The following is a 115,343-nucleotide window of genomic DNA, read 5'->3' as shown; positions in this document are numbered from 1 at the left end:
AAGCGGGTGGTATTTACTTAGTAGAAACGCCAGAAGATGTTGCAAACTTAACGGTTAAAAACCCTGAGAACCTGTTTTACTGTAGCCAAACAACGTTATCTGTAGATGATACAGCAGATGTGATTGATGCATTACGCACTAAGTTTCCAGCAATTGATGGCCCGCGTAAAGATGACATTTGTTATGCTACGCAAAACCGTCAAGATGCAGTGCGTGACTTAGCTGATAAAGTGGATGTATTGCTTGTAGTTGGGGCTAAAAATAGCTCTAACTCTAATCGTTTACGTGAGCTTGCCGATAAAATGGGCACTATGGCTTATTTGATTGATGATGCAAGTAATGTTGAAGCTGATTGGTTCAACAATGTAAATGCGGTGGGTGTTACTGCAGGTGCATCTGCACCAGAAGTTTTAGTTCAACAAGTTATTGCTCGTCTAAAAGAATTGGGTGGCAATCAAGTTGTTGAAAATCCTGGCGAAGAAGAGAACATAGTATTTGCCGTTCCTGTTGAGCTACGCTAATCTAAGCAAATAGTAGTCAACAGTTAAAAGAGGAGCCCATGAGCAAACAGCCTAATTCAAACGGCTTGCTGATTGCGGCTCTTTTTCAATCTCGTGGTGTCCTTGCCACACTGATCGTCAGCCAAGTCATTGCTATTTTACTCGCCTTTTCACCAATGAGCTTAGGTGATGTTTGGTTACGTCTAGCTATATTTAGCTGCTTTTTACATCTAATTTTTCTTTCAAGCTTGTCGTTACTGTATGTATGCCGGGCTCTACTTACAAAGCTGTCGCACCCTAAACAGTTATTCATTCTGATATCCACTTTACTGGCATTAACGTCTGTTTTTAGCTGGCTGTTTTTGTCTGTGTTTTCAGATGTGTTCGCTATGGAGTCGAGAGCTAACTTTATTGTCAGTAATTTACTAATCATATTTTTGGTCACCGCGTTGTTCAGCCAATTCCTGCTTATTCATAATCAAAAAGAGCAACAAACGAAAGCGTTAGCGCAGGCTGAACTTGATGCATTACAAGCAAGAATACGCCCTCACTTTTTGTTTAATAGTTTAAACACTGCTGCTGAGCTTACCCATTATGATGCTGAGGCGGCTGAACAAGCAATTTTGGCGCTGGCGGCGCTGTCGCAGGCCGCAATGCGCAGCGGTAAAGCCATAAAGCTTGCTGATGAAATCACTTTATGCCAGCAGTATGTGGCACTTGAACGTTGGCGCTATGGCGAACGCCTAGCATTAAGCTGGAAATTACCTGACGAGTTGCCAGATATAGATATTCCGTGTCTAACTATACAGCCGATTATTGAAAATGCGGTTTTTTATGGCGTAGAGCCAGCAGAGCAGGGCAACATTTCTGTCGAGATGTATCAATCGAACAAAGCTTATACTTTCATTATAACTAACCCTGTAGCGAAGCAAGGGAGCCATTCACGAGCAGGCAACGGTATGGCACTTGAAAACATCCGCCAGCGTTTGTCACTTTTCTATCATCAAAAAGCGCAACTGACTACGACTGTTCGTGATGAGATCTTTAGGGTGAAACTGGTGATACCTAAGAAGAGAAGCGCATGATAAAAATTTTAATTGCTGATGACGAGCCTTTAGCAAGGGCGCGTATTAAACGTTTATTAGCTACCAACGAACTTTGCACAGTTGTAGGTGAAGCCAGTAACGGCGAACAGGTGATTGAACTTTGTAAGCAGCTCCAGCCTGATTTAGTGATGCTGGATATTAATATGCCCAAGCAGTCGGACTTTGAAGTAGCTGCTGAACTAAAACAGTTTTCGATCCCCCCAGCAGTGATGTTTTTAACAGCGCATCCTGAGTATGCGTTAACTGCATTTGAGCTCGCAGTAGATGGCTATTTAGTTAAACCTGTATCCGAGCAAGCTTTAACAAAAGCAATGGCGCAGCTTAGTAAATTAAACCGAACTCAAGTATTAACACCTGAAAATAACTATATTTGCTATCAACTTGCAGGCGTATTAAGAAGAGTAAATATAGATGATGTTATTTGCTGTATTGCAGAGCAAAAATACACGCGGGTGGTGTTTTTTGAAGGTGAGGCACTTGTTGAGCAAAGTTTAAAACAACTTGAGCAAACCTATCCTCTGCGGCTACTGAGAATTCATCGTAATACACTTGTCAATAAGCAACAAATTGTAAGCCTTAATAGTCCTTCTTCAGGTGGGCATACAGTTACGATGAAGCAGTATGAAGAGCCTTTGGCAGTTAGTCGCCGAGAGCTTAAAAATGTTAAAGCTGTCATGGGTAAATAATAAAAACCTTCATTGCAGCATCTTATCTTCAATAATTACTTTCTTTATTAGTCATTATCTAACTTTGAGCAAAGTTTAAGTACCGTTTATCGCGCATTTTGACCGCTCGTCCATATACAGATTGTTATTTATTTGTGCCGTAATACTCTTACTGTATGTAAAAGTATCCATGAAACTTACCATGATTAAACATTCTGAGCAGCAAGGCTTTACCCTTATAGAAGTGCTTATTGCCTTTGTTATTTTAAGCTTTGGCTTATTAGGCGCTGTTGCACTGCAAGCAAAAGCTAAACAGGCAAGCTTTGACTCTATGCAGCGCGCAGCAGCAATAGCGTTAGGAAATGATATTATTCAACGCATTAGAGCAAATGACACCGTTGATATAATAAAAGATTACAAAGCCGTTATAAAAAGCTCAGCGAATAGTAATACTTACTCGAGTTGCTTTGGTGCAATATGTAGCTCTTCTGATATTGCCAAATTAGATATAACGCAATGGAAGCGTGCCATACGAGCCAGCGAAAATACAGGGACTTTAGATGATGCGACAATATGTATAAATCCAACTTCAGTGGCAGATACTGGAGGCAAAGGATTTAACATTGAAGTAATTATATCATGGCAAGGCCGCCAAGAGTTTAATGCGAATGCAGTTACAGGAAAAGTTACCTGTGGTGATGATCCTAACAATAAACGCCGTTTAGTGGTTCTAACAAGTTATATATATGTGAGGAGCTAACATGAAGCAAAAAGGGTTTACTCTTGTAGAAGTTATGATTTCACTATTTATTGGTGGTTTGATTTTAGGTGGTGTCATGTTTACTTTTATTAGTATGAAAATAAGCACAAAAGACACGATGAGCATCGGTGAACTTCAAGAGTCAGGCAGCTTAGCCATTAATATTATGCAACGCGATATAGAGCAAGTGGGCTTTTGGGGAACTTATTACGATGATTCATTTACTACAGCAAACACAACTGTTACCGCGACAGGGGTCGACGGTGATTGCTCAGAGGGAGCTAATAACGGCAGCTTCCCAGATTTAACCAGTAGTAGTAATTTTCGTACTATTTATGCAAAAACGACTACCAGTAAAGATAACCTAAATTGTATTAACGATGGCATTATCTCTGCCGATGATAAAGAAACCGATATCCTTCAACTAAAGTTTTTACAGGGTGATCCTCAATATGATGCTGTTGCAGGTACAAATACAACAAGCGATAAAATAAATTATTTTATCGCAGAACAAGAACAAGCACGTTTTGTAACCGGCAAATATATCCCGACAAATATCAATGCAACTATTTGGCCATACAGCCATCATGTTTATTACATTAAAGAAGAAGAGTATTTAGTAAATAATCAAAAAATAAAAGTTCCCGCATTAAGACGAAAACGATTAGTTAATGGAAAAATGACCTCTGAAACGATAGTGGAGGGAGTCGAAAATATGCGTTTTTTGTTTGGGTTAGACACGAACAGTGACAGTCGAGTTGATACTTACAAAAGCCCCAGCACAATTACTGCTGCTGAATGGGAAAACCGCAGAGGTATATTAACGGTGCAAGTTTTTTTATTAATCCGTGCACTTCAACCAGACCCTGGAATAAAACTTAAAAACCAAAAATATACTTTAGGTGAGGGAGCTGAAAAGCGAGAATTAAATTTTAATGATAACTATAGAAGAACAGTTTTTACTACAACTATTCGTTTAAGTAATGTTGGAGGTAATTTATGGAAAATCTAAAGTCTTTACCAACTAAGCAGCAAGGTGTCGTGCTTATCACGGCATTAATAATGGTAATAGCTGTAACTGGTATTGCTGTCACTCTTATGAGTAGCAGTACGATTGATATTAAAATTACCAATGCAGCGCAAGAGCGAGAAGTTGCAGAAAATCAACTGATTGGTGAAGTGCTAAGAGTGATTGCGTCAGAAGCTAAAAAGGGTGCTGATAGTAACTTTTTTCTTACTCGAGATGAGACAAAAACAGATACCGGTAAGTTTGATAGTGACGGCAATAAAAAATATAAATTCGAGAAAGATATTACAGAGGCAGGAAACGATATGAAAAGCATAATGACGAACATGAATCGTGGTTCCTTAGAGCTTAACTGCCCTCGTAGCTATAGTTATACTGCCGGGGTTTCGTGTAACATGATTCAAGTGGCTACTACTATAGAGTATGGCTCTAAAAGTAAACACTCTCTCACTATAGTTACAGGAATTGCGCAAGAAATGGCGAGTGTAGGTAAGGGGATTTAAGATGGAATTCACGTTTAGAAATATATTCGCTTTATTATTATGTTCTATCTTTAGTTCATTTGTTACCGCAGAAGATATAGAGTTATATGTAAATAAAGATATAAAGCTTGATGAGAAACCGCGAGTACTATTAATTTTTGATACCTCTGGCAGTATGGCATTTTCATCTAAGACAGGTAAGGATTGCGGACAATATAACAATGGTGATTGGGTAGTGTGTAATGACAGCCGATTAGGTGTGGCCAGAAATGCAATGTCCAATTTAATTACAGGTAATCCAGACATTGACTTTGGCTTGATGCGCTTTAACGGCAATGACGGTGGCTATATTTTAAATGGTATTGGCAGCTCACCTGAGTCTATAAAAACCTCAATAAGTAATCTTCCTGCTAGTGGTGGTACTCCATTGGCTGAAACACTATGGGAGGCTTATTTATATATAACAGGACAAAGCGTGTACTATGGCGAGCAAGTTAGTGAATCAAATAGGGATAGTAGTGTTGAAAATAAAACCTTTATTCGTAGGGAATGCCAACAATGGGGCTGGTATAGTTGTCGGAAGTGGAAAGATGTATATAGCTACACTTACATCTCTCCTTTTGCTGATAGCGTAGCTGAAGCTAAACGTTGTGATAACTCAGTTAATATTATTTACATGACGGATGGGGACCCTTCTCCCCGATATGTGTATGATTGTTGGGGAAGACGTTACATTAACGAAAATAGTGATAATGGCAGTGATGCGTCAATAAGCGCAATACACAATAATTATTTTGGGCAACCTTTGGTCGAGGGGGACTACGTTTATAATAATTATTTGCACCAATTAGCTAAAATAATTCATGGTACCAGTAATACGACAGTTGATTTGTATCCATCAACACCTGATATTCATGAAACAGGCCGCATATACACCATAGGTTTTGGGTCAGGCATGAGTGACGAAGGGCAAGAGTTGTTGCGACAAACAGCTTTATTAGGTGGGGGGAAAAACTTACCAGCAAGCACACCTGAAGAATTATCTAAGTCGCTAAATCAAGCTGTTTCTGATATTAGAAGTGAAAACAGTACATTTACCTCCCCATCTTTTGCAAGCAACATGGTTGATCAAACACGCAGTGGCGATGCTATCTATCTTGCCATGTTTTTTCCCGATAAAAGTACGCGCTGGCGTGGTAATTTAAAAAAATTAAAAGTGTCTGGCAGTACAATTATAGATGCTAGAAATAATGCCGCACTAGATGATGATGGTTTAATAAATACAGATGCGGCTACATTTTGGGACAAAGATAAGGCCGCGGATGGTAACTCAGTGAAAAGTGGTGGTGTGAATGCTATGTTTTCAGACTTGGCTGTGGATGATATTGATGATCGTCAAATATTTACAGATATGGGAGATTTTAACTACGGTAGCCTTAGTAGCCAGCCAAGTCTAAAAGAAATTGACGAAAATATACCTTACTTTAAAGTTAAAGTGGATGAGCTTGAGAATCTTATAAGATGGGCTCGCGGTGTAGACGTTGATAATAAAAATTCATCGTCATCTGTTCGCAATGATATTTTTGGCGACCCATTGCATTCAAAACCCGTTGCCATCGATTATGGTAACGGCGATATACGAATCTTGATTGGTACCAATGCGGGTTTTTTGCATATGTTTAAAGACGATAATGTTAATAATAAAGTAGAGGAAAGTTGGGCATTTATACCTTCTGCACTTTTTAACATTTTGAAACCACTTCGAGATAAAGACTCGGGTAAAAAGTACGGCATGGATGGCCCAATAAGCGTGTACTCTAAAAATGAAAGCCTAGTTAGCGATGATGACGATAGTGGAACTGGAATTATTGATGCTAGGAAGAAAGAGGAAGTGTGGGCTTTTGCTGGCATGCGACGTGGTGGAAGAAACTATTACGGCTTTAATATTACTGACCCAGATGACCCTAAACTAAAATGGACAATACAAGGTGGTGAAGGAAAATTTGCTAAGCTTGGCCAAACATGGTCTAAACCACAGGTAGCATTTATTAGAGCATTTGGGGATAAACCAGTACTCGTTTTTGGTGGTGGGTACGATGAGAATAAAGATACAGGTTCAGGTCAAGATTCTGTAGGCAATAATGTATATATAGTTGATGCAAATAATGGAAATAGATTATGGTCGTTGCTTGATGATGGCAATTTTAATGGTAAACATAGCATTGCAGCCGATGTAACTTTATTGGATTCTGATTATGATGGCTATATTGATAGAATATACGCCGCAGACACTGGAGGGGATATCTGGCGCATCGATATGCCTAGCGATAAAACCACAGACTTCAGCCACCACAAATTGGCTGAGCTAGGTGTTGAAGCCGATATGCGTTTTTTTTACAAGCCTTTAGTTGCTAGAACTATGTTTAGTAAGGTGACAATAAAAGGTGGAGAAACTACCCGCTTAGATACCCCTTATGATGCTATTGTTATTGGTAGTGGTAAAAGAACGAACCCTAATGATACTAAAACCTCAGATCAATTGTTTATGATAAGAGATGAAAATACGGTTACGCAATCATTTAAAGGCATAGAACCTTCCGTTATCAAGCCAGCTGATTTAATGAAGATGAATGATGACCCCTTTGGTAATACTTTAGATGACTTAGATGGTTTCACCCTTGTTGAAGCTAAACTGGCGAAAAAGAAAGGGTGGCGTTATGAGCTAGCGAAAGGTGAAAAGTCATTAGCTGCAGCTACCGTTGTTGGTGGCGTTGCTTATTTTACATCTTTCACACCTGCATCTGAATCATCAACTAAAAATCAATGTTCTTTAAGTGGCGGTGGCGGCGCACTTTATGCTTTTCATTTGCATTACGGCACTAAAGTTTATGAGGATCTGAAGTTCACTACCAGTACTGAGGTGCCAGATACACCGCAACTTTACTTTGGTGCAAGCTGCGCAGACAGTGACAGCAATGGAAAGTGTGATGATGATTCTGATGAAGAAGTAAAAAGTCAGTTTTATTTAATTGGCCCAGGCATCAAAGGGCAAAATGCTGAAAACCCGCTGGAACCACTTGAAATTACAGGGCCAGGATTAAAAGTTGTAGACGATAAAATACAACTTGTAAAAGATGAAAAATTAGGGTTTGGTTTTAAAACACAGCAAACGTATATATATAAACGCGAAGAAAATGATGAAAATATACAGAACGAATAAGATTAAGGCGGCTGAAATGATAAAAAAACAACGTGGTTTTACCTTGATTGAGCTAATGATAGCTGTAGCTATTGTAGGGATTTTAGCCTCAATAGCACTGCCAAATTATACTGAGTATGTAAAACGCTCTTCTAGGGCAGAGGCCGCAGCGGCGCTTTTAGACGCTGCTAACAAACAAGAGCAGTACTTTGTAGATAACCGTGAGTACACAGAGACATTTTCTGACTTAGGTATACAAGACACCACAGAAAACGGCCATTTTGAGCTATCGATTGATGTGGATGATGACGACAATACCTTTATAATTACAGCTAAACCTATTGCGGGTGCAGTAAAAGGCGACGGTGATTGCACACAAATTACAATCACTGACACTGGTTACAAAGGCGCTAAAGGAACAAAAGGTAACTCAGATGTTGAGTATTGTTGGGGACGTTAACTAGTTGCTCTGACACTTATCGGTTGTTTTAATTCGTATACGGCCTGTTTGACTTACAGATAAAGCCAAACCTACAAGGTTTGCTTTATCTTTATTGGGGCAATATATAAATGTTCCGTTTTGAAAACCATTCAAAGAGCCGTCAGGTCTAAAGGTAATTGCACTACGAGGGTATTGCATAGAATCTGCATCATGAATTTTTTCAAAAGTGCTTATTAATAGGTCGTCTGTATCTAACGAGGTCGATTTATCGTTATCAATAAACAGCGACATTTGCCCATCCCACTCATCTTTAGTGCATTGATTATCTTTTAAAGCACACAAAGTTACATAAGTGCCATTTTCAATGGCGTAAAGGCGGCCATAGTTTATGTTTCGGTGAAGTAAACTAACATGATTGTCGGCACGGTTTTTCGCTAAAAAGTCAGGAAAAACCGATAGAGAAATTTGGCTAACAATACTCACAATAGCAATAGATGCCATCAATTCTAAAAGCGTATAGCCAGCCTGAGTTTGGGTAGATAACCTCATCCCTGAAGCCCTGAGTCAAAAAATGTATTAGCTCAGTGTAGTAAATGATAGAAATATGACAATATAAATCTGTGTGTTTTTTAACCGCAAGTTTGAGTTGTATCACCTGTATAAAAAGCCGTACCCGATTGTGATAAAGTTAGTGCTTTATTATTTTCAGTGCCACCATTAGGGCAAAAAACAAAGTCACCAGGGGTTGTGGTAATTCGTCCACTGGTATTAAATCGTAAGCGGAGGTCATTCCCTGTAAAGGTTAACTTGTCGTTATCTGATATTTCTTCCATAGCACGTAAAAGCGTATCTGTTGCCTTGTTAAAATTGCCATCGTTATCTAGATCAATAAACACGGTAATAATTTTATTCTCATCCCATTTATAGCTGCAGCTAAATGTATCTGTATTGTTTTTAATTTTCCCCTGGCTTGTAGGGCATACAACAACTATTTCGTCGGTACTAGCAGCTTGCGAACGGGCAAAACTAATATTACGTTTTAGTTCAAGTAAAAAGCTCTCAGCACGGTTTTCCTCAAGCATATCGCTGCTGTCCCAAAGTGCTATAGAGGCAATAATACCCACTATGGCAACTGCCACCATAAGCTCTAATAAAGTTAAACCGGTTTGGAATTTTTTCATATTATTTATACCTACTACATTTATTATAGCTAGTTGAAAAAGATTTATAATTCAGGCTTATAAATAATTATACCATGTTTGGTTGTTTTATCAGCGAATTCAATTGCTTTGTTTGCCATAAGCATTGTGATTGTCTAAAATCGAGGCAATCGAGAAATAATAAGTACCCGTAAAATGAAAAAAATAGAAGCAATTATTAAACCATTCAAACTTGATGATGTTCGCGAAGCATTATCAGAAGTGGGCATCACAGGGATGACGGTTAGCGAAGTCAAAGGCTTTGGCCGTCAAAAAGGACACACCGAGCTTTATCGCGGTGCTGAGTACATGGTCGATTTTTTACCTAAAGTGAAATTAGATATCGTGTTAAGCGACGAAGATGTTGACCGTGCTATCGATGTTATCGTTAAAACATCGCAAACAGGTAAAATTGGTGACGGTAAAATCTTTGTCACTGACGTTGAGCGTGTCGTACGTATTCGTACCGCTGAAGAAGATGAAGATGCGATTTAATACTAATCCACAAACATTAAAAAAGGCGCCTCAGGCGCCTTTTTGCTTTTTGTCTATTTTAACGCTTATTAGCTTCACGTGTTGCTTTAGCGTGTTCACTTAGCTCAGGTAAGCCAAGTTTGTTGTAGCTTTTTTCCATGATCTCTAGTGCTTGATCAAGGTAGCTGCTTTGTGAGTAGTGCTCAACCACGTATTTACCACGGTTTGCTGCAGCAAGGTATGCCTCACGCTCATAGTAGTATTCAGCAACTTTTAACTCATAGCGAGCCATTTTATTCAGTAGCCACACTAAACGTTTTTTCGCTTCTGGCGCATAAGCACTGTTAGGAAAACGTTTTAATAGCGTTGATAAGTCTGTAAATGCGACACGAGTACGGTTTGCATCTCTGTCAGCACGGTCTACACCAAAATATTCTTGGAATGCGTTTTCATCCGCTTTGATGTTTACCAAGCCACGCATGTAGTACATGTAGTCTAAGTCTTTATGGTTTGGGTTTAAGCGAATAAAACGGTCGATTGTTGCGAGTGCTTGCTCAGTATTACCTGCTTGATAATGCGCATACACTAAGTCCATTTGTACTTGTTTTGATAAAGGACCAAAAGGGTAGCGAGAATCAATAGCGCTTAATAGCTCAATTGCACGGGCATATAAGCCAGAATCTAATGTTTGTTTTGCATCTTCATATAAAGCTTGCGCAGATTTATTAGGAACGCGTTGGATATCTTCTTGATCCGGTGCTGATGAACAGGCACCTAAGCCAAGTACAGATACTGAAAAAACTATGGCGAACGCACGTTTCCCTATTTTATTTATCATTTTATTTCTTACCTTCGATGTCTTCGGCTAGGCCAAGTGAGGAAAACCGAGTAAACTATACGTATTATATTAAAGCGATTCTAACCCAGTCGAGCACAGCTTGCACTGGTAAATTGGGTAAAGTTACTAATGTCAGAGCAAATTTCTCTCCAAGCCGAGGTTCCAATTGACCTTGGCGGTAAACGTCTAGACCAAGTATTAGCGCAATTGTTCCCTGATTATTCTCGATCACGTATAAAAACGTGGATTTTGGATGATAAAATCACTGTAAACGGTGAAATATTAAACACACCGCGCGAAAAACTACTCGGTGGCGAAATGGTGAGTGTAGAAACAACCATCGAAGCCCCTCGTGAATATGAGGCACAAAATATCAAATTAAACATCGTTTATGAAGACGATGATATTTTGGTAATTAATAAACCAATGGGATTAGTCGTTCATCCAGGTGCGGGGAACCCAGATGGCACGGTATTAAATGCGTTGCTACACCATTACCCAGACATCATTAATGTGCCTCGTGCGGGTATTGTGCATCGTCTAGATAAAGACACCACAGGTTTAATGGTAGTGGCGAAAACTATTCCGGCACAAACACATTTAGTGTCTGCGTTACAAAAGCGTGAAAACTTCACTCGTGAATACGAAGCAATTTGTAATGGCACAATGACTGCTGGTGGCATGGTTGAAAAACCAATTGGTCGTCATGCAACAAAACGTACCCACATGGCCGTTCATGAAATGGGCAAACCAGCGGTTACGCATTACCGTGTTGCAGAAAAGTTTAGAGCACATACACGCTTACGTTTACGCCTAGAAACAGGCCGTACTCACCAAATCCGTGTACACATGGCTTATTTAAACCATCCATTAGTTGGCGATCAACTTTATGGTGGTCGTCCGCGTCCGCCTAAAGGCGCGACACCTGAACTGTTTCAAATGCTACGCGACTTTAAACGCCAAGCATTACATGCTGTTAAGCTATCAATTGCACACCCAATTACGGGTGAGTTAATGACTTGGCAAGCCCCTATTCCAGATGATATGGCAGCTATGACAGAAGCATTACGCGCTGATACTAAAGTAAACCCAAATATTGAGTTTTAAGCGTTATGATCACACCAGCATGGACTGCCCCAAACACTGTTAGTGCACTGAGTACGACCCGAGAGGGCGGTGTATCAGTTGCACCCTTTGATAGTTTTAATGTGGGTTTACATGTTGGTGATGATGAGCAAGCAGTGCTTGCAAATCGCGCGTTACTTACAAATCAGCTGCCAAACCCTGCTGTGTGGTTAAACCAAACACATAGCAGCGATGTAGTCGTGATTGATGAAGAGTCTGATTTAAGCCAAGTACGCGCTGCTGATGCGCTTTACACCCGTTTAGTGAAGCAGCCGCTTGCTATAATGACTGCAGACTGTTTGCCGGTACTACTTTGCTCGAGTTCAGGGGATGAAGTCGCAGCTGTACATGGTGGCTGGCGTGGTTTAGCGCAAGCTATATTGGCAAACACGGTTTCGCATTTTCAAGCGCCAGCAAACGATATTATTGCTTGGTTAGGCCCTGCTATTGGTCCTTCGCAATTTGAAGTCGGGCAAGACGTTAAAGAGTGTTTTTGCTTACAAAACCCTGTGCATCAACAAGCCTTTACAGCCAAACATGAAAAATACATGGCTGATATCTACTTACTGGCACGTCAGCAACTGGCACAATTAGGCGTGGTTAAAATATATGGTGGTGAGTACTGTACTGTCACTGATAAATCACAGTTTTTCTCTTATCGCCGCGACGGACAAACAGGCCGTATGGCGAGCTTGATCTGGCGCAATTAATACGCCTTTTATACGATTAAATTTTCTTCTTTTACTTGAACAAATCACTAAGCATACCCATTAATTAAGCAATTAGATTTTTTAATAGGTAAACCCTTTATGCGTTTAGATAGATTTACAAGTAAATTTCAATCTGCGCTTTCAGATGCGCAGTCATTAGCACTTGGGCGCGATCATCAATTTATTGAGCCTGTGCATTTAATGTATTCATTGCTTCAGCAAAATGGTTCAAGCGTGCGTGCGCTACTTGCACAAGCAGGTGTCAGTGCTGATGAGTTAAATACCAAGTTATCTCAAGAAATCGAAAAACTGTTTAAAGTTGAAGGCATTGGTGGCGATGTTCAGCTGTCAAATAACCTGATTTCGTTAATTAACTTATGTGATAAATACGCTCAAAAACGAAAAGATAAATTCATTTCGAGTGAGTTATTTGTCCTTGCCGCGTGTGATGATAAAGGTCCATTAGGCGAAATTTTTAAAGCACTGAATATTACTTCTAGCAAGATTGAATCTGCAATTGAAGCCATTCGTGGCGGCCAAAAAGTAGAAGATCCAAATGCTGAAGAAACTCGTCAGGCATTAAAAAAATTCACCATCGATTTAACTGAGCGAGCAGAGCAAGGTAAGCTTGACCCCGTTATTATCGTGATGACGAAATTCGTCGTACTATCCAAGTATTACAACGCCGTACTAAAAATAATCCGGTGTTAATTGGTGAGCCGGGTGTAGGTAAAACGGCAATTGCCGAAGGCCTTGCGCAACGAATTATCAATGGAGAAGTACCTGAAGGCTTAAAAAACAAGCGAGTATTATCGCTTGATTTAGGTGCTTTGGTTGCGGGTGCTAAATACCGTGGTGAATTTGAAGAGCGTTTAAAATCAGTATTGAATGAACTTGCCAAAGAAGAAGGTCAAGTCATCCTTTTTATTGATGAAATTCATACTATGGTAGGCGCAGGTAAAACAGACGGAGCAATGGATGCGGGTAATATGTTAAAGCCTGCACTTGCCCGTGGTGAGTTACATTGCGTGGGTGCCACAACCCTTGATGAGTATCGTCAATACATCGAAAAAGATGCGGCACTTGAGCGTCGTTTCCAAAAAGTGTTTGTTGATGAACCATCGGTTGAAGACACCATTGCGATTTTACGTGGTTTAAAAGAGCGTTATGAGCTGCATCACTCAGTTGATATTACCGATCCGGCTATTGTTGCTGCGGCGCAGTTGTCGCACCGTTACATTAGCGATCGCCAACTACCAGATAAAGCAATCGATTTAATTGACGAAGCGGGTTCTTCAATTCGTTTGCAAATTGACTCAAAACCAGAGTCTTTAGATAAGCTAGAACGTCGTATTATTCAGTTAAAACTGGAAGACAATGCGCTGGCGAAAGAAAAAGACGAAGCGAGTCAAAAGCGCCGCACCGAAATGCAAGAGCTGATCACTGAACTTGAAGCTCAATACCGCGAGCTAGACGAAGTGTGGAATGCCGAGAAGGCCTCATTGCAAGGCACGCAAGTTATTAAAGCTGAGCTTGAGCAAGCGCGCCTTGATTTAGAAGTGGCACGTCGTGCTAGTGATTTACAGCGCATGTCTGAACTACAATATGGTCGTATACCTGAGCTTGAGCGTAAACTCGACCTTGCTTCGCAAGCTGAAATGCAAGAAATGAGCTTGCTTAAAAACCAAGTAGGTGAAGACGAAATTGCGGAGATTTTATCGCGCTGGACAGGCATTCCGGTATCGAAAATGCTGCAAGGTGAACGTGAAAAACTACTGCAAATGGAAGATCAATTACATCACAAAGTGATTGGTCAAGATGAAGCCGTTGTCGCTGTTGCGAATGCAATTCGTCGCTCTCGCGCTGGGCTTGCTGATCCAAATCGCCCAATCGGTTCATTTCTATTCCTAGGCCCAACAGGGGTGGGTAAAACTGAGCTGACAAAAGCACTAGCCAGCTTTATGTTTGACACTGAAGATGCCATGGTGCGCATTGATATGTCGGAGTTTATGGAGAAACACTCGGTGGCACGTTTAGTGGGTGCACCTCCGGGTTATGTTGGCTATGAAGAGGGCGGCTATTTAACTGAAGCTGTACGCCGTCGTCCGTATTCAGTCATTTTATTGGATGAGGTCGAAAAAGCGCACCCTGATGTATTTAACATCTTACTGCAAGTGCTTGATGATGACCGCTTAACAGATGGTCAGGGTCGCACCGTTGATTTTAAAAATACGGTGATCATCATGACCTCTAACTTGGGTTCAGATATTATCCAAGAGCAAGCGGGTTCAAATGATTATGCCGGGTTGAAAGAAAAAGTGATGGGTGTATTGGTCAGTCAGTTCCGCCCTGAATTTATTAACCGCATCGACGAAACCGTGGTATTCCACCCACTTGCTAATGAGCACATTAAAGAAATTGCTGATATTCAGTTAAGTAAGCTACGTGAGCGATTAACTGAAAAAGGCTACATTCTTGAAGTTACAGATGCAGCTTTAGACCGCATCGCAGAAAGTGGTTTTGATCCTGTGTATGGTGCAAGGCCTTTAAAACGTGCTATTCAACATACCATTGAAAACCCATTAGCACAGCGATTATTAGGCGGGGATTACCAGCCAGGTGCCATCATTCATATTGATGCTGATGAGAATGGACTTGTATTCTCGAGTCGTTAATTAGCCTAAAAAACAAAAGCCGCATCATTTATGATGCGGCTTTTTTGTATTAATCAGCTTTAAACTTTAAAGGTTAACAGCATATCGTTAACTTTGCGTGAGCCTTCAACAAGCCCCGCTGCATCTTTAGCCACATTGTAGCTAAGCTTTAAGTTCTCTTCGCTGTGTCCTTTTATGCTTTCTACATTTTCGCGAATATCGGTGCTGACAACTTGTTGTTCCTCAGCAGCCGTCGATATCTCAGTCGCAAGGCCTGATATTTCATCAATTTGCGCGAAGATGCTCGCTAGCTCAGTTTGAGTGTGAGCAGTCGTATCAACACAACTATCTGCTTGCGCTTTAGTTGATTGCATCACTTTAGACCAGCTAAATAAAGTATCTTGAATTTCTTTAATTGAGCTGTGAATTTGCGAAGTTGCATTTTGAGTACGTGAAGAAAGTGCGCGTACTTCATCTGCTACAACTGCAAAACCACGGCCATGCTCACCTGCACGTGCTGCTTCAATTGCTGCATTCAGCGCTAATAAGTTTGTTTGTTCAGCAATGCCTTCAATCTCACTCATTACTTGGCCTATTTTGTCAGCTTCACTAGCAAGAGAGTTAGCAGTAGTGGCAGCTTGCTCTACTTGGTTAGCTAGATCAGACACCATGCTACTGTTGTCTTCAATATGCAGTTTGATATCGTTACAGCTTTGATAAGTTGTCTTAACCTTATCAGCTGTATGATGAGTATTAGCAGAAATTTCGCCAATCGTTGCACTCATTTGCGTCATTGCTGTGGCAATATCACTCAAACGTTGACTTTGTGCAGCAATGCCTTGCTCAGTTAGTGACGATTGTTTATCTAAGCTGGTGGCAATATTTTTAAATGAGTAAGTAGAGTCTTTAACACGACCGAGCACCGTTCTGAGCTTTGCAAACAGCATTTGCTGATTAAAGGCAGCAATGCTAAATGGATGTGATCCTGAATAGACATACCTTGATACTGAATCAAACTCTGCACGTTGCTGCTTTAAATGGCTAGGCGTAACAACCAGTTCGTCATAATTTAGAGCAAAAAGTAGCGCTATAAGCGCACATGCGGCTAAAGCAATCATCCATGACGCGGCCACAGCTAAAGCAACAATACCTGCAACTAATAAAATAGCTGATACTATTTGTCTTAGTGAAATATTCTCACGCAATGATGCGATTGATTTACCATCATTAATTTTAGTGTAGAGCGCTTTTGCACGACTCTTTAATTGCTCAGTTGGTTTGGTACGTACAGATTGATAGCCAACTAACTGCCCATGTTCGTAAATTGGCGTTACGAACGCATCGACCCAATAGTAGCGACCATCTTTGCAGCGGTTCTTCACCATGCCACGCCAAGAGTGACCTTGTTTTAGTTTTTCCCACATTTCTTTAAATGCCGCTTTAGGCATATCTGGGTGGCGAACTATGTTATGGTTTTTTCCGAGAAGTTCTTCTTCGCTGTAACCAGCAATAGCACAAAATTCCTTATTTACGTATGTGATAACACCACGTAAGTCAGTGGTAGAGACAAGCTCTTGATTGTCAGAGTATGTTACTTCCTGATTAATGATTTCTTGCCCACGACGCATATGAGTCCTTGAAATATACTTTTTTATGGTGCGCGGATTATAAACTCAGAAAAATGTAAGGGAAGAGCTTGAGGATTGATTTTTGTTAAACTTTTAAAAATTGTTTAAGAGAATTGATCTAGAACAATAACGAAGCAGAAAAAATATGGTTGCTCTAGTTCTTTAGTATTGGATGAAAGAATTGTTATCTTGTTTCGGTCTTTGTTTGCACTAATAAAATTTATACTCGCCACAGCGGTCACTAAAGCAATTGTATAATATGACTTACAGTGGCAAGATTAACTTTCAGTGTAAGGACTTTTCAGAAACTTATAATTGGCTCTTGAGTAATTATTTTTAGCCCCCATACACTTAGGATTAAAGCCACCTGGCTCGAGGAAGCATTTTTGATAAAACATGATTTAAATAAAACGCTAGCAGCGTTAACAGCTCAATTTCCTAACGCAATTAATGGGATTAAACGTGGTATCGAGCGAGAAGCTTTAAGGATCAAACCAAGTGGTCACATATCAAAGCTGGGGCATCCAAAAGGCGTGGGGAGTGCGTTAACTAATGAGCATATCACGACTGACTTTTCTGAATCTTTGCTAGAATTTATCACTCCAGTGAGCACATCAGCTGAGCAAACCCTAGCCCAGCTAAAAGACTTACAAAAGTTCACATTGTCACATATGAATGATGAACTTCTATGTCCGATTAGTATGCCATGTTTTATTGAGCATCAAGACGACATTGTATTGGCGCAGTTTGGTGATTCAAATATAGGGCGTATGAAAACACTTTATCGTGAAGGCCTTAAAAATCGTTATGGCAGTATGATGCAAGCGATTGCTGGTGTTCACTTTAATATTTCATTTCCTGAAACCTTATGGCAGAGCTTATATCAGCTAAATGAAAGTAAAGTAAGCTTGTCGGACTTTATATCACAAGGTTATTTAGGCCTGATCCGCAATTTTAAGCGTGAGCTTTGGCTTATCAGTTATTTGTTTGGTGCTTCACCGGCTTTGTGTAATTCGTTTCTACAAGGGCGTGAAACAGATTTACCCTTTAAAAAATTAGGTAAAGGCACGCTTTATTTAGAAGTCGGTACAGCACTACGTCTGGGAAATCTTGGTTACACAAATAGTGCACAATCGTCTTTACGTGTTATGTATAACTCATTAGAAGAATATGTGGCTGGGTTAAAAGAAGCAATCCACTTATCTTCGGATTTGTATGGTCATCTTGATGATTATAAAAGTGCCGAACCAAAGCAGTTAAACAAAAACATACTTCAAATCGAAAACGAGTTTTACTCGCCAATTCGTCCTAAGCGTAATGCAGCTTCGGGTGAAACACCGACTGATGCGTTGTTACGTGGCGGTATAGAATATATAGAAGTACGTGCATTGGATGTTAATCCGTTTAGTGAAACTGGAATTGATCTACAGCAAATCCGTTTCTTAGATGTTTTCTTAACCTATTGCTTATTAAGCGAATCTCCAGAAATGGATTGGCAAGAGCAAAAATTAAGTACTGCAAATTTAGATGCGGTCGTTAATGATGGTCGTGATCCAGAGTTAATGTTAACAAAAGAGGGGCGGGCTACTAGCTTAACTGAGTGGGCGCATGCTATTTTTGATAAATTACACCCAGTAGCACAGTACATGGATAAAGCTTACGGTGTGAGCTGTTACTCTGAAACTATAAAAGAAATGGTAACCTGGGTCGAGGATCCTAGTAAAACCTTTTCTGGTAGATATGTAGCAGCACTTGCAAATGAAAACCAGGATAATGGTCATTTCGCTTTAGCACTTGCACAGCAGTACAAGCAAAGTCACCTTGATGCAGATTACCAATTTTATGATCAAGCATTTTTGGCAGAGCAAGCGGCTGACTCCGTGCTTAAAGAGCGAGAAGTTAAAGCGGCAGACAGTGTATCTTTCACTGCATTTTTAGATGACTATTTTTCTAAAGCTTAGTATGTTGTAGGCATAAAAAAACGCAGCCTAGGGAGGCTGCGTCAAAGATTCTTCAGGGATGAAACAATGCTATACTGCTGCATTCATAAGTTCAGACTGACCTGACGAGAAAAAGTTCAGCGAGATCCATAAAAAAAATGAAAAAAAGTATAATTATTTTATCGCTGGCCGCATCATTGGCTGGTTGTGCAACGGCTCCTCCTGAGCAACCTCATGATATTTGTAAAATTTTTGAAGAAAAACCCGATTGGTATTACGATGCCCGTGATGCACAAGAAAAATGGGGCTCGCCAAAACATGTACTGATGAGCATGATGTATCAAGAAAGTTCATTTCGTCATGATGCAGCGCCGCCAATGGAGTACTTCTTGTGGGTAATTCCAATGGTCGTGCCAGCTCGGCATATGGCTACTCACAAGCAAAAACCCCAACATGGTCTGATTACATTCGCGAAACAGGTAATAGCGGTGCAGACAGAGATGATTTTGACGATGCAATCGATTTTATGGCTTGGTTCGTTTACAAAACCCATAAAGTAAATGGTATATCAAAGTGGGATGCCTATGCGCAGTACCTTAATTATCATGAAGGGTGGGGCGGCTATAAGCGAGGCACTTACAAAAGTAAGAAGTGGCTAATGAGTGTTGCAAATAAAGTTAAACATCGAGCAAGCCGCTATGGCGCTCAACTTAAAAAATGTGAAGCAGATTTAGATAAGAACTGGTTTGAGCGTTTATTTAGTTAATACATAAATAAAAAGCCCGCATCAATTAGCGGGCTTTTTTTCGTTATTTACCAGGAAACTGGTGAATATGAACATCCCTTTGCGGGAATGGGATAGTGATATCTGCAGCGTCGAAGGCAATTTTAACTCGCTCGTACAAGCCAAAATACACTGGCCAGTAGTTATCAGACTCCACCCACGCCCATACCAACATGCCAATATGGCTTTCACCATGCTGGCTAACATGAACAGATGGTTTCTTATCTTCAATGTCTTTTAATACCAAATCATAATCATCAAGCACGCTCATAAGCACATCACGTGCTTTATGAACATCATCTCCGTAACTAATACCAAATTCGATTGCAACACGGTGTAGAGGTTCTGCGAACTTATTCTTAACGCAGCCGTTTGATAGCGTGCCATTAGGGATAATGATTTTTTCATTGTCGTAGGTGAGTAAAACGGTGACAAAAATTTGTATTTCAACAACTTTCCCCATATAGCCTTGTGCTTCGATTACATCACCCACTTTAAAAGGTTTAAAGAATAAAATAAGCACGCCACCTGCAAAGTTAGCAAGGCTACCTTGCAGTGCCATGCCCACCGCAAGGCCAGCAGCACCTAGCATTGCAATAAATGACGTGGTCTCTATACCAATCATCGAAGCAACAGAGATCAGTAATAGTATTTTTAGAATGACTGAGATAAAAGAGACTAAAAAGTGCGTAAGGCCAACTTCGAATTTGACCTTATTCATTGATTTTTCAGCCATATTGGCAATACGACCAATTAGCCACCAACCTATGATTAGAACCAAAATTGCCAGAATAAACTTCGGCCCGTAAAGCATCAGTAATTCAATGGCTTGGTTATAGATTTTCTCGATTGATATTTCGTCCATTATTTTCCCTTTTATATCAATATATGCAAAAGAAAATAATAGTAGAGGAATTTGTGTTTGGTTGTGCGGGTTAGCTTTTAAAATGTGAATCTTCAGAGGTAATTAAGCTATAAGTAACAAAAAGGAGTAGTAAGCTACTCCTTTTGTTTAAGTTTAGTTAGCAGTCAGTCAGTGCGTTTACTTGGAATAACTTTAACTAACTTCACCATATTTTCTTTTATCTCAATAACTTCAATAGGGTAGCCGGCAATACGCAAGCTTAGGTTTGAGTCAGGGATGTCCTCTAAGTATTCAACAATTAAACCACTTAGCGTTTTCGGACATCAATCGGTAGCTCCCAACCCATTTCTTTATTTAAATCACGAATATTAGCACCGCCATCAACAAGTACTGAGCCATCATCTTGCTCTGTTACTTCTTCACTCGGTGTACGCGTTTGAGTTGTAGTGAAATCACCCACAACTTCTTCAAGAATATCTTCAAGTGTTACTAGACCTTGAATATCACCATACTCATCCACGACTAAGCCAATACGCTCTTTTGATTGCTGGAACTTAAGTAGTTGCGTGTTCAGTGATGTGCCTTCAGGGATAAAGTAAATTTCACGTACTGCACGCAGTAGTGATGGTTTATCAAACTGCTCTTTAGTTAATAGGCGCAGTGCATCACGTGAGTGAATAAAGCCAACAGCATCATCAATTTGATCACGATACAACAAAACGCGAGTGTGTTGTGCATGAGTAAGTTGGCGGCTGATAAGCTTCCAGTCATCATTGATATCGATAGCAACAATTTCGTTGCGTGGGATCATGATATCTTCAACAGTGACTTGCTCTAAATCTAAAATTGAAGTCAGCATACTTTGGTGGCGAGCAGGTAATAGTGCACCTGATTCGTTCACCACAGTTTTTAATTCTTCTTTGCTTAAGCTGTGCTCTTCAATTTGTGCTGTGGTAATACCAAACAAGCGTAACATGCCGTTAGTCATCCAGTTTACGATAACCACAAACGGGAAAAGGATTTTCAAAAGGCCTTTAAGCACAATTGAACTTGGAAAAGCAACCTTCTCTGGGTAGAGCGCAGCAAGTGTTTTTGGCGTTACTTCGGCAAAGATTAAAACAACCAGCGTTAGCGCGCCGGTTGCAATAGCGATACCGAGATCACCATACAAACGAATACCAATAATCGTTGCAACCTGTGCTGCAGCGATATTTACAAGGTTATTACCAATTAAGATCAGACCAATGAGTCTGTCAGGGCGACTTAATAGTTTGCTGACGCGCTTCGCTGCACGGTGATCTTCTTTAGCAAGATGACGCAGGCGAATACGGTTGATTGACATAATTCCAGTTTCAGAACCAGAAAAATAAGCAGAAATAAGTATCAATAATCCCAATATAATAAACAGGGTACTAGTCGATATGTCGTCCAAGGATGGATCCTTTTTTTATAAATCAGTGCATATTAAGCTAGAGACAGCTTGCTGAGTCAAGTTAAAACTTATTTAGAACCACTTCTTGGATGAAACGGCTGCCAAAATAAGCAAGTGACAAGATAAAAGCGGCTATCATGATCGAAAACACCACAGGCTTTCCACGCCAGCCTTGGCGTAAATGACCTACAGTGACCACGGTGAAAATGAGCCAAGCAATTAGTGATAAGACTGTTTTGTGGATAAACTCACTGGCAAACATTCCCTCTAAGAAGATAAACCCAGAAAGGAGAGCAAAAGTCAGTAAGATAGTACCCAGCGTGAGTAATTGATATAGCTGACGCTCAACCACCATTAAAGGAGGGAGGTGGCTGTGTACAATTGCCAAGTCTTTGCGTTTGAGGCGCTTATCAATAAAGTAGAACTGGACTGCATAAAGTGTTGAGATTATCAAAACACAATAGGCTAGCAGTGATAAGGATATGTGAGTAACTAACCCAAGCTCGACATTGATTGATTGCAAAATCACATGATGCGGAATAAACAAGCTGGCAAGAGTCAGTAAGGCAGCAAAACCATACACAACTGGCAACAATAAAGTCGCAGGGAATTTGAGAGACACAGCAGTTACCGACACCACAATGACCCAACAGGTTAATAAAGCAACGTTGACGATACTTAAATCTTGGCCGTCAGCACGAAAAACTGAATTAACCAGTAATAGCATATGAGCAAGGATAGCCACAGTGCTAAGAATGACTGTGAGTTTTTGGCTTGGACCTTGTTTGTGAAAAAGGCGTGATAGCACATGTGACGTTGCTAACACATAAAACAAACTAGCAATAATAGTTAAACTAATAATCATCGTGTTTTGGCCACTTAATTTATATCGATAAATCCTTGTCTCTTTGATGCCATTGTATTTTATAGCAAGGCAAAAGCATAGAGTTTGTAAAAAGAAACTCAAACTGCGCACTTGAACACTGTATTGTCGACCACCATTTACGGTATACTGCTAGGAATTAAATTTTAATATTGCCTGTATTGTCACCAAACTTGTTTGATTTATGTACATTGCAGGTGCAACACGTTTTATCGGAACCTTTACATGTTTGAGAATCTCCAAGAACGCTTAGGTAAAACCTTAAAAAATATCAGTGGTCGCGGACGCCTAACTGAAGACAATATAAAAGATACATTACGCGAAGTCCGCATGGCATTTTTGGAAGCGGACGTTGCATTACCTGTTGTTCGTGAATTCGTTAAGCAAGTTAAAGAACGCGCCGTAGGTGTTGAGGTAACAAAAAGCTTAAGCCCTGGCCAAGTCTTTATTAAGATCGTTCGTGAAGAACTTGAAAAAGCCATGGGTGAAGCTAACGAAGAGCTAAGCCTTAATGCACAGCCGCCAGCGGTAGTGATGATGGCGGGTTTACAAGGTGCTGGTAAAACGACCAGTGTTGGTAAACTAGCTAAATTCTTAAAAGAGCGTAAAAAGAAGTCTGTATTAGTTGTGAGTGCCGACGTTTATCGTCCGGCAGCAATCAAACAGCTTGAAACACTGGCTGATGAAGTGGGTGTTGAGTTCTTCCCAAGTGACATTTCACAAAAGCCGGTTGATATCGCAAACAATGCGATTTCGCACGCGAAGAAGAAATTCATTGATGTGGTATTAGTTGATACCGCAGGTCGTTTACACGTCGATAACGACATGATGGACGAGATCAAAGCACTTCACAGTGCGATTAACCCAATCGAAACCTTATTCGTTGTTGATGCGATGACAGGTCAAGATGCGGCAAACACTGCAAAAGCATTTGATGAGGCGCTTCCTCTAAGTGGTGTGATCTTAACCAAGACCGATGGTGATGCCCGTGGTGGTGCTGCATTATCGATTCGTCATATTACCGGTAAGCCAATTAAGTTTATGGGTGTGGGTGAACGCACTGATGCTCTTGAACCATTCCACCCTGACCGTATTGCTTCTCGTATCCTAGGTATGGGTGATGTACTTTCATTAATCGAAGAAGTCGAAATGAAAGTAGATAAAGAGAAAGCAGCTAAAGTTGCCGAAAAAGTATTTAAAGGTGATGGCTTCACATTAGATGACTTTGCTGAGCAACTTCGTCAGATGAAGAACATGGGCGGTATGATGTCGATGCTTGATAAGCTGCCAGGTATGCAAAACCTACCAGACGCTGTAAAAGGACCCAGATGGGTGATAAAACTTTCGTACAAATGGAAGCCATCATCAACTCTATGACGCCAAAAGAGCGTGCCCGTCCTGAAATCATCAAAGGCTCGCGTAAAAAACGTATTGCGGCAGGTTCTGGTACTCAGGTGCAAGAAATCAATAAACTGCTTAAGCAATTTACGCAAATGCAGAAGATGATGAAGAAGATGAAAGGCAAAGGTGGCATGAAGAAAATGATGCGCGGCATGAAAGGCATGTTACCACCAGGGATGATGGGTGGTGGCCCTAAATTTTAATAGTACTGTCTATTAAATGTATAAAAAGGAGCATATAGCTCCTTTTTTTGTAGATAATTTATGCGTAGTTGTTAGCTGCATGTAAGATTTAAAGCCCAGATCAGTGTTTAATCAACTAAACTTACATTTTGCAGCAGTTCTTACTTGCAATGTTGCAAAAAACTCGTACAATTCCCCAGCTTCCCGTATTGGGGAGTAAATCTTATTAATGAAAACAGTCAATCTAATGTAGAGGACGGTATGGTAACTATTCGTTTGCAACGTGGTGGCGCTAAAAAACGCCCTTTCTATCAAATTGTGGTTGCGGATAGCCGTTTCTCGCGTGACGGTCGCTTCATCGAGAAAGTAGGTTTCTTTAACCCAATCGCTTCTGGTCAGGAAGAAAAAGTACGTTTAGATTTATCTCGTGTTGATCACTGGGTAGGTCAAGGCGCATCTCTTTCAGATCGCGTAGCTAAGTTAGTTAAAGACGCTCGTAAAGCGGCTTAATAGGCGTAAGAGTAACCATGAGTCAAGAGAACACCTCGTATATTACAGTAGGAAAGCTCGGTGCCCCGTATGGTATAAAGGGCTGGCTTAAGGTGCATTCATTTACTGATGATCCCGAAGGGATCTTCGATTTCAGCCCATGGTTGATAGGGCAACAAGGTAAATGGCAGACCTTAGAAGTGGTCGACTGGCGTCGCCACAACAAAGGCTTTATCGCTAAAGTTGCGCAAGTAAACGACCGAGACGAAGCAATGGCTTTAACCAATGCAGAAATCTCAGTAGATGCAGCGCAGCTACCAGAATTACCGCAAGGTGAATTCTATTGGCGAGATCTGATCGGCATGTCTGTTATAACTGATAAAGGTTATAACTTAGGCACTGTTGATGACCTAATGGAGACAGGGTCAAATGACGTTTTGGTTGTGAAAGCAAACAAAAAAGATGCATTTGGCCAAGCAGAGCGTTTAATTCCTTTCTTAACAGATTCTGTTATTAAAGAAGTTAAACATGATGCAAGAGAAATTACCGTAGACTGGGACCCAGGGTTTTAATGTCACAAACGAGTTCGCTATGGGTAGGGGTGATAAGCCTTTTCCCGGACATGTTTGATGCGATTACCACCCAAGGGGTAACAGGTCGCGCAGTTAAAAATGGTCTAATCGACTTTAACTGTTGGAACCCACGTGACTATGCCACTGATAAGCATAGAACCGTGGATGATCGTCCTTACGGGGGCGGTCCTGGCATGTTAATGATGGTTGAACCATTGAAACAAGCTATCCTTGACGCCAAAAAAGCGGCAGGTGATGGTGCAAAAGTAATTTATATGTCCCCGCAAGGGCGCAAATTAGATCAGCAAGGTGCAAGCGAGCTTGCACAATCAGAAAAGCTGATTTTAATTGCAGGTCGCTATGAAGGTATAGATGAGCGAATCATAGAATCATACGTTGACGAAGAATGGTCAATTGGTGATTTTATTTTAAGTGGTGGTGAGCTACCCGCGATGACGCTAATTGATGCAGTAGCACGATTAGTACCAGGGGTGTTAGGTCATAACCAGTCAGCTGAGCAGGATTCATTTTCGAATGGCTTGCTTGATTGTCCTCACTATACACGGCCAGAGACATTGGATGATAAACAGGTGCCTGCTGTATTACTCAGCGGAAACCACCAAGAAATCGCTAAGTGGCGCACAAAGCAATCACTTGGTAGAACTTGGCTTCGTCGTCCTGACTTGTTGCATAACCTAGCTCTGACTGAGGAGCAAGCGGCACTCCTTGCTGAATTTCAGCAAGAGTACCAACAAGCTTGTGGCTAGAAGACAGTTACACCTAGGAAAGTGAGAAATATAATGGCAAAAGTAAACCAAAATATTATTAAAGCGCTTGAAGAAGAGCAGCTTAAAACAGACGTACCAGCATTCGGCGCTGGTGATACAGTAGTTGTACAGGTACGTGTAAAAGAAGGTAACAAAGAGCGTCTACAGGCCTTTGAAGGTGTTGTAATCGCTAAGCGTAATCGTGGTCTTCACTCAGCATTCACAGTTCGTAAAATCTCGAGCGGTGAAGGTGTTGAGCGTGTATTCCAAACGCACAGCCCTCTTATCGATAGTATCTCAGTTAAACGTCGCGGTGCAGTTCGCCGTGCGAAACTTTACTATCTACGTGAGCGTTCTGGTAAATCTGCACGTATTAGAGAAAAACTTAACTAATACGCGCTGTTTTACAACGCAAAATAAAACGGGTTGCAGCCTTAGGTTGCAACCCGTTTTGGTTTTTATACCACAAAAATAATTTACCTCTCTGAGAAATACTCCCTTCTAACCTATCTACTTACTCCTATTTATCCCTTTATAAGCTATGCTACAAGAACGTTGGGGCTTTGTGCTTTGGCTGTTATCCTGTTACTATAATTTGTATTAAAAGCTTTACTTTTTTGTATATAAATATTTACGTTTATAGGGTTTGAGGTGTAGTAACGTGGTAACAGTGAATGATCTAGCTGATTTAAGAGCAGGAATAGATGAATGTGATGCGCAATTGGTGGCATTACTGGCAAAGCGTAATGGGATTACAGAAAAAATAGGCGCAATTAAGCAACAAATCGGTGCACCATTACATGCCCCAGATCGCGAGGCTGAGTTACTTGCAGCTCGTCGTCAAGAAGCTGTCGCACAAGGGGTTAACCCTGAGTTAGTTGAAGATATATTGCGTCGTATGATGCGTGAAGCGTATCAAAACCAACAAGGTAGCCTTGCCTGTGTTGCACCCCAATTATCACCCATTGTAATTGTGGGTGGTGAAGGTGCCATGGGCCAGTTATTTGCTCAACAATTTACTCGTTCAGGTTATGAAGTGCGTATTTTAGATAAAGCACAGCAAGCACAAAGTGAGACGATATTAAAAGGGGCAAAATTGGTTCTTGTCAGTGTGCCAATTAATGCACTTGAGCAAGTTGTCGCTGCGCTACCGACACTTGATGATGACTGTTTGCTGGTTGATATTACCTCTGTTAAGCAAAAACCTTTAAAAGCACTTATGGCGGCTCATAGCGGCCCTGTAGTTGGCTTACACCCCATGTTTGGCCCAGATATTTCACATTGGGTAAAACAAACGGTGGTCGTGTGTGAAGGGCGAGATCATGAAGTAGCTAAAGGGTTAATGGCACAACTACAAGTTTGGGGCTGCCAAGTAGTTGAAATGGATGCTAAAAAACACGATGAAGCAATGCAGATCATTCAGGTTATGCGTCACTTAACAACTTTTGTATATGGCCAGTTTCTTGCCAAGCAAAGCCATACACTTGCAGAGCTTCGCAGCTGCTCATCACCCATTTATCAGTTAGAGTTAATGATGGTCGGGCGCTTATTTGCCCAATCGCCAGAGCTTTACTCTGACATAATGTTAGCACAATTCGACGATGTAGAAGCACTGCTTGCCAACTACCAAGATACTTTTGCAGACACGCTAGAAAAGCTAAAAGCAGGGGATAAAGCATCATTGATTGCCGCATTTGCTGATGCAAAAGAATACTTCTCTGATGCAACTGCACATTTCTTAACGCAAAGCCGCAGCTTACTCAACAAAGCAAACGACGCGAAAGTGCTTGATTAAACAGCTAATCTAGCAAAAAAGAGCTCTATCAAAAAAGCCCGCATCAAGCGGGCTTTTTGGTTGCAAATGTTTTGTTTTAAATAATCGTTTTAATGACCACCTAATGAGCCAGGTAACGCACCGCTATGGTGATTGATTAAGCCCCATTGATACAGCAAGTCAGTCATATCTGAAAGGCTGAATAAGGTCATGCTCAAGCCAACAATCGTCAACACTATGGTATAAGGTAGCGCCATGTATACCATGCGTCCATAAGATAGTCTTAACACAGGGGCTAATGTTGATGTAAGCAAGAATAAGAAGGCAGCTTGTCCATTAGGCGTAGCAACACTTGGTAAATTAGTACCTGTGTTAATTGCCACAGCTAATAGGTCAAATTGATCACGGGTAATTTGACCTGCCTGTAACGCAGCAGCCACTTCATTGATATACACAGTACCCACGAACACGTTATCGCTGACCATCGACAGAATACCGTTGGCAATGAAGAACATTACCAGTTGCAGCTGACCTTCGAAAGTAAGTACCCATGCGATCACAGGTGTAAATAAATGCTGGTCGATAATAACTGCAACAATTGAGAAGAATACGCAAAGTAACGCTGTGAATGGTAGAGCTTCTTCAAATGCTTTACCTAATTGGTGCTCTTCAATAATACCGGCACTGTCGTGGCAAAAATAATAACAGACAAACCAATTAAACCAACAGTGGCTAAGTGAAGGGCTAAACCTATGATCAACCAAACAGCAATGAAAGCTTGAATCGCTAGGTTCACTTTGTCGCGTGTGGTGCGTTTTTTCTCAAGCTTTTTAGCATGATCCGATAAAATTGTGTGGATGGGGGCAGGGAGTTTTGCGCCGTAACCAAAGGTTTTGGTTTTTTCGAGTAAGAAAGTAGTGGCAATACCTGCAATCATAACGGGTAAAGTAATAGGCAACATTCGGAAGAAAAATTCGCCAAATAACCAGCCTGCACGCTCAGCAATGATCAAGTTCTGCGGCTCGCCTACCATAGTACATACACCACCTAAGGCAGTACCTATGGATGCATGCATTAATAAATTACGAAGAAAAGCACGAAACTCTTCAAGCTCTTGCCGATTGACTGGACGTACTTGGTTATCGTCATTAATATCATGCTCACTGCTGGAGTCTTTGCCTGATGCTACCTTGTGGTAAATACTGTAAAAGCCCATCGCGACGGCAATAACAACGGCCATCACCGTTAACGCATCTAAAAAAGCAGATAAAAATGCGGCAGCTATCGTAAACGACAGGGATAATACGGTTTTACTTCGTACCGAAACAACCAGCTTTGTAAAGATATATAAAAGTAAGTCTTTCATAAAATAGATACCAGCAACCATAAAGATAAGTAACAGGATCACATCGATATTCTGTACTATCTCATGTTCAACTTGCCCTGCTGTTGTCATGCCGATAAACAAGGCTTCAATTGCCAGTAAACCACCCGGTTGTAGCGGGTAACATTTAAGTGCCATGGCGAGTGTAAAAATAAACTCTAACACTAATACCCATCCTGCCAGATAAGGATTAAGTTGAAATAACACCGGGTTGATTAGTAAAAACGCAATAATGGTGTATTTGTACCACTTTGGTGAAGTTCCTAAAAAATTTTTAAATAGAGCTGGTAAAACGCGCTGCTGCATGGCCATACCTATATCAGTGCTGGTTATTATTGTTAATAAATAGAAATTGATTATATCGATAGTATTGTTATTTGATGTACTTTTAATCCAAAAGGCCATTTATTTAACTAGATCTTATAGATTTTTATGTACTGCCGAGTTAGTTTACTTGTTAGTTGCTTATCATCTGGTACAATCAGTGAGTTGAACACCAAATGCGGTAAAAGTAGTTGCTAACTCAAGTGGAAAGTGAATGAGAATTTTTAAAGCGAAAAGCCCAGCAGGTTTTGCTGAAGAATACATTGTTGAATCTATTTGGAATGGTGACTTTCCGCCTGGCTCAATTCTTCCAGCTGAGCGTGAATTATCTGAGCTGATAGGTGTTACACGTACAACCTTACGTGAAGTACTTCAACGTCTAGCCCGTGATGGCTGGCTAACGATTCAGCACGGTAAACCTACCCGTGTAAATAACTTCTGGGAAACCTCGGGCCTGAACATTTTAGAAACGCTAGCGCGACTAGATGAAGACAAAATGCCAGAGCTTACAGATCAATTACTTTCTGCACGCACAAATATCAGCGCAATTTATACCCGTGCGGCTATTAAGCTTGCTCCTGAGCGTGTAATTGAAATTTTATCGCAAAGTGAAGAGCTAGAAGACAGTGCGCAAGCATTTGCTGATTACGATTATAAAGTTCACCATGAATTAGCAGTTGCGGGTAATAACCGCATTTACGTTCTTATCCTAAATGGCTTTAAAGGTTTCTACTCAAAAATTGGCTGCCACTACTTCTCTGATTCTCGAACTCGTGAATTAGCGCGTCAATTTTATAAAGATTTAACAGAGCTGGCAGAGCGTCGTGAACACGACGGTGCGATTTCAATGATGCGTAAATATGGTCATCAAACAGGTGAAATTTGGCAACAAATTCGTGGTGATATGCCAGAAGATATCATGGACTAAGCGACCGTAATTAATATTCATTTAAGAACCCAGCTAAAAGCTGGGTTTTTTGTTAGTTACTTTTAAGCACAGGGAGTACTTCAGCGCTTTCATCATCAAGCATTGCTAAAACACTATTAAAATCATGTTTGGGATGCCAGCCAAGTTGCTGCTGCGCTCTAGTTGAATCGTATACTCGGTCTAAACTGGTTGGTAATAGCCAGCCTCGCTCCTTGAATGCATCTGCTAATGCTGGGATTTTTTCAATAATGACTTTATCTGCTTGCTTATAAAGCGGCCGGCAATCTTTTTTTGAATAAGGCGTAACGCCTGAAATAATAAAGCGATTAAAACCACTTAGTTTTTTCTCGATTGCACATAAATGAGCATTGGCAACATCGCGAGCGTCGATGCCACGGCTATTACGAAATAGCGCCATCGTATCTGCAGGTTCAGGAAAACAGCGAGACATCTGTAATACTGTGATTGGTAATTTGTGCTTTACTGAAATAGCTTCAAGCTTGGCTTCGGCGGCAATTTTAGTTTTATGGTAAATGGATTTTGGCTTTGGAATAATATCCTCGTTTACCCAACCCGCTTGACCTAATGGCGTTGAAGCTGAACCATAGAGCGCTGTGGTGCTGGTAAAAATAAACTGTTTTACGCCTGCTTCTATACCTAACAGTGCCAGTTGTTCTGTCGCCTCCACATTTATAGTGTAAAAATCGTCGTCAGAGTGCAGATCAACATGAGGGGCATGTAAAGCGGCTGTATGGATTATCACGTCGATGTCTTGAAGAGCTCGCTGAATTAAGTGTTGGTCACGAATATCACCCACAAAGTCAGCTGTAGAGCAGGGCGCTTTATCCATCCCAACGACATTATAATTGCTCATTAACTTGATATAAATTGCACGGCCAACCCGACCTGCTGAACCTGTGATCAAAACTTTCATTTTTCTACCTAGTTGCTTAGCTCGGCATATTTTATCAGATTTTAGCTGCTGATTTTGCAGCTCTTTGCGATTGTTTGCTTCAAGAGTTACGTAATATTTTAATAAATCAATTTTTCCGATTAGGCATATCGCTTTTTTCGATTGTTCATTTGTCTGTAACCTCATTACACTATCTTGCAATTTATCAATACTTACACTTGGTTTTTGCGTTTTAGTAACCATATCTATGTGAGTATTGCTTAGGCAATTGGAAATAAACTCAAATATTTGGAGATAAAAATGGGTGTATTAGTTGGCCGTCAGGCACCAGACTTTACTGCAGCAGCTGTTCTTGGTAACGGTGAAATCGTTGAAAACTTCAACCTAAAAGAAACTATCAAAGGTAAAAAAGCAGTTATCTTCTTTTACCCGTTAGACTTCACTTTCGTTTGTCCTTCAGAGTTAATCGCTTTCGACAAGCGTTTTGAAGAGTTCCAAAAGCGTGGAGTTGAAGTAATCGGTGTTTCTATCGATTCACAATTCTCACACAATGCATGGCGTAACACTGCCGTTGCTGACGGTGGTATTGGTCAAGTTAAATATGCACTAGTTGCAGACGTTAAACACGAAATCTGTCAAGCATACGATGTTGAGCACCCAGAAGCAGGTGTTGCTTTCCGTGGTTCTTTCCTTATCGACGAAGAAGGTAACGTACGTCACCAAGTAGTTAACGACCTTCCTCTAGGCCGTAACATCGACGAAATGATCCGCATGGTTGACGCGCTAGCGTTCCACAGCGAGCACGGTGAAGTATGTCCAGCTGGTTGGACTGAAGGCAAAAAAGGTATGGACGCAAGCCCTGAAGGTGTTGCTAAGTTCCTTTCTGAAAACGAAGGCGACCTATAATTTAGGCCTTAGTTAAAGAATTAAAAAACCCGCCAATTGGCGGGTTTTTGTTTTTAAGCACAACAAGATTAATTAAAACGCATCGTTAGTTTAGTATAGAAATAACGACCACGAGGGTTATGTACGCTTGATACATAGCCATATAAGTCGCCATCGCCATCACCGATTGCAAACGGAGGATCTTCATCAAACACGTTATTCACACCCACAGAAAGTTTGATTTTCTCTGAGAAGTTATACGCTGTTTGTAAATCAACCAGCGTTTGTGAATCAACCATACGTGATGTGTTGCTATCAAAGTCTAAATTACCGTCAAAATCGATATCTGGCGTATCTTCAAATTCGCCCGTGTAACTAACGTTCACATTCGTGTTGAAGTCACCCATTTCCCAATTTGTTGAGAAAATCCAACGGTTTTCAGGATAACGATATTCGCCAGTGTAATCGCGGCCATCTTTCTTAAATTCGTTTTGGTAAGCCCATTCTAAATTGAATTTTAAGAAGCCGTAATCGTTCATCGCATGTGTGTAGTTAGCCGATACATCGACACCTGATACTTCTTGTGATGAGACGTTTTCAAAGGTGCTATAAACTTTTTGGATCACACCTAAGCTTTGACCATTTTGTGGTGCTAAACGCACGCAGACTGTGCTGTTTTGATCATTACAGTTTTCATCATAGATAGGGCCGAACTCTTGCTCGTCAATCTTATTATCTTGTGTAATGCTCCATACATCGATTCCAAAACCAAATTCAGCGGTTGGTGCCCAGATAAAGCCCACATTCCATGACTCTGACTCCTCAGCTTCAAGGTTTGGGTTACCTGCAAATTGGATATTGTAATCTAGAGCGTTACAGTCAAGCCCTGTTGCCTGACAGCGGTAAGTATCTACAAAGAATTGACTTTCTTCAGACGGACCTAAACCAATTTGTGCCAGTGAAGGCGCGCGGAAACCTTGAGCCCACGAACCACGAACAGTGATTGAATCAGTTGGTGCCCAGCGAACAGCTACTTTAGGGTTTGTAGTTGAGCCAAAATCGCTGTAGTCATCGTATCGACCAGCTAGTTGCAGTTCTAGGTTATCAGCCAGCGGAATTGAAAACTCAATGTAAGCTGCGTATTGGTCGCGTTCAGCAGCGGCTGATACGGACTCAGTACCAAAAATTAAACCACGCTGGAATTGGTCGTCTGGAATATCGCTCACATCTTCTTCACGGTATTCAATACCTGCAGCCATCATTACTACATCATCGCCAAAGCTGAATGCTTCACCACTAATATTTGCATCAAATGAGGTCATATGAGACTCACCACGGCGCACTAAGCTTGTCGTGATACGGTCAATCACTGCCTGGTCATTATAGGTGCCACCAAATGGATTATAGTTACCTGCATCGATTTCTTGTTGTAGGAAATCAGTGCGCACCCAACCTTGGCTTCTATTACCTGTTTGCATTGATTCACTGCGACCTTTTTGAACAGCTGCTTCCCAGCTCCAGTCATTTATTTCACCTTTTAGACCGGCAACAAAGCGAAGCGTATCAGATTCAATATCCCATTGGCGAGGGCCGGCATCTACGGTTCTGTAGCGACCAATTTCGATATCTTGGCCAAACGGGTTGTTAGGATGGCTTGCAGGTACTGTAAGGCCTGCATCTTCATCAAGCGGGGTCGGTGCACCTGCTGCTTGCGACGTATTATGTTGTACTGCAACCTCTAAGAAAGCTGAAATACCATTGTCGAAGTTATATTCAAATTGTGAGATAGCACCGACACGCTCAGATGCTGGGGTTACGTAACCATACGGGCCGTAGTCAAATAAGCAGCTGCCACTTGCGGTTGCATTTTCTGCTGGGCAGGCTGGATCAATGGTTTTTTCACCATCTACATAGAAGTAGCCCGGGAAGCCACGCGATGAGCGAAAATCCATACCACCGTATGGTTCTTGGTTGGCTGTGCCTAGGCGATCCATTTCATCAGATGAGAGTGCTGTGTTGTTAAAGTAATCAATAATAATTGATGCGCTGCTTTTCTCTGTACTAGTACCCCATACTAAACTTGCTGTTTTTTCTTCGTAGTTAGGACCATCAGTACCGCCATAACCAAGGTTCACTTCTAGGCCATTAATATCTTTCTTTAAGATGATATTAACTACACCTGCAACTGCATCAGAACCATAAATAGCAGATGCACCATCTTTTAAAATATCAATACGTTCAATCGCAGAGACTGGAATCGAGTTGATATCAACAAATGAATTGGTAATGCTTTCTGCAAAAGCACTGATAGATACACGGCGTCCGTTAATTAGTACTAATGTAGCATCAGAGCCTAAACCTCTAAGGCTAACAGCTGCGGCACCATTGGCTGTGGAGTCTTGGTTATTACCGCGAGTAGAAAATGTACCATTACCTGCAACAGGCATACGTTCTAATAATTGTTGTAAGTTATCGTAGCCCATGTTATCGATGTCTGCACGACTGATTGATTGAACCGGTGATGGTCCCTCAATGTCCGAGCGCTTGATGCGAGAACCTGTAACTTCAATACGCTCGACCTTTTCAGCTCCATCTTCTTGTGCAGCAACAGACATAAAACTGGTGCCTGCTAATGCGGCAACTGTAAATGCGTAGAGAGGTCGTTGTATAAAGCGATGGGTGTTCTTCATATATTTCAATCCTTGTATAATTGTGAAAGTGTTGTGAATTAATCACGACAAAGATTGATACCATGTAAATGGCGGTGAATGAAATAGCAAAAAAGTATGGGTTTATTAAGGTGTTAAGGTTCTTAAGTGGTAAGAGTCAGGACTGGTAGGGGGTACGAGCCTAACAAAAAGGTTAGGCTCATTTCATAAATTAAGCTTTATGTTTCATCAGGCGTTCTTTTTCACGCGCCCAATCTTTATTTTTTCCGTCTTCACGTTTGTCGTGCATCTTTTTACCTTTAGCAAGGTGGAACTCCAACTTCACCCAGCATTTTTTCCAGTACATTGCAGTTGCGATTAATGAAAAACCTTCGCGTTCTGTAGCACCGATAAGACGATCGATTTCACGCTTATTTAAAAGTAACTTACGATACCTTAAAGGATCGCAAATTACGTGAGTAGAAGCACTGTTGAGAGGCTGAATTTGACTGCCAAGTAAAAATGCTTCGCCGTTTTTAATGTGAATATAAGTCTCAGAGATGTTTACTTTACCAGCTCGGATACTTTTTACTTCCCAGCCCTGTAGTTCAACCCCTGCTTCGAACTTATCGTGTAAAAAATACTCATGACGCGCTTTTTTGTTTAGCGCGATGGTATTACTTGTCGATTTAGATGATTTTTTCTTAGCCATAGTGGCTCATATTATACGTAAAAACAGCGTTTTTACATCGCTTTTTTAAGGCTTTGCAGAAATTTTCGCGTCACTAATATTTGGGTAAATAGTCAAAGCTTGCTAAAATTCGCCGACAAAGTTGGGAGTGAATATGCCGCAAATAGAAAAAAGTGCGCTGGTAATGTACAGCAGCAAAGAAATGTTTGATTTAGTGAATGATGTAGATGCATATCCAGAGTTTTTACCACATTGCTCTGATGCTAAAATCATTACACAACAAGCCAGTGGTATGACAGCTAGTCTAGAAATATCGAAAGCAGGTTTAAAAAAGTGGTTCACTACCGAAAATACCTTTATTGATGAGCAAACGGTTGCGCTACGCCTAGTTGATGATCCATTCAAAAAGCTACAGGGTAAATGGCATTTCTTACCGCTGGACGATAAAGCTTGTAAAGTGCAACTGCATCTTGAGTTTGAATTTGCTAGTAAGCTTATTGAGCTGGCTTTCGGAAAAGTATTTAACGAAGTCGCTAAGAATATGGTTAATGCATTTACTCAACGCGCTAAAACTGTATATGGAGTTCGCCCATGATCACTGTTGAAGTGGTTTTCGCCTTACCAACAACAGCAACCAGTTTACTGGTCGAAGTGCCTGTAGGTACTACCGCTGAGCAAGCGGTGATTAAGTCGGGCATTATCGAGAAGTGCCCAGAAATAGACGCAAATAATTTAACGCTTGGGATTTGGAATCGTACTTGCAAACTGAATCAAGAAGTAAAAGATGGCGATCGTATTGAGATTTATCGACCGCTTATTGCTGATCCAAAGGATGCACGCAGGCGCCGTGCTGAAAAAGCCAAAGAAGAGGGCCGAGCTAATAAAATTACAGGCGGGCGTCCGCTTAATAAGGCATAAAAAAGGGTAGCCTAGGCTACCCTTAATAATTTGCGCTGCTATTACTCTTGTTCAAGCGGCGTATTAAATTCGCTAGGTTGTTCATAGTCACCCGATAACGAAACAAGCTTATCGTTTTCGAAGTTAATAGTGAGTGATTTACGTTGCTCGTTGCTACGACCAAGATTGAATACGTAAAGGTAGTGCCAGGTATTTTTATCAAATGAGTCTTCAGCGACTGGCTTGCCTAGTACATACAGTACTTGCTCGCGCGTCATATTAACACGTAGCTTATCTACATCTGATTGCTCTAAGAAGTTACCTTGAGGAATGTTGATTCGGTAAACCCAGCTTGAACACCCTGCTGTAGCACTTAAAGTAAGGGTAAGTACTAACCAAAAAGAAAAAGTTTTAAACGACTGCATTATTTGTTTGAATCCTTATTTTTTATACACTGCATGATACCGATTAGTCACTGAAGGTAAAACCCTTTTCAGTAATTGTTTTTACACAAATGCGATTAACAATCAAGAGGCACAAATTTGACCACAGCAAACCCAGAAAGTTTACAGCAGCCTATAAAAAACAATGATAATTCAGAGAGTCTGTGGCATTTGTACATAGTGCAAACACGTTTGGGTCATTGGTATACGGGGATCACCACCAATGTTGAAAAGCGATTTATGCAGCATCAAGCGGGAAAAGGGGCTAAAAACCTCAAAGGCAAGGGGCCTTTAATACTTATCTATCAACAGCAAGTGGGTAATCGTAGTGAAGCAACTAAACTTGAAATAAGCGTAAAAAAGCTTAGCAAAGCGCAAAAAAGGCAGTTTGTTTTAACCTCTGAGCTACCCAAATAACTAACTTGGAAGCTTTTCAATAAATAGGGCTATTTTCGCCATGGCATATTCGAACAATGTAAAGTCGATGTGCGCAGCTGTGTCGGTGCTCTGATGATGATGTTTATCGTGTCCGATACCAAAGTAAATGTATGGGATCCCCGCTTTAGCAAACGAATAATGGTCACTTGCTCTGCGCCAATCAACTTTGAGATCAAATAATCGATTCAGCCTCGCCGACGAGCTAGTTGCCATAAAGGTTAGCTGCTCATCAGACAAAGCTTTAATGTCATCTTTATAGTGCGCTAATGATTGCTTATCTAAAAACGCATAGATACGCGGTTTTCGTGGGTTCACAATGAGCATATCTAAATTAATGTTAAGTTTGATTTCGTCTTTATTAAGTGTTGATACCAAGTACTCGCTACCATGTAGGTCATTTTCTTCTGCATCGGTTGCAACAAAGACTAACTGATAGCGTTGAGGGCTTTGTGCAAAGTGGTCAGCTAAATAAAGTAAAGCTGCAACGCCGCTGGCGTTATCATTGGCACCTGGGTAAAGCCGACTGCCTTGTTGCCCAAGATGGTCGTAATGGGCTGTAAAAATAATTTTTTTACACTTTTCACAAGGGCTATTTTTTATCGCAACAATGTTTCTCCCAACCGCCTCACTAAAGAAACCTGATTGATAAGTAAAAATTTGTTCATTTACTGAATAGCCAAGAGCGACAAAGCGCTCTGCTATGAAATCGGCGGCTAATTTAGCGCCCTCGGTATTCGTTTTTCGCCCAGCAAATTGAGGCGATGTTAGCGTTATAACGTCTTGTACTAAGTTTGTATGGGCAAAAGCGTGCCCTGTGCTTATCAGTGCAGCACTAGCGGTAATCAATAAGTTTTGCAGTATGCGAGCGAAGCGCTTGTAATTTACTTTCGTAACGCTGTTTATCATGATCAAAGTCAGCTTTATTGTTTGCCATAGTTAAATACTTTTTAGCCAGTTTTAAGTCACCCAATTGATAATAGGTTCTGGCTAAACCAAAATCAGTATCATGCAGGGTTGAATTTAAGTCACGGGCTTTTTTGTAGTGTTTTATGGCATCTTGGTAACGGCTGGTCGTATAGGCATCATTACCTAAAGAAATATGGTAATAAGGGTTTGCTTGGCGTTTCTTGTCAAGCATGGCTAATATAGCTTGGCCTTGCTCTTTACGATCGGTCAGGTTATAGAGTCTTGCTAAATTGCCTAGCGCGGTGTTGTTGTCAGGATCTAAACTAATCGCATACTGATAGGCTGTTTCAGCACTTTGGTAGTCACTCGTTAATCTGAATAATACCCCAAGGTTGCCCCATGCACCTGAGTAGTTGCTATCAATATCAACTGCTGCTTTGTAATAGCTAAAAGCAGTGTCGTAATCATGTTTTAACATCGCAGCTGCGCCCTTATTGTTATAAAACATCGCTGTGATGCGGGCTTTGTTGATGTTGCTGGTTTTAAACGCCTCTTGGCGACTGTTAGGGTCAAAGTCTATCACCAAAGAGCGCTCTTGAGGGTATATAACTTTACGATTTAACACTTGTTTTGTTGATTCACTCACTTTCAAATTGATATGCCCTGTGAGTAAGTTAAAACCATTATCCAGCGCCCAATACTCTGGGATATGCACTTTTTGAAATTGCCCTTCGAGGACCAAGATAGTCAGCGAGGCTGTAGGCTAAAATCGATAACGATAAACAGTTAGCATTTAAATTTTCGTAGGCTTGATTGGCCGTTAAGGTCGCACCAGATTGATAAGATAAAGACGCATCGCCATTTTGTAATAGAAACCTGAGTAAGCCTTTAGTACTTTGCAATGATCGACCATCTTTGGGAAAAGTACTGTCAAGTTGTTGTTTGACATGTTTGCTTAATGCAAAAATTTCTTGTTGGGTTTCAACTGAGGTTTGGGTAAACGTATTACTTTGCACCAAAGCAAGTGGTGGTGGGGCGGTGTTATTTTCTGTACTACTACACGCTGTTAATAAGCAAAAGCTTGAGGCGAAAACAATGCTAGGTAATTTCATTTGACCCTCTTAATTCTTGGCCTAATACCATTAAAGTATAGGCCGTGAATGAAAAAGGGTCAGGGTTAACTGTTACAAAACGTGTCAGCGTTTATCAAAAGTTGCAACAAGGTCATCAAGGGTTTGCGCACTGCTTGCTAAGTCTTTGATTGCTTGTTCACTATCAATTTGTTCACGCATAACGTTATCACTAATGTCACTTATTTGCTCAATGTTACGACCGACATCTGCCACTACATTACTTTGCTCTTCAGTTGCAGTTGCGATTAAGGTTGCCATATCGTTTATTTCATTGGCAGCATCGTTAATGGCATTAAGTAATTCAACAGAACTCTGCATTGCATCAACGCTCAATTGAGCTTGTGATTTCGAATGATTGATATGATTAACCACTAAATCAGACGTATTTGTTAGTTCACTGATCATGGTTTGAATTTCAGTTGTTGATTGCGACGTGCGATTTGCAAGCGCTCTAACTTCATCAGCTACAACAGCAAAGCCTCGACCGTGCTCACCCGCACGAGCAGACTCAATTGCCGCATTAAGTGCTAATAGGTTGGTTTGCTCCGAAATCCCTCTGATAGAGTCGACAATACTGGCAATCGCTTGTGTTTTGTTTGCCAGCTCGTTTACTTGCTCGGTGATATTATCGATATCACATGCCAATTCAATTATTGCTTCTTTACTTTGCGTTACCTGAGTATGGCTTTGTTCAGTGTTCTGCTTGCTATTCTCAGTGAGCTTAGCCGTGTTCGCTGCGCTTGAGGCAATTTCTTGCACTGTTGCACCCATTTCATTAATCGCCGCAGCAACCGAGATAGTTTGCTCTTTTTGATTATCAAGCGCCACTGAGTTCTTTTGTGCTTGCTGAAACACATGATCGGCGCTTTGTCTAATTTCACTACTTTCTTGAGCAACTTGGCTAATTGCAGTTTCAATCTTAGAGATAAATTGGTTAAAGCCCGCTGATAAGTTTGCAAGTTCAGGTTGCTCAGAGTCAGGAAGTCTATACGCTAAATTAGCATCACCAGAGCCTAAACGGGTGAACAACTCAGCCATTTTCGACAGCGGCGATGAAAGCGTACGTGCCAGTACTAAACCTGCAAAGCTTGCAATCAACGCAATCACAATCGCAAAGCTGATGATTTGCCATTGTAAAACTTGAATGCTCGAAAACACTTCGTGCTTTGGCACTTGGGCAATAACAAACAAATCAGTGTTTTTAATTGGGCTTGCCGCCACTAAGGTTGCTTCACCATTAAGGTTGATTTCTTGTAAATTGAAGTCACTTTGCGTTAGTAGAGCCCGTGTGATGTCCGTTTTGTAAACGTTATCCAACTTAGCTTTAGCGACTTTGTTTTCGTCTTTATGCAGCTGAATTAGGCCGTTTTTATCTGCAACAAATACAAAACCGGTTTCTTCTATTTGAAAGCGTTTAAGCATGCCCTGCATATCGTCGATACTTTTTGCAAATTCTGCTAAACCAATGCCATTAGTTTGCTGGTGGTTCACAAACATTTTTACATCAGTCGGTGACTCTTGATAGATACTGATCGAAAAGGGTTGTGCGGTGTTAGTAAACGCGAAAAACCAACCATCTTGCTCTTTAGTTAAAACGCGCAAGAAACCGTCTTGGTTCCAATATTGTGCTGTTTCACGGTTAGCCCAAGAAGCCGTTGCTAGATCGTACTGGGTAACAAGGCGGTTAAGCTCTTTTAGCAGTGTTTTATCATCTGTATTGCCAGAGTTAGCCCACTCTAATACAAACTCGTTACTGGAGAGTTGCTCAGCTGCACTGATCATTTGATTTATATCGTGAGTAATATAATTATCAATTGCTTGTAGTTTGCTCGGTAGTTCCGATTCAATCATTCGCTGTTCAATGATTTGTTTTGCACTGTATATCGCTGTTGCGCCGATTAACGCAGCAACAATGAGGGCGATAGAACTGCCAAGTAGGGTAATTTTTTTAGTGATGGTGAATTGATTTAACGCCATGAAAGTGTCTTAGTTTACAACATTTAAGTCAGTAATTTTAGCATACACTTTACAGATTACGAATCAATGTAGGGACAAAAAAAAAGCCCAAAGCATATAAGCAATTGGGCTTGGTTTCTAACAAGCGAAACTTACTTTCCAGGGTTAAACAATTTTCTTCATTGCTGACATGTAACCACGTAGTTTGCTACCAATGATTTCAACCGGGTGCTCGCGTAGTGCTTTATTCACGGCAATCAAGGTTTGGTTATCGACTTGGTTGCTTGCACTATCAAGACCTTTACCAATCACATCTGTATCGATGTCTTTCATAAAGTCTTGTAAAAGTGGTAAACACGCGTGGTTGTATAAGTAACAGCCATACTCTGCAGTATCTGAAATAGTTCGGTTCATTTCGAAAAGCTTCTTACGAGCAATAGTGTTTGCGATAAGCGGCGTTTCGTGTAGTGATTCATAGTAAGCAGATTCTGCGATGATACCTGCTGCAGTCATGGTTTCGAAGGCAAGCTCAACACCTGCTTTAACCATTGCAACCATTAAAATTCCTTGGTCGAAGAATGCTTGCTCGCTGATTTCTTGGTCGGTATTTTGTTGCTTTTCGAATGCAGTTTCGGCAGTTTCTGCGCGCCATGCGAGTAATTTTACATCATCTTCAGCCCAATCAGCCATCATACCACGTGAGAATTCGCCGCTGATGATATCGTCCATATGCTTGTTATAAAGTGGGCGCATGATTGTTTTAAGCTCTTCACTTAATTCAAATGCTTTCACTTTTGCTGGGTTTGATAAACGGTCAAGCATGTTAGTTACACCACCATACTTAAGTGCTTCAGTGATCACTTCCCAACCATATTGGATTAGTTTTGACGCATAACTTGCATCAATGCCTTTTTCGACCATTTTATCGAAGCAAAGCAGTGAGCCTGTTTGTAACATGCCACATAGAATCGTTTGCTCACCCATTAAGTCAGATTTAACTTCTGCAATGAATGATGATTTTAGTACACCCGCACGATGACCACCGGTACCTGCTGCATACGCTTTAGCTTGCGCTAAACCATGGCCTTGAGGGTCGTTTTCTGGGTGAACCGCGATTAATGTTGGTACGCCAAAGCCACGTTTGTACTCTTCACGTACTTCTGAACCAGGGCACTTAGGTGCAACCATAATAACAGTTAGATCTTCACGGATTTGCATGCCTTCTTCAACAATGTTGAAGCCGTGTGAATAAGCAAGTGTTGCACCTTGTTTCATTAATGGCATGATGGCATTAACAACAGCCGTATGTTGTTTATCAGGTGTTAAGTTTAAAACTACATCTGCTGTTGGAATAAGCTCTTCATACGTGCCTACAGTAAAACCGTTTTCAGATGCGTTTAAGAAAGATTGACGACGCTCAGTAATTGCTGATTCACGTAATGTATAAGAAACATCTAAGCCTGAGTCACGTAAATTTAAACCTTGGTTAAGCGCCTTGTGCGCCACAACCGACAATAACGAGTTTTTTCCCTTTTAAAGCGTCTACACCATCAGCAAACTCTGCTGGGTCCATAAATTCACACTGCGCTAATTGCGCTAACTGCTCTCTCAAAGGAAGAGTATTAAAATAATTCGCCATTGTTAGTGTCCTATAAATACAATTTTGTTAGAAAATCAAAGAACCGACGTGGTGTTCTTTGTATGTATTAACACTATGCAATTTTTTACCTTGCGTAAAATGATATATTTGAATTAAAGTATTTCATAAAATGAAATGGTGGCGGTATGGATCACAAACATCTTAATTACTTTTTAGCGTTAGCCAAGACGCTACACTTTGCCAGAGCGAGTGAGCTTTGCCATATCAGTGCGCCAACTTTGAGCCGTAATATTAAACAGCTCGAAGAAGAGGTTGGGGTGGTACTCTTTAATCGGGATAATCGCACTGTCAAATTAACTCGCGAAGGTGAGTCATTCATTGAGTACGCAAATGCGACGCTGGCTAACTGGCATCGTTTTAAGGCTAATGTGCAAGAGCCGCAACAGCATGTTTATGGCAATGTCAGTATTTATTGTTCTGTAACTGCCTCATATAGTTTTTTACATCAAATACTCGAGCAATTGCGAATGCAGCATCCATATATTGAAATTACCCTTAATACCGGTGATCCCGCTCTTGCAATAAACCGTGTTTTAGATGGCCATGAAGATATGGCAATTGCCGCAAAACCTTTAAAGCTACCTGGGCAAATTGCCTTTACCAGTGTCGGGTACTCACCATTAGTATTGATAGCACCAAAAATAGCGTGCCCGATCAGAGAAAAGCTTTCTGCCAGTGAACAAATTGATTGGTCAGATTTAGAGTTTATTGTTGCTGAGCAAGGATTATCAAGGCAACGTCTTGAGCAGTGGTGGCGTAAAAAGAATATTCACGGCCGAATTTACGCTCAGGTTGCAGACGCCATGAAGCGATGGTGTCTATGGTGAGCTTAGGTTTAGGTATTGCCATGGTGCCTAAGATAGTTTTGGACAACAGTCCGCTTAAAGATAAAGTGCAAATCGTAAGTGATGCTGAGCAGACTGTTGCTGGTTTCGAAATTGGTTTAGCTGTTTTGAATAAAGAGCGCCATGATCCTGCGCTCAATGCTATCTGGAGCATTGCTCAATCACTTACTCAGCAAGTTATTTAGCGTTAACGATTTGATGTTGGTATAAAAGGTTTAATTTTTGATAGTTATTTAGTATTGGTTTTTGCATTTATTTTTCGTGTTTTTTACTGGTTTTAAATGGATAAAATCCATTTTTATTGCTTTTTTTCAAGGTGTTGTTAACGTAATTTAAAATAATAAAATTTTCATGGCCTAGAATCATGATACTTTCTGCGCAAGCCGAGCATTCACTAAGTTATTCAAGTCACTGTTTAAAACAAGCTATTCCTCTCATGGTTAAGTACAAGATGCCAATAACACCGCTAAATTATGCGATTTGGTATGCGTATGTCAGCAATAAAACCCCCGAACTTAATGATGCTTTAGATAAAATTATTGATGAATTTAAAACGTGCAGCCACGAGCATGCTAAAGCGCTGTTCAACCAGTTTCTATCTAGTGATGATTTAGCATTGTTTTATCAGTTATCAGGTGGTTTTAATGATGTTGTTGGAAAGGTACATCAAGACATCAATGAAGCAATAAATTACTCAACAGAGTTTAACCAAACGCTTCAAGAATGCCATTTGAAACTAAAAAATGCAGATATCAGCCAAGAAACAGGCTTTGATGATGTACTTGATTGTGTAGAACGTCTAAGTGATGAGTCAGCGACCTTACAAAGTAGGGCACAGGACTTTCAAAATCAACTAGCACAAGCTTATGCAGAAATTACCGACTTAAAACAAGAGTTGATTAGATCGAAAGATAAAGCGCAAAGAGATCCATTAACAGGGTTATTGAATCGTGGCAAGTTTGATGAGGATATAAAGCGTTTTTGTAAAAACAATGAATTAGCTCAAGTATCAGTATTAACCATGATAGATATTGATCATTTCAAATCATTTAATGATAACTTTGGACATCAAAAAGGGGACCAAGTATTACGAGCAGTGTCTGCTAAGCTATTAAAGCATGTTTCCAGTATTGGCCAAGTCTATCGTTACGGTGGTGAAGAATTTTGCTTTACGTACCAGTTTGCAAGTATTAGTGATATGACTAATTTCACACAGTTACTTCGCCAAACTATCGCTAAATTACAAATCAAGAAGCCAAATTCTGATAAGGTGTTGAGTCAAGTAACGGCTAGTTTTGGTATTGCGATAAAAGCTAAAAATAGTAACCCTGAACAGCTCATTGCTAAAGCTGATAAGGCGCTTTACTTAGCTAAAGAACATGGTCGCAATCGCATAGAGATTGTCGAGGAGTAACAAACTTAATCGAAATATGTATCAAATTTGTGAATACTTGTAACCTGCTGAGGACAGTTTGTTCACATCTTGATATTATGCTGACATTGCAAAATTTTCTTTGGTCGTAAAATAATAATGAAGTTTCTAACGATCAGGTTCTGCGTAGTTTTCTATGCTTTGGCGCTAGTATGTGTGGGTCAAGCGTATGCTGATGATTCTACTCGCACTGAACGTGAAAGCCGTATGGCAAATCAACAAATTGATACTGAGCAGTGGCACTTAAGTGTTAATACTGGGGCTGGGGTAATCACAAACCCATTGCATGGAGGTGACAATTTACCTTTAATACTGCTACCAGAGGTTGCTTTTTATGGTGAACAATGGTTTTTTGATAATGGTCGCTTAGGCTATTCCCTTCATGAAAGCGACACACATGTTGTTAACATTGTCACTGAATTTAACCCCGAGACCCGTTTTTTTATAGATTTTCATCCTAGTAATGTATTTGCCTTGCAAACGTCAAATAGCTTCGTTGTTGAATCAACGAGTAGTGATGAATTAGTTGAAAAGTCTGTTGTCACAACAAATGACGTAAAAAAAAGACGCTGGGCTTTAGATGCGGGCTTGAGTTATCACTATATCCGCAGTAATCATGTATTCTCTGTTCAGGTTCTAGCTGATGTCTCCGGGGTTTATAAAGGGGCTCGCAGTGCCTTACAATGGCAATCTCACCATCAGTTAGGTCGTTTAAGTATCGCACCGAGCTTAGGTGTTTGGTATAAATCGAACGAATTAAATGATTATTTTTATGGTTTATCGGCCGAAGAATCATCATACGGAGAAATAGAGGTTGGCAGTAGCTGGCAACCTTATGCTAAAATCGACGCCCGTTGGCCTCTAGGTGAGACTAACTCTCTTCGTTTTCATTTAGCATATTATGACTACTCAGCCGTGGATGACAGTCCGCTTTTTGAACACACGTATTCGATGACTGCTTTTATAGGATTCAATCATATTTTTTAATATGAAGTATTTTGTTTTTAGTCTGTGTGTGTTTGTTGCTGTTATTTGGGCTCCCCCAAGCTATGCACAAGCGACTCAGTTTGATATCACACCAAAAGTGTGTGTTGTATTACAACAGCACGAATTTTGTGATCTTGAATTAAAAATTAGCTGGAAAACTGCTCAACCTCAAGATCTGTGTTTATACCAAAATAACCAGCAAATTCAATGCTGGACTGATAGTAATAATGGGCTTTATAGCCATAAAGCGCGGGTTCAGGTTGAAACAATATACTCCTTAGTCAATCCGCACACGGGGAGCAAAGTTGCGACCACAAAAGTCGAGGTGCAAAGCACTGAAGCAAAAACAACGAGGCGTAGGTTACGTTCACCGTGGAGCTTTTTTTAAATCAGGAGCAACCAATGGCAAAGATTTTACTTGTTGAAGATGATCTCGGCTTACAGCAGTTAACACGCGATTACCTTCAGCATAATGGATTGGATGTTGCGGTCCTTGAACGCGGCGATGAAGTTTTCGAATACCTTGAGAACAATCCAGTTGATTTAATGATTTTAGATGTCATGTTACCGGGTAAAGATGGCTTTAGTGTTTGCCGTCAGGTACGCGATAAATTCAACTTACCAATTCTAATGCTTACAGCAAAAGGTGAAGACTTTGATCAAGTAATTGGGCTTGAACTAGGTGCAGACGATTATGTTATTAAGCCTGCAGAACCACGCGTATTATTAGCGCGCATCAACGCATTGTTACGCCGTGGTCAAGCTACAAACAAAGCACCAGAAGAGCTTAGCTTTGGCGATTTAACCATTGATAAAACTAGCCGCATTGTTACACTTAAAGGCAGTGAAATTACACTGACTTCTCATGAATTTGAGCTGCTTTGGTTGCTTGCTTCAAATGCAGGTGAAGTGTTAAGTCGTGAGCATGTTCATCAACATATGATTGGTCGTCAATATGATGGTTTAGACCGAACCGTTGACGTACGTGTATCGCGTATCCGTAAGAAATTAGGTGATAACAGTGATAAACCATACCGAATTAAAACAGTTTGGGGGCAAGGTTACCTGTTCGTTTCTGATGCATGGGATATGTAATCATTAATGGGGAAACTGTTTGCTAGCTTATATCTTTACATAATAGTTTCTCTGTTTCTTGTTAGTGGGGTCATAGAGCAGTTATGTCCCATGAAGACACACAGCAACAAATCGCTCTAGATCAAGAGTTTGGTAAATCATTATGGCTATTAAGTCAAACTGACAATGGCTTAGCTAAATTACAGCAAGAGTTTAATAGCGAGCTAATTGATTTAACTGATTCTCGCTCTACCAACAAACCTCAAAACACAATTACAAAATGATCACTATCTGTATCTTTTTAATCAGCAGCAGAAGGTAATTTGGTACATTACTATTAATGAGACTCAGCTATTACAAGTTGGTCCACTCTCAATATCAAATCCTAACTTTAGCTCTGTTTGGCCCTATTTTTTATTACTAGCCATTATTGGTCTTCCTATTGGTCTTTGGAGCTTGTTACTTTGGCGAGACTTTAACAAACTCACTTTAGCTTGTGAGGCGGTAGGCGGCTCGCAAGATTTCGAATTGCGTGATGCATCTAAATCATTTTTTTTGCCAATTACAGGCACGCTTAATGCTATGCAAGAGCGTATTCAGTACCTACTAGCTGCGCAGCAAGAACTGACTTCTTCTGTTTCTCATGAGTTTAGAACGCCGTTGGCGCGTTTAAAATTTGCCGTTGCTATGCTTGAAGAGCAAATTGAAAATGAGAAATCTTATAGTTATATAGATAATATGCAGGCTGATATTGCTGAGCTTGAAGCGCTAGTGTCTGAGATGCTTGAATACGCACGACTTGATTCGCATCAACCAAGCTTAAAGCCACGTTCGTGTGACCTTACAGCGCTTATTAACAGTGTCGTGAATAAGCTCGAATTTGCTACTGATATCGATGTAGCAGTGAGTGCGCCTAGGCAGCTTTACTATGAGTGTGACGAGCATTTTATGGCGCGTTGTATTCAAAATTTATTAGGCAATGCACAAAAATACGCAAACCATAAAATTCATGTCAGCCTTGAAGAGTTGGGTGATTCAATACAAATAAGTGTTGAAGACGACGACCCAGGGATAGCTAAGTCTGAGTGGCAAAGTATTTTTAAGCCATTTACTCGTCTAGATAAAAGCCGTGACAAGAAAACCGGCGGCTTTGGCTTAGGCCTTGCGATTGTTGCTAAAATTGTTAGTTGGCATCAAGGGCAGTCTGAGGTGTGTGATTCACCATTAGGTGGAGCTAAATTTACTATTCATTTATTTAAAAGTAACTCGCTTTAAATTGCAGGCATAAAAAAAGCGCCTAGGGCGCTTTTTAAAGATTAAAACCAAAAATAAACAAGTAGCAAAGTAATAGACCGCACCAATTTATAAAAGTTCGTAAAAAGTTTAATTATTTTCATTTAATAATGGCATGAGCATTTTTTCTAGGCCATTTAGCTTCACTTCATACATCATCGCCAGTTGTGCTCCTAATTTAGAGTCTGGAAATCCTTGCTGTTTAAACCAAACTAAATAAGGCTCAGGGAGTAACAATAAAGGACGGCCAGCATACTTTCCAAATGGCATCTTAGTATTTATGGCACGTTTGAGTTCAGCTGTATCCATCTTTATCTCAAAGAAACTTTAAAGTTAGATGATACGGTAAAAATAAGAGAGAAAATAGGCTGTGACGGGCAAGAAACAGCCTATTTAGTGAGGGAGGTAGGCCCTCAGAATAGATACTACTAGAGTAATGTCTAGTAGTTAGTGTAATTGATATCGAGGTTTTTTTGAAAAACCGAGCTGTTGCAATTGCAATGCAATAGACGGATCATCAATTCTTTCTGGTGTTTCTGCATCTCTCAGAAAGTGATCATTAGGTACCTGATAGATATCGAGCATCTTGTTAAAAAGCACCTCCCTTATATCCATTGGGGTCATGCCATTTTGTTGTAATTCATCAAGCTGCTGCTGAATGTCTGAAAGTTTCCCAGAACGCGCATCATCCGTGTCTGCCAAAACTTCGTTGGTAAACTTATTCTTCATTTAAACAACCCTAATCAGTTTACAGTTACGCATATGCTAGTCGTAATATGCTTATACTGTGTCACTTCTTTGTGTTAAAAATAGATACTAAGCTATTAGTACTCTTAGGATTCTACTCTTTTTTTATTGGTGATTGCTAATCTACATGTAAAGCTTTGTAAATAGAGTTGACCTAATAAAGGGAACTAAAAAACAGGTGATTTTAACCTGACTATGCAACTTGCTGAAAATTTTAGAGATAATTATTGGTACCATCCTTAAGTACCAATAATTATTTTAGGTGCTAAGAAAAAAGTTTTTGCTTTACATGCTCTGCAAAACCACTTCCTGCCTCTAAATAAAAGTTATAAGTAGAGTCAACGCCCATATCTTCTAGTTCTTTTTGCTGATCTGGATAATTGGCAATTGCAGTAACTTGTCCTTGATAACCTGAGGCTCGTAGTTGCTCCAAAGCAAAAATATTCTGCATATGTTTAGGCATAGCGAGCATTACCATACCGACATGTGAATGATTTACACGTTGCCAAAAATCAGGGTCTGTTGCATCAGCGAGTAATACCCGACGACCGCGTTTGATGTGCTTTTCTACTACATCAGGTTTGATATCAATACCCGCGACAAGATTTGGATGGGTTTGGCTAATCGTTTCATAAGCACCTGTGCCAATACGATCCATGCCAAATATCACGATTTTAGTATCATTTAAATTAACAGGTAGTTCCTCAGCAAGACGGCTGTCACTTTCAAATTTAAGTAGCCAATGTTCGATTTTGACATAAATCTCATTTGATCGTTTGTTAAGAGGCGAGGCTAAAACAAATGTGATTGAAACTGCAATAGCCATAACTGCCAGCCATTCAGAAGTAATTAAATTGCTGGTAGCTGCAACTGCGCAAACAATCAGGCCAAACTCACTGTAATTGGCTAAGCTAAATGCACTTAATAACGAAGTACGAGCACGTAACTTAAATGCGTTTGTCAGTACATAATAAAGTGCAACTTTTAGTGGCAAGACGAGTATAATGATAAGTGCAACAATCACTGCGTGACTTGTCAGTTCGGCATTCAAACCAATATTTAAGAAAAAGCCAACCAGTAACACATCTTTTAAATTCAGTAATGACTTTGATAACTCACCTGCTTTTTTGTGTGATGCGAACATCATACCGATAATCAACGCACCTAAATCACCTTTAAGACCTGCAAATTCAAATGCTTGGTAACCTAAAACTAGTGCAAAGAAAAACCCGAATAAAGGTAATAGTTCACCGTGTTTTGAGCGATTTAATACCCAAAACATCACTGGGCGTAAAATAGGCAATCCCACTAATAATGCCAGTGCCCACATGTTCGGTGCTTTACCTGTACTGATGGCTAAGAAGATAACAGCGAAGATATCTTGCATAACTAGAATGCCAATGGCGATTTTACCATGCAGGCTTGCCATCTCACCGCGTTCTTCCAATACTTTTACGGCAAATACGGTACTTGAAAAGCTAAAAGCAAAGCCGACTAACAATGCACTTTGCCAAGTAAGTTCACTAAATAAAGGCAGTGCAAGGGCACCTAGCAGTAACATAAAACCACTAAACAGCGTGCTGCTCAGAACAATGTGCATTGAGGCAGGCGCCCACACTTGCGGTTTCATTAAATTAGACACTTTAAGTTTTAGACCTATGCTAAAAAGTAATAGTGTTACACCGAGGTTTGCTAATGTATTTAGTAGTTCGGTTGTTTTATAGCCATAAAGATTAAGCGCAAAGCCTGCTAATAAAAAGCCGATGAGAGGAGGTAGCTTTAATTGATAAATGGCAAAGCCAAACACGAAAGCGGTAGCAAAGTAGATAAGTTCCATAATTGTTCTTTTAGCTTCATTTGCTAGCAGTGTAGCGAAATATTCGTTATTGGAAAACAATATCGAGCAAGAAGAGTTCAAAAAATAAGCACTTATCCATGATTTATTGATTAATCCGCCAAAAGCAACATTTTTTCGCTGACAATAGCTTTTAATTGTGGTTAAGATGCATTAACAAAGGAATTTAAGCCATAACTAAGAAGCTGGCTTAAGGAGAATAGATGTTTAAGAAAATCCTTGCATCAGTAGGTATTGGTGCAGCAAAAGTTGACACTGTACTTGAGACAGAGCATTTACAACCTGGTCAAAAATTTAATGCCGTGATAGTCATCAAAGGTGGTGATGTTGATCAAGAAATTTCGGGTTTAGACCTAGCACTTATGACCCGTGTGAAAGTTGAAAGTGATGATGGTGAGTATTTTACAAACCATGTGATAGAAAAATGGCGAATTACAGATATTGGCATGATTGCAGCGGGCGCTGAAAAGCATATCCCATTCGAAGCTCGCCTACATTCTGAAACCCCGATCACTGAAATTAACGCTGGTTATAACCAATCGCATGTTTGGCTTGAAACAGGCTTAGACATTGATCTAGCCCTTGATCCGACTGACCGTGATGCATTACACATTTATCCTAATGACGCTGTAAGCACGTTAATGGAAGCGATGGATAGACTTGGTTTTAGCTTAGTGAAAGCAGATGTAGAAAAGGGTTATTTAAAAGCACCTACTTTTCAATCGCATTCAGGCTGTTATCAAGAACTTGAATATCGCCCAAATAGCCGAAGCCTATTTGGCTTACAAGAGATTGAGTTGTCGTTTGTGCCTGAAGCACATAAAACTCATGTATTAATCGAGCTTGACCGTGCCTTTAGGGGGGACGGTTATGTCGATTTAACGATTGAGCATGATCATGTAAACCTGTCGCAGCTGTGTGATCAGCTAGAGCGATTATTTGCTTAAAGATTAACGACTGAATAGCGAGTTAAAACCCAGCTACGGCTGGGTTTTTTGTTTTCATTAAGGAGCGTTATGTTTTCTGTTAAAAGTTATAGCGAACTCAGTAAAGATGAGTTATTTGCCATTTTACGGGCGCGGGTTGATGTATTTGTGGTAGAGCAAACTTGCCCTTACCCAGAAATTGACGAAGTGGATAACAATGAACTGACCCAACACGTGTTCTTGTTCAAAGGCCTGAAGGTGGCAGCCTATGCACGCTGCTATAAAAAGAATGAGCAATTTAGCGCATTTGGTCGAGTGCTGGTTGCAGAGCAATTTCGTGGTGAAGGACTCGCAAGCAAGCTGGTGCAAACCGCGATTGATACATGTAAGAGGCATTGGCCTGATAAAGCGATTATGATTGGTGCTCAGTGTTACCTAACAGGGTTTTATCAGCAATTTGGTTTTGAAAATGTGGGGAATGATTACTTAGAAGATGGTATTCCACATCAGGATATGTGTTTGAAGTAGCCTATGGGGCCACTTCAAACATAAATGCTTACTAGCTTAACAAAGAGTTCGCGAATACGAGTGCAATGGCGAGTGGGCAAATAAACTTGATATACCATGGCCATACTTTCCAAAAGAAACTACTAGCAGCTTCTGGGCACCCTTGTTGAATTTCTTTTAGTAACGACCCGCGATGCCAAATCCAACCAACAAAAATACAACACATTAAGCCTAGAATAGGTTGACCAATCTTAGTTGTTAAGGTGATCACAAAGCCAAACAAGGTGCCTAGGTTAAAGACAATTGTAAAACTAATGAGCGCAATAATACCGCCAATGATCCAAGTCGCTTGTACTCGCTTTAGCGCAAAACGTTCAACAGCATAAGAAACAGGTGCTTCTAGCATCGAAATAGATGACGTTAATGCTGCAATACTCATTAACGCGAAAAAAGCAAAACCAACAAAAATACCCACATCACCCATGCTGGTGAAAAGCGCCGGTAGCACTTGGAATACTAAGGTATCTTCTGAAAGTAGTGCACCTTCTGCAGAGAAAATCTCAACACCTTGTGCCTGGGCTACATACATCGCAGGAATAATAAGTAAACCGGCAACAAATGCAATGAACACATCGATTAAAGTCACATAAGCGCCTAACGATACTAGGTTTTCTTTTTTGCTGATGTATGAGCCGTAGATGATCATTACGCTGGTACCAAGCGATAGTGAGAAAAATGCTTGCCCTAACGCATTCACTAATAACTCAGGGTTTAAAATCGATGAAAAGTCTGGCACTAAATACGCTTTTAGGCCTGCCATTGCGCCATCTTGAGTCATTACATAGATGATCAGCATAAACAAAATACCTAACAGGGCAGGCATTAAGCGCTTCGACCATTTTTCAATGCCGTTTTCGACGCCTTTAGAGATAATCGCAACGGTTAAAATAATAAATGTAGCAGTAAATATAAGGTTTCTTGATAGTGACTGCTCACTAAGCCAAGTGCTAGCTTGCTCTTGCCCCACTAATTGTGCTGCGGGTTCAAGTGTAGCGCTCAGCATCCAGCCAGCCACTATCGCATAGAAGCTTAGGATTAGGCCTGCACAAATAATACCGCCAAAGCCAACTATGAAGGCAAACTTTTTTTGCCATGCTTGATTTGTTACTTTTCGAAGTGAAGTAACTGCATTAGCTTGACCATGACGACCAATCACTAACTCAGCCATTAAAGCAGGATAAGCAAGACAAAATGCTAACACTAAATAAGCCACTAAAAATGCGGCACCGCCATTACTTGCAGTTTGTGTTGGGAAACCCCAAATATTTCCTAAGCCAACAGCAGAGCCTGCTGCTGCCATAATAAATCCAAAGCGGGAGCTGAACTCCCCACGTGATGCGCTCATATTATTGTTACTTCTCTATTTGTGACGGCGCTGACAATCTACTTGAATTAACACTAAATAAAAAGAGTTAATCTAGGTCAAATTCGTTCTATATATTGTTATCTTTGAAGTCAGCGTACATTTCGTGCAATTGTTCTCTACAATACGAGACAATTAACGTAATTGAAACATGTTTAAAGGCTTTTATTTTGAATTGAAAGAGTAAAACACGCGCCTCTGAGCTGTTCGCTCTTTGAAACGCTGACGGTGCCGTGGTGCCAGTCAGCAACTTTAGCGACAATGGCTAAACCTAGCCCGTAGCTTTCTCCATCCCGATTTCGATGTGTTTGTTCTTGGAAAAATGGACTAAATACTTTTTGCCAGTTTTGTTCGCTGACACCCGGGCCGTCATCTTCAATCTTTATGGTAACGAGTTCACTGGTACTGGTTGCACTGAGTAAAATTTCAGATTCAGCAAAGTCGCAAGCATTACTTAATAAATTAACAATGGCCCGAGCTAACCAGTGCAAATCAGCACAAATATCATCGCCTTCAACGCGGTGATTAATGCGTAAGCCATGTTGTTCTACTTTAGGTTCAATTTGATGAATGAGTGTAAGGATGTAGGTTTCTAAATCAGAATGATTGAAGGTCAATTGATTCGCTTTTTGCTCAAGGGTAGCAAATGCCAGATAACTCTTTAGCATTGACTCCATTTGATCTAAGTCGTTTTCCATGCGAGCAAGATACTCAAGGCGCTTTTCTTCACTACTACAATCTTGCGCTGCTTCAAGACCAAACCGCAAGCAGGCGATAGGTGTGCGAATATCGTGAGATAAACTCGATGCCATCAACTTATTCTCATCAAGCAGTTTTTCAATTTGGCTAGCCATACGGTTGAATGTTAGCTCAACATCTTTGATATAGGTAAAATGAGATAAGTGAATACGACTTTTTAAATCGCCTTTGGCAAAGCGTTTTGCTGCTTCGTTTAAAACGGTTAAACGCTTGGCCAGTGGCGCAATGATAAAGCCCATAAATACGCATAACCCAGCGTAGAACAACAAGGTGAGTAACACATCGTTGCCTTGCTCGTGTGTTAAGTCTTTATCTAAACGCATTTTTAAGTGGTGCGTGCCTAAAGCGGCTTCACTATAAAGTAAATAGTAGCCTTGTTGATCTTCGAGGATCAGACCGCTAGGTTGGGTTATTTGTGATAATAGAGAATGGGGAAGTGCAAGCGATTGCGTCGGGCGATACTCAAGTTGCACTGCAAAGTCTTGATTAATATCCGTGATAGCTTGCTCGCGCTGTTTAGCGTCAAGCTTGGCGATTTGTTTTGCAAAACCTTTAATCATTTGTGTTTCGCTAGAAAACACATCTTGAGGAGCTTGGGTTTGCTGACTGAAAGCATCAATTAGCCAACCCAAAACAATGATTGAAAGTAAAGCACTACCAAGTAGCGAAAGATAAAACTTTTTCACAGGCGCTCAATGCTATTGCCATGCCGTGGCAACAAGTAAATAGCCTTTGCCCCAGATGGTTTTAATTTTTTCAGGGTGTTGTGGGTCATCATTAAATTTTTTACGTAACGATGAAATGAGCACATCCACACTTCTGTCTAAGCCATCATACTCTCGACCTTTCGTCGCTTTAAACACAGAGTCGCGGGATACAACTTGGCCTGCATTACTTGCTAAGTAATGGAGTAGAAGGTATTCAGCACTTGAAATATGAACTTCTTCATCTGCCAAGTAAACGGTACGTGATTCAGTATTAATTGATAACTTACCCACATTTATTAGTTCAGAGTTGGCTGTTGACTCTTGCGTATCAGTTTTAGAGCGCAGTGCCGCTTTAATACGTGCTAATAATGCACGGGGACGAACGGGCTTCATCATATAATCGCTTGCACCCACTTCAAGGCCAATCACTTCATCCATTTCATCATCACGAGCGGTTAGCATAATAATTGGGGCTTGATAAAACTGCCTTAAGTCTCGGCACACACTAATACCGTCTTGTCCTGGTAGCATAATATCTAACAAAACCAAGTCTGGGTTTGTTTTACGTACTTGCTCAACAACTTGGTCACCGCGTTGACATAGTGTTGCTTGGTAGCCTTGTTCGATTAAATATTCTGCAACCCAGTTGGCAAGAGATATATCATCTTCAACCAATAAGATGGTTCCATAATGTTCCATTATTCACTCCTAGTTAAAACAATCGCCAGCGTCGTTTCTTCTGACGATTTTTATAGACCCATTGCAATTGTATTTCGGTGCTTGCGACAACTTTACCGTTATTACTATTTATTAGCTCGAAACCAATACTTTCAGCAGAATCAAACTGGTATCTAAATAGCCCTTTTTGTTGCATTAACCAGCATTGCATGATGTGCTTACTTTGAGCGTTGCGTAAGCAGTAATTGCCAGTATTATGTTGTTGCCAGGTTATATCCACCTCGGCAAAGCAATTTCTACCTTCACGTAAGGCTACGCATGTATCAGGCAATGCAACTAACGCATTATCTGTATTTGCTTGATCTTGGGCAAACACGGGTTTTGCAAATAATATTGTTAACGTTACACAATACTTAAAAAACATAACGCACGCCTACCTTGGCTTTATGCTGATACTCTTGCGAAATAATTGGGCTTTGATGAATGTCTTTAGAAAACCAGGTTGAAAGCCAGCCAGTTAGAAACACCCAATGCCTATTTATAGGGTATTCAGCATGGAATTCAAAAATTAAACTGTACGAGGTATCAGGATCATAGACAGGGCGTGTTAATAAAGATTCTGATGGTGAAATTCCAAAGTAATAGTCAGTAAAATCATTAGAGTAAGCACTTAAGCCAACACCAGAGCGGAACTCCCAATTTCGCCAAGGGATAATCTGACTAAAAAATGAATTCATCACCCAGCCGTTGTGGGTACCAGAAACATCATGTAAATACTCAAATGAGATTTGTGAGTTTTCGAAACGGCGTGATAGGCGAAGGCCAACATCAAAATCATAATTACGGCTTTTTATACCTTCGAGTTCTGCGATGACTTCGTCACCGTAAAAAGTTAAGCCTGTATCATCAAAACCAGATTGAACATTTGTGCCTACTAGGTCTAAGCCCCATTCAAATTTGTCGATAACACTATAACCCAGAGTCAAACCACCACTAAGTTGGCTTTGATCATAATCAAGGTAAAAATTGTTGTAAGTAACGGCAAGGTGAATATCTGGTTCAAAGCCATCATTGTAAGAGTCCATGCCTATTAGATACGAGTCTTCAATGTAATACCCAGCGCCTATGCCCCAATCCCATGCAAAGCCTTGGCTAGGCTCTAGTGTATTGTCGGCATAATAGCGATTACTTGCTAGGCTTGGGGTACTTAGCAAGGTTAAACATATTAAAAATAGGGTACTTTGAGCTCGCAACGTGGCTTCCTTGTCTGTCTGTAAGAAAGGGTAATAGCATATAGTATATTGTTAATGAGTTCCTGTAATCTGTAAAAAAATGTAGCAACAGACGAATGAAATGATGTTGAGGAGATGGTGAAGGGCGCTGTTTGCCTATGGGCAGACAAACAGCGAAAGTTATTTATTGAACTTTGATTTTATCGATTAAGATACTGCTAAGATAGTATTGCATCATAGGCGTAAGAGCACTAACTTCAGTACGGGTACACGGGCCTTGTTCTTTTTTTAACATGTCCATGCGTGTAATGGTCTGATACTCAGGTATCGTCACGTCTTTATTCACACGTGCCATACGTGCTTGCTCTGAATTTTGCTCATGCACAAAGCTGGCTACTTCAAGTTCATTCTTTATTAGTTGTTGTTGCTCAAAGCTGTAGATTAGCGGCTCGCGGTGAAAGCTTGCGCTATCAATTGACGATTTTGCAAACCAGACAACGTCACCTGTTTTTTTATGAGTTAGGCGCATACTTACTTGGCCTAAAATAGTCGCACATTGTTGAACAGGGTATTGCTTGGCGACTTCATCGAATAAAGAAAGTGGCTTTTTTGGTTTCACCAATTGGTATTCTGTTTCTTCAATAAGCTCAAGATCAAGCTGATGGATAGATAGGGTATAATCTGCTTGTGCGCCTTCGGCTACGACTTTTAACTGCTTAGCTGTAAGTGCCTCAGTTAGTTGAGAGTACAGTGTGTCTGTGACACTGGTTTTGTCAGCAACTATCATGACGGTTTGATTTTTACTTACTGTATGAGCTGGTAGCTGTACCGATTTTACTTTAGGTGATGCATGCTCTGTTTGATACTCAACTTGAAAACGCTGGCTCTGTAAGCTCGGTTTTTTTGGCATTGTAAGTAACGGCGCTGGCTCTGGTTTAAGGGCGCAACCGACTGAAATTAAAACAAAAAATAAAAGCACGAATAAGCGCATAAAAAATAATCTACCCATAAATAATTAAGATTAAGCGTATTGTACGTTAGTCGAGGCAAAAGTTCATGATATTATGTTATAAGAAACTTCCTAAACAGACTTAAAAAAATAAATAATGAAGTACAGCTTATTTTTAATTTCCTTTCTTTTTTCTTTAACACTGCTTTTTGTTAGTGGTGAAGCTGCTTCGAGTGATAAGCAATGGCAAACATTCGTTGCTGATTATAATAAACACCTCACCCGAAAACTAAAAAGTAAAGGGATCCCAGGTGGCTCATTGGCAATTGTAAATATTGGTCATGATGATTTTATTAACGGTATTGGTCGAACAAAAATAGAAAAAGATCGCAGAGTCGATAAACATACCCGCTTTCGATTGGCATCCGTCTCAAAAACCTTTGCGGGTTCATTAACCGCAAAACTGGCAGCACAAGGGGAGTTTAATATTGATGACCCTATCAGTAAGTTTATTCCTGCTTTTGCTAATACTGCTTATAAAGATGACTTAAAAATTTATCACATATTGAGTCACTCTAGTGGCTTGGTACCTAACGCATACGATAACCTAATTGAGTCGCGTATGAGCTACCCAGATATTGTCGAGCGGCTATTGACTGTTGAGCCTATCTGCAAACCAAGTGAATGTTACGGTTATCAAAATGTGATGTTTAGCTTGATTGATTCTGTGATTTATCAATCAACACAGATGGATTACTCACACTGGATTTCGGAGTATATTTTTGCACCATTAAAAATGGCGGATGCGAGTGTTGGTTTTGAGGGGATGGTGAAAGATGATAATTATGCTCACCCTCATGTGCGCGGCAGAAAACGATGGTATACATCACGCTTGAAGAAAAACTATTATAAAGTGCCTGCGGCTGCAGGAGTGAACGCCAGCGCAAATGACATGGCGATTTGGTTGAATGCACAGTTAGGGCAATACCCTGACGTATTACCACTCGAGGCATTGATCAAACAAACCCGCCCTTACACACATACTAAAAAAGAAACTCGTCGTAGGGTTTGGCGTGAACATGTAAAAGATGCTTATTATGGATTAGGTTGGCGTGTTTATAATTATGATGATGAAGTGCTTTACTACCATAGCGGTTGGGTACAAGGTTATCGCAGCGATATTGTTGTATTTCCGCATCTAAACATCGGGTTTAGCTTAGTTCTTAATGCCGAAACTGGGTTAATTAACGAGCTTACTACCGAGTTTATCAATCGGGTTCTTAAATTCACGCGAGAGCAAAAATAGCTTAGGTAAAAAAGTTTAGTTACAAATTAATGGAAAATTATTTTTGCCTACAAAAAAGCCAGCAAATTTGCTGGCTTTTTCTGATTCGAAACTCCACAAGGCAGGATTAACCGCGCGGTAATTGAATCTTTTTCTCTTCGCTTTGACGATACAGTACAATTGTATGACCAATTGTTTGTAGTTTTGTTGCGCCTGTCTCGCGAACAATTGCATCAAAAATCAATGTTTTAGTTTCACGTTCATCTGTAGGAACTTTAACTTTGATTAACTCATGGATTTCAAGAGCGCTTTCGATTTCAACTAAAACGCCTTCGGTTAATCCGTTTGCACCAAGTAATACAACAGGTTTTAAACTGTGCGCTTGGCCTTTTTTAAAAACTGCTTTTGTTTGTTCGATAATTTCATCATGTTACAAATTTTGCTGAATATGGCTTGAATTAAGGGTATTCTAACGCCATCTAGAGAATATTACTAATTAGTTACGTATTAATTTTATGGCAAATAAAAAACATTCAGCCAGTTCTAAGCGTTGGTTGAAGGAACATTTCGACGATCCTTATGTTCACGAAGCGCAAAAGAAAGGTTGGCGCTCTCGTGCGGTATTCAAATTAGACGAAATTCAAAACAAAGATAAATTAATCAAACCATCGATGACGGTGGTTGATTTAGGTGCTGCGCCAGGAAGTTGGTCACAGTATTTAGCTGAAAAGGTTGGTGATAAAGGTCAGGTTATTGCTTGTGATATCTTGCCTATGGATTCCTTAGCAGGTGTTGATTTCTTGCAAGGTGACTTTCGTGAAGAAGCGGTACTTGATGCACTATTAACACGTATTGACGGAAAAAATGTTGATGTAGTTTTTTCTGATATGGCACCCAATATGAGTGGTAATACATCAGTGGACCAAGCGGGTAGTATGTATTTAGTCGAATTAGCATTAGATATGTGCCACCAAGTTTTAAAGAAAAATGGTGCGTTTTGTGTCAAAGTCTTCCAAGGTGAAGGATTTGATCAATACTTACAAGAAGTACGTAATAGCTTTAAAGCAGTGAAAATTAGAAAGCCCGATGCGTCACGTGCCCGCTCTCGGGAAGTATATATAGTGGCGACAGGTTACAAACTGTAGTACAGTTGTGCTGCGTTAAGTTGAATTTAAATTAATTGGATACAAGAGGTTAACTCCTTGAGCGATATGGCGAAAAATCTAATACTCTGGCTGGTCATTGCAGTAGTGCTAATGTCAGTGTTCCAGAGCTTTAATGGTGGTGATCAGGCAGATCGCCAAACAAGTTACACTCAATTTGTTAGCGACGCTCGCAGTGGCGCTATCCAAGAAGTCTCAATTGAAAGCACCACAGGTACGATTACTGGTACTAAAACAAATGGTGAGCGCTTTCAAACCATCATGCCTATGTATGATAAAGACATCTTGAATGATCTTTTAAAAAGCAACGTTAATGTAAAAGGCGTTAAGCCAGAAGAGCAGTCATTCCTCGCCAGCATTTTAATCTCTTGGTTCCCGATGTTACTGCTTATTGGTGTGTGGATTTTCTTCATGCGTCAAATGCAAGGTGGTGGCGGTAAAGGCGCGATGTCTTTCGGTAAGAGTAAAGCGCGCCTGATGAGTGAAGACCAAGTTAAAACAACGTTTGCTGATGTTGCTGGTTGTGACGAAGCGAAAGAAGATGTAACTGAACTTGTAGACTTCTTACGTGACCCATCAAAATTCCAAAAGCTAGGTGGTAGCATCCCGAAAGGTGTGTTGATGGTTGGTCCTCCTGGTACAGGTAAAACATTACTAGCTAAAGCGGTAGCTGGTGAAGCTAAAGTGCCGTTTTTCACAATTTCAGGTTCTGATTTCGTAGAAATGTTTGTAGGTGTTGGTGCTTCACGTGTACGTGATATGTTCGAGCAAGCGAAAAAAGCAGCACCTTGTATCATCTTTATTGATGAAATCGATGCAGTAGGCCGTAAACGTGGCGCTGGCATGGGTGGTGGTCACGATGAGCGTGAGCAAACACTTAACCAAATGCTTGTTGAAATGGACGGCTTTGAAGGTAACGAAGGTATTATCGTTATCGCTGCAACGAACCGCCCAGATGTGTTAGACCCTGCGTTATTACGTCCTGGCCGTTTTGACCGTCAAGTTGTTGTTGGTCTTCCTGATATTCGTGGTCGTGAACAAATTCTTAAAGTTCACATGCGTAAAGTGCCACTAGGCGACAACGTAGAAGCTGCGGTAATTGCACGTGGTACGCCTGGTTTCTCTGGTGCTGACCTTGCAAACTTAGTTAACGAAGCCGCTTTATATGCAGCTCGTGGTAATAAACGCGTTGTAAGCATGGCAGAATTTGACGCTGCAAAAGATAAAATCATGATGGGTGCAGAGCGCAAGACCATGGTGATGAGTGAGCAGGAAAAAGAAATGACTGCTTACCATGAAGCGGTCACGCGATTGTTGGTCGCATGGTGCCTGAACATGATCCAGTGTATAAAGTGTCTATCATTCCTCGTGGTCGTGCTTTAGGTGTCACTATGTACCTGCCTGAGCAAGATCGTGTAAGCCATTCAAAAGAGCTATTAGAGTCAATGATCTCGAGTCTTTACGGTGGTCGTATCGCTGAAGCACTTATCTACGGTGAAGATAAAGTGACAACTGGTGCAAGTAACGATATTGAACGTGCAACAGATATTGCTCGTAAAATGGTTACCCAATGGGGTCTCAGTGAAAAACTTGGTCCGTTACTTTACGCTGAAGATCAAAACGAAATGTACATGGGTGGCGGCGGTAGCCGTGCTATGAGCATGTCTGATGAAACAGCAAAAGTTATCGACAGCGAAGTTCGTTTATTCTCAGACCGTAACTATCAACGTGCAGAGCAAATCCTTAAAGATAACATTGATATCTTACATGCGATGAAAGATGCACTCATGAAGTATGAGACGATCGATGCGGGTCAAATTGATGACTTAATGGCACGTCAGCCTGTACGTGAGCCACGTGATGTTCATGACCGCCGTTCAGACGATAAAAAGCCGAGTGCGAAAGCTGAGCCTGTAGTTAATGAAACTAAATCTGATGATTCAGTAAAAAAGGATGAAACAAGCCTTGATGACAAAGCTGAATAATCGTTAGAATATAAAAAGCAAAAGCCCCGGATGCCGGGGCTTTTTTGTAGCATAAAATTGGCTCACTATTCCAGTGGAGTCCAGTGAAGCAAATGCATGGAAGTTTAAGTAAAAATGACCGCTCTTAAATTACCGCGAGGTCGCATTTTACGCCTCGATTCCCCTGTTGTTATGGGGATTTTAAATGTCACTCCTGATTCATTCTCTGATGGTGGTAGTTATTGCCAACTCGACAGCGCTGTCAAACAAGCTAAAACGTTATTAAATCAAGGCGCAAAAATAATTGATATAGGTGGTGAGTCAACCCGCCCTGGGGCACCTGATGTATCTCTTGAGGATGAGCTTGATCGCGTTATTCCTTTAGTTAAAGCGCTAAGAGCATCCAGCAACTGTATTATTTCTATTGATACCAGCAAAAGTGAGGTAATGCGCCAAGCGATAATTGCAGGGGCTGATATCATTAATGATGTCAGAGCTTTGCAAGAGCCAGGGGCAATAGAGGTATTAGCACAATACCCTGAGGTGGCAATTTGTTTAATGCATATGCAAGGTCAGCCTCGTACGATGCAAAGTAACCCACATTATGATGATTTATTTGCTGATATTAACGAATTCTTTGCAGAGCGTTTAGCCGTGTGTGAGCAAGCGGGCATTCAGTCTGAACGTATTATTTTAGATCCAGGTTTTGGCTTTGGTAAAACACTGGCTCATAATTACCAAATCTTAAATAAGTTTGATGTATTTAACCAATTCAAATTACCGGTTCTTGCGGGATTATCTCGTAAATCAATGATCGGTAACTTATTAAATAGAGATACCAATGAACGCTTAGCGGGAAGCCTTGCAGGCGCGCTGATAGCAGCACAAAACGGTGCAAAAATCATTCGCGTTCATGACGTACAAGAAACAGTTGATGTGCTTAGCGTTTGGCAAGCATGTACTAAAGGAATTACAAATGAGTAAAACAAGAAAATATTTTGGCACGGACGGTGTACGTGGCATGGTGGGTGAATTCCCAATCACTCCAGAGTTTGCGCTTAAGCTTGGTTGGGCTGCAGGTCGCGTTTTATCAAAAATTGGTACCAAAAAAGTCATTATTGGTAAAGACACCCGTATTTCTGGCTATATGCTTGAAACATCACTTGAAGCTGGCTTAATCGCCGCTGGTATCGATGTTGTTTTGTTATATCCAATGCCAACGCCGGCGGTTGCTTATTTAACGCAAACGTTCCGTGCTGAAGCGGGTATTGTAATTAGTGCATCTCATAACCCTTACCATGATAACGGAATTAAATTCTTTTCAAGCAGAGGCTTAAAATTACCAGATGATGTTGAGCTTGAAATTGAAGCCATGATGGATGAGCCAATGACCTGCGTTGCCTCTGACAAACTTGGTAAAGCGCGTCGTTTAGAAACGGCTGATGGTCGTTACATTGAATTTTGTAAAAGCCAATTCCCACAAGGCTTATCGCTTGAAGGTTTAAAAATTGTACTCGATTGCGCAAATGGTGCTACATACCACATTGCACCGTCAGTAATGCGTGAGTTAGGTGCTGACGTTATCTGTCATGCTTGTGAGCCAAACGGGGTAAATATCAACCTAGAGTGTGGTGCAACCCATGTTGAAACGCTTAAACGCAAAGTATTAGAACACAATGCTGATGTTGGTATTGCCTACGATGGTGATGGTGACCGAGTAATGATGGTTGACCACAATGGTCGTGTATTTGATGGTGATGACATTGTTTATATCATTGCTTGCCAAGCCGCTAATGACGATATTTTAGGTGGGGGTGTTGTTGGCACTGTTATGTCTAACATGGGCCTTGAAAATGCATTAAAAGCGCGCGGTATTGGCTTTGCTCGTAGTAAAGTAGGCGACCGCTACGTGATGGAACTACTGCAAGAAAATGGCTGGAAAATCGGTGGTGAGAGCTCAGGCCATGTATTAAATCTTGATTTAATCAGCACGGGTGACGGCATTATCTCAAGCTTGCAAGTGTTAGCGGCAATGGTTGCACAGAATAAAACGTTGCAAGACTTAGGGGCAGGTTTTACAAAGTACCCAATGAAAATGATCAATGTTCGTTACCCACAAGGTACCGATCCAACGCAAGATCAAGCTGTAGTTGAGATGGTAGCGCATGTTGAAGAGCAATTAGGTGATACAGGCCGAGTATTACTTCGAAAATCAGGTACAGAGCCTGTTGTTCGAGTAATGGTTGAAGCTGAGCAAGAAAAAGTTGTACTTGATAGTGCTCGCAAAATAGCTGAAGTTGTCGAAACTGTGAGCAAACAAACCGAGGCATAACAATAACCTCTTGTAACTTCGGGCAAGTCGAGTTAGTATCTTGCCCGCTTTCAAATGTGGAGTGGAATAATGGCAACACGTAAGCCGATGGTCGCAGGTAATTGGAAAATGAACGGCTCTTTAGAGCTTGTTGAACAGTTATCAACTGCTATTAAAAATGTTCAAACGGATGAACTGGATATAGTGGTGTTTCCACCATTCCCATTGTTGAGTTCTTTGCAGCAACAAAACGTCACGTTTGGTTCGCAAACAGTCTCTGAAAATCAAGCAGGCGCATTTACGGGTGAAGTAGATGCTCAGCTAGTCAAAGACCTAGGCGCAGCTTATACATTAGTTGGCCATTCTGAACGTCGTAGCATTTACGGTGAGTCAGATGACGTTGTTGCAGATAAGTTTGCGCGAGCGCAGCAAGTTGGCTTAACTCCTATCCTATGTGTGGGTGAAAGCGAGCAGCAACGTGAAGCAAACGAAACTGAATTAGTGGTTGCAGCTCAAATTGATGCTGTAATTAGCAAATTAGGTGTAGCAGCACTGAAGAATTCTGTGGTAGCATACGAGCCCGTTTGGGCCATTGGCACAGGTAAGACTGCCTCTCCTGAGCAAGCGCAAGCCGTGCACAAATTTATCCGTGAGAAGATTGCTTCTTCGGATAGCGATGTAGCACAGCAGTTAACCATCTTATATGGTGGTAGCGTAAATGAAAAAAATAGCGAATTATTATTTGCACAACCAGATATAGACGGCGGCCTTATTGGAGGCGCGAGTCTTAAAGCAGATTCATTTACTGCTATCTGTGAAAGTGCAAAAGGGACCGTATAAGATGTACGAAATTTTATTAGTAGTTTATTTAATTGTTGCTTTAGCATTAGTTGGTATGGTTTTAATCCAACAAGGTAAAGGCGCAGACATGGGTTCATCATTTGGTGCTGGCGCTTCTGGTACCGTGTTTGGCTCATCAGGTGCTGGTAACTTCATGACTAAAACAACAACAATCTTAGCAACGATCTTCTTCGTACTAAGTATTGTTCTAGGTAACCTTACTGCAGGTCAAATCAAAAAGACTGATGAGTGGGAAAACTTAGAAGCTGCGCCAGCTGTTGAAACTGTAACGCCAGCACAATCTGATGTGCCTGCGACAGAAGATAAAACGTCTGACGTACCTAACTAATTAGCTTTGCTAATTAGCGTTAAGCAGTTTTCATTCCTCAAGTAAACTTAAAGCTTAACAACATACAGAATTGTATGCGGATGTGGTGGAATTGGTAGACACGCCATCTTGAGGGGGTGGTGGCTTCGGCCGTGGGGGTTCAAGTCCCCCCATCCGCACCAAAATTAAAAAGCTGTAACTCACTGAGTTACAGCTTTTTTCGTTTTAGTGCTTCATAAAACAAAATGCGCACCTTTATAGTGCTTTTATTCTAATGTCATTCCCGTGCACGAAATTAACTAATTGATTATTAATTGAAATAAAAATTGGAGTCTTCCTTGCTTAACTAGAGTTGATATCACTACTTTGAGGAAGCAAGATGACCAGAATGAGTTATTTAAGTGCTATAGAACGATATGAAGAGCAACAACAGCTTATTCATGAACTGCTTCTTTCTATACTTGCCAGCGTTCAGGCATCGTTGACTAACAAGCATGCCTATCAACAGCTCGTCAATCAATATCCATTTCTAGAATTGCAATATTGCTTGAATGAACAAGGCATTCAGCAAGGTGATAATGTCTGCTTTAAGCGTCAATACAGCAAGAAACTGGGTCATATCGGAGCAGGACAGGACTTAAGTGCTCGGCCTTATTTTTTACTCGCTTCGTCAACACTTGTGCCGCATTTTACTTCGCCGTATATTTCCACGGCGACTAAGCACCTTTGTATCTCAGTGATCAAAACAATCCCTTCAGGCAACGATAAACAGCAGTTTTTGGTTATCGATGTGTGTTTAACAGAACTGATTGAATTTATTATGGGAGACACCAAGCGAGCCAGAATGACCCCTTACTTTAAGGTAGGTTATGGCTTAATTGTCGCTTGCTTGTTCTGTTTGGTGCTTTACCTGTTATATAAAGTATTTGCCGGAATGGTGGACTTAGTGATAAGCGAAGACACCCAGTCAGACCCGCTTAAACCATTTACTATTATTATCTTTGTTACTTTAGCGTTGGCTATTTTTGATTTAGGTAAAACAATTCTAGAAGAAGAAATCCTCATGCATAAGGATATCTTTCGCCACAGCTCAACAAGACGTACGATCACACGCTTTATCTCAACAATTTTGATTGCAGTATCGATAGAAGCCTTACTAACCATGTTTAAAGCAGCACTCGGGCAAACTGATTATGTTATACCTGCTGTATTGATGATGTTTGCTGTGGTAGGTCTGTTGATTGCACTGGCAATTTACGTTTATCTAGGCGCCAAGGCTGAAGATGTGCTGACTCAGGTGCAACGCTTAAAAGTAAAACACTAATGAATAGGGCGCTGTGCGTAAAATACAGCGCCCTGAAATTGATTAAAGTGTACCGCCAATGCCAATACTTGGGTTAACGTACACAGGATATACTTTAAACGGCGCATTAATATCTAGGCTTGCATAGGGGGTGCAGGCATTTAAAACTAACACTACAGCCGCAAGAGTAGCTAAGCGAATCATTTTTTTATTCATTACATTTGCTCCTGAATAACAATACCAGCACCCGCTGGATCACGAATAATTGCGACACTGCCACTTCGTACTTTGTCACTTGGTGCCATCAATACGATGCCGCCTGCCGAGGTTACTTTTAATAGGGTAGCGTCAACATCGGCTACTTTAATGTAATTCACCCATGTATTACCAATCTCGGCATCTGGTTTTTTTACAAAGCCAATCGCAGGTGTGCCATTTAAGGCTAAGTAGCTGTAATTGCCATTTTTAAGCGGTTTACTTTGTGCTGAATAATTACCAAGTGATTGGTAAAAGGCTTTGCTCTGCTCTGGGTTATCACTCCATACTTCTTGCCAAATCCAGCCGTTATCAGTTTGCTGAGTTTCAGGGTCACCATTTACGGCATTGATCAGTGAAAAAACAGCCCCTTGTGGATCTTCTAATACAGCAATAGTGCCACGGCCTTTAATTTCGGTACTGCTTACTAAGACTTTACCTCCGGCTTTGATAGTTTTTTCACTAACGCCAGCGATGTTTTTACTACTGATAAGGCTCAGCCAATGGCTGGCATTTTGTTTATTATCAAGCTCTGCCATACCAGCAATTAATTTTCCATCTAATGATGCCAGCGTGTAGCTGTCGTTAACGGCTTGAAATTGCCATCCAAACACGCTGGCATAAAATGCTTGAGATTGTGCCAAATTAGGTGTGATCAAATCATGCCACACTACGTGACCTAAGTTCTTTGTTCCTGAATCACTGATTGCGGGTAGTTCGCTTGAAGTAAGCTGGCAACCGGTCAATGAGACCGCAGCGACTGCCATTAAAATTGCAGCACGTAAGGGGGTGAGTAATTTCAAAATTTGCTCCTTGCAAAATGGGGTTAAATATAAGCATAGACTATTAAAAGTTTTTAATTTTAAATTTTCTAAGCAGAGTACTCCCGAATTCAGATAATAAGTGCACCACTCATGGTTAAACGGTGAGAAGAGATCAACTGCCTGTTGGTGGTACTCTGTAATCGCCAAAAAACAAGAGTAGATACCATGAGTTACAAGCAGTTGATCGAAGGGCAAAGATACCAGATTGAGGCCTACTTACGCGAGGGTTTTAGCTATCGAGAGATAGGGAAAAGGCTAAAAGTGAGCCACAGCACTATAAGTCGTGAAGTTAGGCGCAATAGTACTCGAAGTCATTACTTGCCTGAGGTTGCACATTCAAAGGCATGTAAACGAAAACATCTAGCTGCCAAGTATTCCATGCCAGCACTTACAATTGCGTTCGTTGAGTTTGGATTGGAGCAAAAATGGAGCCCTGAGCAGGTTGCGGGTGTAAGCAAAATTATCGGGCATCCTGTGAGTCATGAATGGATTTATGGCTATATTCAAAAAGATAAATTGAGTGGTGGCAAGCTATACAAACATCTGCGACAAGGGCACAGACGTTATCGTAAAGGCAGCCGAAGCAAACGTGTCATCATCCCAAATCGTGTTGGCATTGAACATAGACCTGCGATTGTTGACACTAAGACACGATTTGGTGATTGGGAAGCGGATACAGTACTTGGCAAGCATGGTACGGGAGCAATCGTTAGTTTAGTCGAGCGTACAAGTAAGTTTTACCTGATACGCAAAGTGCCAGCAAAAAGTGCAGCGCAAGTGAGCAGAGCAATGATAGGTATGCTGTGGCGCTATCGACGCCATGTTCATACGATAACCGCAGACAACGGGAGTGAGTTTTGTGAACATGAGCATGTTTCAGACAAGCTAAAAACCGACATCTACTTTGCTAACCCCTACTCATCATGGGAAAGAGGGTTAAATGAGAACTTTAATGGCTTGTTGCGTCAATATATTCGCAAAGGCACTGATTTACGAACGGTGACAGATAAGCAAATTGCGCACATAGAAAAGGCGCTCAATGCGAGGCCGAGAAAATGTCTAGGGTTTAGGCAACCAGCGGTAATATTCGATGAATTACGCAAAGCAGCCTAATTTAGCGAGTGGTGCACTTCGGACTTGAATTCGCGCTAAAACCAGTTAGATTTGAGTTTTTCGTTTATTTTAAGTTTCTTTTCTCTTTGAAACTTTTTACGTGAAATGTTTAGCGTTCTTAAAATGATGGATATTTTAAATATTTATTTCAAATAGAATTTTTTTATTATTGAAAATAATAATGTTTAGATTCTAAATGCTGCGAGTAAACGCTAAAAAATATTTTTGTGTAGGGTTAAACAAAAAGCAACCTAGTAAAATAAAATTCTCTTATATGCTTTAGATGTATTAACAAGTTAGTTCATAAGGAATATGACTAGTTATGAAAATTACTGCGATTTTGTTGATTTTACTAATGTGTATAAGATGTTTTGCCTCTGATGAAGCTCATTTATCACTTGTAGGAGAAATTAAAGCTAAATGTGGCTTTAGTGCTAACTCAACAGAGCTTTGGTTTTCAGATAGCGGATTTGCTAATACAGAGCTGGTTGTTAACTGTAATACACCAATACAAGTGTCTTTGCACTCTGAATATGGTGGTTTACTTCATCAGCAAAGTACATTAGTCAAAGATTATAAAGTGGATATATCTATTGAAGGTGCCCAGCTAGATAACTCTTTCAGAGCAAACAAACTAATAGATACACATCATTTCTTCGTTGACGAAATTGTATTTCAGCAGGAGATAAAATTACAGTTAGAGCTTATAGAACCTTTAGTGTATGCAGGAGAGTATAGGGACATCTTGCGTATCAATATGACACCTTCTTCCGTATCTGGCGGGATTAGGTAAGTAGTGAAAACTTTTAAAACACGGATAAGGAATAAAGTAATGAAAAAGTTAATGACACTAACAGCTATTGCAGTTTTAACTTCAGGTGCAGCATTTGCTGAAAACTTAAATGTGGGCGGTTCGGTCGCATCTATTTGTGAAGTAAGCAATATCAACACAACCGCTTATTTTCCGGCTCTTGCCAAAGACCAAACTAAAATGATCAACTTTGATTTGCAGTGTAACGATGCTGATGGTGCGACAATGTCGCTAACCACAGCTGAAGGACATCTTCAAAATGCAGACCAAGAGGACCAAGGCGTTGGTTACACAGCAGAGTTAAATGCAAATCCTTTCTCTTTCACACTAACCGCTGATAACGGGATTAACGACCAAAGTGTTGAGCAAAGTCAACCTGGTTCAGTGGCATTAGCAACCGGTGGTATTGCAGGCACTATTGAATTAACGGTTACAGAGGACCCGGTATTTGCAGGCACTTATGCAGATACTTTAATGTTAGCAATTACCGCTAACTAATATGATTGATTAGGGCAGCTCTCGCTGCCCTTTTTCGAAGGAATCGACATGCGTATCATAATATTTCTCGTCTTAACACTACTTTCATTTCATGGTTTTACATTTCAAGTACAACCTATGGTTGCTGAGCTTGCTACCAATGGAACAGGATCACAGCAAACACTTAGAGTAATGAATAATACAACTGAACCATTAACGATAGAACTTGCTGCCTATGAACTTTTAATTAACAGTAAAGGCAAAGAAAAGCTCAAGATTAATGAGGAAGATTTTCTTATTATTCCAATGACGACGATTATACCCCCAGGTAAAACACAATCGGTCTTAGTTAGGTATATAGGGGACCCTTTAATTGAGTCATCTAAGGCTTATCGTATTGCAGTAAATCAAGTTACCGTAGATTTAAACTTGGCAAAGCAATCAGGTGTTGGTATGTCAGTTAGTTTCCGTACTTTGTTTAATGTTGTACCAAAAGGAGCGAAAGCCAGTTTAAAGGTAAAGAATTTTGAGCAAGTAGAAAAAGGTAAGTGGAAGGTATTATTGGAAAATGATGGGAATAAATTTATCCGGTTGTCTCAGGGTAAATGGGTATTTAAAAATGCTAACAATCGCTTTTTACTTGAAGGACCTGAATTAAGCAAGGCTCTTACTGGTAAATTAGTATTGCCATACTCATCTCGAGAGGTGCTAATAAATGTGCCTGCTGAATTTAATGCAGATTCTAGCAACCTTCAGGTACTTTTCTGATGCGATTTTTTATGGCTATTTGCCTATTTAACTCATTTATCTGTAGTGCTGTTGAAATAACGCCAATGGTAGTGACGATTGATCCTCTTGACTCTAGTAGATCGGCTTATACAACCGTGCAAAACTTATTTAATAGAAATGCGGCTTTTGAAATTGAAGTATTTGAAGTCGATTTTTCAGCTCCTGAGCCGCGTTTTAGACTTGTAGAGGAGCCGCCTGTTTGGGTTTTTCCTCCTACTTTGTTGTTACAAAAGAACCAGAGTCAGCGGGTACAACTTAGGTGGTTAGGCAATTTACCTGATACAGACAAAACCTATCAAATTAGTTTTATAGAGCAACCTTTAAACTTAGATGAGCCTTCGGAAAGATCTCGTTTAATAATGTTACTGACTTTAAATCTAATTGTTCATATTAAACAAGATTCGCTAGAGCCGTATTTAGTCGTCAATGACAGTAGTTGCTTTCAATCGATTTGCGAATTATGGGTTAGAAATAATGGGAAGGGAGCTGCAAGATTAAGTGAATATAAAGTAATACTTGAGCTCGAAAATAAACGCACCATAACCTATGAGAAGCAAGAATTAAAATCAGAAGGTTATGATGTGTTTTTTGCTCCTCTCTCCGAGAGTAAAGTAATTTTACCGTTAAGGGAAGTTAACGATGTTCTTATACATTCTCCGAAAGTCACTATGTCTCGGTAAATTTAAGTATTGGTTTTCTTTATCAGTCTACATCGGTTTGGTCTCGAACCTTCATGCACAAATAAACCCATCAAAACAAGATATCGAACTTTCTGTAGTGACTAATGTTAATAAGGAGGTGGTCGGTAATTTAACGTTAATTGTCTCTCCAGAGGATTCCTTATCATTGAAATGGGAAGAGATAGCAGAGTCACTTAATGAACTGTTGATTAAAGATGTTTATGATGCAATAGCTACTCATGTAGATTCAAATGGAGTAATTAAAGTATCTACCTTAAAGCAAAAAAGAATTGCTGCACGATTTTCTTTAATGGATTTTAGCTTGACAATAACGATACCCCTAGAGCTCACAAAAGAAAAAAAACTAAGTGCTACTTCCGATCGTACCAAACAAAAAACAGTACAAACTGCTGATATAAGTGGCTTCACAAATTTATATTCAAGTTATTTATATCAAATTAATAAAGCTCAAGAATCTTCTCAATATCAATTAACATTACGCCCCGAATTTGTACTAAATTTTAGTGGATGGGTTTTAGAGAATGAAGCTGAATACATAACAAGTAATAATAAAAATGAATTTAAGCGTTTAGGTACAAGAATCATTCATGATTTACCATTAGATGGTATGCGTTTTTCTGTTGGCGATAACTATAGTTCTGGCAGTTATTTTCAATCGACTACTCGAATGATTGGGGTGTCAATCGCGCATGATTTTACCTTAGTCTCTGATAGGCTTATTAGGCCGAGTGCTTCACAAAGCTTTACCCTTGAAAGCCCCTCATCTGTAGAAGTGTTTGTTGAAGAGCGTCTAGTCCAGCGTTTAAACTTAGCTGCAGGAGTTTATTCCCTTAATGATATTCCTTTACGAGAAGGAAATAACAACATTGTTTTGCGCATTACAGATAATGCTGGCATTACTAAAATCGTCGACTTTAGCGTGACAACAGGATTAAATTCTTTTTGCACAAGGCCAGTTGGAGTATGAAATTCATATAGGGTACCCAGCAGAATTAAAAAGCCAACTTGATTACAACAACGATGTACCACTAATATCCAGTTATTTTGATTATGGGATAACTCCAAGTTGGACAGTTGGCTTCTCTTTACAAGGCAACGAATACCGACAACAAGTTGGATTAAAACAGGTCGTTGCGACACCTATAGGTCAAATAGCATTTGAAAATGCAATCAATCTACAAAGAAGTAATGGCTATGCTTACCGTTTTGTTTATAGTTCGTATAATGACCCGCTGACATCAAGTTCAGACTTTAGTATAGGGTATGAATACAGCAACCAAGACTTTTATAAATTAAACTTTAATGATTTCCAAAAAACAACCTTCCAGCAAAGAGAGCACTTTATCCAAGGAAAAGTTAACTTTGTAAATAGTAGTTATACTCAAACTTCACTCTATGGAACACTATCAAGAAAGCATGATCAGGAGAGCTTTGATAAGTCTGTCGGCTTAGGGGTTTCAGGTTATATTTTCAGTAATTCATGGCGTTACTCTTTGAGCGGGCAATGGGAAGACCTAAATAATGAGAAACAGTGGGGATGGAGAGCAAATTTAAGTTATGAATTTTCAAGTTCGCGAAGAGTGAAAGCTTCACACTTATCAAACAGGAATAAAACACGTCTAGAATATACGCAAGATGAAAGCCAGCGTTATGTTGGCGCTCTTAATATTAGAACAGGTATTGAGAAAAATGAGCGGAATGAAGCCGTATTCGACTTAAATACCCAATATAGTGCAAACAGGTATTTATTAAGTTTTGATCATGCCACCTATTATGAGCAATTAAATGCAAAAAATGCGGTTCACCAGAGTCGATTAAACTGGGCTACAAGCGTTGCATTTGCCGACTCTCAATGGGGGGTTGGTAAGCCAGTACAAGATAGCTTTGCGTTGGTCCGTGGTCATGAAAGCCTTGCAGGTAAAGTCATCAGTCTAGGACTGGATGGGGAGCAATATCGGGCAAATAATTCTGATTTCGGTACCATTCTATTAAGCGATATAAACTCTTATGATAACGCAACAGTTAACCTAGATGTAGCAGACTTAAGCCCTGGATATGATATTGGGGCAGGTTTAATTGCTTTTTATCCATCATACAAAAGTGGGCATTTTGTAACGGTTGGCACTGACGCCAATATTTCGGTCATAGCATCGCTTAAATATTCTAATAATAATCCTCTTTCATTACAGGTTGGTACTGCTCGCTGTATGAGTTCCGGTGATCAAAAAAGCTATACTTTCTTTACTAATAAATCTGGTCGTTTCGCATTAACAAACCTGAAACCATGTAAGTATCAGATTGTTCTAAAGGGAATAGCTCATGAGTCAATTATTGTGGATGTGACGCAGAATGAACAATTACAACGAAAAGGAGTGATTTATGTTCAATAATATAAAACTAGCACAACTTATTATTTTGATATCTTTAGGTATGACATTAAGTTGTTATGCTGAATGTGATGGAGAGATAAAACAAGTAGAACATGGTTTTGACAGTCTTCATAATTATAAACCTAATCAAGATGCAGAAAAGTTTGTAACAGTGAAAGTGTCGGCCAACAATGATTGCCAATACTACTTAGTATTAGAAAGTCAGACTAACTTTCAGTTAACAGGTCAATTTAGGGAGATCCCTTATTATATAAAGGATGAGCAATCGGGCCTTAGTAACTCACCATTTAAAAAGTTCAACATTACAGATGATAAAGCTAGTTTAGGGTTCGTTATTATATCTGGAACAGTAGTTAAAGCAGGGAATTATACTGATAGACTTAAGATAGTCATGAAGAATCAACATAACGAAATAGTGGATGAATATGATTTTGATATTGATTTAAAAATCCCATCTAACATTTCCCTCTCATTTTTAGGTTACAGTGGTACGAATGCAACAGTAAATCTTGGTGAGTTAAAGGCGACAGAAGAGTATTCGTTGTTACCAAGCTTACATATTGTGGCGAATATAGACGTGATCATTAGGGTTGACTCTCAACATCTAGGTAAATTAAAACATGAGACTCATGATGATAAATTTGCAATCGATTATAAGCTTGCAATCTCGAATGAGTATTTTGAACTCAAAAGTCCAATCACTAAGCAAATATCGATTGCTGAAGGAGACGAAGTTTTGCTGCCTTTAAAGATTAAGTTAGCAGATTTTTCAAATTTAGCTGCTGGTCGTTACTCAGACATTATCAGATTTCAAGTTAATCCGGTAAGTTACTAAATTTATGTATGTTTTTTTCGCACCATTGCAACGCTCTTTGTTTGTTTTTTACGTTTATTTTTTGGTAAATTTTGTGTAAATGGACCCGAACAGTGGCTTCGCTAATAAACAAAGTGTCCGCAATTTTAGTATTGTTCACACCTTTAGATAATAGGCTCAACACTTTCACTTCTTTTAAAGTTAAGTTATGGGTTAAGATTGCAGCTTTTTCTTCAGACTCTAACATCTCTCTCATCCAAATATCTGTAACGTTGCGAGGAAACCAAAGAGCCCCATCTTGAATTGCTTCTAGTCCTTGCTCAATGATATGAGCTTGGGTATTAACATAAAATAAACCTTTTAATTTAGGCCAATCTTTTAAAGTTAAAACGTCTACGTCTTGAGGAATATTAAATATTACCAGGTTTTGATAGCCATTCGTTTCTAAAAAGTCAGAAGTCATCTGGCGGTTCGTAAAACTATCAAGTAAGCTGTAGTTAAGTAGTAAAGTATTTTTTTGATTCAAAGTACATGATAGTAGTGTTGTTGCTGAATCATTTATAATTACCTTTTTATCAAGGCGAATTTCCATATTCATATTTAAGCACGTCATTTTACTGAATAATTAACATGAAATATAAGCGCTAATTGTTACTTTTTCAACTTAACTGCCTTGTTTTAGATGGGTGGAAAGTACTGCATCCTTTAGGGAAAAATACTACATTTTTATTTTGGCTAAACATTTTATAACATCGGAGAGATGTTGAAATTTTGCCTTTGTTTATCCCATGTTATTGATATTGTTTAACTTTGAGAATTTTATTTTACTTTTGTTTTTTTAATGAATTTTTTGGGTGTCATAAAATATTATCATGTTTGTTTTTGTTTATTTTTCTGTGTTTATGCCACTTTATTGCGATTTGACATGGCTTATTTGAGTATTTAGATAAAAAAATTATACATATTTTCACAAAACTGACATATAATACCCCTCCAGAGGAAAGATGCTTACACCTAAGCGTCTTTTTTTATGCCTGAAATTTACGGGTAAAAATACACACACACGGTATCCTTTGGAGTTTTAATTGAAATTACGTCACCTCTCACAGTTAACTGTAGCTATTGTTGCTGCATTATCTACTTCAGCCTTTGCTGAGCAAGAAAAAATTACTGCTAAACAAGATGCTTTCGAAAAAATCGAAGTAACAGCGCGTAAGCGTACAGAAAGCATTTTTGAGTCGCCAACAGCAGTGACATCAATCGGTGAAAACCTGATTGATAAAGCGAACATGAGTAACCTAGAAGACATTGGCAAATACGTACCTAACCTAAACATCACTCGTTACGGTGTAGGTAATGCGGCACATGCATCTGTATTTATTCGTGGTATTGGTTTACAAGACCATGTGATCACAACTGATCCGGGTGTAGGTGTTTACTTAGATGGCGTTTACCTTGGTCGCCAAATGGGCTCTAACTTATCATTACCAAATGTTGAGCGTGTAGAGGTATTACGTGGTCCACAAGGTACTTTGTATGGTCGCAACACATTAGGTGGTGCAGTAAATATTATTACTAAGCAACCGGGTGATGAAGGCATTGTGACTACAAATGCAAAAGTAGGTAGCCGTGGTCGTTTAGCCGGTGACGTTTACTTTAATAACAGCCTTACAGACATTGTAAGCATGTCGGCAAGCGTGTCTTATAAACAACGCGATGGTGTAGGTGAAGCGATTAACCTTGCTAACCCAGATAAAGAAATTGGTGAAGAGCAAGAGTTAAGTGGTCGTATGGCGCTTAAATGGCAAGCAAACAGCGACTTATCTTTTGTGTTCTCTATTGATGGTGTTGATAACGAATCAGGCCAATCACCATACACAATTGAGCTAACGGCGCCACTTGACCCGAATGACCCATTCAATGGTGATTTCCCATTACTTACAGAAGACATGTTACCGAGCGATCCTGATGATTTAGCAACGACGGTAGCGGGTATTGAGTCGACGGCTTACTCAGGCTGGGGTACTTCATTAACAGCTGATTGGGATATCAATAACACCTATACAGCTAAGTTTATCACAAGCTACCGTAGCTCAGAATACGAAGGGGGTCTTGATGATGACGCTGTTGCCCTTAACTTATCAGAGTTCCCTGAAGAAGGCGGTGCAGATCAATATTCATTCGAAATCCAGTTAAATGGTAGCTTCGATAATATGGACTTTGTGTCTGGCTTATACTTCTTTAATGAAGATGGCTTCACAAGTTCTGGTCCGTTTGTATTTAGCCCATTCAACACACCTGATGGTCTTCTGAATGATGGTACTACAGCGTCTTTTGGTGATTACGGTTACTTTGATATCAACCAAGAAACTAACTCATACGCAGCTTATATCAATGCAAGCTATGATCTAAGCGACGATTTAACTGTGGGCGGTGGTCTTCGTTATTCGAAAGATAAAAAAGAAGCCGATGCCTTATTCCCAACGTTTGCGACACGTAAATACGTAAGTGCTGATTTTGATGCGGTAACATGGGATTTAAATGCGTCGTACCAGCTTAGCAATAACATGAACGTGTATGGCCAAATCCAAAAAGGTTATCAAACAGGTGGTTTCCCACCGCGTCCATTTGGTGGTCCTGATCAATTTGTTTCTTTCGATGAAACAAAAGCAATTAACTACGAGCTAGGCCTTAAAGGTCAAGTACACGAAGACGTATCTATGATGCTTGCGGTGTTTGTTACTGACTACACAGACCTAGCATTACCATTCTCAGATCCAACTGCAGGTGGCGGTTTCGTTACTATCGTAGAAAATGCGGGTGAGTCTAAAGCACAAGGTATCGAGCTTGAAACAACAATTGCATTTACAGATGACTTTACGCTTCGTAGCGCAATTGGTTACCTAGATTCAGAAATCACAGAAGTAGATGACGGTGTATTAGGTATTGGTAAAGGCGACTCACCAGCACTAACACCACGTTGGACTGTGATGGTCGCACCTTCTTATTTCATCGATTTAAGTAACGGTGGCACAGTGGCAGTAAACGCTAACTACTCATACCGTAGCGATATGCAAGGTCAATCAGTTTACAACCAAAGTGAACACATTGATTCTCGTGAATTAGTTGGCTTTAACATCTCTTACTTAAACCCGAACGGTGACTTTGAAGTGACTTTTTACGGTGAGAACGTGTTAAACGAAGTATACGATGTGGGTCGTTTACAACAATCTGGTTTTGTTGGCGTAATGCGCAGCAACGACCGCAGTGAATTTGGCTTAAAATTCAAAAAAGAATTTGAGCTTTAATTACTAACAAAAAAGGGCAAGTAAATACTTGCCCTTTCTTTTTAATTATTTTTCTCTTGCTCGCGTTTTTCGCGCGCTTCTCTTAATTCTTCAGCCAGTTCTTTTGCTTTTTGTTTGGTTTTTTCAGAAAGCTCACCAGCCGCTTCTTTACTCTCAATCCATGCATCTAAGGCAATTTCTTTACCGTCATCATACATGCTTAAGCCCATCTTTTTACTTTCTTCGAGTAACTCTTGCAGTGAGTCGTCGTTAAACTCATTGGTGGCGTCTTTTACGTCGCTCCAAGCATCATTTAGCGCTTGCTTTACTTCCTCTTTTGCTTCGCTGGCATCTTTCTTGGCTTGCTCTGCATCTTCACAACCTGTTAAGGCAATACAGCCTAATAAAACTAAGCTTGCTAATTTGTTCATATTTTTCTCTAATGGTTAATTAACTATTAAGCAGTATAAGCAATAAAAAATGAATATAGCTAGAACAGCACGATTAAGTTTTCGGTTAATGGATGAAAATGATGCCGAGCTACTTTATGAGCTCGATAACGACCCTGAGGTAATGAAACATCTCACTCGCGGCAAAGTATCCAGTATGCAGAGCATTAAAGAGGTGTTTATTCCGCGCTTGAATGCGTATCGAAATGAGCAAAAAGGCTGGGGGCTTTGGCAAGTAAACATCATAGAGAGCAATACCTTTATCGGTTGGGTATTAGTCAGGCCCATGGGCTTTTTTGAACAACCTGATTTTAGTGATTTAGAAATTGGCTGGCGCTTTAAAAGAATGAGCTGGGGCAAAGGCTATGCGTCTGAGGCAGCACTTGCCATTGCTAAAGCCGTAAGCGAGCCAGAAGAAGTAAAGTCGCTCAGTGCCACAGCACTTAAAGATAACCTAGGCTCAATAAAGGTGATGGAAAAGCTGGGCCTTAAGTTTGTAAAAAACTATACCCATCAAGATGAGCAAGGTGAATTACCTGCAGTACTTTATTCATGTCCTAAAGAGCAGCTTAGCTAAGTTAATCGTAACTAATTGACCTTATGGGTTTCACATGTCTAAATGGTTAAAATAACATCAAGAAAAAGGAAGTACCATGGCAAGTTTAGTCAAATACGCGGCACATCTATTTATCGTTACCGCGATATTCTTTCACCCATCAAGCTTTGCAAAGCAAGCGGCCGTCGCTATGCCAGATAGTTACAGCAGTGATACGGCGCGCGCTATTTTAGAGCAAGGCGGCAACGCCGTTGATGCGGCAATTGCGGCACAGTTTGTATTAGCGGTTACTTTACCTGAAGCCGGTAACATTGGTGGTGGCGGGTTTATGCTGATCCAAAAAGATGGCAAAGGTGATTTTATTGATTACCGCGAAACAGCCCCTGCTGCAGCTCATCGCGATATGTACCTTGATGATAAAGGCGATGTTATTGATAACATGTCTGTGTATGGTATTCACGCAAGTGGTGTTCCGGGCAGTGTTGCTGGTATGTGGCTTGCCCATCAAAAGTACGGCAGCTTAGAGTGGAAGACTCTGCTAGAACCTGCAGTTAAATTAGCTGAACAGGGCTTTATTGTGCACCCTAAGTTAGCTGCGAGTATCGAGCGTTACATTGCGCGAATGGCCAAAAAGTCGGTGAACATTAACTTTGCTGATTACTTTGCCGATGCCAAAGCAAATAAGGTATTTAAGCAGCCGGAACTTGCCGCCACACTGAAACGAATTCGTGATCAAGGTAAAGCTGGTTTCTACGAAGGTGAGACAGCAAAGATCATAGCGTCATTTATGAAGCAGCACGGCGGCATTATTACTGAGCAAGACTTAAAAGCTTATCAAGCTAAATCGCGTACACCGATTAAAGGTAATTGGCGCGGTTACGAAGTGCTCACATCGCCACCGCCAAGTTCAGGCGGTATTGCTATTTTACAATGGCTAAAAATGTACGACTTGGCAAAGCCAAAAGGAACGCTTGAGCACAACTCGACCACCTATGTTCATATTTTGGCTGAAGTAGGTAAACGCGTATTTGCCGACAGAGCTGAATATTTAGGTGACCCAGATTTTTATGAGGTGCCAAAAACAGCTCTACTTGCAGATGATTATCTTAGTAATCGTGCAAGTACAATTCGCCCAGATGCCATTTCAACTACCGAGAACATCAAACCTGGTTTACACGAAAGTGAGCAAACAACGCATTTTTCTATTCTAGATAAGTGGGGCAATGCCGTTGCGAATACCACGACCATCAACTTAAGCTTCGGTAGCGGCGTGGTTGTATCGGGCGCAGGGTTCATTTTGAATGATGAAATGGATGACTTTAGTGCCAAACCCGGTGTGATGAATGTATTTGGTGCAATTGGTGGTAAAGCTAACGAAATCCAACCTCATAAACGCATGTTGAGCTCAATGACACCCACCATTCTACTTCAGGATAACAAAGTTAAAATGGTAACTGGCTCTCCGGGTGGTACCACGATTATTAGCTCTGTGTATGAGTCAATTTTAAATGCGGTTGAATTTGATATGACTGCAAAGCAAGTGGTAGACAGCCCACGCTTTCATCACCAGTTATGGCCTAAAAATGTGATTAGATACCACACAGACCTTGAACCAAAGGTTGTTAAAGCGCTTGAGAAGATGGGTTATACACTTGATGAGCGCCATTTTGGTGATATGCATGTGATCATCAATAAAGACGGTAAATTAGATGCAGCTTCTGAAGCATCTGGCCGCGGTAAGGCGATGGTATTTTAATTATACCAATCCGCAATAATACTTAATCATTTTGAGGGATTAAACCTGTCGCTACCTGCGTTAAAAATTTCTCATTTTGAACAACTAAATAACGAAATTTTTGCCTTGTTATCAACAAGGTTTTCTTGCCTCAAAATTGACTACTTAATTAAGCGAATTGGCATTACACCTTAAACACAGGTACAAAAAAGCACCCTCGGGTGCTTTTTTTGATGAGCTGTTTAACCAATCGCTGGAATAAGCCCCGCCATTTGTAAACCTTGAGCACTAATAATAAGCACACCAAACAGGGCGGCCAATGCTAAGCCAATATTACCGCCTTTAACTTGGTAACCCGCATCAGGTTTGCTGCTTCGTTGCTTATAGACCATAGCAACCGGTAAAAACACTGCTAAAATAACCAGCGCAATGGCGGCGTAGCCAAGTGCCATAATAAACCCTTGTGGATAGAATAGCGCAAAGCCTAGCGGTGGAATAAAGGTGATCAAGGCTGTTTTGATACGATCTTTACTGCCATCACCTTTTTTAAATGCATCAGCAAAAAAGTCGAACAAACCTAAACTCACCCCTAAGAAAGACGTGGCCAGCGCTAAATCAGCAAAAATGTTCACAGCAGTGGCAACGTGTGGGCTGTGAGCAATGCTAGCAACACTGCTTACAAAACCGGGTAACCCTTGGCTTTGTAGTAAGTCACTTTGACTCATCATTCCTTGGCTAAGTAATTGCCAAAAAATGTAAATGACTAAAGGCAATGCTGCACCTGCCACCATTACTTTACGAAGTGTTTTGATATCTAAACCTACGTATTTCACAATCGATGGAATAGAGCCATGAAAACCAAACGAGGTAAACACCACCGGGATTGCAGATAAAATCAGACCTTGTTCAATCGGCATTTCAAGTAAGTGTTGACCGTGAACATAAGGTGTAAGCATATAAAATAAGCTGGCTAGTACGCATACTTTAATCGTGAACAGTACGCGGTTAAGCTTATCGACTTTGCTGGTACCGAGTGTTACCACAGTACCAATCACAACAGCCAGAATAACTGAGCCAACTTGCGGCGCTAAAGAAAGCGATAAACCATTGTTGAGCTTTTCTTGTAATTGCGCACCACCACCTGCGATATACGCAGCGCATAATGCGTAAAACAAAAACATCACTGAAAAGTTAGCGACCCATTGGCCACGTTTACCTAACCATGACTTAGCTAACGTATTGAGGGTTGCATCTCTGTCGGCATATTGATGTAGCTCTAGCATCAGTAATGCTGTGTAGGTCATTAAAACCCATGTAAGTAAGATAAGTGATAACGCTGTTGTGAAACCAAGCCCTGCGGAGGCGATAGGCAATGCCAGCATCCCTGCACCTATGGTGGTGCCAGCAACAATTAACATGCTACCTATTGTTTTATTTTTAAGCACTTTTTGCCCCTTAAACTTCGTGAGAGGCAAGCAAGATATAACTTGTTTAACAAAACTTAAATAGTTTTGTTATAAATCAAAGAAATTAAATGTAACCTATGATTTACATGTGCAAACAGGCAGTTGAAATCAGCAAATAACTTTTTGCCAAATAGCATGAGTATTCGTGTTGACAAAATCACCATTTAGGCGGATTCTTAAGCTTCTTCAACTTACTTTATTAAATACCATGATGCAGCTAAACCAACGACCAACAAACAATTGTATGCGCCTGACCTCATCAGTCGTATGGTCTGTTATTTGCTGCGGTTAATTAAGTAAGTTTTACTAACCGCGTTCTAAGCGGTTGGTTATTTCCCTTTTAAATTTTCTTCCGCTTTTTTCGCCTTTTTAAAGGAATAAGCTAGTGCCTGTTAAAGCCTCATATTTTTTAATGGTGGTGATTTGGTCAACAACACCACTGGGTATTGTTTGGAGTAGTGAAACGGTAGCACCAACCCTGGCTGTGTTTTTACGCATGCTGGTGGGGCTGGTGTTGGCTTCGTTTGTCGTTGCTGTTGCCAATATCCGAGTGCCCTGGCATCGCCGTGCTTTATTCCTTTATGGCTATTCAAGTATAGGTATTTTTGGCGGTATGTTATTAAGCTACATGGCCGCTAAAACAGTGCCTTCAGGGTTAATATCATTGATGTTTGGCCTTGCGCCAATTTTATCGGGCTTACTTGCGCAAAAGATCTTAAACGAGCCTAAGTTTAGTGCCATTAAGCTTGGCGCCCTAGGCTGTGCCTTAATTGGCTTATTTTTAGTGAGTCAACGCCATATTCAGGGGGGAGTAGAGCAGTTTAGTGGCCTGTTATATGTATTTATGGCAGTGTGCTTTTTTAGTTTGAGCGGTGTGATGATCAAACGGGTAAGAATTGCTATTCATCCAATGGCTACCACATTTGGCGCGTTGGTTTTTGTAACCCCGCTGTTTTTTATTACTTGGTTGCTGGTAGATGACCAACTTAATAGCCAGATGTGGAGTTCAAAATCACTGTACTCAATTGTTTACTTAGGCGTGTTTGGCTCACTAATTGGTGCGCTGGCGTATTTTCATGTATTGCAGAAGTTGAACGCAAGCACGGTCGCATTAACAACCCTGATCACACCAAGTTTTGCAATTGCTTTAGGTGGTTTGCTTAATGATGAGCCCATTGACCAAGCTCTGATTGTTGGCGCGACCATCATTATGATTAGCCTCGCATTTTTTCAGTTTGGTGATAAGTGGCTTAAGCGCTTTAAGCGTGTGAAGTCGGTAGAAATGAGTTAAAGCTAGTAGCCGCTTCGGCGGCTACATTTTTGCAATTTGAATGACTAAACGACGGTTTTTGTTTCGGTCTAAAATGTTGTCGTTGCTAGCAACATGGCGCTTTTCACCGTAACCATCGGTATCTACTTTGCTTTCATCAACCCCTAAGCTAACAATGTAATCCTTAATCGCTTTAGCGCGTTTTTTTGATAATTCGAGGTTGTTCCAGCGACCACCGTAGCTGTCGGTGTAAGAAGATATTGAAATAGATTCGATGTTGGTGTCGTACTTTAAGTATTCGCCAATTTTATCTAAGCGCTTTTGTGATGATTTAGTCAGCTTGCTGGTATTAGGCTCATAGTTCATCACTGTGAACGAAATATCTTCAAAGCTGTAAGGCAGCATCGCATCTCGGCACTGTAAAAACGCCCAATAAGCTTGCTTAAAGTTGACACTCGATAAACCAACGGCAATTTTATCGGCACTGTTTTGCCAGTCTTGGTAATAAAATGTCGGTTGGTAACCTTTTTCAAGTTCGGTCAGCATTTCCCAAGCGGTTTTGTTGCCAAGCTCGCCGTCAAACTTACGTAATAGCTTCATATTTGCTAAGTCGCGAGCAGGCATACCTGCACGCCAGCTAGGTGGTACGGCTTTTAGGCCAGCAATACTGTAATTGTCTGGGCGTACGACCATATCAAGGTTGAAGTTTACGTCTTTATTTTTACTGGCAGTGGTGCTGAAAATTGCTTCACCATAGTAAGGAACATCATGATTTAATTGGCATTCTAAGCGAGAAGTTTTAACCATTTGCCAGTTCGACATATCTGCATTAGCGGTATACTCACGCATGGCTGCATGCGCATTTATACTTGCAACTGAGGTTAATAGGCCTAGGCTTAAAGGAAGTAATGAAAGCTTCATCACGGTAATTCTCCAACAAATCATCAATGCCAAATAATTGGCAATTTTTGTGTTTAATTGCTTTAGCACACTAAACACAGGGCTAGCTGATTAATATAAAGCAAGTAATGTGCCTAAAAACTCAGTAAGAATCTGCGATTTCACACTATTTACTCTAGCAGAGTAGCCGTGGTTTTTGACATAATAGCCAGCTTACACTGGCAAACCAAGAAGACTATGGAAAATACTGAACAAACTCTTTTCGCAAAACGCTTTCGTGGCTTTTTTCCTGTTGTGATTGATGTTGAAACCGCAGGTTTTAATAAAGAGACCGATGCGTTATTAGAAATTGCTGCATCTGTACTGAAAATGGATGACGACGGCGTGTTAAGTATTGATCATACTGTGCATTTTCATGTTGAGCCATTTGAAGGCGCGAATATTGAACAAGCGGCCATTGAGTTTAATGGTATTGATCCTTTTTCTGCGCTGCGTGGTGCGGTGCCTGAAGAAGAAGCGATTAAAGAAATTTGTAAAGTCGTGCGCAAGGCACAAAAAGCAGCGGGTTGTCAGCGTTCAGTGGTAGTAGCACACAATGCAGCGTTTGATCACGGCTTTTTAAATGCCGCCATTGAGCGTTGTAAAATTAAGCGCACGCCATTTCATCCATTTGTTAGCTTTGATACCACATCATTGGCAGGCCTTGCACTAGGGCAAACAGTATTAGCTAAAGCGTGTAGGGCGGCAGGGATTGAGTTTGATAATAAACAAGCTCACTCAGCATTATATGATACTGAGCGCACAGCAGAACTGTTTTGTTTAATCGTTAATCGCTGGCAACAACTCGGCGGTTGGCCATTGCCTGAAACTGAAGCGACAGAAGAGGAGCAAGACTCAGCCGTTAAAACGACTGAGTGATCTTACCTTCAAAAAATCGTACCATGTTAGGAGGGTAAATACGTGAAAACTGTTTACTCTCTTGCGCTATCTTAAGCTCCACCCCAGGATGCATTAATTCATTCACTTTTAAGCGGCTTGTTGCTAATAAGCGCGCAATCTTAATTTTTACTAAGTGTTTCTTTTTCTTTGTGCTGGCTGTTTTGATTTTAATCTGCTGCTCACTAGCAGTGATTCTTTTTAATATAATGCGCCCGTTGAGCTGGGTCGGGTATTTTATTGGCCTTTTTGCGTGCTTGCTGTAAGGCAGCTGCTTTGGTCGCTAATAACTTTTCAAAGTCATTAATTTGCTGCTGCTTTTGGCGTAAATCATGCCAGTACTGAGCAATGAAAACCCGTGTTTTAGTGCCTGATGGCGCACCAAGCTCGCCAGTTTCAATTCGCATTGCATCTAAAATATTGCCACCAATAATTTTGCCTCGCGGGTTATTGGCTTTGCCAACGCGAATAAGTCGACGAGCGCTTAAATCACAATGCAAAGCCTGACGTTCAATGAATAAATCTTGCTCTGTTTTTATATGGCAGTACTGAGCATAACCAACAGAGATAGTGCGCGAAGCCGTGATGTTACAGGTAAAGTTTTCAACGTTTTCACGCTTTCTGCCAACAGCCCCAAGCATGACGGTGACTTCACTTTTACTTTCAATTGTGGCTGATTCAACAAAGCCTAATACAGTGATATCACCCGTTGCTTTGACGCGCATACCATCTTTTACATCACCGCTGATAATGACACTGCCATCAAATTCGACATGGCGTTTGTACTTACATCAACATGATGAAAGCACAATACATCGTCCACGCGCATACCGCGGGGTAGGGCAACAGGCACGCCTTTAGCATCGGCAATTAACATATTGCTATTGTTTGGATCGATACGCGTTCCTTCAAATGGCTCAAGAGGTAAGTCTTTACCGGACTTAGCTGGCATCACATCACCAAACACCGTAAAGCCATCTTCACCGGGTGTTGCAGGCACTCGTTGCATTAATGGCGTGCCGGGTTTAACGGTAATAATGGCACCTAAATTACGCATGTCGACTTTACCGCCAGAGGTCGCTTGCGGGCTAAGAACGCGGTCTTGTGCTGTTGAGCATAAGCGCACGAATTTAGCATCAGTGCCTTCTTTAGGCATTCTGCCATGGGCAACAATTGCGCTGTAATGGGCGCCGGGTGGTTGCTTAAATTGTTGGCCTAAAAAAGTATCAAGGGCACGTAAACTAATGCCTTTAATCACTCCCGCCTCTGCAAGCACCTCTTGCGCCATATCCATGCTAACAATTTTACCGCCACGGGCTGTTGTTAGGCTTGCTTCAACCACCATGTTTTTAGCATCGACTTTTACTTCAAGCTGAGCATCAACGGCTTTAGCAACCACTAACGATTGGCTTTGATATTGGCTGCTAGGGATGAACAGCTTACCTATATTGGCATCAATATATTCGTAGTTGGCATAAGGCGACTGCTCAAGTAATTCAATTAATTGAGAACTCGTAGTAGGAAAACCCGCATCCCTAGGATGCTCACACAAAGAGACATAGCCACTTTGTTCATCGAATGAAAACATCGACATCTGAAAAGCCCTGTAAAAAACTGCCTGTTATTATAGTTATGTGTTGTTACAGGTTATTTTTGGAGAAGGGTAACAACGTTTCCTATTTCAGCACAACTTTTGTACTATGTTAAGGATTTGTATGATTAAAATGTGAAAATATGTATAAAACTGACTTTTCCTGCTTGAAATTTCAGCAGTCAAAGGCACTTAGCAAAAATTTCCCGATTAATGCCTTGAGTCTGAACAGGCTACTCAGTTATACTGCACGAACACTCTGAATGAGATACCAAATTCAGGGGCTGATTAGGATTCGACGGAATTCAAGACGCCCGAGGTGCATGTCGAGGTGCGGTTGGCCTCGTAAAAAAGCCGCAATTTAAAGTAATCGCAAACGACGATAACTACGCTCTAGCGGCATAATAGCCCGCTAGCACTTCTCCGGTGTATGTCTGTGGACCCGGTTCTGAAGTGTCACCCTACACGGACTCGCTACGGAAACCCTGGCCGGGGTTGAAGGGCTAAAATTAAGCGGCCTCGCCTTTGCAGATCGTGTTCGTCCGAGCTGTATAAGGTTAACTAAAAGACGATACTAAGCATGTAGTACCAAAGGTCGAGGCTTTTCGGACGGGGGTTCAAATCCCCCCAGCTCCACCAAATATGAAAAAGGCTGCTCTCAGAGCGGCCTTTTTTATTGCCAAAACTTTTTCTAAAACTCGCCGAAATAAGTCCAGAATCTATAATCAAACAACCAACTGAACGGCATCAATAATCGGTTTGTTTTCTATATCAATGGTGTCGATGATGTGTTTGTGTAGGCGCTTTTTGTGCTCTGCGAAAATCGCACGCTTTTTATCGAATTGGCTGGCAAATTCGAGGGCGGTATTAAATAAAGCTTCGCTGTTTGGGCAAGCTTGTTCAATAACATGATCCGTGGCAAGTTCGCCTGCGGTAACGCGGCGACCTGTTAGCATCATCTCGTTAAAACGATAGTCTGGAATGGCTTTTTTAATAAAGGCGAGCATGCCCGGTAAAAACGGGATTGATAAATCCACTTCTGGGAAGCAGAAGAAACCACGGTCGCTTTGCATAAATCTAAAATCACAGGCGCACGATAAAATGGCGCCATTACCAAACGCGTGGCCATTAATTGCTGCAATTACTGGCATTGGGAAGAGTAATAGGCGTTTAAATACCGCATCCATCGAGTGCATAAAGCCACTTACTTCTGCAAACTTTTGTGCTTTTAATGCGGGCATAAGCCAATCGGTATCTATGCCCAAGCTCCATGATTTTTCGCTGCTTGAAGTGATCACGAGTGCTTTGTGTTCAGGGTTACGTTCGATTTCGTCAAGGCAATTTAAAAAAGCCTCTGCAAAAGCAGGGTTATGGCGATTTTCAGCTGTTGTCATAGTTAAGATAGCAACAGATCCTTGTGTACTTACATTCATCAGTGTCATGCTGTGCCTTCAATTTTATTGTGTTGTGGGCATAGTTATAACTCATAGGTTTAACAAAATAAACAACAAGTCTGACCAGTTTTGAGTTTAGGGTACTTCTCTTTTGGTTGATATGGTCTTTTAGTCGAAAGGGCTTTTCAAATAGTCGCTAATAGTGGTGAGTCATGATAGCGTTAGCTCAAACACACTATTTAAAGCGTAACAATGGATTTGATCAGTTGGCAGTTTTTGGGTGGAGATTTATTAAGTCCGATCAGCACAATCATGCTCATTGTGGTTGCGGGCTTTACTTCAATGGTTTCAGCGGCTTTTGGTGCGGGTGGTGGATTAATGCTGCTGGTGATCATGGCATCCATGCTTCCTATGAGTGTGGTTATTCCTGTCCATGGGTTAGTGCAGTTAGGCTCTAATGCAAACCGCTTTTTGTTCACCTTTAAACATATTGATGGTGCTATGTTTGTGTACTTCTCACTAGGGGGAGTCTTAGGTGCGCTGGTTGCCTCAATGATTGTCACATCAATTCCCCTTGAATTAATGAAAATAGTGGTCGCTGCCTTTGTGCTTTATTTACTGTGGGGTGTGACGCCAAAGCTCAGAGAAACCTCAAAGTTATGGCGTGTTCTCGCTGGGCTTTGGACCACGTTTATTTCGATGTTTGTAGGGGCAAGTGGGCCATTGGTTGGCAGCTGCTTATATGTCAATAATTATAATAAGCTTAAATTTACCGCCACTTTTTCAAGCTGCATGACAGTACAACATACCTTAAAAGCGATTTTATATGGGGCTGTGGGGTTTGCATTTTGGCAGTGGTTGCCGCTGGTTATGCTCATGATATTGAGCGGTGCTTTAGGCACTTGGCTTGGCCTTAAGTTATTGCACCGCATTTCGTCAGATAAATTTAAAAAGATTTTTCGTTTAGTGTTAACGGTGCTTTCCCTGCAACTTGCGTGGCAGGGGATCATGGCTTTTAGTATTTAAACAAACCCAATTTAGCAACGATGCCGCGTTCTAATTCATTGAGCTGGCCTATGGTGTTATCAAGGTGCTGAGCTTCTTGTGATAGGCTCTTAGCGCCTTGGTTAATAAGCTGCATAGTATTTAATATATCAGCGGTGACACTGGTTTGCTCTTCAGAACTTGCTGCCACGCTCTCGTTCATTTGATTAATGGTATTGATTTGTTTAGCAATATCTTTAAACACTGCTTGGCTTTTTTGATTCGCTTGGCTTACTTTATCACTCAGTGACTTACTTTGCTCCGTTGCGGTTACACAATCAGAAGTATTATTGTGTAGCGATACAATAATCGACTCAATCTCAGATGTTGAATCATAGGTTTTACTAGCAAGCGCTCTTACTTCATCGGCGACCACGGTAAAGCCTCGACCAGATTCACCAGCACGAGCCGCTTCAATAGCAGCATTTAGAGCCAGCAAATTGGTTTGCTCGGCAATGCTTTTTATAACATCGAGCACTTGGCTAATTTCATTGCTGCTGGCGTTTAATTGTTTAACTACATTTGAAGTGTGGTCTAGTTGTGCAGTTAACTCATCAACAATATTGCCATTGGCATTCATGTTTTGTTCGCCTTGTTGGCATAAGCGATGTACATCGGTTGTTTGCTGCGCGGTTTGGTTGGCTCCTTGAGCAATTTCTTTGGTTGCTTCACTTAACTGACTAAGCGCATTGGTTGCTGAATCAGTGCGGTTGTATCCAAGTTCGGCCTCATTTTTTGAGCGAACAGATGCTTCGTTTACTGTGCTGGCAATCATTTCAAGTTCGCTGGCAGTGCTGCCTAACTCTGTAATTATTTCTTGTACTTGCGCTATAAATCGGTTGAAGCCATTAACCAAGTAACCAATTTCATCATTAGATTGATAGCTAATACGTTTTGTAAGGTCGCCTTCACCTTTGACAATTTCATCAACAAGGCTGTTTACGCTATCGATTGGTTTTATCACTAAAAGCCGCACGATATAAATAATCACGGTACCTAGGGTGATAAATGAGACCAGCAGGGTAATAAACATAGTGCGTGTCGAATTAGCAATGGTGCTATGCAGCGCTTGTTGTGAATAACCAATTTTAATGTGGCCAATTAAATTATCTAAATAGTGCAAATCAATAGTTTTGCTAACCGATGCGCTGTTACTTTGTTTGATGATTGAGGCAAGAAGCTTATTACGATGGTCTGTCACTGAAATGCTATGTATATGTTTGTTTTGCGAAAAGGCTTTAATAATCTGATTGATTAACGGCTCATCATAAGAGAATACCGGCTCAGCTAAAATAACCTGCAGTTGCTCATTAAGGGCTGTGATGTCGTCTTGCCATTGTTGTGTTTGACTCGACTTTGCGAGCAGATAGTTTGCGCTGATCACGAAGATCACGCTTAAGAAAAGGCACAAAGACAGTGCCAAGGTCATTTTATATTTTAGTGATTTCATTATGCGCTCATTGAAATGGGTTAAACCACAAAGGGCTATTTTTATTTGGTGTGTTCGACGATAACGTTGGGTTTTCAAGCTCAATGACGCGACGCGAGCTCAAGTTGGCTTTTGATAAAACAGTTTGTACTTGGCTGTCTGCCAAAAACATCGCGTTAAAAGTGCCATCATCGATCATCTCGTTAAGGGCATCGCTTAGTTGTTGGTGTAGTGTAAGGTTGTTTTTATTGACGAAAAAGTAAAGAGGTGCGGTGTACTTTATGATCAAGTGCGGCTCAACAATGAGGTCAAGCTCCGAATGATTGGCAATTTCATCCCAAGGTTCATTTACACCACGTGGGAAATAATCAAAGCGCTCACCCTCAAGCATTGGGAATAAGTTAGGGTATTTTAATGTGGTAACAACGGGCAGTTGGTTCGCTTTTAATATTTTCGTATCTGGCCAGGTTTTACCTTGCCCTGCGGTGTAGCGCTTTAAATCTTGCAAGCTAGTTACCGAGCTAAACAGCTCGCGATTTTGTGCTTTCACTAATGCTACTCGCATGCCAAGTAAGCCACGAAACAAAGGAATATAAACGGCTTGGTAATCTTCCTCTAATTGTCTTGAAGTCATGCTCCAGATAACGTCAAGCTGCTTATTTTGTAAGTCGTTTAACATTCGAGCATCGGTAATATCTTTAAAGTTATTATATGGATGCGAGTAGCTTAAACCCGCTCGCTCAATTGCTTGGGTTAACAATTTATAGGGTAAAGAAGTATTACTACTATTACTTTGTATCTTAACTTCTTGGGAATAACTTACAGAAGCAAAGGCCAGACATAGAATAATGAGGGTGTAATGCATTGGACACCATTGTTATGTTTTTGTAAATAATATATTAATTCCATATGGCGTTTAATGTCATTACTGCTTTATCATTAAATAGGGCACAGCAATGCTTATTTGTAAGCTAATTTAAAATAAAAATAATTAGAGCATTGAAATATAAAGTTTTTATTCATTGCGACTTACAAAAAATTAATTTTTTGGGTGGGTATTTAAGGAGGGAGCTGGATAAAGTTAACTTTATCCAGCTAAAGTTTATAGTTTAAATTAGGCATCCAGTAAGTCATAGATTGACTTATCACCATTAAACAATTCAAACACTTGTGGTTTTTTCGGTGTATGTTCAGCAAGGTATAGCAGGGTATTTGCTACATCTTCACGGTTGATAACCGCATCTTGGCGCGTTGCAGGGCGCGTGGTGGTTAATCGCCCCGTAGCTGCATCATCTAATAGCGTGCCGGGTCTGACTATACTGTAATTTAATTCGCTATTGATTAAATGTTGGTCAGCCATGTGCTTTGCAACTAAATACGGTTTTATACTGCTCTCAATGTTGTCTGGGGCATCAGCACCGATTGAGCTCACCATAATAAAGTGCTTAACCTTGGCATCTACCGCATAATTAATCGCTTTAACTGCGGCCCATAAATCTATCAGTAAGGTTTTATCTGCACCTGTTGCACCACCAGATCCAGCACTAAAAATTACTTGTTCAACACCCTCGAAGGCACGACTAAAATCGTTTTCGAGGTCTTGCTCTACAATCGTTAAATTATTACTTTCAAGCGCAGTCAGTTTGCTTTTGTCTCTAACCAGAGCCACTACGTCATGGCCACTTGCCAGCATTTTTTCGGTGGTCATTTTACCTATTTGGTCCGTTGCGCCAATGATTAAGGTCTTCATATCAAACTCCTTCTAATTGCTGTGTAACTAAAGACCTTGGGGTGTGGATTTATTTTTAAAGGGGTACATGCAAACTTTGAATAAAAAAGTATTATTTGGCATAGTGTTGAATTAGGTACAAACTCAATTAAAAGGACTTAAAGTGAAAATATATTTTAATCTTTTGGTGGTGATAACATTAGCATTTTGCAATGCGGTATCTGCTAATCAATGGCTATCGCCTTACCCAAATAGTGATGTTGAAAAATCGGTTAAACTCAGTGGCGAACAGACAAAATTAATGAGCCAGTTTGATGGCAGTAAAAAGTCAGCAGAGCGATTTAGTTACACAGACTTTATTGGCGATGTTAACCACACTTTGTACGAAATAAACAATGTTGCCACTCTCAAAGTATTTGAAAACTATAAACACGCTCTACTCACAGATGGCTTTAATATTGTTTATTCTTGTCAGCTAGATGCTTGCGGTGACAGCAGTGATTTTGCAGAGGAAGTCGGTTACTTTCAGCTCTATAATTATCATCGTAAGCCTTATTATCTGCTTGCCACTAAAGGTGAAAAGCCTGAATTTGCAGTGTCGTTATTTGTTGGCCAGTACAACAGTAAAACGCGTGTTATGAGTAGCTCAATTGCGATTAAGGAGCTTGAAACAGGTCTAATACAAGCCAATACAGCTGCTTTTGCAAAACAGCAATCAAATCCAGTTACCAAAGCACCTAAAGACGATATTAGAGGCTCAAGCGATCATCCATTACTTAGCCGTTATCCTGGTAGTTTTATTGAAGACTACGAGCAAATTGATTACGAAGAATTTTCATTACCAACAGGAATATTTAACCGTAAGAACAAAGCGCTACCTGTTGAAGATGTGACTGGTGATATTACTCGTATTACTTATGAAATTAGAAAAGTATCAACCCTTAAGGTTTTTCATAACTATGTGTCTGCCTTAACAAAAGAAGGCTTTGAAACGGTTTTTAGTTGCGAACGTCAAGCATGTGGTGACGACCGTAAGGCAATACAAGCACTTGGTGATCACTTGTCGGTAAAACAAGTTTATAACTATTATCGTCAGCCGCGTTATCAGTTAATGAAAAACACCATAGAAAATCAAACAACCTTTGTCGCATTTTTTGTGGGTAATTACCAAGGCACTACGCGAGTGCAACTTGTTATAATTCGAACAGAGCCTTTACAAGGAGATTTAGTTAAAACCAATCCGGATCAGGTGTTAAAGCAACTAGAGCAAAAAGGTAAAGCAGCCATTTATGGCATTTACTTTGATCATGATAAATCAGACATTAAACCTGAGTCAGCCGAGTCATTAAAAGTGATTGCGGATGTTTTAAATAAAAACAATAGCTTAAATTTGTACGTTGTTGGTCATACTGATGATAAAGGAAGTCCAGAATATAATTTAGGGTTGTCATCTAAACGAGCTAAAGCAGTTGTTAAAGCGCTCGTGAGTCAATATGGTATTAAAGAGTCGCGCTTAATTGGTTATGGTGTAGGCCCTTATGCGCCAGCTGCCAATAATAAAAACGATTTGGGTCGTCAGTTAAACCGGCGCGTAGAGCTAGTTGAGCGATTAAGTAATTAATCAAAAGGGGCTTTTTAGCCCCTTAAATTTTATTACGAATTAGGTCACGAACAATAAAGCGGGCGGGGTGAATAGCTTGACTCACGCGTTCACTAAATGGTCTTGGCTCATTGTTTAAACAAGCAATTAAATGTTCAGCACAAAGGGGGGCACTGCACAGCCCTCTTGCGCCAAAGCCTGTGAGCACATGCAAGCCTTGCTGAGGTTTTGTTAACGTTTGGTACTGATAACGCTTGCCCAAGCGAAGATTAGCAAACGCGCTTACATAATCACTTTGTTCAGCCCATTCACCAGCCATAGGTAAATGGTCAATGAAGGTACACCTTACAGCTGCTTTCGCGGCTGTTATCTCACCTAAGGTCGTTGCAAACTCGCTGTCTGTGTAAAAACTTAACAGTTGTTCGCGATTGATGTGGTTGTCTTGCTCTTTAACTTCACGGCTTTTTGAGTTTTTTTCAAAGGTCGCGCCCATGCAATGATGGCCCTGATATTCAGGAGTAAAATAGCCCTTATGGCAAAGCACGGTCTTTAAGCGTTTTGACTGCTCGCTTGCTTGCACATGCGAGACTTGGCCGCGCACACCAACAACAGGTAGCGCTTGAGTTTGGCTAAACTGGTCACTGTGTTCACCTGCACAATTAATCACATCGCTAAATGGCCCGAATGTTTGCTCTTTGCTGTGTAGTAACCAGCCGTCAGCGGTTTTTTCGAGCTTTTCAATATGGCAATTAAAGTGACTGTCCATTTTATTATTGGTAGTGGCAGTTAACGAATTTGCCGCATTAAAGAGTGCTGTAACCAGGGCTGGTGGATTTACCCAGCCGCCTTTTGCAAAGAATACGCCTGAGTAACCTGTATCGACACCGGCAATTTCGTCGCCTTCTTCAGCGCTTACATTACGCATTAATTCAGCTGGCCAAAGTTCTTTATCGGCAAGGTTTTGATGTTTATCAGCTAGACCTTGTTTAACCGCGTGCTGTAATACACCACACCACTGATGAGGGTAGTCAAAACCATCATTAAGTAATTGTTGGTAAAGACGCATCGCATATAAAAAACTATGAGCAAACATTTCACTGTGCGGTGAGTTCTTCGCTTGCAAATGCGGATAAACAGCCCCTTGTACATTGTGAGATGCGCCCATGGCAAGTGCTTCATCTTGGCAAAAAAGCGTGGCTTTTAGGCCTCTTTTTGCCAGTGAATACAGTACACTGCTACTGGCAATACCGCCGCCAATAACAGCCACATTACTCAGTTCACTTTGCTGATGTGCAAAATACGCTGGCCCTGACTGTTGCTCATTAGGCTCAGTGAGCTCGCCAATTAGCATTTCGCGTTTTTTACCATAGCCTTTTGCTTTACTCATGCTAAAGCCAGCTTCGATGAGTCCTCTTCTGACAAAGCCTGCGGCAGTGAAAGTGGCGAGTGTGGCATTTGATCTTGAGATAGCACGCATCTTGTTGAACAAACTCTGTTGCCACATATCTGGGTTTTTACTTGGTGCAAAGCCATCTAAATACCAAGCATCAACAATTCCTTCGCTTGGGTAGCTCATGGCGTCAATGCTGTCTTGCACGTCACCAAAGTAAAGGTCGAGTATTAGTTTTCCGCCTGCAAATTCAAGGCGATGACAGCCGGCTAAATTAATTGGGTATTGAGCAATTAGTTGCTCACTATACTTGCTTAAACTAGGCCAAGCTTTGAGTGCTTGAGCAAGGTCACCACGCTTAATAGGAAATTTTTCAAAAGAGATAAATTGCAAGCGGGTAACACTTTTTTTACCACTATGGTCGGGTTGATTTTGAACTTCTTGCTCTGCATGCTGCCTATCAAGGTGAGCAGCAAAGTGCTGCCATGTATTTAAAAAGTTAAGCCCCGTACCAAAGCCTGTTTCAGCAATTGCAAAGTGGTTACGGTCATGATTTTGTAATCGTTGCGGGATATGGTTTTGTTGATAAAACACATAATGTGATTCGGCTAAGCCATCGTCATTAGAGAAATAAACATCGTCAAACTGATCGGCGACAGGGGTACCAAGGTGATTAAAATGAATATGTGCGTTTTTGATCATGGTTTAACTAATTAACTACAAACTTTTTTCATTATTTTACGTGTTTTCTTTGAAATAGTCTGGCGTTATTTATAAGCTAGACATTCAGAGTACATGTGTACGCTAGAAAGCTGACCACTTCGAAAGTAATTTCAGCGTAAAATAGAACACAATTTAGTATAGAGCTAAGGTAATTACCCATGAGAAGAGCCGTTATTACGGGCATCGGTGTTGTTTCAAGCATCGGTAACAACAAAGAAGAAGTATTAGAATCATTAAAACAAGGCCGTAGTGGTATCGCGTTCAACCAAGAGTTTGCTGACTACAACCTACGTAGTAACGTATCTGGCAAAATCGATATTGATGTTAAAGAGTTTGTTGATCGTAAAGCTATGCGCTTTATGGGCGATGCTGCTGCATATGCTTATATCTCAATGTCACAAGCGATTGCAGATGCTGGCCTTAGTGAAGATCAAGTTTCAAACGAGCGCACTGGTTTATTAGTGGGTTCAGGTGGTGGTTCATCTAAATGGCAAGTTGAAGCGGCTGACATTTTACGTGAAAAAGGCGTAAAACGTGTTGGTCCTTACATGGTACCACGTACTATGGCGAGTACGACTTCGGCGTGTCTTGCAACACCATTTAAAATTAAAGGTGTTAACTACTCACTAAGCTCTGCATGTGCGACATCTGCACACTGTATCGGTCACGCGGTTGAGCAAATTCAATTAGGTAAGCAAGACGTCATCTTTGCAGGTGGTGGTGAAGAGCTTCACTGGACGCTAGCAATGGAATTCGATGCAATGGGTGCATTGTCTACTAAGTACAATGAAACACCAGAGAAAGCATCACGTACATACGATGCAAACCGTGACGGTTTCGTTATCTCTGCTGGTGGCGGTATCGTTGTTGTTGAAGAGCTTGAGCATGCACTTGCTCGTGGCGCGCACATTTATGCAGAAATCACTGGTTACGGTGCAACGTCTGACGGCTACGACATGGTAGCTCCATCAGGTGAAGGCGCTGTACGTTGTATGAAGCAAGCAATGCAAGATCTTGAAGGCGGTATTGATTACTTAAATACTCACGGTACTTCAACACCTGTTGGTGATGTGAAAGAGCTTGGCGCTATTCAAGAAGTATTTGGTGGTAACTCGCCAATGATCAGTGCAACCAAAGCGATGACAGGTCACGCTCTAGGTGCGGCAGGCGTTCATGAAGCAATCTTCTCGCTATTAATGCTTGAGCATAACTTTGTTGCTCCATCTATCAACATTGATGAACTAGATGAGCAAGCTGCAGGTCTAAATATTGTAACTGAGCGTAAAGACGTTGAACTAAATACAGTTATGTCTAACAGCTTCGGTTTCGGTGGCACTAACGCCACATTAGTAATGAGCAAATATAAAGGTTAAACCTCTCCAGTATTTGCTTAAAGCCGAGCAATAGCTCGGCTTTTTCATTTGTTATAAAGTCTTAGTTGTTACCTATCCGAATACTGATAAATTCGCTACAATAGCGCCATTTTCTGCCTCTCGGACACACAAATGAAAATTCTTGCAGATCAAAATATGCCATTGGTTGAGCAGTACTTTGCCGATTTTGGTGATGTTGAGCGATTTGATGACCGTAATCTCCAACCCGAGCAGCTAGTCGGGGTCGATATCTTGTTAACCCGCTCTGTTACCAATGTAGATAAAGCCTTACTCACTCAAGCAGATAAATTAAAATTTGTGGGCACAGCAACCATAGGTGTTGATCACATTGATACCGAGTTACTTGCTGAGCGAAATATCGCATTTAGCAGCGCACCAGGTTGTAATGCCGTGGCGGTTGCTGAATATGTTATTAGCTGCTTGTATGCCTTGAGCCAAGAAAATGCCAGTTCATTACAAGGTAAAACCATCGGCATAGTGGGTGTTGGCAGTATAGGTAGCTGTTTACGTGATAAGCTTAGCCTGCTTGGTATGAATGTATTATTATGTGATCCACCAAAACATGAAGCCGGTGAGCTTGCAGAGCATATTGAGTTAGACACATTACTAGCCCAAGCCGATATTGTGACTTTTCACGTGCCATTGGTTAAACAAGGTCCGCATAAAACCTTGCACATGCTAGACGAAACACGTTTAAAAGCACTTAAGCCGGGTATGACGATTATCAATGCAAGCCGTGGTGATGTGATTGATAACCAAGCATTGCTAGCATTGTTTGAGCAAGGCGCAAAATTAGATTGTGTGCTTGATGTTTGGGAAAACGAACCCAATATACTGACACCTCTGCTTGATTATGTACGTTATGCCAGTGTGCATATTGCAGGGCATACACTTGAAGGCAAAGCCCGCGGTACACAAATGCTGTATCAGCAAGTATGTGAGCTTGAAGGCATCGCAGCGCTTAAGTCTCTGGACGATTTTTTGCCAGAACCAATTAGCCACTCTGTCACGCTAGGTGAAACCTTTAACCTAGATGATATAGGTCGCTTAGTGCACTTAATTTATGATGTGCGTCGCGACGATGGCATTTTACGAAGTAAATTAGCAAGCGAAGGCTTTGATAGTTTACGCAAGAATTACCCGCCACGACGCGAGTTTAGTACTTTGTCGGTGGCTGCCAACAGTGCATGTGAAGGCGCATTAGCTGCACTGGGATTTAGAATTAACGAATAAAGCCATTTGCTTTATTCAAAAGAGGAAAACACATGTCGCAAAAATTTAATGTAGCCGTATTAGGTGCCACAGGTTTAGTGGGTCGTCAGATTATCGAAACGTTAGAAGATCGTAAGTTTCCGGTAGACCAATTATTTTTACTTGCAAGCAGTCGTAGTGCCGGCGAAGAAATTCAATTTCGCGGTGAGAGCATTGAAGTAATCGATGTCGAAGAGTTTGATTTTAGCCAAGCTCACATTGGTTTATTTTCAGCAGGCGGCAGTGTCTCTGAAAAATACGCACCGATTGCGGCGGACGCAGGCTGTGTGGTAATTGACAATACTTCACACTTTCGTAATGACTACGATGTGCCACTAATTATTCCTGAAGTGAATGCATCAAGCTTAGCGGATTTCAGAAACCGCAACATCATTGCAAACCCTAACTGCTCAACGATTCAAATGCTGGTGGCACTAAAGCCAATTTATGATGCTTATGGCATTGACCGCATTAACGTATCAACTTATCAAGCTGTATCGGGTGCGGGTAAAGAAGCCGTTGATGAACTAGCCAAGCAAACAGCAAACTTAATGAATGCGCGCCCGATGGATAATGCCGTTTTCCCTAAACAAATTGCTTTTAACGTGATCCCACAAATCGACAGCTTTGAAGATAACGGTTATACCCGCGAAGAAATGAAAATGGTTAACGAAACACAAAAAATCTTAGGTGATAACAGTGTTGTGGTTAACCCGACCTGTGTTCGTGTCCCCGTGTTCTTTGGTCACAGTGAAGCGATCAATATTGAAACGCGTATGCCAGTAGATATCGAACATGTGAAGCAGCTATTAAACGATGCACCAGGTGTTGAGTTTATTGAAGACTTAGCCGATTACCCAACAGCTGTGTCTGATGCAAGTGGTAACGATACAGTATACGTAGGGCGTTTACGTGCTGATATTTCGCATCCACATGGTTTAAATATGTGGGTTGTAAGTGATAATACGCGCAAAGGTGCAGCAACAAATAGTGTGCAGATTGCTGAAGAGCTTATCGCAAATTATTTATAAATCTGATGATTTAGGCTGAGCTAAATTTGACAGAAAGCGGCAATTTGCCGCTTTTTTGTGAATTCACTGCCAAATTATTGCCGCATACGTTGTAAAAGCGTATAAACTTAACGATAACAATAAAAAAGTTTCTCAGCCGCTAATATTTAAGCTATTTACTATCAAGGTGTTGCAATAGATATTGCAAGGCAACTAAGTTATAGTTTGCAGCTGGAATAGAGCTTGCAAGAAAACATAATTAAGAATCAATTCTGCAAGAATTACTTGATGTTTAAGCAACCAGGGTTGCTGCGTTAACATTTAAAACATAAAGGATCAGCATGCGCGGTTTAGCAACACTCTTCATATTAGCGTCTGCATTGGTGGTAACACCGACATACTCTGATGAAGGCACCACACTTAAGGTCCTAAAGGTGTCGATTATGGTGCGCAGGGGCGCTCAATTGGTCCGATCAAGCCGACCGATACACTGTGGCGCATTGCCGCTAAAATTCGCCCTGACAACTCTGTAAGTATTTATCAGGTCATGCAAGCTCTGTATGACAAAAACCCATCGTCATTTTTAGACCAAAACCTTAACCATATGCGCGATGGCGCATACCTAAAAATCCCAACAATTGCTGAAATGCGCGCGGTCAATCCAACGTTAGCAAAAGCACGTTCTGAACAAGATGATGAGCTATGGGAGAAAAAGAAAAACGGCACCCTGACTACTGCTGAAATTAATGAATCGCAAAAGAAAGTAACCCAAGCCCGTAAAGTTGATGTAGACGAAGCAAAGCAAGAGCTTAAGCAAGAAATCAACACCATTAAAACAGAGCAGGGTACGCAGCTAGTTGAGCTTCAAAAGCAGTTTAAATCGTCGGTTGAAAATGTTGAAGAAATCTTAGCTGAGAACAACAAACTCAAAAAACAACTGAGTGGTATTTCTAAAGAGCTTGAAACCGTTCGCGATCAGCTTGGTCAAGACAGTGAAATTCAAAAGCAGCTGAAAGAACTGATCACTAAACAAAATGAAATCATAGAGCAGCAAAGAGCAAAAAAGATTGAAGAGGACAGTGGGTTTAGTTTTTCGAGTTTACTGAGCAACCCATTTGTTCTCGGTGCATTAATGTTTATTCCGGCATTACTGATCATTGCTGCCGTTGTGATGTTTTTGAAAAAACGCAACAGCGCCAATGATGATACAGATGCCAGCGATGACGATGAATTTTTACCTCAAAGCCCAAGTTATAATGCTGATGATGATTTAGAACCAATTATAGAAACTGATCCACTAGTTCCTGATCCAGTCGAAGACAATGATGACTTGAGTGTGCGTTTAGATGACGACTTAGACCAAGACATGCTGCCAGATGATGACATCATTTTTGACGACAGCATTGATGATAGTTTCGATGAAGATGACAGTGTTTTAAATCAAGATGAGCTAGAAGGGCTTTTAAGTGATGATATTGAGTTTAGCGATGATTCATCTAATAGCGCTGACGATAATGATTTAGATGCATTTTTACAGCAAGATTTCGATCAAACCGATGACGACAGTTTAGGTGATGAAATAGACCTAGATAGTGAACAGTCTCCAGCAGATTCATCGGGTGATATTTTAAGTGCTGATGACATTGATGACCTATTTGATACTGATGAAGGTGACTCGTTAGATAACGCTAATGATGAAATGGCAGCGCTTAGTGAAGAGCTCGCAGAAGATGACGCTGAAGATGATTTTGACATTGATAGCTTAATTGATGAGCAAAACAACACGGATTCTAATCAAGACGTAAACCTAGACGATATTGATGACTTACTCGATGAAAATAATGATGCCTCAACAACTAACGTAGAAGCAGAACTCATCGATGAAGATGATTTCGATATCGACAGCTTAATTGATGAAGCGCAAACAGACGAGCCAGCAGCCGAAGCTAACGATGCATTAGAAAACGACGATCTTGATGATGCGCTGGATGTTGATGACATTGACTCGCTATTAGATGAAGCTCAAGAAGAAGCGCCAGCCGAAGAACCAAGCGCGGATGAACTCATCGATGAAGATGATTTCGATATCGACAGCTTAATCGATGAAGCACAAACAGAAGAGCCAGCCGCTGAAGCTAACGATGCATTAGAAAACGATGATCTTGATGATGCGCTAGATGTTGATGACATTGACTCACTATTAGATGAAGTTCAAGAAGAAGCGCCAGCAGAAGAACCTAGCGCAGACGATTTAATCGACGAAGATGAGCTTAATGATGACTTAGATGTTGATGACATTGATTCATTATTAGATGAAGCACAAGCAGAGCCAGAGCCTGAAGAGCTTGTAGAAGAACCTAGCGCAGACGACTTAATTGACGAAGACGAGCTCGGTGATGACTTAGATGTTGATGACATTGATTCATTATTAGATGAAGCACAAGCAGAGCCAGAGCCTGAAGAGCTTATTGAAGAGCCTAGCGCAGACGATTTAATCGACGAAGATGAGCTTAATGATGACTTAGATGTTGATGACATTGATTCATTACTAGATGAAGCTCAAGATGAGCAACAGCCTGAAGAAATACAGGAACCTGAAGAGTTAACTGAAGAATTAGCAGAAGAACCTAGTGCAGACGATTTAATCGACGAAGACGAGCTCGGTGATGACTTAGATGTTGATGACATTGATTCATTATTAGATGAAGCACAAGATGAGCAACAGCCTGAAGAAATACAGGAACCTGAAGAGTTAACTGAAGAATTAGCAGAAGAGCCTAGCGCAGACGATTTAATCGACGAAGATGAGCTTAATGATGACTTAGATGTTGATGACATTGATTCATTACTAGATGAGACACAAGCAGAGCCTGAAGCAGAACTTGTTGAAGAGCAGCCTGAAGAGATTGTAGAAGAACCTAGCGCAGAGGATTTAATCGATGAAGACGAGCTTGATGACGAACTAGATGTTGATGACATTGATTCATTGCTAGATGAGGCACAATTAGAGCAAGAGCCTGAAGAGCTTGTAGAAGAACCAAGTGCAGACGATTTAATCGATGAAGATGAGCTTGATGATGCCCTAGATGTCGATGACATCGACTCACTATTAGATGAAGCTCAAGAAGAGCCTGAATCTGAAGAGTTGGTTGAAGAGTCAATTGAAGAACCTAGTGTAGACGACTTAATTGACGAAGATGAGCTTGATCATGATTTAGATGTCGATGACATCGACTCATTACTTGATGAAGATGCTAGTGATGAGCAGGACTCTGACGTTGATGATGAGCTTGAAGAGCTTATTCAGCAAACAAATGAGCTGAAGCAAGACACTGAAGCGCAGATCTCAGATTTAAGTCATGAACAGAGTGACAGTGCAGAGCATGATGAGAACCTACAAGAGTCGCTAGAAGATTTAGCCGATGCTGATCAAGCGGTTGATGACATGAATGTTGAATCGATTGCATCTGAGTTGGTTGATGATGCGGATGATAGTGACGAAGTTGATATCGATGAGGCGCTTAATCAAGAGTTTAATGAAGATAGCGATGAGCTATTAGATGAAGATGATAGTCTTGACGAATTTGATGATCCGTCACTGAAAAGTGTCGATGAGTTATTAAATGAAATTGGTGAAGAAGATGACTATGTTGAAGCACCAGACTGGTCAATTGATGAACCAGAGCAAGACATAGAAGAAGTTGAAATTGATTTAGGCGATGATCCGCTAGCAGATGAAGACCTAACTGATGAATTTGATTTAACCGCCGACGAAGAGCCATTACAGCAAGATACGGTGACTCCTAGCCAAGAGTTGGAAGAGTATCCAGAACTTGAGCTAGATGAAGCCGGTTTTGAATTGGATGAATCTGATGAAGACATTTCTGGTGAGTTAGATGAAGATGCACCATTACAGTTAAGTCAGGCAGAGCAAGACCTTGCTAATTCATTAGCAACGGGTAATGAGCTTGATCAGCTAGACGATGATTTTGATGATGAGATCTTGCTTGATAATGAATTTACAGAAGATGATGTTCTTGATCCTGAGGACGACTTATCGGATCAATCAAAAAGTGAAGGCACAACAGAGTTAACGAGCGAAGCGCCAATTGACGATGAGGTGGCTGATAGCCAAGACGAATTAGAGGAGTTCCCTGAATTCGAATTGGACGATATTGAACTTGATGATGCCGTAGAAGCTGAGCAAACATTAGCTGATATCGAGTCTAATTTAGCTGACGAGGCTGATTTAAGTGAGCTGTCAGACGATGAAATCGATGATGATTTTATGGCTGACCTTACTCAAACAGACTTTGATGCACTGTTAAATGAACTAGCAGAGCCAGATGAAGCTGATATTGCTGATGCCAGTGAGTTCGACGTTGATTTTAATGCACTATTAAATGAAGACTTACAGGGGGAAAGCGAACAGCCAGTTGAACCTGAAGTACAGGCATTAAGTGCCGAGGAGCAACAAACTACTTCAACGGATGAGTTTGTAGATATCGATTCATTACTTGAACAAAGTGACGATGAAGCACTCGACCACGAACCTTATGATGAGGTTGATATGGATGTAGGGCTGAGTGATTTTAATGACTTACTAGCAGGTGATAACCCAACTGATGTTGATGCCGAAAGTGGTGGTTACTCAGCAAAACTGGACTTAGCTCGGGCATATATCGAAATAGACGACTTTGATGCAGCGTTGCAAGCCATTGAAGATGTTATTGCCAATGGCCCAGAGGAAGTGCAAGAAGAAGCACAATCACTTAAAGCTAAAATTAGCGAGTAATAAGTAAAACTAACCAATAATAAACCGAGCTAACTTCAACTAGCTCGGTTTTTTGTATCTAAGCGAAGGTTATTGCTTGTCTTGTAAGCGACGAGTTTTGAAATCAGACTCGGCTTTCCACTTAGGCCAGTCGCCGTTATCAGCAAGTTTGGCAGCAATATCAACTATCAGTTCGATATCTTGCTCAACACCACCCATAGACCAATCTGCTGAATAGTCGTCAGCTTCTTTATGATATTTGTGCGCGATGTAATCTGGATCTGTATCACCTAAACTCATAAACAATAAGCTAGGAACCCCTTGCTTAGCCAGCGAGAAGTGATCAGAGCGGAAGAACAAACCATTTTGAGGACGCGGGTCCATTTTTACATAACGACCTTGTGCTTTCGCTGCACCTGCAAGGTAGTCTTCCATTTCAGACATTCCTTTACCGTATTGTAATATGTAGTCAACGCCGTCTAGCACGTTCATACCATCAATATTAAGCAGCGCGACCATTTGCTTGGTTGGTACAATCTCGCCAGTTGCGAATTGCTCTGAGCCAATAAGCCCTGTTTCTTCAGCCGTAAAGTTGGCAAAGATAATAGAGCGTTTAAATGGTTTTTTCTTATGCATTTCAGTAAGGATACGGGCTATTTCAACCGTTGCTGCGCTACCTGATGCGTTATCAACAGCACCATTGTAGATTTTCACACCGTCATCAGTTTGCTTGGTGCCAAAGTGGTCCCAGTGCGCACCAATTACAATGTACTCATCAGGAGTTTCGCTACCTTTAAGCGTTGCAACAACATTATGCGATTGCGCTTGAGAGATATCACTTTTCAGTGTCAGCGCTGCTTTCGCTTTTAAGTCGACAGGTTTAAAGTCAGCTTTTAGTGCGTTGGCTTTTTCAGTTTGATAATCAAGGCCTGCTTGAGCAAAAATTTCATTTGCCGCTTGCTCATCAATCCAACCCATTACAGGGATGTCAGAAGCATTCTTATCTTGGTCGATTAAGGTATATTTGCTACCCGTGTTCGAGCTTTCTACAACGCTCCAAGGGTAAGCTGCAGGAGCCGTTTCGTGAACGATAAATACTGCTTTTGCACCTTGGTGAGCACCTTCTTCATATTTGTAAGTCCAACGACCGTAGTAGGTCATAGCATTACCGGTGAAAAGCGTGTCGTCTTGCGTGGCAAAACCAGGATCATTAACAAGCACGATAATTGTTTTGTCTTTTACATCAATATCTGCAAAGTCATCCCAATTATATTCAGGTGCATTAATACCATAGCCAACAAACACAACATCAGAGCCATCAATGTTGATTTCAGGGTTAATTTGTTGGGTACGGGCGGTAAAATCACTGCCAGCATTAAAGCTTAAATCACCCACTTGTAAGGTCATGTTTTGATCTGGAGTGAGTTTTGCCATGGTAACTGGCTGTAAAAACTCGCCATTAAAACTACCGCTTAAGCCGAGTTTTTTATATTCATCGGCTAAATAGTTAATAGTGAGCGTTTCGCCTTCAGTTAAAGGGCCACGGCCTAAGAATTCATCAGAGGCGAGGGTTTTAATATGTGAGCGTACATTGGCAATGTTTACGGCTGCATTGCTTTCAGCGTTTGGTTTATCAGTGCTTGTTGTTGGTTGCTCAGAGCAGCCGAATAAACCAATTGCAAGTGCCAAGCTTGCATACTTAAGGTGAGTTATCATAGTTTTTCTGGTTGATTGCACAGGGTTTCACTATATGGGACGCGAAGGGGGGCTGTCCAGAAAGAGTCTACAAATAACTAATTATTCAGGATGAAAGGGTAATAATGCACCTTTCATCCTGTCAATTTTACCACCACGCTTTATCAATGGCGGTATCTTGAATTTTAAATACCTCACCAACTAACGGAGTACTCAGTGACACTTGCTCCTGTCCTGCTTTTTTAGCGACACGTTTAAGTGGGTCATACCAAGCATGAAAGGCAAGATTCGAATGTACCATTATGCACGGGCACCATCACATCACCTTGTAAGTCGAGGTGAGCTTGTACTGATTGCTCTGGTGTCATGTGAATGTCAGCCCAATCTTTGTCGTAAGCACCGGTTTCAATAAAAGTGATATCAAATGGCCCATAGCGATTACCAATTTCTTTAAAGCCAGCAAAATAACCAGAGTCACCGCTAAAATAAAAGCGCTTGTCATTTACTTTAATAGCCCAAGAGCCCCAAAGAGTTTTATTGCCATCTGTTAAACCTCGGCCAGAAAAGTGCTGGGTTGGTGTAAATACAATTTGGCTATTTGCCATATTTTGCTCTTGCCACCAATCAAAACTATGGACTCTTTGTTCATCAACTCCCCATTTTTTCAGGTCGTTTTCGACTCCTAATGGCACATAAAAAGAATCTGTTTTACCAACAAGCTGTTTAATCGCCGCTTTATCTAAGTGATCATAATGGTTGTGCGAAATAAATACCTTGGCAATGTTTGGTAACTCTTTAATGCTGATAGGTGTTGGCTGAAAGCGCTTTGATCCATGAATGAAAAAGGCGAAGCGCGCTCTGAAAATACCGGATCAAATAGCCAGTATTCGCCATACACTTTCGCTAAAATAGAGGAGTGACCTAATTTTACAAAATGCACTGTGTCATTAGATAAACGCTCAAGCTGTGCATGAGAAACAGAATGCATAGGCAGTTCACCTGTTGGCTCTGCATCAATTTTCTTTTCAGTAATAAAGCGTTTGAAGATACCTAGCGTTTTCTTAAAGCTGGGTCTTTCTACCTCGGCGCTATTGTGGAACTTGCCATCAGATAATTGCGCAGAGTGGCTGTTATCACTCACGCCATCAGCGGCTAATTGATTATTCATAATAAACACTCCTATCACGATGCATAGAGTGGCGATTGCGAGCCATTTTAGAAATTTCATATCGTCACCATAAGTAAACTACACGGTGTAGTTTTTCATGGTTTGCTATAAAAGTAAACTATCTAGTGCATTTTTTATTTTTGCGTTACACTAGTAACCCTTATCGGAGGGGTCCATGAAATTATCACAGAGAAAACGATTAGATATTTTGAATGCAGCTGAAACGTTGTTTTTTCAGCAGGGCGTTGAGCATACAAGTATGGATCAGGTTGCAAGCTTAGCAGGTGCCTCAAAACGTACCGTCTACAATCACTTTGAAAATAAAGATGTGTTGTTTCAAGCAATTCTAGTGTTTATGTTTGAAAAAGTCCGCCAAGAGCAAGCGGTTGTATTTGATGCCGCTGTGCCAATTGCACAGCAGTTAACACGCATTGCTGAACAAGAAGTGGCACTTTTGACCTCTGAAGAGTTTTTAAAAGTAGCGAAAGTCGCTTTCATGCAGATGTTACAGCAGCCTGATTTAGCAAAATCATTAGCCAGTAATAACATGGGCTGTATGCAAGATCTGGTGGCGTTTTTAGAAGCAGGTGTAAAAGCACAGGTTTTAACGATTGATGATGTTGAGTTTGCAGCAAAACAGTTTGTGTATCAGTTAAAGTCTCTGATCTTCTATCCGTTGCTGTATGGCTTTGAGCGCCAAGAAGACGACTCCGATAACAAAGTAATAAGCGAAACTGTAAAAATGTTCTTAGCGCGTTATGGGCGCTGATATTTTGGAACATAAAAAAGCCCGCTTAATGCGGGCTTTTAAATAGTTGTAAAAGTATTACTTCACTTCTTTACCAGCTGCTTGTTGGTCAGCATGGTAGCTTGAGCGAACAAATGGACCACAGGCTGCATGTGTAAAGCCAATTTCGTCTGCATAATCTTTTAAAGCATCAAACTCTGCTGGCGGCACATAGCGTTTAACCGGTAAGTGGTGCTTAGAAGGTTGTAGGTATTGACCTACTGTTAGCATATCAACGTTATGCTCGCGTAAATCACGTAATACTTCTTCGATTTCGCTAATTTCTTCACCTAAACCTACCATCAAACCAGATTTAGTTTTCACATCTGGATGTGCTTCTTTAAAGCGGCGTAACAACTCAAGTGACCATTTATAGTCAGCACCTGGACGCGCTAATTTGTATAAACGCGGTGCTGTTTCTAGGTTGTGGTTAAATACATCTGGCGGCGTCTCGATTAAGATATCAAGGGCTCTGTCCATACGACCACGGAAGTCAGGTACTAGAATTTCAATCGTGATTTCTGGGTTATGCTTACGAATTTCACGAATACAGTCAGCAAAGTGCTGTGCACCACCATCACGTAAATCATCACGGTCTACTGACGTGATTACAACATAGCTTAGCTTCATGTCTTTAATAGTCAGCGCTAGCTTTTCTGGCTCAGCTGCGTCTGGCTTTAATGGACGGCCATGGGCAACATCACAGAATGGACAACGACGAGTACAAATAGCACCTAAGATCATGAAAGTCGCAGTACCATGGTTGAAGCATTCAGATAGGTTAGGGCACGAAGCCTCTTCACACACTGAGTGTAAACCATGTTTACGCATCGCTTGTTTAATACCATCAATACGTTCAGTTGATTTTGGTAAGCGAATTTTTAGCCACTCTGGCTTACGCAACATTTCGTTTTTTTCAGTCGGTAAAACTTTAACTGGGATCAGTGCCATTTTTTCTGCATCACGCAGTTTTACGCCTGGTTCCATTTTGACTGGTTTATTCATTCGTTTTCAAACCCTTCAGTGTGCTTAACCACAGTAGCATTAAGCTTTTTAATCATGTGTTTTACAAGCCCTGCACCTGCTTGCTCGAGGTTTTGCGGACCGTTTAGATCGGTTGTTTGCACCATGTTCATGCCAGCATAGCCGCATGGATTAATACGTAAGAATGGACTTAGATCCATACTTACATTTAGTGCTAAACCGTGGAAAGAGCAACCGCGGCGAACGCGAAGGCCTAGTGAGGCAACTTTGCTGTCGATAACGTAAACACCGGGTGCGTCCGCTTTCGCGTAGGCATCAATGTCGTAGTCTTTTAACGTATCAATAATGCACTCTTCAAGCCAAGTTACCAGCTCCCTTACACCAATGTTTAAACGACGTAAGTTGAATAGCACATACATCATTTGTTGGCCTGGTCCGTGATAGGTAACTTGACCACCACGATCCACTTGGATCACTTCGATATCACCGGTATTTAATAAGTGCTCAGCTTTGCCTGCTTGGCCTTGCGTAAATACTGGCTCGTGCTCTACAAGCCAAATTTCATCTGCTGTGTGCTCATCACGGGTGTCGGTAAAAGATTGCATTTTTTGCCAAATTGGCATGTAACGCTGACGACCTAGTTGACGAACGATTAATTCTCTTTCGCTCACGAGTTACTCCGTAATCGGTTTATAGCATGTGACGTACGTCATCGATGTTGCTGATCACGTTATAAATTTCTTCGATGTGCTCTTTACTTGTAACCGTTGCTACAAGCGTTACAGATTCGTAATTACCTTTGCTGCTTGGTTTTACCTTTGGCGCATAATCGCCAGGTGCAATTGGTTGCAGCTTTTCTAGGATCTGATCTGTTAGATTTACGTTAGCTAAGCCCATGATTTTAAATGTGAATGGGCAAGGGAAATCTAAATACTCATCAAACTTAGTATTTTTTACAGGTTGAACCACGACGGTGACTCCTCAAACAGTGAGTGTGCTTAATAGAGGTGTTCTCTGCCATTTCTTGGCGTTAAGCAAACTTAGATTACGACGCACTCGACCCAGCGCGACTGATATGGGGCGCATTCTATCATTTTTCAGACAAAAAAAAACGCCTTGCGGTGCAAGGCGTTTATAAACTTTATGACCAGATTACTGAATTTGTAAACGTAGGTAATCGTAGATCTTGCTAAAGAAGCTGCCTTCTTCCACTTCTTCTAGTGTAACTAGTGGATATTGTGCAATTTCTTCACCTTCAAGCTGTAAGAATAGCGTGCCTACTTTAGTACCTTTAGCAAGCGGTGCTTCTAATGTTTTATCAAGTTCGAAGTTCGCTTTTAAGTTTTTACGCTGACCACGTGGAATCGTAATAGGTGTGTCTTCTAAGATACCTAACGATACGTTTTCTTTGTTACCCATCCAAATACGTTGCTCAGCAAAGCTGTCGCCTGCTTTATATGGCGTGATTGTTTCGAAAAAGCGGAAACCGTAGTTCAATAGTTTTTTGCTTTCAACTTTACGAGCACGTTCGCTTTCTGTGCCCATTACTACCGCGATTAAACGCATATCATCTTTAGTTGCAGAAGTTACTAAGCTATAACCCGCTTCTGATGTATGGCCAGTTTTAATACCGTCAACGTTCATGCTTTCATCCCATAACAATGAGTTACGGTTGTATTGCTTGATGCCGTTAAAAGTGAATGATTTTTTCGCGTATACTTCGTACTCATCTGGTACATCGCGAATAAGTGCAGCACCTAAAGTTGCCATATCACGTGGTGTCGTGAAGTGTTCGTTAGTATCTAAACCATGGCTATTTACGAAGTGGCTGTTAGTCATGCCAAGTTTTTCAGCGTGGGCATTCATTAAATCAGCAAATGCGCTTTCACTACCAGCAATGTGTTCTGCCATTGCTACACAGGCATCGTTACCCGATTGAATAATGATACCGTGGTTTAAGTCATCAACGCTGATCTGCTTACCGACTTCGATAAACATTTTTGATGATTCAGGGAAATTCTTTGCCCAGGCTTTTTCACTGACTGTAACCATATCAGTTGGTGCAATATTACCTGCTTTGATTTCAGTACCAATTACATAACTGGTCATCATTTTGGTTAAACTAGCCGGTGCTAATTTTGTATCTGCTTCGCCTTCGGCAATCACTTTACCTGTGGTGAAATCAACCAAGAAATAACCTTTCGCATTAACTTGAGGTGGGGCAGGGATAATTTGGGCTGTTGCAGAAAATACGCTAGCAGTGCAAACAAGGCCACAAACGCCACTTAAGATTTTATATTTTATAGATTTCATCGTACTCATTAATGGTTAAAGTTAAACATGTTGCGTTGACCTATTCTAAAGGTCTTACTCACTGTAAAGCAAGAACGCGTTCTGAAATTGGTTTTGTTTTAGCTTTTCTAAAACAGCTTGTGCTTCTGCGGCATCTTTTATTGGACCAAGACGTAATCGATAGATTCCATCTTTTTCAACAATGTTTGTTGGCACATGATATTGCTGACGAAGTTGAAACGCGAGCGCTTCAACATTAGCAAGAGTACTTCCCGCTGCAACCTGAATGTAGCTTAAACGAGGGGCAGAATTGGCAAGGGTAACAGCCTCAACCTTAACACGGGCTGTACCTTGTCGGTAATAACCTAATTTATAGGCCGCAGAATAAGATAAATCGATAATCCGGTCATCATGAAACGGACACGGTCGTTTACGCGAACAATTACTGATTTTCCGTTATCTAAATTTGTTACTCTGGCAAAGCTCGGTAGCGGCAGTGTTTTATGAGCTGCTGTCATGGCAAACATATCGTACACCTCGCCGTTTGAGGTGTGATAATTGTGAAACTTTCGACCATACCACGAAGCAATGCCTTCTTCTGCATAGCCAGTTTCATCGAGCATCGGCGTGTAGCGTTTACCACGGACTTCGTAAGGGCGACTAGCGCTTGCGCTTTTAACAACCGGGGTGACTATGGCATCTTGCATTTCAAGTTCGGTTGGTTTTCGAAGCGGGGCTGCATCATGCTCCATAGCATAACGGCCTTGCTGAGATGAAGAGCTACATGCTGCTAGCAGCACAGAAAATAACGCTATAAGTAAGTAATTGACTCGCTGTGTCATTATTTTAAAAGCATCCTTTTATCGGTGGCGATAGACATGATAATGCCAAATCCGGCCATCAAGGTCACCATTGAGGTGCCACCATAACTTATTAGAGGTAACGGAACACCTACTACAGGCAGTAAGCCCGAAACCATGCCAATATTTACAAATACATAAACAAAGAAGGTCAGTGTTAATGCGCCGGCAAGCAGTTTACCAAACGCATCTTGCGCGTTTACCGCAATATATAAGCCACGACCAATAATAAACAAGTACATACAAAGTAATAAACAAACCCCAAACAGGCCAAACTCTTCGCTCAATACAGAAAAGATAAAATCTGTATGACGCTCAGGTAAAAACTCTAGTTGTGATTGTGTCCCTTGCAGCCAGCCTTTACCCTCAATGCCGCCAGAACCTATCGCAATTTTCGATTGAATGATGTGGTAACCCGAGCCAAGCGGATCGCTTTCAGGATCTAAAAAGGTCAGTACCCGTTGTTTTTGATAATCAAGCATCACGTAATGCCAAAACGGTCATGCTGCCAAACCAACAGTAGCAGATAAAAAGCCAATAAGACGCCAACTTAGCCCAGATAAAAACAATACAAATATCCCTGAACTGGCAATCAAAATAGAGGTGCCTAAGTCGGGTTGTTCTTTAATTAAAATGGTTGGCACCATTACAATCGCAAAGCCAATAATTAAATGAATGATTCTTGGCGGTAAATGGTTACGCCCGATATACCGTGCAACCATCATTGGCACGGCTATTTTCATTAACTCTGACGGTTGGAAACGGGTTACTCCTAAGTCTAGCCAGCGCTGAGCGCCTTTTGAACTAACCCCAAATAACAACACCCCAACCAGCATTAAAAGCCCCACGCAGTAGAGCGGAATAACCATACTCTTTAATGTGTTAGGCGAAAACTGCGCGAGTATAAACATACCTAGGATAGCGCCAAACATACGTGTTGCGTGGCGTATCATCATTGCAGAGTCTTGGCCGCTGGCACTGTATACAATAGCAAGGCTGGCTACCATCATCGTCATAAGGGCGATAAGTAGTGGTAAATCGAGGTGTAGGCGCTGCCAAATTGAGCGTTTTTTATTTAATGGGATCATGGCGCGTCACTTTGGGCTATTTGAATCGGGTTCGCTGAGAAGTAGTAATCCATTAATTGACGCGCAATAGGCGCACCAACTGTACTACCACCACCAGTGTTTTCAACCACTACAGAGACCACAATTTGTGGATCGTTATAGGGTGCAAAACCAACATAGATAGCGTTATCACGTTGGCGCTCTTTAAGGGACTTAGCATCATAACGCTCACCCTGAGCAATACTCACAACCTGAGCAGTGCCGGTTTTACCTGCTGGGTCGTAATTCGCCCCTTTAAATGCTTTATGCGCCGTACCTGTGACTTTGTGTACGGTGTTGTGCATCGCATCCAGCGCAATTTGCCAATGATGTGGATTTTTTAATACTACAGGTGGCTTTTCATCATTATTAATTTGCGTTACTTCGTTTTCTTTTTTAGCGACTTGTACAAGGTGCGGAGGGTGATCGAGTCCACGGTTCACTAAGATGTTGGTTGCATTAGCTATTTGCATTGGTGTTGCGGTCCAATAACCTTGGCCGATACCTACAGAAATGGTGTCGCCGCGCCACCATGATTCTCTAAAGCGGGCTTCTTTCCATTCTCGCGATGGCATAATGGCAGATGTTTCTTCATGAATATCGATTCCAGAGAGTTCGCCAAAGCCAAACTGCGTCA

At 40.8% G+C, this 115,343-nt stretch carries 96 protein-coding genes, 1 tRNA gene, 1 other RNA gene and 15 pseudogenes (2 of these 113 only partly in view); 63 read left to right on the top strand and 50 right to left on the bottom strand.

Annotated elements, in window-relative coordinates; translation table 11 throughout:
* From ispH to ACRWSG_RS03250, 8 genes are all read left to right on the top strand, one after another.
* On the top strand, positions 1–521 hold the 3' portion of the coding sequence (gene ispH, locus ACRWSG_RS03285; protein ID WP_235372772.1) for a 4-hydroxy-3-methylbut-2-enyl diphosphate reductase. Its footprint begins 409 nt before the window's first position; 521 of the gene's 930 nt are visible here — the last part of the coding sequence; the start codon falls outside the window, past its left edge; the stop codon is at positions 519–521.
* A gap of 38 nt (positions 522–559) precedes the next feature.
* Positions 560–1,585 (top strand): sensor histidine kinase, encoded by a 1,026-nt coding sequence (locus ACRWSG_RS03280; RefSeq protein ID WP_138601504.1) that lies wholly within the window; start codon positions 560–562, stop codon positions 1,583–1,585.
* Positions 1,582–2,292, top strand: a complete 711-nt coding sequence (locus tag ACRWSG_RS03275; protein WP_462165600.1) for a LytR/AlgR family response regulator transcription factor — start codon at positions 1,582–1,584, stop codon at positions 2,290–2,292. The genes ACRWSG_RS03280 and ACRWSG_RS03275 overlap by 4 nt, the downstream gene beginning before the upstream one ends.
* Positions 2,293–2,473: 181 nt before the next feature.
* The gene (pilV, locus tag ACRWSG_RS03270; protein ID WP_235376916.1) at positions 2,474–3,031 is read left to right on the top strand and encodes a type IV pilus modification protein PilV; all 558 of its coding nucleotides are present in this window, start codon (positions 2,474–2,476) and stop codon (positions 3,029–3,031) included.
* Position 3,032: 1 nt separating this feature from the next.
* Positions 3,033–4,043, top strand: coding sequence for a PilW family protein (locus tag ACRWSG_RS03265; RefSeq protein ID WP_462165599.1), 1,011 nt, complete (start codon positions 3,033–3,035; stop codon positions 4,041–4,043).
* Complete coding sequence (locus tag ACRWSG_RS03260) at positions 4,031–4,561, top strand: pilus assembly PilX family protein (protein WP_235376914.1); 531 nt, start codon at positions 4,031–4,033, stop codon at positions 4,559–4,561. Before ACRWSG_RS03265 ends, ACRWSG_RS03260 begins: the two co-directional genes overlap by 13 nt.
* A gap of 1 nt (position 4,562) precedes the next feature.
* Positions 4,563–7,760, top strand: coding sequence for a pilus assembly protein (locus ACRWSG_RS03255; protein WP_462165598.1), 3,198 nt, complete (start codon positions 4,563–4,565; stop codon positions 7,758–7,760).
* A gap of 16 nt (positions 7,761–7,776) precedes the next feature.
* Complete coding sequence (locus tag ACRWSG_RS03250) at positions 7,777–8,199, top strand: type IV pilin protein (RefSeq protein ID WP_268842693.1); 423 nt, start codon at positions 7,777–7,779, stop codon at positions 8,197–8,199.
* Here the strand turns inward: ACRWSG_RS03250 and ACRWSG_RS03245 are convergent, their stop codons facing one another.
* Together ACRWSG_RS03245 and ACRWSG_RS03240 are read right to left on the bottom strand one after the other, a co-directional pair.
* A complete protein-coding gene (locus tag ACRWSG_RS03245; protein ID WP_235376912.1) occupies positions 8,200–8,730 on the bottom strand; it encodes a GspH/FimT family pseudopilin in 531 nt (176 codons plus the stop codon).
* Between the two features lie 80 nt (positions 8,731–8,810).
* On the bottom strand, positions 8,811–9,362 hold the full coding sequence (locus ACRWSG_RS03240) for a GspH/FimT family pseudopilin (RefSeq protein WP_462165596.1): 552 nt from the start codon (positions 9,360–9,362) through the stop codon (positions 8,811–8,813).
* 174 nt (positions 9,363–9,536) lie between these two features.
* On the opposite strand from ACRWSG_RS03240, the gene glnB reads away from it, so the two are divergent.
* A complete protein-coding gene (glnB, locus tag ACRWSG_RS03235) occupies positions 9,537–9,875 on the top strand; it encodes a nitrogen regulatory protein P-II (RefSeq protein WP_036967074.1) in 339 nt (112 codons plus the stop codon).
* Between the two features lie 58 nt (positions 9,876–9,933).
* Here glnB and ACRWSG_RS03230 read toward each other — a convergent pair whose 3' ends face one another.
* Positions 9,934–10,692: an outer membrane protein assembly factor BamD gene (locus ACRWSG_RS03230; RefSeq protein WP_054551747.1), complete on the bottom strand. Its 759-nt coding sequence runs from the start codon at positions 10,690–10,692 to the stop codon at positions 9,934–9,936.
* Positions 10,693–10,821: 129 nt separating this feature from the next.
* Here ACRWSG_RS03230 and rluD point away from each other — a divergent pair, with 129 nt between their 5' ends.
* The 3 genes and pseudogenes from rluD (at position 10,822) to clpB (ending at position 15,202) form a co-directional block, all read left to right on the top strand.
* The gene (gene rluD / locus ACRWSG_RS03225; RefSeq protein ID WP_462147551.1) at positions 10,822–11,799 is read left to right on the top strand and encodes a 23S rRNA pseudouridine(1911/1915/1917) synthase RluD; all 978 of its coding nucleotides are present in this window, start codon (positions 10,822–10,824) and stop codon (positions 11,797–11,799) included.
* A 5-nt stretch (positions 11,800–11,804) separates the two neighbouring features.
* Positions 11,805–12,527 carry a peptidoglycan editing factor PgeF gene (gene pgeF / locus ACRWSG_RS03220; protein ID WP_462165594.1) on the top strand — a complete coding sequence of 241 codons (723 nt, stop codon included), beginning with the start codon at positions 11,805–11,807 and terminating at the stop codon, positions 12,525–12,527.
* A 99-nt stretch (positions 12,528–12,626) separates the two neighbouring features.
* A pseudogene (gene clpB, locus ACRWSG_RS03215) lies at positions 12,627–15,202 on the top strand (ATP-dependent chaperone ClpB).
* A 59-nt stretch (positions 15,203–15,261) separates the two neighbouring features.
* On the opposite strand, the gene ACRWSG_RS03210 reads toward clpB, so the two are convergent.
* Positions 15,262–16,809, bottom strand: a complete 1,548-nt coding sequence (locus ACRWSG_RS03210) for a methyl-accepting chemotaxis protein (protein WP_462165593.1) — start codon at positions 16,807–16,809, stop codon at positions 15,262–15,264.
* 386 nt (positions 16,810–17,195) lie between these two features.
* Between ACRWSG_RS03210 and gshA the strand changes: the two genes are divergently transcribed.
* Together gshA and ACRWSG_RS03200 are read left to right on the top strand one after the other, a co-directional pair.
* On the top strand, positions 17,196–18,770 hold the full coding sequence (gene gshA / locus ACRWSG_RS03205; protein WP_462165592.1) for a glutamate--cysteine ligase: 1,575 nt from the start codon (positions 17,196–17,198) through the stop codon (positions 18,768–18,770).
* Positions 18,771–18,907: 137 nt separating this feature from the next.
* Positions 18,908–19,515 (top strand): annotated as a pseudogene (locus tag ACRWSG_RS03200) (transglycosylase SLT domain-containing protein).
* A gap of 43 nt (positions 19,516–19,558) precedes the next feature.
* Here ACRWSG_RS03200 and ACRWSG_RS03195 read toward each other — a convergent pair.
* From ACRWSG_RS03195 to ACRWSG_RS03185, 3 genes and pseudogenes are all read right to left on the bottom strand, one after another.
* Positions 19,559–20,398, bottom strand: coding sequence for a mechanosensitive ion channel family protein (locus ACRWSG_RS03195; RefSeq protein WP_138601540.1), 840 nt, complete (start codon positions 20,396–20,398; stop codon positions 19,559–19,561).
* Positions 20,399–20,562: 164 nt separating this feature from the next.
* Positions 20,563–21,830 (bottom strand): annotated as a pseudogene (locus tag ACRWSG_RS03190) (HlyC/CorC family transporter).
* Between the two features lie 61 nt (positions 21,831–21,891).
* Complete coding sequence (locus ACRWSG_RS03185; protein ID WP_462165591.1) at positions 21,892–22,695, bottom strand: cytochrome C assembly family protein; 804 nt, start codon at positions 22,693–22,695, stop codon at positions 21,892–21,894.
* Positions 22,696–22,938: 243 nt separating this feature from the next.
* Between ACRWSG_RS03185 and ffh the strand changes: the two are divergent.
* The 6 genes and pseudogenes from ffh to tyrA all read left to right on the top strand — a co-directional run bounded on the left by ffh (position 22,939) and on the right by tyrA (position 27,919).
* Positions 22,939–24,317, top strand: a pseudogene (gene ffh, locus ACRWSG_RS03180) (signal recognition particle protein).
* A gap of 240 nt (positions 24,318–24,557) precedes the next feature.
* Positions 24,558–24,806 (top strand): 30S ribosomal protein S16, encoded by a 249-nt coding sequence (rpsP, locus tag ACRWSG_RS03175; protein WP_054551736.1) that lies wholly within the window; start codon positions 24,558–24,560, stop codon positions 24,804–24,806.
* A 17-nt stretch (positions 24,807–24,823) separates the two neighbouring features.
* Positions 24,824–25,357 (top strand): ribosome maturation factor RimM, encoded by a 534-nt coding sequence (gene rimM / locus ACRWSG_RS03170; RefSeq protein ID WP_054551735.1) that lies wholly within the window; start codon positions 24,824–24,826, stop codon positions 25,355–25,357.
* The gene (gene trmD / locus ACRWSG_RS03165) at positions 25,357–26,124 is read left to right on the top strand and encodes a tRNA (guanosine(37)-N1)-methyltransferase TrmD (protein ID WP_054551734.1); all 768 of its coding nucleotides are present in this window, start codon (positions 25,357–25,359) and stop codon (positions 26,122–26,124) included. Before rimM ends, trmD begins: the two co-directional genes overlap by 1 nt.
* A gap of 33 nt (positions 26,125–26,157) precedes the next feature.
* Positions 26,158–26,517: a 50S ribosomal protein L19 gene (gene rplS, locus ACRWSG_RS03160; protein ID WP_054551733.1), complete on the top strand. Its 360-nt coding sequence runs from the start codon at positions 26,158–26,160 to the stop codon at positions 26,515–26,517.
* Positions 26,518–26,785: 268 nt separating this feature from the next.
* Positions 26,786–27,919, top strand: a complete 1,134-nt coding sequence (gene tyrA, locus ACRWSG_RS03155; RefSeq protein WP_138601546.1) for a bifunctional chorismate mutase/prephenate dehydrogenase — start codon at positions 26,786–26,788, stop codon at positions 27,917–27,919.
* Between the two features lie 89 nt (positions 27,920–28,008).
* Here tyrA and nhaB read toward each other — a convergent pair.
* Positions 28,009–29,588 (bottom strand): annotated as a pseudogene (gene nhaB / locus ACRWSG_RS03150) (sodium/proton antiporter NhaB).
* Between the two features lie 232 nt (positions 29,589–29,820).
* Between nhaB and fadR the strand changes: the two are divergent.
* Complete coding sequence (gene fadR, locus ACRWSG_RS03145; RefSeq protein ID WP_054561887.1) at positions 29,821–30,534, top strand: fatty acid metabolism transcriptional regulator FadR; 714 nt, start codon at positions 29,821–29,823, stop codon at positions 30,532–30,534.
* Positions 30,535–30,586: 52 nt separating this feature from the next.
* Here fadR and ACRWSG_RS03140 read toward each other — a convergent pair whose 3' ends face one another.
* Positions 30,587–31,468 carry an NAD-dependent epimerase/dehydratase family protein gene (locus ACRWSG_RS03140; protein WP_462166886.1) on the bottom strand — a complete coding sequence of 294 codons (882 nt, stop codon included), beginning with the start codon at positions 31,466–31,468 and terminating at the stop codon, positions 30,587–30,589.
* A 279-nt stretch (positions 31,469–31,747) separates the two neighbouring features.
* Between ACRWSG_RS03140 and ACRWSG_RS03135 the strand changes: the two genes are divergently transcribed.
* Positions 31,748–32,353 (top strand): peroxiredoxin C, encoded by a 606-nt coding sequence (locus ACRWSG_RS03135; RefSeq protein ID WP_054551729.1) that lies wholly within the window; start codon positions 31,748–31,750, stop codon positions 32,351–32,353.
* Between the two features lie 68 nt (positions 32,354–32,421).
* On the opposite strand, the gene ACRWSG_RS03130 is transcribed toward ACRWSG_RS03135, so the two are convergent.
* Positions 32,422–34,947 carry a TonB-dependent receptor gene (locus tag ACRWSG_RS03130; protein WP_462166885.1) on the bottom strand — a complete coding sequence of 842 codons (2,526 nt, stop codon included), beginning with the start codon at positions 34,945–34,947 and terminating at the stop codon, positions 32,422–32,424.
* Positions 34,948–35,212: 265 nt separating this feature from the next.
* Positions 35,213–35,692 carry an SsrA-binding protein SmpB gene (gene smpB / locus ACRWSG_RS03125; protein ID WP_054551727.1) on the bottom strand — a complete coding sequence of 160 codons (480 nt, stop codon included), beginning with the start codon at positions 35,690–35,692 and terminating at the stop codon, positions 35,213–35,215.
* A gap of 133 nt (positions 35,693–35,825) precedes the next feature.
* On the opposite strand from smpB, the gene ACRWSG_RS03120 reads away from it, so the two are divergent.
* Both ACRWSG_RS03120 and ACRWSG_RS03115 read left to right on the top strand, forming a co-directional pair.
* Positions 35,826–36,266 carry a type II toxin-antitoxin system RatA family toxin gene (locus ACRWSG_RS03120; protein ID WP_462165590.1) on the top strand — a complete coding sequence of 147 codons (441 nt, stop codon included), beginning with the start codon at positions 35,826–35,828 and terminating at the stop codon, positions 36,264–36,266.
* Entirely contained in the window at positions 36,263–36,589 is a 327-nt protein-coding gene (locus tag ACRWSG_RS03115; protein ID WP_138601550.1) for an RnfH family protein, read from the top strand. The genes ACRWSG_RS03120 and ACRWSG_RS03115 overlap by 4 nt, the downstream gene beginning before the upstream one ends.
* A 41-nt stretch (positions 36,590–36,630) precedes the next feature.
* On the opposite strand, the gene ACRWSG_RS03110 is transcribed toward ACRWSG_RS03115, so the two are convergent.
* A complete protein-coding gene (locus tag ACRWSG_RS03110) occupies positions 36,631–36,993 on the bottom strand; it encodes an outer membrane protein assembly factor BamE (protein ID WP_054551724.1) in 363 nt (120 codons plus the stop codon).
* A gap of 117 nt (positions 36,994–37,110) precedes the next feature.
* Here ACRWSG_RS03110 and ACRWSG_RS03105 point away from each other — a divergent pair, with 117 nt between their 5' ends.
* Complete coding sequence (locus ACRWSG_RS03105; protein WP_199528698.1) at positions 37,111–37,428, top strand: GIY-YIG nuclease family protein; 318 nt, start codon at positions 37,111–37,113, stop codon at positions 37,426–37,428.
* Here the strand turns inward: ACRWSG_RS03105 and ACRWSG_RS03100 are convergent, their stop codons facing one another.
* The 5 genes and pseudogenes from ACRWSG_RS03100 to ilvC form a co-directional block, all read right to left on the bottom strand.
* A complete protein-coding gene (locus ACRWSG_RS03100) occupies positions 37,429–38,355 on the bottom strand; it encodes a M28 family peptidase (protein WP_462165588.1) in 927 nt (308 codons plus the stop codon).
* The gene (locus ACRWSG_RS03095) at positions 38,282–39,070 is read right to left on the bottom strand and encodes a tetratricopeptide repeat protein (RefSeq protein WP_462165587.1); all 789 of its coding nucleotides are present in this window, start codon (positions 39,068–39,070) and stop codon (positions 38,282–38,284) included. The genes ACRWSG_RS03100 and ACRWSG_RS03095 overlap by 74 nt, the downstream gene beginning before the upstream one ends.
* On the bottom strand, positions 39,039–39,467 hold the full coding sequence (locus ACRWSG_RS03090; RefSeq protein ID WP_462165586.1) for a hypothetical protein: 429 nt from the start codon (positions 39,465–39,467) through the stop codon (positions 39,039–39,041). Before ACRWSG_RS03090 ends, ACRWSG_RS03095 begins: the two co-directional genes overlap by 32 nt.
* Positions 39,468–39,551: 84 nt before the next feature.
* Positions 39,552–41,465 carry a methyl-accepting chemotaxis protein gene (locus ACRWSG_RS03085; protein ID WP_462165585.1) on the bottom strand — a complete coding sequence of 638 codons (1,914 nt, stop codon included), beginning with the start codon at positions 41,463–41,465 and terminating at the stop codon, positions 39,552–39,554.
* 144 nt (positions 41,466–41,609) lie between these two features.
* Positions 41,610–43,083: pseudogene (ilvC, locus tag ACRWSG_RS03080) on the bottom strand (ketol-acid reductoisomerase).
* 146 nt (positions 43,084–43,229) lie between these two features.
* Between ilvC and ilvY the strand changes: the two are divergent.
* The 6 genes and pseudogenes from ilvY to ACRWSG_RS03050 all read left to right on the top strand — a co-directional run bounded on the left by ilvY (position 43,230) and on the right by ACRWSG_RS03050 (position 48,717).
* Positions 43,230–44,134: pseudogene (gene ilvY / locus ACRWSG_RS03075) on the top strand (HTH-type transcriptional activator IlvY).
* Between the two features lie 179 nt (positions 44,135–44,313).
* Positions 44,314–45,363, top strand: a complete 1,050-nt coding sequence (locus ACRWSG_RS03070; protein ID WP_462165584.1) for a GGDEF domain-containing protein — start codon at positions 44,314–44,316, stop codon at positions 45,361–45,363.
* A gap of 225 nt (positions 45,364–45,588) precedes the next feature.
* Positions 45,589–46,368 carry a MipA/OmpV family protein gene (locus tag ACRWSG_RS03065; protein ID WP_138617086.1) on the top strand — a complete coding sequence of 260 codons (780 nt, stop codon included), beginning with the start codon at positions 45,589–45,591 and terminating at the stop codon, positions 46,366–46,368.
* A gap of 1 nt (position 46,369) precedes the next feature.
* On the top strand, positions 46,370–46,756 hold the full coding sequence (locus ACRWSG_RS03060) for a DUF3019 domain-containing protein (protein ID WP_054551716.1): 387 nt from the start codon (positions 46,370–46,372) through the stop codon (positions 46,754–46,756).
* Positions 46,757–46,770: 14 nt separating this feature from the next.
* A complete protein-coding gene (locus ACRWSG_RS03055; protein ID WP_054551952.1) occupies positions 46,771–47,463 on the top strand; it encodes a response regulator in 693 nt (230 codons plus the stop codon).
* A 6-nt stretch (positions 47,464–47,469) separates the two neighbouring features.
* A pseudogene (locus ACRWSG_RS03050) lies at positions 47,470–48,717 on the top strand (ATP-binding protein).
* 108 nt (positions 48,718–48,825) lie between these two features.
* Here the strand turns inward: ACRWSG_RS03050 and ACRWSG_RS03045 are convergent.
* The 3 genes from ACRWSG_RS03045 to ACRWSG_RS03035 form a co-directional block, all read right to left on the bottom strand.
* Positions 48,826–49,044 carry a DUF3820 family protein gene (locus ACRWSG_RS03045; protein ID WP_054551714.1) on the bottom strand — a complete coding sequence of 73 codons (219 nt, stop codon included), beginning with the start codon at positions 49,042–49,044 and terminating at the stop codon, positions 48,826–48,828.
* 138 nt (positions 49,045–49,182) lie between these two features.
* The gene (locus ACRWSG_RS03040) at positions 49,183–49,464 is read right to left on the bottom strand and encodes a hypothetical protein (RefSeq protein ID WP_187490113.1); all 282 of its coding nucleotides are present in this window, start codon (positions 49,462–49,464) and stop codon (positions 49,183–49,185) included.
* Positions 49,465–49,747: 283 nt separating this feature from the next.
* Positions 49,748–51,319, bottom strand: coding sequence for a cation:proton antiporter domain-containing protein (locus ACRWSG_RS03035; protein WP_462165583.1), 1,572 nt, complete (start codon positions 51,317–51,319; stop codon positions 49,748–49,750).
* Between the two features lie 221 nt (positions 51,320–51,540).
* On the opposite strand from ACRWSG_RS03035, the gene ACRWSG_RS03030 reads away from it, so the two are divergent.
* Positions 51,541–52,284: a sporulation protein gene (locus ACRWSG_RS03030; RefSeq protein ID WP_054551711.1), complete on the top strand. Its 744-nt coding sequence runs from the start codon at positions 51,541–51,543 to the stop codon at positions 52,282–52,284.
* A gap of 69 nt (positions 52,285–52,353) precedes the next feature.
* Positions 52,354–52,791, top strand: coding sequence for a GNAT family N-acetyltransferase (locus ACRWSG_RS03025; RefSeq protein ID WP_462165581.1), 438 nt, complete (start codon positions 52,354–52,356; stop codon positions 52,789–52,791).
* A 31-nt stretch (positions 52,792–52,822) separates the two neighbouring features.
* Here ACRWSG_RS03025 and ACRWSG_RS03020 read toward each other — a convergent pair whose 3' ends face one another.
* The 6 genes from ACRWSG_RS03020 to ACRWSG_RS02995 form a co-directional block, all read right to left on the bottom strand.
* Complete coding sequence (locus ACRWSG_RS03020; RefSeq protein ID WP_166338993.1) at positions 52,823–54,175, bottom strand: sodium-dependent transporter; 1,353 nt, start codon at positions 54,173–54,175, stop codon at positions 52,823–52,825.
* 173 nt (positions 54,176–54,348) lie between these two features.
* Positions 54,349–55,638 (bottom strand): sensor histidine kinase, encoded by a 1,290-nt coding sequence (locus ACRWSG_RS03015; RefSeq protein WP_462165579.1) that lies wholly within the window; start codon positions 55,636–55,638, stop codon positions 54,349–54,351.
* Positions 55,639–55,650: 12 nt separating this feature from the next.
* Entirely contained in the window at positions 55,651–56,358 is a 708-nt protein-coding gene (locus tag ACRWSG_RS03010) for a response regulator (protein WP_462165578.1), read from the bottom strand.
* Positions 56,359–56,371: 13 nt separating this feature from the next.
* Entirely contained in the window at positions 56,372–56,761 is a 390-nt protein-coding gene (locus ACRWSG_RS03005; protein WP_054551707.1) for a DUF3019 domain-containing protein, read from the bottom strand.
* Positions 56,751–57,590 carry a MipA/OmpV family protein gene (locus tag ACRWSG_RS03000; RefSeq protein WP_166338989.1) on the bottom strand — a complete coding sequence of 280 codons (840 nt, stop codon included), beginning with the start codon at positions 57,588–57,590 and terminating at the stop codon, positions 56,751–56,753. Before ACRWSG_RS03000 ends, ACRWSG_RS03005 begins: the two co-directional genes overlap by 11 nt.
* A 163-nt stretch (positions 57,591–57,753) precedes the next feature.
* Entirely contained in the window at positions 57,754–58,560 is an 807-nt protein-coding gene (locus ACRWSG_RS02995) for a hypothetical protein (protein ID WP_166338987.1), read from the bottom strand.
* Positions 58,561–58,675: 115 nt separating this feature from the next.
* Here ACRWSG_RS02995 and ACRWSG_RS02990 point away from each other — a divergent pair, with 115 nt between their 5' ends.
* Positions 58,676–59,824 carry a serine hydrolase domain-containing protein gene (locus ACRWSG_RS02990; protein WP_462165576.1) on the top strand — a complete coding sequence of 383 codons (1,149 nt, stop codon included), beginning with the start codon at positions 58,676–58,678 and terminating at the stop codon, positions 59,822–59,824.
* A 106-nt stretch (positions 59,825–59,930) separates the two neighbouring features.
* On the opposite strand, the pseudogene yhbY reads toward ACRWSG_RS02990, so the two are convergent.
* A pseudogene (gene yhbY / locus ACRWSG_RS02985) lies at positions 59,931–60,229 on the bottom strand (ribosome assembly RNA-binding protein YhbY).
* 89 nt (positions 60,230–60,318) lie between these two features.
* Here yhbY and rlmE point away from each other — a divergent pair.
* The 8 genes and pseudogenes from rlmE (at position 60,319) to ACRWSG_RS02945 (ending at position 67,733) form a co-directional block, all read left to right on the top strand.
* The gene (gene rlmE / locus ACRWSG_RS02980) at positions 60,319–60,948 is read left to right on the top strand and encodes a 23S rRNA (uridine(2552)-2'-O)-methyltransferase RlmE (RefSeq protein ID WP_054551703.1); all 630 of its coding nucleotides are present in this window, start codon (positions 60,319–60,321) and stop codon (positions 60,946–60,948) included.
* Positions 60,949–61,005: 57 nt separating this feature from the next.
* Positions 61,006–62,951: pseudogene (gene ftsH / locus ACRWSG_RS02975) on the top strand (ATP-dependent zinc metalloprotease FtsH).
* A gap of 114 nt (positions 62,952–63,065) precedes the next feature.
* On the top strand, positions 63,066–63,914 hold the full coding sequence (gene folP, locus ACRWSG_RS02970) for a dihydropteroate synthase (protein WP_462165575.1): 849 nt from the start codon (positions 63,066–63,068) through the stop codon (positions 63,912–63,914).
* Positions 63,907–65,262, top strand: a complete 1,356-nt coding sequence (glmM, locus tag ACRWSG_RS02965) for a phosphoglucosamine mutase (RefSeq protein ID WP_462165574.1) — start codon at positions 63,907–63,909, stop codon at positions 65,260–65,262. Before folP ends, glmM begins: the two co-directional genes overlap by 8 nt.
* 69 nt (positions 65,263–65,331) lie before the next feature.
* The gene (gene tpiA, locus ACRWSG_RS02960) at positions 65,332–66,081 is read left to right on the top strand and encodes a triose-phosphate isomerase (protein WP_054551699.1); all 750 of its coding nucleotides are present in this window, start codon (positions 65,332–65,334) and stop codon (positions 66,079–66,081) included.
* Position 66,082: 1 nt separating this feature from the next.
* Positions 66,083–66,430: a preprotein translocase subunit SecG gene (gene secG, locus ACRWSG_RS02955; RefSeq protein ID WP_054551698.1), complete on the top strand. Its 348-nt coding sequence runs from the start codon at positions 66,083–66,085 to the stop codon at positions 66,428–66,430.
* 76 nt (positions 66,431–66,506) lie between these two features.
* Positions 66,507–66,591: transfer RNA gene (locus ACRWSG_RS02950), tRNA-Leu, on the top strand.
* A gap of 197 nt (positions 66,592–66,788) precedes the next feature.
* Positions 66,789–67,733, top strand: a complete 945-nt coding sequence (locus tag ACRWSG_RS02945) for a general glycosylation pathway protein (RefSeq protein ID WP_462165573.1) — start codon at positions 66,789–66,791, stop codon at positions 67,731–67,733.
* A 42-nt stretch (positions 67,734–67,775) separates the two neighbouring features.
* On the opposite strand, the gene ACRWSG_RS02940 is transcribed toward ACRWSG_RS02945, so the two are convergent.
* On the bottom strand, positions 67,776–67,928 hold the full coding sequence (locus ACRWSG_RS02940; protein ID WP_462165572.1) for a hypothetical protein: 153 nt from the start codon (positions 67,926–67,928) through the stop codon (positions 67,776–67,778).
* On the bottom strand, positions 67,928–68,770 hold the full coding sequence (locus tag ACRWSG_RS02935) for a VOC family protein (protein WP_462165571.1): 843 nt from the start codon (positions 68,768–68,770) through the stop codon (positions 67,928–67,930). The genes ACRWSG_RS02940 and ACRWSG_RS02935 overlap by 1 nt, the downstream gene beginning before the upstream one ends.
* Before the next feature lie 186 nt (positions 68,771–68,956).
* On the opposite strand from ACRWSG_RS02935, the gene ACRWSG_RS02930 reads away from it, so the two are divergent.
* The 8 genes from ACRWSG_RS02930 to ACRWSG_RS02895 all read left to right on the top strand — a co-directional run bounded on the left by ACRWSG_RS02930 (position 68,957) and on the right by ACRWSG_RS02895 (position 75,907).
* Positions 68,957–69,904 carry an IS30 family transposase gene (locus ACRWSG_RS02930; RefSeq protein WP_074989424.1) on the top strand — a complete coding sequence of 316 codons (948 nt, stop codon included), beginning with the start codon at positions 68,957–68,959 and terminating at the stop codon, positions 69,902–69,904.
* A gap of 322 nt (positions 69,905–70,226) precedes the next feature.
* Positions 70,227–70,697 carry a hypothetical protein gene (locus tag ACRWSG_RS02925; RefSeq protein WP_287242071.1) on the top strand — a complete coding sequence of 157 codons (471 nt, stop codon included), beginning with the start codon at positions 70,227–70,229 and terminating at the stop codon, positions 70,695–70,697.
* Between the two features lie 39 nt (positions 70,698–70,736).
* Entirely contained in the window at positions 70,737–71,213 is a 477-nt protein-coding gene (locus tag ACRWSG_RS02920) for a hypothetical protein (protein ID WP_166338972.1), read from the top strand.
* Positions 71,214–71,261: 48 nt separating this feature from the next.
* The gene (locus tag ACRWSG_RS02915) at positions 71,262–71,960 is read left to right on the top strand and encodes a fimbrial biogenesis chaperone (protein WP_287242061.1); all 699 of its coding nucleotides are present in this window, start codon (positions 71,262–71,264) and stop codon (positions 71,958–71,960) included.
* On the top strand, positions 71,960–72,661 hold the full coding sequence (locus ACRWSG_RS02910) for a hypothetical protein (protein WP_462165570.1): 702 nt from the start codon (positions 71,960–71,962) through the stop codon (positions 72,659–72,661). Before ACRWSG_RS02915 ends, ACRWSG_RS02910 begins: the two co-directional genes overlap by 1 nt.
* A 118-nt stretch (positions 72,662–72,779) precedes the next feature.
* A complete protein-coding gene (locus ACRWSG_RS02905) occupies positions 72,780–73,649 on the top strand; it encodes a fimbria/pilus outer membrane usher protein (protein ID WP_462165569.1) in 870 nt (289 codons plus the stop codon).
* Positions 73,639–75,072 carry a fimbria/pilus outer membrane usher protein gene (locus tag ACRWSG_RS02900; RefSeq protein WP_462165568.1) on the top strand — a complete coding sequence of 478 codons (1,434 nt, stop codon included), beginning with the start codon at positions 73,639–73,641 and terminating at the stop codon, positions 75,070–75,072. The genes ACRWSG_RS02905 and ACRWSG_RS02900 overlap by 11 nt, the downstream gene beginning before the upstream one ends.
* Positions 75,062–75,907, top strand: coding sequence for a hypothetical protein (locus ACRWSG_RS02895; RefSeq protein ID WP_287242180.1), 846 nt, complete (start codon positions 75,062–75,064; stop codon positions 75,905–75,907). The genes ACRWSG_RS02900 and ACRWSG_RS02895 overlap by 11 nt, the downstream gene beginning before the upstream one ends.
* Here ACRWSG_RS02895 and ACRWSG_RS02890 read toward each other — a convergent pair.
* Positions 75,888–76,484, bottom strand: a complete 597-nt coding sequence (locus ACRWSG_RS02890) for a LuxR C-terminal-related transcriptional regulator (RefSeq protein ID WP_166338968.1) — start codon at positions 76,482–76,484, stop codon at positions 75,888–75,890. The genes ACRWSG_RS02895 and ACRWSG_RS02890 overlap by 20 nt on opposite strands.
* A gap of 487 nt (positions 76,485–76,971) precedes the next feature.
* On the opposite strand from ACRWSG_RS02890, the gene ACRWSG_RS02885 reads away from it, so the two are divergent.
* Positions 76,972–79,194, top strand: coding sequence for a TonB-dependent receptor (locus ACRWSG_RS02885; RefSeq protein ID WP_462165567.1), 2,223 nt, complete (start codon positions 76,972–76,974; stop codon positions 79,192–79,194).
* Between the two features lie 41 nt (positions 79,195–79,235).
* On the opposite strand, the gene ACRWSG_RS02880 is transcribed toward ACRWSG_RS02885, so the two are convergent.
* The gene (locus ACRWSG_RS02880; RefSeq protein ID WP_138601586.1) at positions 79,236–79,604 is read right to left on the bottom strand and encodes a hypothetical protein; all 369 of its coding nucleotides are present in this window, start codon (positions 79,602–79,604) and stop codon (positions 79,236–79,238) included.
* Positions 79,605–79,653: 49 nt separating this feature from the next.
* On the opposite strand from ACRWSG_RS02880, the gene ACRWSG_RS02875 reads away from it, so the two are divergent.
* Both ACRWSG_RS02875 and ggt read left to right on the top strand, forming a co-directional pair.
* Positions 79,654–80,199: a GNAT family N-acetyltransferase gene (locus ACRWSG_RS02875; RefSeq protein ID WP_138601588.1), complete on the top strand. Its 546-nt coding sequence runs from the start codon at positions 79,654–79,656 to the stop codon at positions 80,197–80,199.
* Between the two features lie 76 nt (positions 80,200–80,275).
* Complete coding sequence (gene ggt / locus ACRWSG_RS02870; RefSeq protein WP_462165566.1) at positions 80,276–81,934, top strand: gamma-glutamyltransferase; 1,659 nt, start codon at positions 80,276–80,278, stop codon at positions 81,932–81,934.
* 221 nt (positions 81,935–82,155) lie between these two features.
* Here the strand turns inward: ggt and ACRWSG_RS02865 are convergent, their stop codons facing one another.
* The gene (locus ACRWSG_RS02865) at positions 82,156–83,358 is read right to left on the bottom strand and encodes an aromatic amino acid transport family protein (RefSeq protein ID WP_082389182.1); all 1,203 of its coding nucleotides are present in this window, start codon (positions 83,356–83,358) and stop codon (positions 82,156–82,158) included.
* A 406-nt stretch (positions 83,359–83,764) separates the two neighbouring features.
* Between ACRWSG_RS02865 and ACRWSG_RS02860 the strand changes: the two genes are divergently transcribed.
* The gene (locus tag ACRWSG_RS02860; RefSeq protein WP_462165565.1) at positions 83,765–84,670 is read left to right on the top strand and encodes a DMT family transporter; all 906 of its coding nucleotides are present in this window, start codon (positions 83,765–83,767) and stop codon (positions 84,668–84,670) included.
* 21 nt (positions 84,671–84,691) lie between these two features.
* Here ACRWSG_RS02860 and ACRWSG_RS02855 read toward each other — a convergent pair whose 3' ends face one another.
* A complete protein-coding gene (locus ACRWSG_RS02855) occupies positions 84,692–85,570 on the bottom strand; it encodes a flagellar protein MotY (RefSeq protein WP_462166883.1) in 879 nt (292 codons plus the stop codon).
* A 216-nt stretch (positions 85,571–85,786) separates the two neighbouring features.
* On the opposite strand from ACRWSG_RS02855, the gene rnt reads away from it, so the two are divergent.
* Complete coding sequence (gene rnt, locus ACRWSG_RS02850; RefSeq protein ID WP_138601594.1) at positions 85,787–86,467, top strand: ribonuclease T; 681 nt, start codon at positions 85,787–85,789, stop codon at positions 86,465–86,467.
* On the opposite strand, the pseudogene ACRWSG_RS02845 reads toward rnt, so the two are convergent.
* Together ACRWSG_RS02845 and ACRWSG_RS02840 are read right to left on the bottom strand one after the other, a co-directional pair.
* A pseudogene (locus ACRWSG_RS02845) lies at positions 86,451–87,210 on the bottom strand (FapA family protein). The gene rnt and the pseudogene ACRWSG_RS02845 sit on opposite strands and share 17 nt — an antisense overlap.
* An 8-nt stretch (positions 87,211–87,218) precedes the next feature.
* Positions 87,219–88,079, bottom strand: coding sequence for a flagellar assembly protein A (locus tag ACRWSG_RS02840; protein WP_462165564.1), 861 nt, complete (start codon positions 88,077–88,079; stop codon positions 87,219–87,221).
* 277 nt (positions 88,080–88,356) lie between these two features.
* Here ACRWSG_RS02840 and ssrA point away from each other — a divergent pair.
* Positions 88,357–88,715: a transfer-messenger RNA gene (gene ssrA, locus ACRWSG_RS02835) on the top strand.
* Positions 88,716–88,801: 86 nt separating this feature from the next.
* On the opposite strand, the gene ACRWSG_RS02830 is transcribed toward ssrA, so the two are convergent.
* Entirely contained in the window at positions 88,802–89,518 is a 717-nt protein-coding gene (locus ACRWSG_RS02830; protein ID WP_175082110.1) for an enoyl-CoA hydratase/isomerase family protein, read from the bottom strand.
* Positions 89,519–89,722: 204 nt separating this feature from the next.
* Between ACRWSG_RS02830 and ACRWSG_RS02825 the strand changes: the two genes are divergently transcribed.
* A complete protein-coding gene (locus ACRWSG_RS02825; RefSeq protein ID WP_462165563.1) occupies positions 89,723–90,496 on the top strand; it encodes a sulfite exporter TauE/SafE family protein in 774 nt (257 codons plus the stop codon).
* Here ACRWSG_RS02825 and ACRWSG_RS02820 read toward each other — a convergent pair.
* From ACRWSG_RS02820 to ACRWSG_RS02810, 3 genes are all read right to left on the bottom strand, one after another.
* Positions 90,486–91,964: a methyl-accepting chemotaxis protein gene (locus ACRWSG_RS02820; RefSeq protein WP_138601600.1), complete on the bottom strand. Its 1,479-nt coding sequence runs from the start codon at positions 91,962–91,964 to the stop codon at positions 90,486–90,488. The two genes, ACRWSG_RS02825 and ACRWSG_RS02820, sit on opposite strands and share 11 nt — an antisense overlap.
* 7 nt (positions 91,965–91,971) lie before the next feature.
* The gene (locus ACRWSG_RS02815; protein WP_235376877.1) at positions 91,972–92,808 is read right to left on the bottom strand and encodes a substrate-binding periplasmic protein; all 837 of its coding nucleotides are present in this window, start codon (positions 92,806–92,808) and stop codon (positions 91,972–91,974) included.
* Positions 92,809–93,057: 249 nt separating this feature from the next.
* Positions 93,058–93,693 (bottom strand): SDR family oxidoreductase, encoded by a 636-nt coding sequence (locus ACRWSG_RS02810; protein WP_462165562.1) that lies wholly within the window; start codon positions 93,691–93,693, stop codon positions 93,058–93,060.
* A gap of 142 nt (positions 93,694–93,835) precedes the next feature.
* On the opposite strand from ACRWSG_RS02810, the gene ACRWSG_RS02805 reads away from it, so the two are divergent.
* Complete coding sequence (locus tag ACRWSG_RS02805) at positions 93,836–95,293, top strand: OmpA family protein (RefSeq protein ID WP_462165561.1); 1,458 nt, start codon at positions 93,836–93,838, stop codon at positions 95,291–95,293.
* Positions 95,294–95,315: 22 nt separating this feature from the next.
* On the opposite strand, the gene mnmC is transcribed toward ACRWSG_RS02805, so the two are convergent.
* Entirely contained in the window at positions 95,316–97,364 is a 2,049-nt protein-coding gene (mnmC, locus tag ACRWSG_RS02800) for a bifunctional tRNA (5-methylaminomethyl-2-thiouridine)(34)-methyltransferase MnmC2/FAD-dependent 5-carboxymethylaminomethyl-2-thiouridine(34) oxidoreductase MnmC1 (protein WP_294408649.1), read from the bottom strand.
* Positions 97,365–97,543: 179 nt separating this feature from the next.
* On the opposite strand from mnmC, the gene fabB reads away from it, so the two are divergent.
* The 3 genes from fabB (at position 97,544) to ACRWSG_RS02785 (ending at position 101,061) form a co-directional block, all read left to right on the top strand.
* Positions 97,544–98,758, top strand: a complete 1,215-nt coding sequence (gene fabB / locus ACRWSG_RS02795) for a beta-ketoacyl-ACP synthase I (protein ID WP_462165560.1) — start codon at positions 97,544–97,546, stop codon at positions 98,756–98,758.
* A gap of 132 nt (positions 98,759–98,890) precedes the next feature.
* The gene (locus ACRWSG_RS02790) at positions 98,891–100,012 is read left to right on the top strand and encodes a 4-phosphoerythronate dehydrogenase (RefSeq protein WP_462165558.1); all 1,122 of its coding nucleotides are present in this window, start codon (positions 98,891–98,893) and stop codon (positions 100,010–100,012) included.
* Positions 100,013–100,044: 32 nt separating this feature from the next.
* Positions 100,045–101,061 (top strand): aspartate-semialdehyde dehydrogenase, encoded by a 1,017-nt coding sequence (locus ACRWSG_RS02785; protein ID WP_054551679.1) that lies wholly within the window; start codon positions 100,045–100,047, stop codon positions 101,059–101,061.
* A 271-nt stretch (positions 101,062–101,332) separates the two neighbouring features.
* Here the strand turns inward: ACRWSG_RS02785 and ACRWSG_RS02780 are convergent, their stop codons facing one another.
* Entirely contained in the window at positions 101,333–101,458 is a 126-nt protein-coding gene (locus ACRWSG_RS02780) for a hypothetical protein (RefSeq protein ID WP_462165557.1), read from the bottom strand.
* Positions 101,459–101,503: 45 nt separating this feature from the next.
* Here ACRWSG_RS02780 and ACRWSG_RS02775 point away from each other — a divergent pair, with 45 nt between their 5' ends.
* A complete protein-coding gene (locus ACRWSG_RS02775) occupies positions 101,504–105,835 on the top strand; it encodes a FimV/HubP family polar landmark protein (protein ID WP_462166882.1) in 4,332 nt (1,443 codons plus the stop codon).
* A gap of 69 nt (positions 105,836–105,904) precedes the next feature.
* Here ACRWSG_RS02775 and ACRWSG_RS02770 read toward each other — a convergent pair whose 3' ends face one another.
* Positions 105,905–107,530, bottom strand: coding sequence for a M28 family metallopeptidase (locus ACRWSG_RS02770; protein WP_462165556.1), 1,626 nt, complete (start codon positions 107,528–107,530; stop codon positions 105,905–105,907).
* 127 nt (positions 107,531–107,657) lie between these two features.
* Positions 107,658–108,677, bottom strand: a pseudogene (locus ACRWSG_RS02765) (MBL fold metallo-hydrolase).
* A 175-nt stretch (positions 108,678–108,852) separates the two neighbouring features.
* On the opposite strand from ACRWSG_RS02765, the gene ACRWSG_RS02760 reads away from it, so the two are divergent.
* Complete coding sequence (locus ACRWSG_RS02760; RefSeq protein ID WP_462165555.1) at positions 108,853–109,446, top strand: TetR/AcrR family transcriptional regulator; 594 nt, start codon at positions 108,853–108,855, stop codon at positions 109,444–109,446.
* A gap of 57 nt (positions 109,447–109,503) precedes the next feature.
* Here ACRWSG_RS02760 and lipA read toward each other — a convergent pair whose 3' ends face one another.
* The 7 genes and pseudogenes from lipA to mrdA form a co-directional block, all read right to left on the bottom strand.
* The gene (gene lipA / locus ACRWSG_RS02755; RefSeq protein WP_054551675.1) at positions 109,504–110,469 is read right to left on the bottom strand and encodes a lipoyl synthase; all 966 of its coding nucleotides are present in this window, start codon (positions 110,467–110,469) and stop codon (positions 109,504–109,506) included.
* Positions 110,466–111,119, bottom strand: a complete 654-nt coding sequence (lipB, locus tag ACRWSG_RS02750) for a lipoyl(octanoyl) transferase LipB (RefSeq protein ID WP_462165553.1) — start codon at positions 111,117–111,119, stop codon at positions 110,466–110,468. Before lipB ends, lipA begins: the two co-directional genes overlap by 4 nt.
* A 19-nt stretch (positions 111,120–111,138) precedes the next feature.
* The gene (gene ybeD, locus ACRWSG_RS02745) at positions 111,139–111,417 is read right to left on the bottom strand and encodes a DUF493 family protein YbeD (protein WP_054551674.1); all 279 of its coding nucleotides are present in this window, start codon (positions 111,415–111,417) and stop codon (positions 111,139–111,141) included.
* Between the two features lie 183 nt (positions 111,418–111,600).
* Positions 111,601–112,761, bottom strand: coding sequence for a serine hydrolase (locus ACRWSG_RS02740; protein ID WP_054551673.1), 1,161 nt, complete (start codon positions 112,759–112,761; stop codon positions 111,601–111,603).
* Positions 112,762–112,815: 54 nt separating this feature from the next.
* Positions 112,816–113,582, bottom strand: a pseudogene (locus ACRWSG_RS02735) (septal ring lytic transglycosylase RlpA family protein).
* Positions 113,582–114,688 (bottom strand): annotated as a pseudogene (gene rodA, locus ACRWSG_RS02730) (rod shape-determining protein RodA). The pseudogenes ACRWSG_RS02735 and rodA overlap by 1 nt, the downstream one beginning before the upstream one ends.
* A pseudogene (gene mrdA / locus ACRWSG_RS02725) lies at positions 114,685–115,343 on the bottom strand (penicillin-binding protein 2); it runs 1,221 nt beyond the window's last position. The pseudogenes rodA and mrdA overlap by 4 nt, the downstream one beginning before the upstream one ends.

The organism is Pseudoalteromonas sp. GB43 (genome assembly GCF_054923805.1).
The sequence above is the reverse complement of the archived record's forward strand: the minus strand, read 5'-3'. Positions and strand labels throughout refer to the sequence as shown.

What these genes read in the sequence shown, in the direction of transcription:
- rluD (WP_462147551.1), top strand. Translation starts at nt 10,822, where the DNA reads ATGTCAGAGCAAATTTCTCTCCAAGCCGAGGTTCCAATTGACCTTGGC.
- ACRWSG_RS02855 (WP_462166883.1), bottom strand. Translation starts at nt 85,570, where the DNA reads ATGAAGCTTTCATTACTTCCTTTAAGCCTAGGCCTATTAACCTCAGTT.
- ACRWSG_RS02945 (WP_462165573.1), top strand. Translation starts at nt 66,789, where the DNA reads ATGACCAGAATGAGTTATTTAAGTGCTATAGAACGATATGAAGAGCAA.
- ACRWSG_RS02995 (WP_166338987.1), bottom strand. Translation starts at nt 58,560, where the DNA reads ATGCGCTTATTCGTGCTTTTATTTTTTGTTTTAATTTCAGTCGGTTGC.
- ACRWSG_RS02760 (WP_462165555.1), top strand. Translation starts at nt 108,853, where the DNA reads ATGAAATTATCACAGAGAAAACGATTAGATATTTTGAATGCAGCTGAA.
- ACRWSG_RS03010 (WP_462165578.1), bottom strand. Translation starts at nt 56,358, where the DNA reads ATGGAACATTATGGAACCATCTTATTGGTTGAAGATGATATATCTCTT.
- glnB (WP_036967074.1), top strand. Translation starts at nt 9,537, where the DNA reads ATGAAAAAAATAGAAGCAATTATTAAACCATTCAAACTTGATGATGTT.
- ACRWSG_RS03255 (WP_462165598.1), top strand. Translation starts at nt 4,563, where the DNA reads ATGGAATTCACGTTTAGAAATATATTCGCTTTATTATTATGTTCTATC.
- ACRWSG_RS02930 (WP_074989424.1), top strand. Translation starts at nt 68,957, where the DNA reads ATGAGTTACAAGCAGTTGATCGAAGGGCAAAGATACCAGATTGAGGCC.
- ACRWSG_RS02825 (WP_462165563.1), top strand. Translation starts at nt 89,723, where the DNA reads ATGGATTTGATCAGTTGGCAGTTTTTGGGTGGAGATTTATTAAGTCCG.
- ACRWSG_RS03260 (WP_235376914.1), top strand. Translation starts at nt 4,031, where the DNA reads ATGGAAAATCTAAAGTCTTTACCAACTAAGCAGCAAGGTGTCGTGCTT.
- ACRWSG_RS03100 (WP_462165588.1), bottom strand. Translation starts at nt 38,355, where the DNA reads ATGATAAACAGCGTTACGAAAGTAAATTACAAGCGCTTCGCTCGCATA.
- pgeF (WP_462165594.1), top strand. Translation starts at nt 11,805, where the DNA reads ATGATCACACCAGCATGGACTGCCCCAAACACTGTTAGTGCACTGAGT.
- ACRWSG_RS03030 (WP_054551711.1), top strand. Translation starts at nt 51,541, where the DNA reads ATGTTTAAGAAAATCCTTGCATCAGTAGGTATTGGTGCAGCAAAAGTT.
- ACRWSG_RS03055 (WP_054551952.1), top strand. Translation starts at nt 46,771, where the DNA reads ATGGCAAAGATTTTACTTGTTGAAGATGATCTCGGCTTACAGCAGTTA.
- ACRWSG_RS03280 (WP_138601504.1), top strand. Translation starts at nt 560, where the DNA reads ATGAGCAAACAGCCTAATTCAAACGGCTTGCTGATTGCGGCTCTTTTT.
- folP (WP_462165575.1), top strand. Translation starts at nt 63,066, where the DNA reads ATGACCGCTCTTAAATTACCGCGAGGTCGCATTTTACGCCTCGATTCC.
- ACRWSG_RS03045 (WP_054551714.1), bottom strand. Translation starts at nt 49,044, where the DNA reads ATGGATACAGCTGAACTCAAACGTGCCATAAATACTAAGATGCCATTT.
- ACRWSG_RS02925 (WP_287242071.1), top strand. Translation starts at nt 70,227, where the DNA reads ATGAAAATTACTGCGATTTTGTTGATTTTACTAATGTGTATAAGATGT.
- ACRWSG_RS02890 (WP_166338968.1), bottom strand. Translation starts at nt 76,484, where the DNA reads ATGAATATGGAAATTCGCCTTGATAAAAAGGTAATTATAAATGATTCA.
- ACRWSG_RS02880 (WP_138601586.1), bottom strand. Translation starts at nt 79,604, where the DNA reads ATGAACAAATTAGCAAGCTTAGTTTTATTAGGCTGTATTGCCTTAACA.
- ACRWSG_RS02940 (WP_462165572.1), bottom strand. Translation starts at nt 67,928, where the DNA reads ATGAATAAAAAAATGATTCGCTTAGCTACTCTTGCGGCTGTAGTGTTA.
- rlmE (WP_054551703.1), top strand. Translation starts at nt 60,319, where the DNA reads ATGGCAAATAAAAAACATTCAGCCAGTTCTAAGCGTTGGTTGAAGGAA.
- ACRWSG_RS03065 (WP_138617086.1), top strand. Translation starts at nt 45,589, where the DNA reads ATGGCAAATCAACAAATTGATACTGAGCAGTGGCACTTAAGTGTTAAT.
- ACRWSG_RS03185 (WP_462165591.1), bottom strand. Translation starts at nt 22,695, where the DNA reads ATGATTATTAGTTTAACTATTATTGCTAGTTTGTTTTATGTGTTAGCA.
- fabB (WP_462165560.1), top strand. Translation starts at nt 97,544, where the DNA reads ATGAGAAGAGCCGTTATTACGGGCATCGGTGTTGTTTCAAGCATCGGT.
- glmM (WP_462165574.1), top strand. Translation starts at nt 63,907, where the DNA reads ATGAGTAAAACAAGAAAATATTTTGGCACGGACGGTGTACGTGGCATG.
- ACRWSG_RS02820 (WP_138601600.1), bottom strand. Translation starts at nt 91,964, where the DNA reads ATGAAATCACTAAAATATAAAATGACCTTGGCACTGTCTTTGTGCCTT.
- fadR (WP_054561887.1), top strand. Translation starts at nt 29,821, where the DNA reads ATGAGAATTTTTAAAGCGAAAAGCCCAGCAGGTTTTGCTGAAGAATAC.
- ACRWSG_RS02785 (WP_054551679.1), top strand. Translation starts at nt 100,045, where the DNA reads ATGTCGCAAAAATTTAATGTAGCCGTATTAGGTGCCACAGGTTTAGTG.
- ACRWSG_RS03115 (WP_138601550.1), top strand. Translation starts at nt 36,263, where the DNA reads ATGATCACTGTTGAAGTGGTTTTCGCCTTACCAACAACAGCAACCAGT.
- mnmC (WP_294408649.1), bottom strand. Translation starts at nt 97,364, where the DNA reads ATGATCAAAAACGCACATATTCATTTTAATCACCTTGGTACCCCTGTC.
- ACRWSG_RS02770 (WP_462165556.1), bottom strand. Translation starts at nt 107,530, where the DNA reads ATGATAACTCACCTTAAGTATGCAAGCTTGGCACTTGCAATTGGTTTA.
- tpiA (WP_054551699.1), top strand. Translation starts at nt 65,332, where the DNA reads ATGGCAACACGTAAGCCGATGGTCGCAGGTAATTGGAAAATGAACGGC.
- ACRWSG_RS02915 (WP_287242061.1), top strand. Translation starts at nt 71,262, where the DNA reads ATGCGTATCATAATATTTCTCGTCTTAACACTACTTTCATTTCATGGT.
- ACRWSG_RS02895 (WP_287242180.1), top strand. Translation starts at nt 75,062, where the DNA reads ATGTTCAATAATATAAAACTAGCACAACTTATTATTTTGATATCTTTA.
- ACRWSG_RS03230 (WP_054551747.1), bottom strand. Translation starts at nt 10,692, where the DNA reads ATGATAAATAAAATAGGGAAACGTGCGTTCGCCATAGTTTTTTCAGTA.
- ACRWSG_RS02840 (WP_462165564.1), bottom strand. Translation starts at nt 88,079, where the DNA reads ATGTCGATGTTTTCATTCGATGAACAAAGTGGCTATGTCTCTTTGTGT.
- rplS (WP_054551733.1), top strand. Translation starts at nt 26,158, where the DNA reads ATGGCAAAAGTAAACCAAAATATTATTAAAGCGCTTGAAGAAGAGCAG.
- ACRWSG_RS02740 (WP_054551673.1), bottom strand. Translation starts at nt 112,761, where the DNA reads ATGAAATCTATAAAATATAAAATCTTAAGTGGCGTTTGTGGCCTTGTT.
- rpsP (WP_054551736.1), top strand. Translation starts at nt 24,558, where the DNA reads ATGGTAACTATTCGTTTGCAACGTGGTGGCGCTAAAAAACGCCCTTTC.
- ACRWSG_RS02830 (WP_175082110.1), bottom strand. Translation starts at nt 89,518, where the DNA reads ATGACACTGATGAATGTAAGTACACAAGGATCTGTTGCTATCTTAACT.
- trmD (WP_054551734.1), top strand. Translation starts at nt 25,357, where the DNA reads ATGTCACAAACGAGTTCGCTATGGGTAGGGGTGATAAGCCTTTTCCCG.
- rimM (WP_054551735.1), top strand. Translation starts at nt 24,824, where the DNA reads ATGAGTCAAGAGAACACCTCGTATATTACAGTAGGAAAGCTCGGTGCC.
- ACRWSG_RS03090 (WP_462165586.1), bottom strand. Translation starts at nt 39,467, where the DNA reads ATGAAATTACCTAGCATTGTTTTCGCCTCAAGCTTTTGCTTATTAACA.
- ACRWSG_RS03070 (WP_462165584.1), top strand. Translation starts at nt 44,314, where the DNA reads ATGATACTTTCTGCGCAAGCCGAGCATTCACTAAGTTATTCAAGTCAC.
- ACRWSG_RS03130 (WP_462166885.1), bottom strand. Translation starts at nt 34,947, where the DNA reads ATGTCTGTTGCTGCACAAGAAGATGGAGCTGAAAAGGTCGAGCGTATT.
- ACRWSG_RS03040 (WP_187490113.1), bottom strand. Translation starts at nt 49,464, where the DNA reads ATGAAGAATAAGTTTACCAACGAAGTTTTGGCAGACACGGATGATGCG.
- ACRWSG_RS03210 (WP_462165593.1), bottom strand. Translation starts at nt 16,809, where the DNA reads ATGCGTCGTGGGCAAGAAATCATTAATCAGGAAGTAACATACTCTGAC.
- ACRWSG_RS03005 (WP_054551707.1), bottom strand. Translation starts at nt 56,761, where the DNA reads ATGTTTTTTAAGTATTGTGTAACGTTAACAATATTATTTGCAAAACCC.
- ACRWSG_RS02875 (WP_138601588.1), top strand. Translation starts at nt 79,654, where the DNA reads ATGAATATAGCTAGAACAGCACGATTAAGTTTTCGGTTAATGGATGAA.
- rnt (WP_138601594.1), top strand. Translation starts at nt 85,787, where the DNA reads ATGGAAAATACTGAACAAACTCTTTTCGCAAAACGCTTTCGTGGCTTT.
- ACRWSG_RS02790 (WP_462165558.1), top strand. Translation starts at nt 98,891, where the DNA reads ATGAAAATTCTTGCAGATCAAAATATGCCATTGGTTGAGCAGTACTTT.
- ACRWSG_RS03020 (WP_166338993.1), bottom strand. Translation starts at nt 54,175, where the DNA reads ATGAGCGCATCACGTGGGGAGTTCAGCTCCCGCTTTGGATTTATTATG.
- ACRWSG_RS03245 (WP_235376912.1), bottom strand. Translation starts at nt 8,730, where the DNA reads ATGAGGTTATCTACCCAAACTCAGGCTGGCTATACGCTTTTAGAATTG.
- ACRWSG_RS03265 (WP_462165599.1), top strand. Translation starts at nt 3,033, where the DNA reads ATGAAGCAAAAAGGGTTTACTCTTGTAGAAGTTATGATTTCACTATTT.
- ACRWSG_RS03275 (WP_462165600.1), top strand. Translation starts at nt 1,582, where the DNA reads ATGATAAAAATTTTAATTGCTGATGACGAGCCTTTAGCAAGGGCGCGT.
- pilV (WP_235376916.1), top strand. Translation starts at nt 2,474, where the DNA reads ATGATTAAACATTCTGAGCAGCAAGGCTTTACCCTTATAGAAGTGCTT.
- lipA (WP_054551675.1), bottom strand. Translation starts at nt 110,469, where the DNA reads ATGAATAAACCAGTCAAAATGGAACCAGGCGTAAAACTGCGTGATGCA.
- ACRWSG_RS03025 (WP_462165581.1), top strand. Translation starts at nt 52,354, where the DNA reads ATGTTTTCTGTTAAAAGTTATAGCGAACTCAGTAAAGATGAGTTATTT.
- ACRWSG_RS03060 (WP_054551716.1), top strand. Translation starts at nt 46,370, where the DNA reads ATGAAGTATTTTGTTTTTAGTCTGTGTGTGTTTGTTGCTGTTATTTGG.
- ACRWSG_RS03085 (WP_462165585.1), bottom strand. Translation starts at nt 41,465, where the DNA reads ATGGCGTTAAATCAATTCACCATCACTAAAAAAATTACCCTACTTGGC.
- ACRWSG_RS03140 (WP_462166886.1), bottom strand. Translation starts at nt 31,468, where the DNA reads ATGAAAGTTTTGATCACAGGTTCAGCAGGTCGGGTTGGCCGTGCAATT.
- ACRWSG_RS02910 (WP_462165570.1), top strand. Translation starts at nt 71,960, where the DNA reads ATGCGATTTTTTATGGCTATTTGCCTATTTAACTCATTTATCTGTAGT.
- ACRWSG_RS03135 (WP_054551729.1), top strand. Translation starts at nt 31,748, where the DNA reads ATGGGTGTATTAGTTGGCCGTCAGGCACCAGACTTTACTGCAGCAGCT.
- ACRWSG_RS03035 (WP_462165583.1), bottom strand. Translation starts at nt 51,319, where the DNA reads ATGGAACTTATCTACTTTGCTACCGCTTTCGTGTTTGGCTTTGCCATT.
- smpB (WP_054551727.1), bottom strand. Translation starts at nt 35,692, where the DNA reads ATGGCTAAGAAAAAATCATCTAAATCGACAAGTAATACCATCGCGCTA.
- ACRWSG_RS02990 (WP_462165576.1), top strand. Translation starts at nt 58,676, where the DNA reads ATGAAGTACAGCTTATTTTTAATTTCCTTTCTTTTTTCTTTAACACTG.
- ACRWSG_RS02810 (WP_462165562.1), bottom strand. Translation starts at nt 93,693, where the DNA reads ATGAAGACCTTAATCATTGGCGCAACGGACCAAATAGGTAAAATGACC.
- ACRWSG_RS03110 (WP_054551724.1), bottom strand. Translation starts at nt 36,993, where the DNA reads ATGCAGTCGTTTAAAACTTTTTCTTTTTGGTTAGTACTTACCCTTACT.
- ACRWSG_RS02920 (WP_166338972.1), top strand. Translation starts at nt 70,737, where the DNA reads ATGAAAAAGTTAATGACACTAACAGCTATTGCAGTTTTAACTTCAGGT.
- secG (WP_054551698.1), top strand. Translation starts at nt 66,083, where the DNA reads ATGTACGAAATTTTATTAGTAGTTTATTTAATTGTTGCTTTAGCATTA.
- ACRWSG_RS03240 (WP_462165596.1), bottom strand. Translation starts at nt 9,362, where the DNA reads ATGAAAAAATTCCAAACCGGTTTAACTTTATTAGAGCTTATGGTGGCA.
- ACRWSG_RS02815 (WP_235376877.1), bottom strand. Translation starts at nt 92,808, where the DNA reads ATGCATTACACCCTCATTATTCTATGTCTGGCCTTTGCTTCTGTAAGT.
- ACRWSG_RS03250 (WP_268842693.1), top strand. Translation starts at nt 7,777, where the DNA reads ATGATAAAAAAACAACGTGGTTTTACCTTGATTGAGCTAATGATAGCT.
- ACRWSG_RS03120 (WP_462165590.1), top strand. Translation starts at nt 35,826, where the DNA reads ATGCCGCAAATAGAAAAAAGTGCGCTGGTAATGTACAGCAGCAAAGAA.
- ggt (WP_462165566.1), top strand. Translation starts at nt 80,276, where the DNA reads ATGGCAAGTTTAGTCAAATACGCGGCACATCTATTTATCGTTACCGCG.
- ACRWSG_RS03195 (WP_138601540.1), bottom strand. Translation starts at nt 20,398, where the DNA reads ATGGACGAAATATCAATCGAGAAAATCTATAACCAAGCCATTGAATTA.